Consider the following 113,086-nt stretch of genomic DNA (forward strand, 5'->3'; position numbering starts at 1 on the left):
ATGAGCAGGAAAATGAAAAACACAAAAAATTATTCCATTCCCGGATTTTTGTTCGGTTCCGTGTCATGCGGAATTAAAAACCGCAAAGACGATCTCGCCATTATTTACGCTGAACAGCCCGCCACAGCGGCGGCAATCTTCACAACAAACAGGCTTAAAGCCGCCCCCGTGCTTCTGGGAATGGACAGAATTAAGAAAGGAGTCTGTCAGGCTCTTTTGTTAAACAGCGGTCACGCGAACGCAATGACAGGAAGCGAAGGGGAAAAAGCCGCCAAAGCAACAACGCTTGCCATTGCGCGAAATTTAAAAATCCCCCCTTCCCTCGTAATCCCATCGTCAACGGGATTGATTGGTGGAAAGTTTCCGGCGGAGAAAATCACAAAAGCGCTTCCGCGCCTTGTTTCCACTCTGTCTCCGGGCGGAGCAAAAAAAGCGGCGGGTGCGATAATAACAACCGACAAATTTGTAAAAATTGCGTCGCGAAAAATAAAAATCGGCGGAAAAACCGGAACTGTCCGCGCCATTGGAAAAGGCGCAGGAATGATAAATCCCAATATGGCTACCATGTTGTGTTTTGTTTTGACCGATGTCAAGATTTCAAAATCTTTCGCCGCAAAAACCTTGCGTGAAGCGGCGGGAACCTCTTTCAACCGCATAATTGTGGACGGAGAAATGTCAACGAACGATTCGGTGTTCCTGCTTTCAAGCGGAGCGGCGGAAAACAAAACCATTTCCTCCGCGAGCCCGGACGGGCGGCGATTTTCCAAAGCCGTATCGGAGGTCTGTTTTGACATCGCCCAAATGATTGTTCAAGACGGCGAAGGCGCAACAAAAGTGGCGAGGATTGAAGTTGAAGGCGCGAAAAACGTTGCGGACGCCGACAAAGCGGCGCGCGCGGTTGGCAATTCTCTTCTTGTAAAATGCGCGCTGTTCGGAGAAGATCCGAATTTCGGCAGGATAGCTTCGGCGGCCGGGGCTTCCGGAGTGAAGTTCAATCCGGCAAAACTGGACATTTGGATTGACAAACTGAAAGTGGTCAGCCGAGGAAAAGAAACGCAAAACGCTGAAAAGAAAGCCGCAAAGCTGATGAAGAAAAGCGAATTTACAATTAAAATCCGCTTTTCCGAAGGCAAAGCAAAAGCGTTTGTTCTCGCGTCCGATCTGTCACTTGATTATGTGCGGTTGAATTCTGAATATAGAAGCTAGCGTGCAATTTCAGAAAGCGACGAAATCCCTTCTTTTTCCATAAACCGGACAAGCCCTCTGTTGATGTTTCCCGCGACCCATGCGCCCTCGCCTCTTATCGCGGTGAAAACTTGAAGCGCGTTCGCGCCGGCAGAGATTTTTTCAAGCGCGGTTTTGGTGTCTTTTATTCCGCCTGAGCCGATTATGGTGATTTTCCCTTTCGTCTGCGAGCGGATATACGCGATTCGCTCGGTTGACAGTTTTCTGTAATCAACGTCGTCGCCGCTTATTCCACCGCTTTCGTTTGCCCACCGCGCGCCGTATTTGGCTTTGATTTGCGGTGAATCTGTCGTGTTTGTCGCGATAATTCCCGCCGCGCCGGAAGACAAAACCGCCTCTATCACACCGTCTATTTCAGCAAATGAAGTTTCGGGGGATATTTTTGCGTAGACGGGAATTTTCTTTTCCCCTCTCGCGATGACAACGCTTTTCAGTATTTCCCGCAGAGTGTCTTTTTGCTGTAAACTTCTCAAACCCGGAGTGTTGGGCGAGCTGACATTAACAGCGAAATAAGAAGCGAACGGAAGAAGTTTTCGCGCGACTTCCGAGTGTTCAGCGGGAGCGTTCTCCTCCGAAGAGTCTTTGTTCAGACCTATGCTTATCCCTATCGGCATCGGAAGCGGAGACGCGTTGCTCAAGTTCTGAACGACTCCGTCCGCGCCGGGGCTGTTAAAACCCAGACGGTTTAGAAACACGCCCGGAGCGAGCGAAAAAAGGCGAGGTTTCGGTTTGCCGGGTTGCGGACGCAGAGTTACCGAACCGATTTCCGCGCACGAAAATCCCATTGCGCGCAATCCGGCAACGGCTCTGCCTTTTTTGTCCCACCCCGCACCGACAATTAAAGGATTTTCAAGCCGCAAGCCGTCAATTTCGGTCTCAAGACGCTTATCCGCGAACCTTTCGCCGCCGCCCGCGACAAATTCCGCAATTGAAAGAGTCAAAGAGGTTTTCGCGGCGAGATGCAAACTTTCAACCACCGCGGAGTGAAGGGTTTCGGAATCAAAGCGGTCAAGAATCGGACTCACAATTTTTTTATAAACTGACATCGCAACTCATCTACACGTTGAAACGGAAAAGCATAATATCGCCGTCGCAAACCTCGTAGTCTTTCCCCTCGGACCTCATCTTTCCGGCTTCCTTCGCCGCCGCCTCGGACCCCGTTTCAATGAAATCCTCATATTTAATGGTTTCAGCCCTGATAAAACCTTTCTCAAAATCCGTGTGTATGGCACCGGCCGCCTGAGGCGCTTTTGTGCCGCGTTTTATTGTCCACGCCTTTGCCTCTTTCGGACCTGCGGTGAAATATGTTATCAGTCCGAGCCCATCATAAGCCGCGCGCACAAGTTTCTCAAGCCCCGTTCTGTCAATGCCCATTTCGTTGAAAAACTCCGCTCTTTCGTCGGGCGCCAGTTTTGAGATTTCCTCTTCAATTTTCGCGCACACATTCACAACAGGGCTGGAAGTTTCGCCCGCACAACGCTCAACCGACTCGGAAAACTCAGAATCCGCCGTGGCGTCATCAACGTTACAGACATAGAGAAGCGGCTTTGCGGTAAGAAGAAAAAGCTGCAGTTCTTTGTCAATTTCCACAAAATTGGGATTGGCTCGAACTGAATTACCTTCCTCAACAAATTCGCGCAGTTTCGTAACGGCTTCCAGATGTTTTTTCACCTCTTTGTCGCCGCTCTTTGACTGCGAAATGAGTTTTTCCTCTCTTTTTTCAAGTGTTTCAAGATCTTTCAAAATAAGTTCGTTTTCAATTGTCGCGATATCACGCGCGGGATCCATGCCGCCATCAACATGGGTTACATCGCCGTCTTCAAAACATCTCACAACGTGAACAATCAAATCCACCTCACGGATGTGAGAAAGAAAAGCGTTTCCTCTGCCCTTGCCCTCGGACGCACCCTTGACCAGCCCCGCTATATCAACAAACTCAATAAAAGTGGGAACCGTTTTCTCCGGTTTCACAAGCGACTCTATTTTTTCCAGACGCTCATCGGAAACAACCGCCACGCCCACATTCGGTTCTATTGTGCAAAAAGGAAAATTCGCCGCTTCGGCTTCGGCGCTTGTGAGAGAATTGAAAAGTGTTGACTTACCGACATTCGGAAGCCCGACAACACCACATTTGAGTCCCATAAATTGTTCCCTCTGTAAAAAACGGGGTGAATGACCGGATTTGAACCGGCGACCTCCGAGGCCACAACTCGGCGCTCTAACCAGACTGAGCTACACCCACCATATTTTTCGCGCCCGAGAGGATTTGAACCTCTGACCTACGGATTAGAAGTCCGTTGCTCTATCCGGGCTGAGCTACGGGCGCAATCAAACACAAACTCCTCTTGAGCGTTTCGGGGCGAGAGGACTCGAACCTCCGACCCCGGCGTCCCAAACGCCGTGCGCTACCAAACTGCGCCACGCCCCGAAGTGCGAATTTATTATACACATCAATCACTCCGCCATTCGAAACTTCTTCCAATACCGCACAAGTCCGCCGGTGTTCATTCCGACCGTGTCGGTATTTCTATACGCGTCAAGCAAGACCGGCTCGTCCCGGACAGACGTTACGCGGTCTTCAATCTTCTTTTGAAAATCACGCACGATTTCACTCTCATCCTCCCCCTTTTCAACCCTCGCGCCGACCCACGATGAAAACTCATCAAGCGTTTCGGACATATTATCAAGATGGGCTGAAACATCGGTATGCCTGCCGAAGTGGGTTGGACAAAGGGAGTCCGGAGAGATTTCGCGGATTTTTTCCACCGTTCCCTGCCACAACTCTATGTTGATTTCAGGCGGCGGCGTGGGCGGAATTACGGCGCCGGAATCTATCCTCACTCCCGCCGCGTCTCCGGTGAAAAGTGTTCCGTCCACCAGATAGCAATGATGGTGTCCCGCGTGCCCGGGCGTGTCAAAAGCCCTTATTTTCAAATCTCCGACCGAAATTGTCTCACCGTCTTCAACAACCGTAACCATGTCATCCGCAACGGGTTGAACATCGCCCCAGAGCGTTTCCATTCTGTCCCCAAAAACCCGTGCCGCAGACGAAACAAGACGCTCAGGTGCGGTCAAATGCTCGGCGCCTTTCGGATGCACGTACACCTTTGCGCCGTTGCGGGCGTATCTCCACGCCCCTCCGCTATGGTCAAGATGGATGTGAGTAACAAAAACATGCCGTATGTCCTCAGGGCGAACTCCGTGCTCCGCGAGACCCTTTTCAACGCTGGCAAAAGTGGTTGAGGGACCACTCTCTATCAAAATTGCGCCGTCTGAACTGTCAAGCAGATATGACGCTATGACATTTGGAGAAATAAAATTGTGGTCTATTATCTTTGCTTTCATAAATTACAATTTACTACCGAAATAGTTTGTTCACAAGACGGAAAAACTAATGACCCCGCTGCTTAAACTCAAAACCCCCGAAGGCTACGCGGAAATATGGGCGAAACTCGAAAATCTCATTGGTGCGGGCAATTCCAAGGAAAGAATCTGTTCGGCGATAATAGCGGACGCGGAAAAACGCGGAATTCTCCGCGCGGGCAAAACAACCGTTGTTGAGGCAACAAGCGGAAACACAGGCGTTTCGCTTTCTCTTCTGTGCGCGTCAAAAAGATACAAAACGGTTCTTTTTATACCCGAAAGCGTCTCACCTGAAAGAAAATCCCTTGCCAGGGTTTACGGAGCGCAAATTGTTGAAACCCCGGCGGATGAGTTAATGGAAGGAGCCGTGAAAAGAGCGCGGGAGTTCGCGGAAGAAAATCCGGACACGCACTTTTTTACGGACCAGTTCTCAAATCCGCTCAACCCCGAAACACACCGACTGGAAACCGCGCGGGAAATCATCACACAGATGGAAGAAACAGGCGCGCCCGAAATAGACGCCTTCATTATGGGAGTCGGCACCGGAGGAACGATTACGGGCGTGGGAACAGAGATAAAAAAAATCTTTTCGGACACGGAAGTTGTCGCCGTTGAGCCCGCTTCATCGGCGGTTTTGTCCGGTGGCAAAGCTGGAAAGCACTCAATACCCGGTATCGGCGTCGGTTTTGTGCCGGACATTCTGGACTCTAACTCCTATGACCGCGTAATCGCCGTTACGGAAGATGAAGCGCGGAGCGGAGTTGCCGAACTCGCGCAAAACAACGGGCTGTTTGCCGGAATGTCATCAGGGGCAAACTACACGGCGGCAATGAAAGTGGCTCTGGAACTTGGCGCGGGAAAACGCGCGGTTACGATTGTCTGCGACTCCGGAGACCGCTATCTCTCGGTAAAATAGTATGGATTGAAACACACCGCCGCGTGTGATATTTTCACTTGAGTGAAAACTAAATGAAAAGCGGTATATTCAAGAACATATTTCTCTGGTTGCTGATTTTTGTCGGACTGGTGGCATATTATCAGTTTAGGGGGCCGGCAACCAGCAAACCGTTGGAAATATCATACAGCCAGTTCCTCTCACACCTTGAAGACGGAAAAGTAGGTGAAGTCAAAATCACTCTTGAAAACAGCCTTGTTGAGGGCTCATTCACCAAAGGGTTCTTCCCGCCCAAAACCGCACCCACCGACGTTGCCGCCGCACGCAAAAGCAATGAGCCGCACTCTCAGGTTCAGTTCACAACATTCGGACCCGTGAGCGAAGACCACTTGCTTCAACAGTTAATCAACAGTGGCGCAACTTTCAGTTACGAAAAAGATTCCGGCAGAACTTTCGGAAAACTCCTCATCAGTTGGGGACCGTTTCTGTTCCTGATTCTGCTTATGATTTTGTTCCTGCGTCAGGCTCAAACGGGCGGTTCACGAGCAATGTCTTTCGGAAAAAACAAAGCGAAAATGCTGGATAAAGACAACAACAAAATCACTTTCAAAGATGTGGCGGGAGTTGACGAAGCAAAGGAAGAAGTTGGCGAAATCGTGGAGTTTTTAAAAAGTCCGATGAAATTCACTTCCATCGGAGGCAGAATCCCCAAAGGGGTTTTGCTTGTCGGTCCCCCGGGAACCGGAAAAACGCTTCTCGCCCGCGCCATTGCCGGAGAAGCGGACGTGCCTTTCTTTCTTATAAGCGGAAGCGACTTTGTGGAGATGTTTGTCGGCGTGGGAGCATCAAGGGTCAGAGACCTTTTCAGTCAGGCGAAGAAGAATTCACCCTGCATAATTTTCGTTGACGAACTTGACGCAGTCGGCAGGCACAGAGGAGCCGGGCTCGGGGGAGGGCACGACGAAAGGGAGCAGACACTCAATCAACTTCTTGTGGAAATGGACGGTTTTGAAAACAATGAGGGAACAATAGTTATCGCGGCGACTAACCGCCCCGATGTTCTTGACCCCGCCCTTCTGCGCCCCGGACGGTTTGACAGACAGATAGTTGTCCCAAAACCTGACCTCAAAGGGCGCGAAGCCATTTTGAAGGTTCATTCGGAGGAAACCCCACTTCATCAAAATGTTGATTTGGCCGTCATCGCACGCTCAACACCGGGTTTTTCAGGCGCGGATTTGGAAAATCTCGTTAACGAAGCCGCTCTTCGCGCGGCGCGAACTGGGAACAAAGTAATCTCAATGGAAAACTTTGAATTCGCCAAAGACAAGGTGATGATGGGATCAGAGAGAAAAAGTCTGGTTGTCAGTAAAAAAGAGCGTGAGGTAACCGCCTACCACGAAGCTGGGCACGCCGTTGTCGCAAAACTTACCCCGGGCGCGGACCCCGTGCACAAGGTAACGATTATTCCTCGTGGAATGGCTCTGGGGCTTACTCAGCAGATTCCCGAAGAGGATAAATACACGCAGTCACGCTCTTATTTGAACACATTGATTATGGTTCTGCTCGGCGGGCGCGCGGCGGAGGAAATTATTTTCGACGAGCGCACAAGCGGAGCCAGTAATGATTTAGAAAGAGTGACGGAGATAGCCAGAAAGATGGTCTGTAATTGGGGCATGAGCGAAAAAATAGGCCCCATATCACTCTCCAAAACGGACGAGCAGATTTTCCTCGGCAAAGAGTTTGCGAGGACCGTTGACCACAGCCAAAACACCGCCGAAGAAATAGACAGGGAAATCAAGGCGATTGTGGAAACTAACTACGAAAAAAGCAAACAAACCCTGCTTAACAACATTGGCATTCTAAAATCAGTCGCCAAACGGCTTCTCAAAAAGGAAAGTATAAGCGGGTCTGAAATTGACGAAATAATGGGTGCGTCGGATCTTTTTGCTAAACATTTCAAAAATGAAACGCACACGGAAACAAATCCCAAAATGACACCCAGCCCCACATAATGAAAAACGGCGCAAAAAAAAACACGCAGCAAATGCGCCCTCTGAGAATAAAAGACAAAACCTTTGACATAACAAAAACGCTCGTAATGGGCGCTTTGAACCTGACTCCCGATTCTTTTTACAAAAAAAGCAGATGTTGCGGAACCGTTGACGAGTCTCTTTTCAGAATTGAGCAAATGCTCTCCGAAGGAGCAGACATCGTGGACGTGGGGGCGGAATCCACGCGTCCGGGTTCGGTTCCGGTTTCCGAAGAGGAGGAAACAAACCGTCTGATGCCCGTTCTTGAAAAGTGTGCGAAAGAGTTTCCCGACATTATTTTCTCCGTGGATACCACCAAGACCTCAGTCGCCGGACGTGCTCTTGAAAACGGCGCGGCGATGATAAATGACATAAGCGGATTGACCTTTGAAGACTCCATTGCAAACAAGGTTGCCGAAGCGGGGGCGGCGATTGTCCTTTCGCACACACCCGCACGCCCGTGCAAAATGCAGAAATGCGCGGACTATGAATGCGTTGTAACGGAGGTCAAGGAAGCGCTCAACAAATCGATTGACAAGGCAACCGAGGCGGGAGTGAGTGCCGAATCCATAATCGTTGATCCGGGAATCGGTTTCGGAAAAACCGGAGAGCAAAACCTTGAAATCCTGAACCGGCTTGAAGAGTTTTCGGAAGTTGCCGCGCCCGTAATGGTTGGAACTTCACGCAAATCATTCATAGGCGTAACGCTCGGCGGACTTCCGCCCGAGGAAAGACTTGAGGGAACCGCCGCAACCGTGGCAATAGCGGTGATGAAAGGAGCTTCAATTGTACGCGTTCACGATGTAAAAGAAATGGCCCGTGTTGCTAAAATGTCGGACGCGATAAAGAGCGGTGCGACATGAGCGAAATTATTGAAATTTTCTCGCTGGACTTTTCAGGCGGCTTTGGTCTCAAGGATGCCTTTGACCTTCTTTTTGTAACCTTTGTCATTTACAAACTGATTTCCCTGCTTGAAGGCAAACGCGCCATACAGATGATAGCCGGTTTGTTTTTTCTTTTCGTCTTCTATCTTTTGTCGGGGAAAATCGGGCTGTTCACGATCAACTGGTTCCTTGGAGAGTTCCTGAGCTCGATAATCATAATTATTGTCATTCTGTTCCAGGGTGACATAAGAAAAGCGCTCACGAGCATCGGGCGCGGCTCTCCTTTTCAGAAATTTTTCAAACATTCCGACTACAAAGAGAAAACAGTTGACGAGGTTGTCAAGGCGGTAAACTATCTGGCAAACCGCAAGATAGGCGCGATAATAGCAATTGAGAGAAGCAACAGTCTTCTGGATTATGCGGAGAGCGGGATTGTGGTCAATACGGAGGTGTCTGCGGAAATCCTGATAAGCATATTCAACCCCGGTTCACCCCTGCACGACGGAGGGGTGCTGATTCAGACAAACAAAATAACTTCAGCGGGTTGCTTTTTCCCGATAGATACAAACCCTGATATTCCCAATCATCTGGGAACACGCCACCGCGCCGCGTTCGGACTGTCAAATGAAACAGACGCAACAGTTGTTGTTGTGTCTGAGGAAAGAGGGGAAATTTCACTTGTCGCTCAGGGCAAAATCAACCCTGCAATAAAAATAAACACACTCAGAAACAGGCTTGGAATTCTGCTTAAAGGAACAGACAAAACTGAAGAGAAAAACCATGACATCTCCGCAAAATAAAAAAAATTCCGCACACGCTACGCAGCAAACAGATAAAGCAGCTAGCTTCAAGAATAAAATGATGCCGACTGCTCTCGGTGCATGGATAGGCGGCAAACTCAGAAATCTGCTGAAAAGATTTACAACCATCAGTTTTGGACGGCTCGTGGTTGCATTTTTTCTCGCGGGCACCATGTGGTTCACTGCAAATTATGAATCAGATTTGGAAAAAAATGTTGAGATACCCATTAATTACCTCAACCTTTCTTCAAGTTTTATTCTCAGCAACAAACCGTACCTGCCGAGCAATATAAAAATCAGAATCAAGGGAACGCGCAGCCAGGTCTCATCGGTTTTGAAAACCAACACTTCAATAGATGTGGATTTGAGTGGCAAAACCAGAGGAATTTACACACACCGTATCAACCTCGAATCGGTAAACCTTCCGCGAAATGTGCAAATTGTCAGCATAAGTCCGCGCGAAATCAATCTTGACATAGACACAACCGTTGAAAAATTCGTGGCGGTAAAAACAGAAATGGGCGACCCGTCGCTTGGCTATCAAATTAAAGGCGAGGCGAAAATCATACCCTCAACGGTCAGAATCAAAGGTCCCGGCAAAGTCATCCGCAATATAACAGAGGTAAAAACGGTTCCGGTCTCCATTGAAAAGGAAACATCGGCTTTCTCGGTGGATGCGGAGCTTATATCCCCTGACTCCCGCATTGAGTTCTCGGAGATTCAAACTGTAAAAATAAGCGTCAAAATCGTTGAGACTTCCATCGAAAAAACATTTAAAGGATTGAAAGTAAAAACGGGCAAAATTCCCGAAGATAAAAAAATCTCAATAGAACCGGAGGCTGTGAACATAAAGTTTCAAGGGCCCTATTCTCTGATAAACAAACTTTACGGAGAGGATATAAAAATCTCCATCAATGAGAAGTTCATAAAAAAACTTTCCACTGGCTCATCAATGAGAGTGGAAGTGATTTACGATTATCCGCATAAGGACAAAATAAGTGTGGTGGAAATAGTGCCGAAAACCGTCAAACTCACTTTGGAGTCGAAAAAATAGAGTGCCGCTAAAACTGTTTGGCACTGACGGAATAAGAGGACATTCCGGCGATTTCCCGATAGACAAAACCGGCTCCCGTCAAATCGGTTTTGTAGTAGCGCAAACTCTTGCAAAACGGGTGGATTCACCACAAGTCGTTATCGGGCGTGACACAAGAAAAAACGGCGACAAACTTCAGGAAAATCTTTGCAAAGGGCTTATTAGTGGCGGAGCCAAAACCGTTTGTGCCGGGGTCTGCCCGACTCCGGCAGTTGTTTCCCTGCTTTTTCAAAATCGCGCGGATGCGGGAATTATGATTTCCGCCTCACATAATCCGCCGGAATACAACGGCTTCAAAATCTTCAACGCCGAGGGCTGCAAAATCCCGGACGAGATTGAAAGAGAGATTGAAGAATGTTTTGAAAAGTTGAACGAGCCGCCACCCGAATCGGAAAACTCTTTGAATTCAAACGAAAAATCAAAATGGCATGAAACATATTCAAGATTCCTTGAAAACTCCGTGAAAGACGCGCGCGATTTTTCTCAAATTCAAATCGCGCTTGATTGCGCAAACGGTGCGATGTTCGAAATAGCTCCTGAGGTTTTTGAAAAAACCGGCGCGAAACTATCCGTAATCGGCATAGAACCTAACGGCGAAAACATAAACAAGGGCTGCGGAAGCCTTGAAACCGCGTCGCTCGGCAATGAAATCAGGCAAAGCAGCGCGCTTTTCGGAGCATCTCTTGATGGAGACGGAGACAGAGTCTCTTTCTGCGATGAAAACGGTAACGAAGTGGACGGCGACATCATTCTCGCCCTTTTCGCACGGGAAATGTTGAAAAATGGAACGCTTAAAAAGCCGCAAATTGTTGCGACTGTTATGAGTAACAAGGGGCTTGAAATTTTCCTTGAAGAAATTGGAATCAAACTTTTCAGAGCCAATGTCGGGGACAGAAATGTGGCGGATATGATGCGAAATTCCGGAGTGAATTTCGGCGGCGAACAATCAGGACATCTCATTTTTTCAGACCACAGCACAAACGGAGACGGACTGCTTGCCGCCCTGCTCATGGCGGACATCGTAAAGAAAAATAACAAACCGCTTTCGCGGCTTCTTCCTGAATTTGAACTTTTTCCGCAAACTTTGAAAAATGTGAAAATTTCGCGCGGAGAGCCCTTTGACACAATACCCGGACTGCCTGAAACCGTGGCAAAACTTGAAAAACAACTCGGTAAAACCGGCAGAATTCTTATCCGCTATTCGGGGACGGAGCCACTTGCCAGAATTCTCATTGAAGGGGAAAATTCTGATGCGATTGAGCAAGCCGCGAGTGAACTTGCCGGAATTATTGAGCGGAGAATCGGATGAATCTGAACGTCAACATAGACCATGTCGCCACATTGAGACAGGCGAGAGGAGAAAGCGGGCCAAGCCCCGTCAAAGCCGCGCTCGCGGCTGAAAAAGCAGGCGGCGCCGGAATTGTCGCGCATTTACGCGAAGACAGGAGGCATATTCAGGACAATGACATCTACGAACTCAGAAAAGCGATAAAAACAAAACTGAACATGGAAATGGCGGCAACCGATGAAATGGTAAAAATCACCCTCTCCGTGCTTCCTGACATGGCAACAATTGTCCCGGAAAAACGTGAGGAATTGACAACCGAAGGAGGGCTTGACGTTTCGGGAAACCAGTCGCGGGTTAAGGAAGTCATCTCCGAACTATCCGAAAAAAAAATAATGGTGAGTTTGTTCGTTGAGCCGGATTTTGATCAGATAAAAACGGCGGCGGACATAGGCGCGGACATGGTGGAAATTCACACGGGCAAGTGGGCGTGCGCGAACGGAATTCAAAAAGAAAACGAACTGCGAGCGATAGAAAAAGCCGTTTTTCTGGCACGGGATTGTGATTTAAGGGTTTCCGCAGGGCACGGACTTGATTATGAAAATGTGAATTCTATTGCGAAAATTGAGGGTGTTGAGGAATTGAACATAGGATACGGAATAATCGCACGAGCAGTTTTTGACGGAATTGAAAAAGCCGTGAGAGATATGATTAAAAAAATTAACGCCGTTTAAAGATAATGATAATCGGAATTGGGACAGATATTGTTGAAAATGCCAGAATCGCGCGGGTAATTTCGCGGCACAAAGGCAAGTTTCTAATGCGGCTTTTTTCTAAAACGGAGAGAAAACGGTTCAATCAATTTAACGGTGATGAGCGGACAATTGGCGCTTCGTTCGCGGCGAAAGAGGCGCTTGTCAAATCGCTGGGAACGGGCTTCAGATACGGCATAGCGTTCTCCGACATTGAAATTATCAGAGACCGGCGCGGCAAACCGTTTGTACAACTTTCCGGCAAAGCGGATGATTTCGCGCGCAAAATTGGCGCGAAACACATACACCTTTCCATATCGCATGAAAAATCCCACAGCGTCGCGGTCGTTATCCTTGAGTCTTGAAAATGAACGGACTGGAATATCTTCGTTCACTTAATCAGCATTCTATAAAGCCGGGACTTGAAAGGATTACGGAAATACTCCACGCCCTCGGAGACCCGCACCTTGAAATAAAAACCGCCGTCATCGCGGGAACAAACGGCAAAACTTCCACCTCCGCAATGCTTGCGGAAATTCTTTTCCGGGCAGGTTTTTCAACCGGACTTTACACGTCTCCCCACCTCGTGCGGGTCGGAGAGAGAATAAAAATAAACGGAAACGACATAGAGGATAGAAATTTGAACGAACTGATTGAAAGGGTTCACGGCATTTGTAAAAACAAGAATATCCGCCCAAGCTATTTTGAACTCCTTACCGCCGCCGCGTTTATATTCTTCAAGGAACAAGAGGTTGATTTCGCGGTGCTGGAAACCGGCATGGGCGGAAGATGGGATGCGGTGAATACCGCGCGCCCGCTTGTTTGCGCGATTACAAACATCTCTATTGATCACACACAACACCTTGGAAACACCAAGGAAAAAATAGCCGCCGAGAAAGCGGGAATAGCAAAACATGGCATCCCCCTTATTACGGGAGCCCGCGACGCGACTCTTGCCGTGATAGAAAAAATATGCGCCGAAAAAAAATCTCCGATTTTGAAAAATAGAGAAGATTTTAAATGCACAGAAAACAACGGTGGTTTTTCGTATTCGGGAAAGGTTTGGGAAATTGAAAATATAATTCCCGCGATGAGAGGGCGTTTCCAAGTCTCTAATGCCGCGATAGCCCTTGCCTGCGCGGAAACAATCGCAACGCGGGGGTTTGATATTCCACCTGAAAAGGCAAAGGAGGCGATTGAAAAAGTCAGGGTTGGGGCGAGAATGGAGTACGTCAGAAAAAATCCACCCTTGATTATAGACGGAGCTCACAACACCGAATCGGCGCGACGGCTCGCTGAAACCATCGCAGAAAATCATCCGTATGAGCGGTTTGTTTTTATCGTGGCAATGTCAGATGATAAAAATCACGCGGAATTTTTAAGGATGATAAAACCTGTCTGTTCACGCCTGATTTTAACCCGCTCAAAAAGCGGCAGAAGCGCGGACGCGGCAAAACTTTTGAAATTCGCACCGGAAGGAATTGAAGTTGAGACGGCGGACAATCCTGAGGAGGCTCTCAAAAAAGCCGAAGAAACCTCCCTTCCCCTGTGTGTTACGGGCTCGCTTTTTTTCGCAGGCGAGGTAAGAAACTTGGTTTTGTGAGACTGGGCTCAATCAAGTCCGGCAAATTCACACATCGTGTTGATTTTAGAAAAGGCCTGACTCCCTATTTCCTCTTCAAGATCGCTTTTGCCGTGTTTAGTGGTCAAAATTATCTTTTTATTCTCTCTGTATCTTGAGGAAATTATGTTTTCAAGAACGGTTTTTTCCCATTCCGTTAAAGGGCGTGAGTCCATGCCGATGCCGTCAATAACAAGAACCTCTGTTTCAAAATACGGAGCAAGCAAGGCAATCTCAGAAACCCCTTCTTCTCTGCCTTTCAGTTGAAGTATCAGGTCGTTAAAATCGCAAAACAGCCCGTCTTTTCCGTTTTTCAGGGTCAAACCTTTAAGAACTGCGGCGGCAAAACTGCTTTTCCCGCGTCCGGCGGAGCCGTAAAGAACAAAACCTTTTTCCTGCGGATATTTCTTGACGAAGTCTTTCATATAAGTAATCGCTTTCACAATTGAGCGGCTTCCGCCGCCTGATTTTAAACTGGCTGAATACATCGCGGCGGGAATTTTCGCGTTGTTGTATTTTTTCATATTTTTCAGCACCGCGCCGCAGTACGGACACGGAGAGGCGTATCTGTAACCTTCCTTGTTTTCAACAACCAGTCCGCTGCCACCACATTCTTCACAATCCTTTTTGCAGTCGCACACTTCGGCGTGGGCGAACCGTTCGCCGCGAGTCACTCTGCACCCCAACCCTCTGCATTTTTCGCAATCGGCCACTTCACATATCCTCTAAAGAAAACAGTTTTTGCATCCCCGTCTCTTTGATTACCAAATCGTTTATGAAAGCCGCAAGGGCTTTATTTTTTTCGTTTTCATTGATGAAATTTCTGCCCGATGAAGCAATGGTTTCACCGGCGCGGTGTTTTATTCTTTCCGCCAGCGCGGAATCAAAACCCATTATAAGTTCAGCACAGACTTGCTCGCGCAGGGCTTCAAGAAACTCCACAACCCCTTCACGGCGGGATGCGGGATTTGAAAGTTTTTTCTGCGCGTTTTGGAGGCATGTTTTGACGTTCTCATTGTCCGTTTGCTCAATAGCGGCAGCGAGTTTCCGGGAGATTTGCACTATAGCGGAGTGGGTTTCAGTCGGCGCGGACCGGCGCGGTTTCTCCGCCCCGCCATGTGAACGAATGAAGCGCGCGCATTGTGTAATTGTAAGTTTTTTTGGCTCGCGCACGGTGGTTTTGAGCGCTTCTTTTATCCCTAGAAATACATCTTCTTTGGAAACCCCATTGCTTCGCAACTCCAAAATGGTGTACTTATCCTCCGATGAAATTATGCCCGCTTTGCCGGTCAGCGAGCAGAAATAATCAGTGATTTCCCTGATGTACGCGGCGTCAGACATCTATCGCTTTCATCTCCCTGACCGCTTCGGCAATATCCGGACGCCCGAAAATGCCCGAACCGCTCACAACGGCATCCGCGCCGGCTTTGAAAACCGCTCTGGCTTTCTCAATCTCTATGCCTCCGTCAACTTCCAAAATCGGGACACCCTCGCCCGGAACTCCAAGCATTTCGCGCAAGTCCTCTATTTTTTTCAGTGAGGGTTCAAGAAAGCTCTGTCCCGAAAAACCCGGCTCAACAGACATCACGAGCACAATGTCGGCATGCCGCAAGACCGATTCAAGAACGGAAACAGGGGTGGACGGATTGATGGCAACTCCGGCTTTGACTCCAAGAGCGCGTATTTCTTCAAGCGCCGAAGCGATGTCTTTGGTGGCTTCAATCTGGACCGTTATGTTGTTGATTCTGTTTCCTCCCGCGCTCGCAAAGGACTCAACAATTTTTTCAGGATTGTTAATCATTAAATGAACGTCCATCGGCGGACACGAAATTGTTGAAAGAGACCGCACAACGGGAACGCCAATGCTTATGTTTGGAACAAAACAGCCGTCCATAACATCAACATGAATCCAGTCGGCTCCAGCTTCGGCAACCGTAAGAACCTGTTCGCCGAGTTTTGTGAAATCCGCCGCTAATATTGAGGGGGCAACTACCACTTTTGGAATTATAACATAGTTGAAATTTGAGGTGTGAACTGTAAAGGCGGAGTGTTATAATCCAAAATTCAATGACGGACTCCGGCAAAAAAGACTTCATAAGGGAAATCATTGCGCACGACTCTCACGGCGGAAAAAAAATTGTGACACGCTTTCCTCCCGAACCCAACGGGTTTCTGCATATCGGACACGCAAAATCAATATGCCTCAACTTTTCAGTTGCGGAGGGAAAGGGAACCTGCAACCTGAGATTTGATGACACTAACCCTCAAAAAGAGAGTGAAGAGTTTATTGAAGCGATTAAGAACGACATACAATGGCTCGGTTTTGACTGGGAAGACCGCCTCTTTTTTGCTTCGGACTACTTCGAAAAACTGTATGAATTCGCCGTTAATCTCATAGAAAATGACTCCGCCTATGTTGACGACCTGAGTGCGGAAGAAATACGCCAATATCGTGGCACATTGACCGAACCGGGCAGAAACAGCCCTTTCAGGAATAGAACGGCGAACGAAAACCTGACACTTTTCAAGGAAATGAAAGAGAGAAAATTCTCCGAGGGCGAAAAAGTTCTGAGGGCGAAAATTGACATGACTTCGGGCAACATCAATATGCGCGACCCCGTAATTTACCGCGTAATTAAAACCCCTCACCACAAAACCGGAGAAAAATGGAGCATATATCCGACTTACGATTTCGCGCATCCGCTTTCAGATGCGATTGAGGGAATAACACACTCTCTTTGCACGTTGGAGTTTGAAGACCACCGCCCGCTTTACAACTGGTTTGTTGAACGTTTTGCCACTCAGACGGGTGGTAATCCGTGCCAAATTGAGTTCGCGCGACTTGAGCTGAGCCATACGGTTATGAGCAAAAGAAAACTGTCTGAGATTGTTGAGAAAAACATTGTGAACGGATGGGACGACCCGCGAATGCCGACAATATCGGGAATGAGACGGCGCGGATACCCGCCCGAAGCCATAAGGAGTTTTTGCGACAAAATTGGAGTTACGAAACAGAAAAGCGTCATTGAAGCGGATTTACTTGAACACACTGTCAGAGAAACTTTGAATAAAATCGCGCCGAGACGCATGGCGGTTCTTGAACCTCTCAAACTTGTGATAACGAATTTTCCACAGGACGAGGAAGAATCCCTACCCGCCGTGAACAATCCCGAAGACCCGGGCACCGGAGAAAGGCAGGTGCCATTTTCGCGCGAATTGTACATTGAGCACGAAGATTTTATGGAAAACCCGTCCAAAAAGTTTCACCGTCTCGCTCCGGGCGCAGAGGTCCGGTTGAGATACGCGTATTTTGTCACCTGTGTTGAAGTCGTAAAAGACTCAAATGGCAAAGTCACGGAGTTGCATTGTGAATACGACCCTGAAACAAAGGGAGGGCAGGCACCGGACGGCAGAAAAGTCAAGGCGACAATACACTGGGTCAGCGCGAAACACTGCAAAAAAGCCCAAGTACGGCTTTACGACAAACTTTTTACCGAAAAGACCCCCGGCGTGGACGATCCGGTCAATCCGAATTCGCTTCGGGTTCTGAACGGCGTTTTGGTTGAGCCGTCATTGGAAAACGCGAAAATGGGAGATGTTTTTCAATTTGAAAGAAAGGGGTATTTTGCGGTTGATGAGGATTCTTCGAACGGAGAAGAAAAGATTTTTAACGAAACGGTTGGAATCAGAGGCGTCAAGTTTTGACGGCGCCGCTCACTTCTTCCATTTAATGTTGCAACCCATGCTCGGAATCTGACTTTCCGAAAGCGCCTCTCCGGCAATTACGGCATCAAGCGCGGCTCTTAAGTCCGCCCCGGTTACGGGCTTGCCATTCTCAGGACGGGAATTGTCCATCTGCCCGCGATACACGCAGGAAAAATCCCTGTCAAAAACAAAAAAGTCGGGAGTGCATGCTGCGTCATACGCTCTGGCAATTTCCTGATTTTCGTCGAAAAGATACGAAAACGGATAGTTCAAACGCTTCGCGTCTTCCAGCATCTTGTCGGGGGAATCATCGGGATAGTTTTCCACATCATTTGAGTTTAGCGCGACAAAGGACACGCCTCTGGCGATGTAATCGTCCGCGAGACTGACCAACCCGGGTTGAATGTGCTTCACATACGGACAGTGGTTGCAGATGAACATAACAACAGTCGCAATATCGGACTTGAAATTGGCGAGGGTTTTGTTCTCTCCGCTTACAACATCAGGAAGGTTGAAATCCGGCGCTTTCATTCCGAGCGGCACCATATTTGACGGGGTTAAAACCATTTTCACTCCTCGCGGTCAGCCGTTTTTCTCATCTTTGAAACCGTTTTTCTTATGCGTTCCGTCACAAAACGGCTTGTTTGAAGACTCTCCACATCTGCACAGGGCGGATTTGTCTCCACATTCAATCTTGTCGCCGTTTGAGTCCAGAAGATCAAAATCGCCTGACACGATAATGGGACCGTCTTTGAAAATTTGAATTGAGGGTTTGGACATCTCTTTGAATTCTAACACATACGATGTGTTTACGGCTTGGTTTCAAGCCACTCTCCGTATTTTCCGTTTTCCGCCCGCGTAATTTCAAAAAACGCATTTTGAAGTTTTTTCGTAATTGCTCCCGGCTTTCCGGTATTGATTTTTCTGTTGTCCACTTCGCGCACGGGGGTTATTTCCGCCGCGGTGCCGGTCAGAAAAATTTCGTCCGCACTGTAAAGCTCGTCTCTTGTGAACCTCTGTTCGCGCAGTTCAATGCCCTCATCAGTAGCAAGGCGGATTACACATCCGCGCGTTATCCCTTCAAGCGCGGAAGACAGCGGAGGCGTTTTTATGACGCCGTTGCGGACAATAAAAATGTTCTCGCCGCTACCTTCGGAGACAAACCCCTCGGCGTCCAGAAGAATAGCTTCGTCAAAACCGGTGGAAACCGCCTCCTGCTTGGCAAGAACCGAATTGACATAGTTGCCGCAGATTTTCGCCTTTGTCATAAACGAATTGACATGCATGCGCGTGTATGAGGAAATTTTTGTCCTGATGCCATTGTTGAGTCCGTCGCTTCCTAGATACGCGCCCCAGTTCCAAGCGGCAATTGCCGTGCCGACCGGATTCTTCGCGGGCAAAATACCCATTGTGCCCGAACCAAGAAAAGAGATTGGGCGGATATACGCTTCTTCAAGACGGTTTTTTTCCAGCAGTTCAAAAATCGCACGTCTTATTGTTTTCTTCGTGTGAGGAATCTTCATTCCGGCAATGTGGGCGGACATGAAAAATCTGTCAATATGGGCGCTGAGTTTCAAAACCGCGGTGCGCCCGTTTTTGGCGCTTTTATAAGCCCTGATACCTTCAAAAACCCCCATTCCGTAGTGAAGTGTGTGGGTCAGGATATGAACATTGGCGTCATTCCATGAAACAAATGAGCCGTTGAACCATATAAGTTTCGGTGTGCCGCCTTTCGCGCTTTTGCTTTTCTTTGATGAAGTTGGCATTAGAAAAAACCTGTTCGCCTCTTTCCGGTCTCAAGACGAACAATCAATCCGTGCAGGGCAAAATCCTATATTGTAAAGCGTTGATATTCAAGAAGCACACCAACGCACTTTGTGTTAAATTAAGTCGTTCCAAAGAGCCGTCAAATGAAGTCTGAAAACAGCGAAAAAAGAGTTTTGTTCATCAACCATTCCGTTCGGGATGGCGGACCCGGGCGAAGTCTTTTCTACATCCTCAAACATATTGACAGAAAAATCATCCGCCCTTTTGTTCTAATCCCGCGAGATGACATCTTTTCCGAACGGCTCAAAGAAGAAGGCATATACCGCGATGTCATTATTGATTCCCGTTTTCCCGACGGGTTTTTCCGCCCCGTTTCCGCAAGACTCTCCATAAAACCGGAGGCGGCGGGCTTTTTAGCCCCCGCGCTGACAGCTTTTCTAAAAACCGCCTACGCGGTCGTGAACATTGTAAGGATAGCCGCGCTTGTTTTCAATTGCGGCGGATTGTTGCGCGAACTGCGCATAGATTTAATCCACTGCAACGGCACAATAGCGAAAATCACCGGCGCTTTTATCGGCTTGATTCACCGGCGCCCCGTGGTCTGGCATGTGAGAAACATACAGCAAGTCCGTTTTCTCAAATTCGTGATAACCCGCCTCGCCTCTTTGAGCGCGGTAAAAAAAATAATCTGCGTTTCGCGAGCAACCGCCCTGCAGTTCGGCGACAACCCCAAAGTGCGCGTGATATACAACGGCATAGACCCGGAAGATTTTGAACGCCGGACTTCAAGCGGAGTTTTGAGAAAGGAGTTTTCCATCCCCGAAGACTCAATCATAATCGGAAACACCGGAAGAGTGGTTCCGCGCAAAGGATACAAGCATATGATTGAAGTGGCGGCGACTCTTTTGAAAAACGGAGATTTGAGAAACAAAATCAAGTTCGTGATTGTCGGCGACACGCCCGGTTTTTTCGCGAAAAATCATTTGTCTGAAATAAAAGCGCGCGTTGAGCACATGGGAATCGCGGACTGTTTTGTTTTTACGGGTTTCAGGAAAGATGTGTCAGGCTGCCTCGCAGATTTTGACATCTTCCTGATGCCGTCCAATTACCCCGACCCGTTTCCGCGTTCGGTCATAGAGGCAATGTCTTTCGCGATACCGGTTACGGGTTTCAAAGTGGGAGGCATAGAGGAATCCGTTGAGGACGGCGTTACGGGAATTTTAAGCCCCCCCGGAGACGATTCGCACATGACCGAAAGCGTCCTCAGACTTATTGAAGACGAAGATTTGAGAAAATCAATGGGGCAAGCGGGACAACGGCGCGCGAAGAGTTTGTATTCGGCAAAAGACAAAACGGCTGAGGTCCAATCCGTGCTTACAGAGGATTGAAATCAGCCTCGCTTGACGACATCTTTATTTTCCCTCTTGCGGAAAAACAGCCGAATCGGCGTCCCCTCAAAACCAAACTCTTTCCGTATTCCGTGCTCAATATATTTTGAATAATTAGCAGGCACCGCCATAGATGTGGCGTTTGTGAAAATAACAAAACCCGGCGGCTCAACGCGAACCTGACTAATATAATACGCCTTGAACTCGCGACCGCGAAAAACGGAAGGCCCCCCTTTTACGGCTCTCTTGAGAAAGTCATTTAGTTTTCTGGTGGGAATTTTTTCCCTGTGCCATTTGTGCGCTTTAGTCACACAGTCAAAAAGCCGGTTGATTTTTTTACCCTCAAGGGCGGAGATTGTTACCGTTTTGGAAAAATAGAGCGCTCCACCGAGACGTTGCACGGTTTTCCTGCCAATATCTTTAGTCTCGCGCGCGGCTTGAGGCGCAAGATCCCATTTATTCAAGGCTATTATAGCGGATTTGCCCCTGTCTTCTATAAGACCCGCGAGGCGAGTGTCCTGACGGGATGGCCCCTCGGACGCGTCTATCATAAGCACCGCCACATCGCACGCCGCTATGCTTCTTATCGCTTTGAGTGTTCCAAGCCGCTCAACAGAACCTCCGATTTTTGCTCTTCTCCGCACGCCCGCCGTGTCGGTAATGACGTATTTTCCCCCGCCGTATTCAAACGGAACATCAACCGAATCACGTGTAGTTCCGGGAACGGGACTTGTTATCATCCTCTCTTTTTGGAGGATTGTGTTCACAAGCGTGGACTTGCCGACATTGGGCTTTCCTAAAACGGCAATCCGTATGGGCTCGTCCGCGGCGCCATTCTTTTCCGCTTTTGCAGGCGGAAGCGCGGCGGTAATGTCATCAAGAAGTTCATATGTGTTACGCCCGTGAAGAGCGGAAATCCCCCTCATTTTCACCTCTCCGAGAAAGTGAAAATTATCAACGAACTTCTCATGCTTTTCGTGGTCAATCTTGTTCACAAAGCAGAAAACCTCTTTTCCGCTTTTTCTGAGCATCCGCATAATCTCAATGTCTTCGGGAACGGGGTTCTCCATTCCGTTGGTAAGCATCACTATTAAATCCGCTTCCTCAATGGCAATTGCCGCCTGCTCCTTCGCGCCCGGCGGAGCGGCGTCTCTCCCGAGCGGCTCAAGTCCCGCCGTATCCACAACGGAGAAATTTCTGCCGTTCCAATTCATATCGGAGTAAATTCTGTCTCTCGTAACCCCGGGCACGGACTCCACAATGGCTTTGTCCGTTCCGGTGATTCTGTTGAACAGAGTTGATTTTCCGACGTTAGGTCTGCCCACAATTGCCACGAGAGGCACTGAGCGTTTTTTGTTACTGACGGGCATGACGATTGGAAATTATATATTATTCAGCTATGTTCACAGAGCGCGGCGCAAGAAACATTTCCATCTCCATTACAGACCGGAGCGGTCTTGCGGAGAAAAAGCACCTTAAACTAATCACCCTTTGCGCCCGCAAAGCCACCGCCCTGCTCTCGCCGGGAGGCGATGTCAGCATTGCCATTATTGATGACAATGAGATGAGAGAACTCAACAAAACCTACAGGAAAATCTCAAAAACAACAGATGTTCTCTCATTTGAGCAAAACACCGGAGGGCTCGCAGGCGATGTCGCAATTTCAATTGAAACGGCCCGCAGACGCGCCGACCTCTACGGCATAACATTTGAGGAGGAAATCAAACGGCTCGTCATTCACGGCATTTCCCATCTTGCCGGACACACGCATAAAAAGAAAAAAGAGCGTGAAAAAATGCGCGCCGAAGAGTCAAGAGTTTTCCGCGCCATCGCGGGGCTGTGAATTGTCCGGCCGCGGGGTGGAGGCATCATCACCTTCGGGTTGAGGTTCGGGCGTTTCCGGTTCGGGTCTGAGCAAAGTCGGCTCCGCGCCGAGGTCTTTTTCAATCTCCTCAATCTCTTTGAGCGTGGGAAGGTCTGAGAGGTTTTCCATGCCAAAGGTTTGAAGAAATTCCTCGGTGGTTTTATAGAGAAACGGTCTGCCGGGAACATCTTTTCTTCCGCATATTTCAAGCATTCCCCTTTCCATAAGAAGGTTGACCACCGCGGAGGAGTCCACGCCGCGTATTTCCTCAATGTCTGCTTTTGTGAGCGGTTGCTGATACGCGGAGATGGCGAGCACTTCAAGCGCTGCTTTGCTCAACCGCAGTTTTTTGATTTTTTTGTTGAAGCCCGTGATGTCTTCCGTAAACTCTTTTTTCGTGCGAAACTGGTAACCGCCCGCGACCTTCACCAACTCAAAGCCCCTGTCCATGCCGTTCCACTCATTTGAGACCTCATTGAACGCAGCGGCAATATCCTCGGATGAAAGTTCCGGCAAACCACTTTTAAGCGACGCTGGGCTTACGGGTGATTCGGACGCGAAAATCACCGCTTCAATTATTTTCTTTATCCGGCTTTTCTCCATCTTTTTCTTCCTCCGAGTATAAAAGTTTTATCGCGGAAAATGGTTTTTTCTGAAACAGTTCAACAACCTCTTTTCTCGCAAGTTCAAGAACAGCAACAAAAGAAATGGCGATATGGCTTCTTGACGGCTTTTCGTCAAAAAGCATATTAAAATCATCAATGACACCCTTCTCCCTTATCTTTTCGTGTATCTCGGAGATTCTCTGCTCAACCGACACGGGGTCTATGGTGAAAGATATCTCTTCGGCGTCGCCTTCGTTAATTCTGGCTCTCATTTCGCAAAGCGCTACTATGAGGGGCCACACGCCGCTCGCCGCAACTTCGGTTTCAATTTCGGGTTCACCGAACTCTTCTGAGTATCTGAGACCCTTTCCGAACACATCTCTGCCGAGCAAACTTATCTCACCCATTCTTGCCGCCGCGTCTCTGAACCGCTCATACACAACCAGCCGCCGCGCGAGTTCCAAACGCGGGTCGGTTCCGTCTTCGTGTTCATCTTCTTCGGTTTTGGGCAAAAGCATTCTCGACTTCACAAGCCCCAGTTCGGCGAGAAGTGGAAGATACTGCGCGACCGAATCAAAATCGCCGCGGCGCATAATCTCCAACTGCTTGTTGTATTGTTCGGAGACTTCCGCGATTGGAATATCGTAAATATTGATTTCGCTTTTCTTCACGAGGGAAAGCAGAAGGTCCAAAGGACCCTCAAACTGTTCAATGTCAACTGTGTAGAAACCGCCGCTACGGGGGTCGGAACCTGAAACTGTTTTTTGCTCAGTCATTGGACGTTTTTATAAAATCCCGCTTTCTCCCGTAAAAAGAATGACCAACTGCTTCACCGGAGTCCACAGTACGCGCATCGCGCCCTCTCTGGCAAAAATAAAAATCCCGAACAGTAAAAGCATGCCAAATTTTTCAAAACGCGCGTAAAAATTCGCCGCCGTGTGCGGAAGAAGTCCGTAGAGAATCCTTGAGCCGTCAAGCGGGGGAATGGGAATGAGGTTGAAAACCGCAAGCGCAACACTGTAAACAATAATCAACAACAGGAAATTTCCAATAAAAACCCAGACGTTTGAGAACAGAACCCCTTCCGCGCCGCCGCTCGCGAGAAACTGGAATGCCGCCCCGGCAATAACCGCCGTCAGTATGTTTGACAAAGGCCCCGCGGCGGCAATGTAAATCATCTCCGTTTTGGGGTTTTTAAGATTTCGCAAATCAACCGGCACGGGCTTTGCCCACCCGAACCCTGCTACAAACATCAGCACGGTACCCAGAAGGTCAAGATGAGAAAGGGGGTTGAGCGTAAGACGCCCCATTCTCCGCGCGGTTTTGTCTCCAAGCGCGTCCGCCACGAGCGCGTGACTGAACTCATGCACGGTCAGCACAAAAAGTATGGCAACCGCCGTTACCGCAATCTGAAAAGGGTCAAGGGAAAACATCAAGCCCTCGGATGGAATTTGTCATGGAGCCTCTGGATCTCACCGCTCTCAACCGAAGTGTAAATCTGAGTAACCGATATGTCAGAGTGTCCGAGAAGCATTTGGATTGTCCTGAGGTCAGCCCCCCTGCTGAGCAAATGCGTGGCGAATGAATGCCTCATTGTGTGTGGACTGATGTTCTGCTTTATCCCGGCAACTACGGCGTAAAACTTTATCATTTTCCACAACTGCTGTCTGGTCAAACACGTTCCCCTGCGCGAAACAAACAGATACGGAGACTGCCTGCCTTTGAGTAGAGAATCCCTCGCGCCTCCGACATACAGGTCAATTTTTTCAAGCGCCTTTCTGCCAATCGGTATGAGACGTTCCTTGCCTCCCTTGCCGCGAACCATAAGATATGCCTGCGCGCCGTCTCCATGAAGCCAGTTGAGTTCAAGAGACGACAGTTCGGAAACGCGCATTCCGGTGGCGTAGAACAGTTCAAGAATGGCTGAATTTCTCAAGTTTTCGGGCTTTCCGCCGGCTTCAAGCTCCGGAGCGTCAAGGATTTTCCCAATGTTTTCCTCGGAAAGCACTTTCGGCAGGTTTTTGTCCGTTCTGCGTGCCGACACATCTTCAGTCGGGTCCGCGCCGACAATTTTTTCGCTTTGCAGAAACTTGTAAAATTTTCTGACAGACGAAAGGTAGCGGTTAACCGAACGCGCGCTCAAGCCCCTGTCCATCAGGGAAGCAAGAAAATCATTCACTGCTCCGCGGCCAACATCCGATAAATCGGCTTTCGGGGAATTTGTTTTCACAAACGAAATAAACTTTTCAATATCCGCGCAATACGCTTTGGCTGTGTTTACGGAAAGTCCCTGAACAACAATCAGATGCCCTTCAAACAATTCCCTTAACTCAGACGGGGAGTTGTCAACGAGTTTTAGGTTCCCACTTCCCATGAGTTAAGGTATTTTCTCTGTTCCGAGGTCAGTTTGTCTATATTTATTCCCAGCGCTTTCAGTTTTATGGATGCAATTCGCGCATCCAGTTTTTCGGGAACACCGTAAACATCGGGCTTGAGATTGCGGCCCTTTTTCACAAGATACTCACAGGAAAGAGCCTGATTGGCGAAACTCATGTCCATCACGCTTGAGGGATGCCCCTCCGCCGCCGCCAGATTGACGAGCCGCCCCTGACCGAGAATATTGACTTTCCGCCCGTTTTTCAGGGTGTGTTCTTCAATATACTCCCTTATCACGCGTGTAGATTTTGTGATTGAAGCGAGTTTTTTAAGGTCTATCTCCGCGTCAAAATGTCCGGAGTTGCAGACAATCGCGCCGGTTTTCATCTTCACGAAATGCTCTTTTCTAATGACGTTGAGGTTTCCCGTAACAGTACAGAAAAAATCTCCCAGCGGCGAGGCTTCACTCATCGGCATAACGTTGAATCCGTCCATTTTGGCTTCAAGCCCCTTTATGGGGTCAATCTCGGTAACGATTACGTTCGCGCCCATTCCCCTCGCTCTCATTGCAAGCCCTTTCCCGCACCAGCCGTAGCCAGCGACCACAAAACTGGTTCCCGATATAAGCCGGTTCGTCGCGCGGATTATTCCGTCCAGAGTGCTTTGTCCCGTTCCGTAGCGGTTGTCAAAAAAGTGTTTGGTTTTCGCGTCATTCACGGCGAAAATCGGATATTTCAGTTTGTTCTGCGCGGCAAGGCTCTTAAGCCTTATGACTCCCGTGGTCGTCTCTTCCGTTCCGCCGATTATGTTGTTGTAATTGTCGCTTTTGCTTTTGTGTATCTCCGCCGTAATGTCCGCGCCGTCATCCATCGTAACATGCGGCTTCATAGCCAGAACAGCTTTGAGGTGCTTGTGAAAAGTCGCGGTGCTTTCGCCTTTTACGGCAAAAGTCGGTATGCCTCTTTTCACCAGATATGCCGCAACATCGTCCTGAGTGCTCAAAGGGTTTGACGCGCAGAGACTCACTTGCGCCCCGCCCGCTTTTAGGGTCGTCATAAGATTTCCGGTTTCCGTTGTAACATGAAGACAAGCCGCAACCCGTATGCCTTTAAGCGGCTTTGTGCGCAAAAACTCCGTCTCTATCGCTCCGAGAACGGGCATCTGCTGAGCAGCCCATTCCGCTCTGAGTTTTCCCTCGGTCGCAAGCTTGATGTCTTTGATATCGTTTTCCATTTTTTCTCCTTTATATTTTTCAGCGCTATTTTCCGAGCGCTTTTTTTAACCCTTCAGCCTTGTCGGTTTTTTCCCATGTAAAAACATCTCCGGAATCTTCGCGCCCGAAATGCCCGTAAGCGGCGGTCGGCAGATATATTGGTCTGAGAAGTTTCAGAGTTTCTATAATTCCGGCCGGTCTTAAATCAAAGTTCTCCCTGATGGCGGAAACTATTTTGCTTTCCGGCTCAACGGATGTTCCGAAAGTATCAACCATCACCGACACCGGCTCGGCAACCCCTATCGCGTAAGCAAGTTGAACCTCACATTCCTTCGCGATTCCGCTCGCCACAACGTTTTTCGCGATGTAACGCGCCATGTAAGCGGCGCTGCGGTCAACCTTTGAAGGGTCTTTGCCGGAAAAAGCGCCGCCTCCGTGCCGCGCCCATCCGCCGTAGGTATCTATGATGATTTTTCTGCCCGTAAGCCCAACGTCTCCCATCGGACCGCCGATGACGAATCTGCCGGTCGGGTTCACAAGCACTTTTGTGTTTTTCGTAAAAAGAGAGTCATCTATCACCCGCTTAACCACCTCTTCCACGATGCCCTCATAAATGGTCTTGTTGTCCGTGTCGGCGGAGTGCTGTGAAGAAACCACAACAGTGTCAATCTCAACGGGTTTTTTATTTTCATATCTGACCGTAACCTGCGATTTACCGTCGGGGCGCAGAAAAGGCAGAACGCCTTCTTTTCGCGCGTCGGAAAGCCTCTTTGAAAGATTATGAGCGCACATTATAGGAAAGGGCAGGAGTTGCGGCGTGTCGTCGTTGGCGTAGCCGAACATAAGCCCCTGATCCCCGGCTCCCTGCTCTTTGTCGGCGCTTGAATTAACGCCTGCGGCTATGTCCTCGGACTGCACATCGGTCGCCACAACAACCGAGCAGGTGGCGGCGTCAAATCCCATTGAGCTGTCCGTGTAGCCTATGTTCTCTACGGTCTTTCTTACAATCGCGGGAATGTTGACCGAACTGGAAGTCGTTATCTCGCCCGACACAACAGCAAGCCCCGTTGTAATAAGCGTTTCGCAGGCAACACGGCTTAAAGAATCTCCTTCAAGCATTGAATCCAGAATGGCGTCCGAAATCTGGTCTGCCATTTTATCCGGATGCCCTTCAGTTACAGACTCCGATGTAAAAATAAAACTTTCTCTGCTGGACATAATTAATTAAAAGACAAATCTCTTGAAAAGAGGTGAAAACATAACTGCCCCGCCCTGAATTTCAAACAAGAATCTTTGAAATCCTTTCGTTCCTATCCTTCTCACTCTCGTTCAAAGACGGTGGAATATCGCTTCCCTTCCGAACCGCCGGACGCCCGGCAACACGCTCAAACCAGTCGCGCAGGCACGGAAAGCCCGAAATGTCAATACCGGCAACATCCGCGACCTTCACCCAGGGCCACAAAGACATATCCGCAATTGTGTACTCATCGCCCGCAAGGTAGGCGGCGCGGGAAAGCCGCGAATCCACCACCGTGTAAAGGCGGTTTGTTTCCTTTGTGTATCTGTTAATAGCGTAGGGAATTTTTTCCGACGCGTAGTTGCGAAAAACATTCACCTGTCCCTGCATGGGACCCACGCCCGCAATTTGAAACATAACCCACTGCATCACCAGGGATTTGGCCTCCGGGTCTGCGGGCAGGAATTTTCCGCTTTTTTCGGCGAGATAGAAAAGAATGGCACCTGACTCAAAAACCTCAAAGCCGCCCGCGTCCTCATCAACAATCGCAGGTATCCGCCCGTTGGGATTTATGGCGAGAAATTCCGGCGTTTTATGTTCATTCTTATGAAGACTCAAGGTGTGAACGGTATATTCCATGCCCGTCTCTTCAAGCATGATTGAGATTTTTCTTCCGTTTGGAGTGGGCGATGTGTAGAGATGTATCATTCAGCCCCCCGTGGAAGTCCTGCGAACAACTTGTATGAGTCTGCGCGCGGAACCGAATATTCCGGGAACCCTGTTGCCGCGGGAATCAAAAAGCTCAAGCAGAAATGTGTATTTTCCGCTTTTGAGCCCGGTTACAAAAGCCGGCTGCCAGACTTCAAAAACCTCCAAAGCCACAAGCGAAGAACGTGAAGCGCGCGCGCCCTCAAACACAAACAGTTTCACCTTGTATCCGTCCGGGCCAAGCGTTGTGTTACGCAAGTAAAAATCAACCATTACGCTTTCAGCGTCCTTATCTTTGTAAACCCCTTTCGGGCGGCTGTAAATCAGCGCGGGAGCGGAAAGGTCAGGCGGAGAAACGGCCATCAAAGAACTGACAACATTAAAATTCACAACATGCGCCGCGCCCTCCGATTTGATGCTTTCGTGATAGGAGCGCGAAGGAAACACAACAAGAGTGTGGGGTCCCACGCTCAAATTTTTCAGAACAACCGGCTTTGAGACATCGTAGATTGCCTCGTATGGCTCGTTGTCGACAATCAGGTGAACATGCTGTCCTTTCGAAGAATTCGCTACCAAATTCTTTCTTTTGGTTTCGGTCTGAACGCCCGGCTTAAAACCGAAAACCTCCAGCCTGACTTCGGGGGAAAAAGGGCGAACGGATTCACCGTTCAGCGGCGAAACAACCCTCACGCGGGCATCCGGAAAAGGCTTAGACCTCTCAACCTTGACAACACTCACCTGCGCCGAACACACATCCGCACCGAACACAAGCGCGACGGCGCACAAAAGGGGAAACAGAATAAAAATCCTCATTAGAGTTTAGTCTACCAACGAAAACACGGAGGGTAAAAGAGAATTTGAAAAAAGGGTTAACCCGTGTAGGTTTCGCCCTATGGGCAAGAATCGGCAAATAGCGGCGAAAGACACTGTTTCGCTTGACATTATCGCGCGTCCGCGCAGAAACAGAAAGAGCAAAACCATACGCTCGGCTGTGAGAGAGTCCTCTCTTTCCGCAAGCAATCTGATCTGTCCGGTTTTCATACGGGAAGGCAAAGACGATGAAAACATAGACTCTATGCCGGGAAGAAAACGACTTGGGGAAAATGGCATTCTCAAGGAGTTTGAAAGCTGCCTCAAAAACGGAGTCGCGGCTTTTATGCTGTTTCCCTCAATTGAAAGCAACTTAAAATCCGCAACCGCGAAAGAGGCGGAAAACCCGCGCGGGCTTGTTCCGCAAACCGTGCGAAAACTAAAAAAACATTTTCCCGAATCGGTTGTGATAACCGACGTCGCGCTTGACCCGTATTCAACTGACGGGCATGACGGGGTTGTGTCCGCTTCGGGGGAAATTCTGAACGACACAACGGTTGAGATTCTCTGCCGTCAGGCACTTGCTCATGCCGATGCCGGAGCGGATATTGTAGCGCCAAGCGATATGATGGATGGTCGGGTCGGAGCCATAAGGGAAATGCTTGACGAAAGCGGGCACGCGAACACATCCATACTTTCATACACGGCGAAATACGCCTCATGTTTTTACGGTCCGTTTCGCGGCGCGCTTGATTCCGCGCCAAAATCGGGCGACAAAGAAACCTATCAGATGGACCCCGCCAACGTGCGGGAGGCGCTTCGGGAACTTGCTCTTGATGAAGCCGAGGGCGCAGACATTGTGATGGTAAAACCCGCGAGCCACTACCTTGACGTTGTGAGCGCGTTCAGGGAATCAACAGATCTTCCGGTTGCCGCGTATCAGGTGAGCGGTGAGTACCTTATGATAAAATCCGCCGCTGAAAAAGGCTGGATTAACGAGCGTGACGCGATTATGGAAAGCCTGCTTTCAATCAAACGCGCGGGAGCCGACATGGTAGCCACATACTTCGCTCCCGAAGCCGCGCGCTTCCTTAAGGATTAACCACAACTTTTCCGAACTGGCTTGCGTTTTCAAGCGCCTTGTGCGCTTCGGCAAGGTCGGCAAGAGGAACTGTTTTGTCTATTATGGGCTTGAAAGTTCCGTCCGCCGCCATTTTGACGGTTTGTTCCAGAATCTTCTGCGGAGAGTTAAAAACCGTTACGCCGATAATGGAAATATCCCTCATGATAACGGGCCCGATGGCGACCTGTTCCACAACGGCGCCTCCGACAACGCCGATAAGAAGAAGCCTTCCTCCGGGTTTGAGAATTTTCATATTCTTTTCCCAGTATGACGCGCCGACGGAATCAAAAATCATGTCCACGCCGCCCTTGATGACCTCGGAAAAATCTTCTTTTTTGTAATTTACAACTTCGTCCGCGCCGATGGAGCGCGCTTTTTCAAGTTTTTCATCGCTTCCGGCGGTCGCAATAACTTTCGCGCCCAAATTTTTGGCTGTCTGGATTGTCGCCGTTCCGGTTCCGCTGCCCGCCGCGTGAACAACAACCGTTTCACCTTTTTTGAGTCCGCCTCTGTCAACAAGCCCGTAAAGCGCCGTAACGTAGCAGATGGGCAGAGCCGCCGCATCATCGTGGGAAAGCCCGTCGGGGATTTTGCACACATTTGCCGCAGGAACTTTCACATACTCGGCGAACCCCCCGTGCCGGTTCGCTCCTATAACGCTCAAACCCTTTTCCGTTTTGACCGCCGGATTGACTACAACCCTGTCTCCCGCGCTCACCGAAGCGCCGCTTCCGGTATCCTCAATAACTCCCGAAATGTCTATTCCGCCGACATGCGGAAGTTCAACCGGACGCGGTGATTTGCCCGATCTCAGGCGCGTGTCCAGAGAGTTCATCGCGCACGATTTAACCTTTATCAAAACCTCATCGCCGCCGGGCGAAGGAATTTCAACATCCTCGTATTTAATTACATCCGCTTCCCCTAGTTCGTGATAAATTCCCGCTTTCATTTGGATTCTCCTTTTTCAAAGGTTTTCGTTAAGATACGGAAAAACGCCTTGAACACAAACACGCAAAAGCAAAGAAGGTATAAAAGGTCAGCCCTTTTTTTCGCCTCCGAGCGCCCACAGCACTTCGGCGACCGAGGTCTGCAAGCCCCACAAATCGTAGCCCCCTTCAAGAAAAAACGCCGGTGCTCCGCCGTATATCTCTCCGGCAAGCGTCTGAATTTCCGCCGCGAGAGCGCCGAAACATTCGCTTGAAAGGCTCATTCCCGCAAGCGGGTCGGCTTTGTGCGCGTCAAAACCCGCCGACACAAGAATGATGTCGGGCTTGTATGAACGCGCGGCTTCGGCAAGTTGGTTTTGAAATATGTTGATATAAACCTCATCGGTCTGTTCGGCGGCAAGCGGGATGTTCAAAGTGGTTCCCTTTCCATCTCCGCTTCCGGTTTCCTCCGCACTTCCGGTGCCGGGGAAAGCCGGATGCTGATGAACTGAAAAATAGAAAACATCACCCCTTCCGTAAAAACTGTTCTGCGTTCCGTTGCCGTGATGAACATCCCAGTCAACTATCATAACGCGCTCCGCGGAGCGCTCACTCAAGGCGAACTCCGCCGCAACCGCAACATTATTGAAAAGACAAAACCCCATCGCCCGGTCCCGCTCGGCATGGTGACCGGGCGGACGGCAGAACGCAAAAGCGTTTCCGCCCTTAAGAGCCTCGTCGCAGGCGCAAATAGCGGCTCCCGCCGAACGAACAGCGGCACGCCATGAACCTCCTCCCGCTCCCGTGTCCTGATCAAGTTGAGATAAAGGTTTGCCATCGGTCTGCTGAATGGCTCTCACATAGTCTTCGTTGTGAACACTCATCAATTGTTCCGGAGTTGCGTCTCTTATCGCCATGCGCTCAACAAAAGAGGATACGCTCGCGGCGCTCAAAAGAGATTCCAAAGCCGTTATTCTGTCGGGACTTTCTGGATGCATGGGGCCGTTTTCGTGCTCCTTGCAAACATCGGCATCTATAAAAATGGCGGTTTTTCCCATTATTTGATAAAGTTCTCCCCGGATAAAAGTGCGAAAACTTCCGCCTTTACAAACAGGCGCTGTTTGTTATATTACCCCGCTCTCGGCAGAGTTGGGAGACAGCACAATGAAAAAAGACATTCACCCCGAATACAACTCGGTTGTTTTCAAAGACCCCTCGTCCGACTTCGCAATACTAACGCGCTCAACAAAAACCTCGGACGAAACCATCACGTGGGAAGACGGCAACGAATACCCTCTTATTACGGTTGATATATCAAGCGGTTCACACCCTTTCTTCACCGGCAGAGAACAGCAGTTTGCCAAGGAAAGCCGCGTGGAGAAATTCCGCAAAAAGTACGGCGTGACTCAAGAGCAGCCGAAACCGGAAAAGGCTTCCGAGCCCGTACAAACCGAACAGAAAGCGGAGAGTTCCGAAAAGCCGGAGAAAAAAGCCTCTAGAACCGCCGAGCCGAAAAAAACTCCGGAACCCGAACAGTCCGCCTGACAGCGAGGCGGCTTCCTCACAAATTGGAATCTTTCAGATATTTGACGACGTCTTCCTGAATTGACTCGTCAACCATTTCGCGCCATTCATCTTCCCCGCCCTTGATTGAATCCCTGATTTTTGTGGCGGATATCCAACCGATGTTCTCGGGCGGGAAAAACTCATTCATCTCATAACCGACCCCCCTGCCCCAGTTGACGGACTCTATATCGGGAATCTTCATCACTTCAACGTCATCACCCTTGCTCGCGTGATATTTGCGTATCATGTCAATCGTCTGCTCCGTTGTGAACGGATTTTTGGTGTCGGGCGGAATGTCTCTGACCATAACAAGGCAGGGAACGCCCTTGTCCAGTTTCTGGCGAACGAGACTTATATGCCCCTGATGATAGGGCTGATACCTTCCGATAAAGATTGCGCGTTTTGTCTTCGCGGGTTCAATTTCAGGATGGCCGTGATTTGTAAGTTTCCAATCGGACATTTTTCTCTCCTTTGCGTTTTTTTAAGAAGCCCTGATTGTACAGACATTCAGACAAGTTTCAAAAAAGAACTGAAAACAGAATCCGCGAGTTTTCCCATATCGCCACCGTAAACACCGATGTCGCTCTCAATTTTCTCCGTGTCAAAAACGCCCGATTCAAGTTCGCGCCTGTTTTCCTCTTTGCCGAGCCAGTCGCGCACCATTTGCCCGTTTGTCTCAATATGAAACTGCAATGCGTAGGCTTTTTCACCATACTTGAACGCCTGATTTGGAAAATAGTCCGAAAACGCCAGACGCTCCGCGCCCGCGGGCACATCAAAAGTGTCTCCGTGCCACTGAAAAACCTTTTCGGTACGGGAAAACGCTCCAAACACGGCATCATCCGCCGCTTCGTCCGTAACCGTTATGTCATACCACCCTATCTCTTTTTCGTCTCCCGCATAGACGCGCGCTCCAAGAGCAACCGCCATTAACTGCGCGCCGAGGCATATTCCCATCACGGCTCTGCCGCTTTTTATGAAATCGCTCAGAAACCGCGTTTCGGATTCAAGATACGGATATTTACCGCTCTCATAAACGTTCATTGGTCCGCCCATAACAACAAGGGCGGCAAAGTCATCGGTTTTTTCAGGGATACCGTCTCCCGCACCAAAGTTCACGGACTGAATGTCAAAACCGTTTTCCCGCATCAACTCTCCGAGCCGACCGGGGGCTTCGTGCCCCACATGCTGAAAAACAAGCGCTTTCATCAACTCCCCTCAGTTTTTTCGTCCACATGTCCGAGCGGCATATCCGGCGCGACCCGGTCTCTGACAAGCCGTTTAAGTTCGGCGGCGGACGGAAATCCGCCGTTGTTCTCCCTTGACCATACGATGCCGTCTCCGACAGAAACCCTGAAAACTCCGCCGGAAGAAGGCACAAGCGCAAGTTCGCCTATTTTGTCGCCAAAGGTGGAAAGCAACTCCTGAGCCATCCAGCCCGCGCGCAAAAGCCAACCGCATTGGACGCAATACTCTATTTTTATCTTCGCCGGCACGGGAATTAAATTAACCGCATCGCGGGAATCTGTCATTTTTAGTAGCGGAAGGAAAAACTTCAACTGGAACGCGGATGCGGCTTATGGCTCCGGCGGAGGGATTCGAACCCCCGACCTAGTGGTTAACAGCCACCCGCTCTGCCAGCTGAGCTACACCGGAACTGGAAAGATGTGTTAAATTATACTGCCGATGAAAGACAGTCAAGAAACACCTCAAAGCGTCCCAAAAAAGCAGAAAAAAGGCAAAAAAACACCCGCGCGCCGCCCCTCATCAGCCCTTGCCCCCGCTTCCCCGCTTCAACGCTACATAGCGGAAATAGCGTCCCACCCGGTTCTGACCGGAGAAGAAGAGCGCGAACTCGCGGCTCGTTACCGCAAAACGGGCGACATAGAAGCCGCACGCAAACTCGTTGCTTCAAACCTGAAGTTTGTCGTAAAAGTGGCGGGAGAATACAAAAACTACGGGGTCGGCGCGATGGATATAATTCAGGAAGGCAATTTGGGACTTATGCAGGCGGTAAAACGGTTTGACCCCACAAAGGGCTACCGCCTCATCTCCTACGCCGTCTGGTGGATAAAAGCGTATATCCAGAAACACATAATGGACACCTGGAGCCTTGTCAGAATCGGCACGGGCAGAGAGCAGAGAAAACTTTTTTACAAAATACGCTCAACAAGCGGAAAGATGGCGGACGCGGGAAGCGAGGCGACAAACGCCGAGCTCGCGGACGAACTTGGAGTGTCTGAAAAAAGCATAGTGGAAATGAAAACCGCCATGAGCTCGCGTGACCTGTCTCTTCATCTGCCCGTTCAGGACGACTCCGATGTCGCGCATCTGGATTTTCTAAAAGACAGTTCTGAAAGCCCGGACGAGGAAGTTGACCGCGCGCAGATGAAACACATTGTTCAGGCACGCATGAGCGAAGCGTTGAGCGAACTCGGAGAAAAAGAAAGACACACAATCCAAAACCGGTTGCTCAGCGAGAATCCCGAAACGCTTGATAAAATCGGAGGCAAGTTCGGTATTTCACGCGAAAGGGTGAGGCAGATAGAAAAAACCGCGTTGAAAAAAATCAGAAAGATTTTTGAAAAACACGGAATTGAAAATTTTGAGGATTAGACGGCGCGCCCTTCTCCGCCGTTTTGAAATCAGCCGTTTTGAGACCTGATAATCTCCGCGCACTTTTCAATCGCTTTGCCCGCGCCTTCGGGTGTTCCCCCGCCCGCTTGCGCAAGTTCTGGCTTGCCGCCGCCTTTTCCGCCAATCAGCGGGGCGATTTCCTTTACTATGTTGCCCGCGTGAATCTTGCCCGCGAGGTCTTTCGTAACACCGACAAGAACAAACGCCTTTCCGCCCCGCTCTCCGCAGAGCACCGCGGTTCCGCTTTTAATTTTTGCGCGGATTTTATCCCACATCTCCCTTAACTCCTGCGCGCTCGCGTCCGGAACCTCAAGAGACACAAAACGCACGCCGTTGATGTCTTCGGCGGCGGAAAGCGCTTCGTCCATTCCGCCCGAAAAAGCGCTCTTTCTTGCATCTCCCACCTGCTTTTGAAGATCCTCGTTGCTTTTGAGAAGTTTCTCAACCCTCGCGGTTATTTCCTCCGAGCCCGCCCCCAGAATCTTTGCCGTTCGCGCGATTGTTTTTTCGTTTTCAACGGCTCTTTTGAGCGCGGCGCTCGCGCAAACCGCTTCTATTCTCCGCACTCCAGCGCTTGAAGCGGACTGCGAAACAATCTTGAACATTCCCGCCGCCGCGGAGTTTTCAAGATGCGTTCCGCCGCAAAGTTCAATGCTGTAATCACCGATTGAAACCACTCTCACGCTGTCGCCGTATTTCTCCTCAAAAATCGCCATCGCCCCGCTTTTAAGCGCTTCGTCATACGGAACATCTGTCTGCGTAACAACTTCATTGGCGCACCCTATGCGCTCATTTACGGCGGTCTCAATCTCCTCAAGCTCGTCCGCGCTTACGCGCGAATGGTGCGTAAAATCAAAACGCAACCGGTCGGGAGCCACAAGAGACCCGGCTTGAGAAACATGCGTGCCGAGCGTGTCGCGCAAAACCGAGTGCAGAATATGCGTGGCGGTATGGTGGGCGCAGGAACCGCGCCGCAGGTCTTTATCAACCGAAAGAGTTACAAGGTCTCCGGCGGTCGCGCCGCCGTTCTCAATCACGGCGCGGTGACATATAACGCCGCCGACCGGTTTTGCGGTGTCAACAACCTTTGCTGAAAAACCGCTTCCGGCTATCGTGCCAGTGTCTCCAATCTGCCCGCCGGAACTGGCGTAAAAGGGCGTTGAGTCCGTAACAATTTCCACTTCGCCCCTTTCGTCCGGCTCACTTACGGAAACAATTTTCCCTTCACCCTCAGTCGCTCCGTAGCCCGTAAAATCGGTGGAAAATCCTTCGGACGCCAGCGCGGAATAGTCCGCCGTGGCGGATGAGTTTTTATCCGCGTCTCCTTTCCATGACTTGCGAGACTGCTCTTTCTGTTTGCCCATTTCCTTTTCAAAACCTTTTTCGTCAACGCCGATTCCGCGCTCGCGCAAAACGTCCTGCGTCAAATCAAGCGGAAATCCGTATGTGTCATAAAGTCTGAAAGCCGCCGCGCCCGAAAGTTTGCCGCCTTTTTTGAGCTTCCTTACCTCGCTCTCAAGAATTTCAAGCCCTCTGTCAACGGTCTCAAAAAACCTCTCTTCCTCACTGCGCACCACCTGCGCCGTGTAGTCAGCTTTTTCGGAAAGTTCGGGATAGGCGTCGCCCATCGCCGCCGAAACCGCACCGAGGGTTTTGAACAGAAACGGATCGCTCATTCCGAGATTTTTGCCGTGCCGAACCGCTCTTCTGATAATCCTTCTGAGCACATAGCCCCTTCCCTCATTCGACGGAAACACGCCGTCACAAACAAGAAAGCACGCCGCGCGCGCGTGGTCGGCAACAACCCTCATTCCGCTGTCGGACGCACCTTTGCCGTTTTTGTATTTTATTTCCGACAACTCTTCAACACTTGAAATCACGGGCATCAGCAGGTCGGTTTCGTAGTTGCTCGGCGCGCCCTGTATGACCGCCGCCATACGCTCAAGCCCCATTCCGGTGTCTATGCTGGGGCGCGGAAGCGGAGTCATTTTGCCGCTTTCGTCTTTTTCATACTGCATAAAAACAAGGTTCCACAGCTCAAGATAGCGGTCGCAATCACAGCCCGGAGCGCAGGTTTTCTTTCCGCATCCGGCTTTCGCACCCTGGTCTATGAGAATTTCCGAACACGGCCCGCACGGACCCACGTCTCCCATTGACCAGAAGTTGCTTTCCTCTCCCATGCGCAGAATTCGCGACCCGTCCAGCCCCACCGCCTCTTTGCTCCAGATATCCGCCGCTTCGTCATCGTCCTTATAGACGGTAACCCAGAGTTTGTCTTTGGGAAGTTTGAAAACTTCCGTCATCAAATCCCACGCGAATCGCACGGCATCGGGTTTGAAGTAGTCGCCAAAGGAAAAATTGCCGAGCATTTCAAAAAACGTGTGATGGCGCGCCGTGTATCCGACATTGTCCAAATCATTGTGCTTGCCGCCCGCGCGCATGCATTTTTGCGATGAAACCGCCCTCGGGGAGGGATATTGTTCAAGACCGAGGAAAACATTTTTGAACTGCACCATTCCGGCGTTCGTGAAAAGAAGCGTGGGATCTTGAGCGGGAATAAGCGGCGAACTGCGCGCGCGCTTGTGCCCTTTGTCTTCAAAGTATGAAAGGAAGGTTTCCCTGATTTCGTTTCCGGTCATAAGGTTGTCCCGCTTGTCGCGGATGAAAGGTAGTTTAACAAACGGCACGGAGCCGGTCAGCAGGGAAAACGGGAATTACTGAGCGGGAACAACCGAAACGGTTTTCCTTTTGCCTTTGCGGAACTTCACAACTCCGTCGCTGAGCGCGAAAAGCGTCCAGTCGCGCCCCGTGCCGACGTTGTCGCCCGCATGGAACAAAGTCCCTCTCTGCCTGACAATTATGTTTCCGGCTTTAACGACCTCTCCGCCAAACTTCTTGACGCCGAGCCGCCTGCCCGCCGAATCTCTTCCGTTTTTTGAACTTCCGCCGCCTTTCTTTGTGGACATAATGCGCTACCGCCTACATTCTGATATTGGTTATACGAACCGATGTGTATTGCTGCCGGTGCCCGGCTTTGCGTCTGTATTTTTTGCGTCTTTTGAATTTGAAGACAATGATTTTCTGTCCTCTTTTCTGATTGACTATCTCGCCCTTCACTTCCGCGCCCTTAACAACCGGAGAACCGACTTTCGCGTCCCCTTCGCCGTCAGACACCATCAAAATATCGTCAAAACCGACCGGATCGCCGGGGTTTCCCGCGATTTTTTCAATTTCAACAACATCGCCCGACTTAACGAGATATTGCCTGTTTCCTGTTCTTATTACCGCTTGCATTGGGATTGCTCCGCGTAAGAGGGGAATTATGACATAGAAAGGGGCGGAGTGTCAAACAATTTGGGTAAACAGAGAAGTTGAGAGTTTGAAAGTGGAGGATATAGTAGGAGTCACAAGGTGAGAAGTGGTGGCTACAAAGAACATAAAAATTTCCGTTGAAAACTACGGACCTATTGCGGAAGCAAAGGATATTGAACTGTGTCCGTTGACTGTTTTCGTGGGACCCAGCAATACTGGGAAATCATACCTTGCGATTCTTATTTACGCTTTGCTTCGGTCCTCACGCCTTGGAAATGTCACTCCAGTTTTCTCTGAAAGAATATTCAGGAGAAGAATGAATCTTTTTGACATTTCTGATAAAAAACCTGCAAACGAACTAGTTGAATTCTTAAAAAAATTATCAGGAAAAGACATGGAAAACTTCAGTTTTCTTGGTTTGCCTGAAAATTTACAAAACTGGGTAAAAACAGAAGTGTCGCAACAAATTGCCCAATCCTTCCATGACGAAATTTCTCGTTGTGTTGGAACTTCAACCGGAAAAGACCCTCTCATTAGTGATGAGTTCAGTCTCAGTTACCAAGATACGAAAAAGACTTTCAAAATAGGATCTTTAAGTAAAAATCCTGACATAGAAATAAACACGCCATCTTCCCAACAAAAAAGTCCAAAACTCTCAAAATTCTCAGGACTCTCAGGACTCTTGGGTGATCAATTCCCCGTTGAAGTAATAGCAAGAGAATTCATCTATAGCATTCATAGGTTGATTGATGACCACTCTAACGAAATAGAACCTTACTATCTACCAGCCGCAAGAACAGGAATTATGCAAAGCCATCAAGCAATAGTGGGAGCACTTTTAAAACGCGCTACCTTAGCAGGATTAGAACCAGTTTCGGTTCCTACACTTACTGGCATACTTTCTGATTTCTTATATGAAATTATTCTGATGGACACAAGCAACCCACTTAATCAAAATATAGCAAGTGTGGCGGCAAAAATGGAAGAAAATATACTGCACGGTTCTATTAAGGTTGAAAAATCTGGAGCAAATCAGTACCCGCAGTTTTTTTACAAGCAAAGTGGTCTTGAAGTCCCTTTAGTACGTTCTTCGTCAATGGTCTCCGAACTTGCCGCCATTGTTCTCTTCATTAAGCACACAATAGACAAAGGCAACCTGTTAATAATAGAGGAGCCGGAATCCCACCTCCACCCAGCAGCCCAGAGAGAAATCGCAAGTACTATTGTTCAATTAATAAGAGTCGGTGTGAAAGTACTAGTAACAACTCATAACGATTATTTTCTGGAACAAATTTCTAACCATGTCCGATTGTCACAAATTGGTGAGTCCGAACGTAATAACAGAACCGCGCTCTTTGAACAGGAAATTGCTGCCTACAGTTTTGGCGACAAAAATGAAAAGGGGACTATCGTCCAAAGGTTGGCTTTTGACCAAGAAAGTGGATTATCCCCGAAAGATCATGAAAGGGTTTCTTCAGATTTATACAACGAAACTGCGGAAATCCTCGAAAGAACACTGAATGAAAAATGACATCTGTTATTTATTCGAAATCATTGGCATCACAATTTCCTCAAGATTTGTGTCCACAATGTAAAGTGAAGAATTGTGAAATGAAGTTAGACGGTTTCCCCAAAGAGAGAATTATTATTGATATTGACTCCCGTCTCCCATCAATTAAGCCGGGAAGAAGGTGTGATTATGGAATTGTTGCTGACGAAGCAGGCACTACATTCTTTTTGCCTGTTGAGTTCAAAAGTACAAATCTTGATTTTACAAAAGTAAAAGAACAGTTGGAAGGAGGCATTAATTCTTTCAAAGAAGATCTTGGAACATTCATATGCTATCCGGTACTTGTGTCAAAAAGTCTCAAGAATCAGGAGAGAAAACAACTGATAAAAATTCAAATTAGCTCTCCTTATGGTCAAAAGACAGTCAAGCATGTGCTCTGTAACAAACCGTTAAAATGGAGTGAAGTTAAAGAAGCAGCTTGATTCGTTCTGTCTATCAATGGAGAGTGTCAAACGGGGGAAGAATATTTGTTATCTTGGCAAAAACAGCAGAATTGCGGTTAAAATTGTGGATGGCAGAGAAATTGAGGGTTTGAAAGTGGTTGAGATTGTGGGAGCGAAGTAAAATAATGAAGAAACTATCAAAATCCAAATCCATAGAGATTTTGCAGAAGGCACTGAGTGCCATACCCGCACTACGTGAAAAAACAGTAGAAAATTACGAATCATCAGAATTTAAAAAATGGGAATTTGACACAGCAACTGCCATATCAAAAATATTTGAGAATCAAAATGAACATATAAGGACTTTTAGGAACTATATGTTCCCACGAGTTAGTTACATGGAACAAGACCGTTATGAAAATCAACGCAAATACGAAAAAAGTTATTCAGACTCATTAGACCGAGCAGAAAGTCATATTCAATCAATGATTGATGAAATTAAGAATTACTGGGAAGATGATGAAAAAGAGACAATTCCTCGTATTGAACCAGAAAAGCCAAAAAACACAAATGAGGTATTTATAGTTCACGGCAGAAACAATGAAATCAAACAGGAAGTAGCACGATTTCTAACAACACTGAAATTGAATCCCGTAATACTGCACGAACAGCCAAATCAAGGTCAAACAATCATAGAGAAGTTTGAAAATCATGCAGAACAGACCGGGTTTGCTGTAGTATTACTTACCGGTGATGATGTGGGAGCACTAAAAGAAGAAGAAAACGAACCCCAACCTCGTGCAAGGCAAAATGCGATTTTAGAACTCGGATTTTTCATGGGAAAACTCGGCAGGAATAGAGTTTGTGCGTTGGTTGAGAAAGGTGTAAAAATACCGTCCGATTATAGTGGGGTTGTCTACATAACACTAGACAAAGAAGGAGTGTGGAAATTGAACCTTATCAAGGAATTGAAAACTGCCGGTCTCAATGTTGACGCGAACCTCGCCGTGAGTGCTTCAAACTAAGTGTGAAACACCCCAAAAAAACCCCTTCAACTCCTCAACAGTCCCTTCCGAGTCTTCTTCGGGAATAAAATGCCCGCACGGCATCGCACGTCCTGTAACGGCGGCGGTTGTGTAGGGTTGCCACACCTTTAACGGCTCAAACATACGCCCCACAACTCCGCGTTCGCCCCACAGAATATGCAGAGGAATATCAATCGGTTCGTCCCTGTCGGCTCTGTCATGCTCCAAATCAATTGTGGCGGATGCTCTGTAATCTTCGCATGAGGCGCGTATGCGTTCCGGGTCGCCGAAAAATTTCAGATATTCATCTTTTGCCGCGCCGAAATCATGTCCGCCGGACCAGTTTTGAAGACACATATCCATCCACGCTTCCGGGTCGGATGCTATCATCCGTTCGGGAATATCGGGACTTTGAGTCAAAAAGAACCAGTGAAAATAAGCGAGCGCGAAATCCATATCCGCCGCCTCATACATATCAAGGGTCGGGCATATATCAAGAACCGCAAGCGCGGAAACTCTGTCGCGGTGGTCTCTGGCGAGACGGTGGGCAACCCTTCCGCCCCTGTCGTGCCCCGCGATGAAGAATTTCTCGAAACCCAGTTCGTCCATCAGCCGAACCACGTCGCCCGCCATTGCGCGTTTGGAGTATGAAGAGTGGTCGGGCTCGGAAGGCGGAGCCATACTCGCGCCGTATCCTCTGAGGTCCGGAACAACAACGGTGAAATCACGCGTCAGTTCGGGTGCGATTTTATGCCACATCAAACCTGTTTGGGGATAGCCGTGCAGAAGCAGCAGAGGCGGTCCGCTTCCAGCAGTCCGGCAGAAGATTTGGCCTTCGGGAACCTTTGAGCGGTGTTTGCGAAAATCGTTGAAGTTCAAAAGATAAAAAGCCGGACGGTGTTTGCCTCAGCCCTCAAGTTCAACGTTCCAATACGACGCATCAACGAAGCTTACAAACGGCTCCCATTCCTTGTAGCGCACGGCGCGCGCGTAAATGTCGGTGAAAGGTCCCCACTGGGGTTCAACGGGCAGAGTCAGAAGTTTCATCCTCGCCTGCTCCGGCGTTCTCCCACCTTTTTTGCGGTTGCACGTGCCGCATGAGCACACAACATTGTCCCACCTGCTTGTGCCGCCGAGCGAACGCGGAACTACGTGGTCTATCGTCAAATCCTTTTTCGGAAACTCACGCCCGCAGTATTGGCATTTCCCATCGTCCCTGCGGAATATGTTCAGGCGGTTGAATTTGGGACGCTTTCTGTGAAATCCGCCGTAGCGGAGAAGAAGTATGACTCTGGGCGCTTTGATGATTTTTGTAACGGTTCTGATGTATTCACCGTCCAAACCGCCGTCCGCCGCGGTGGACACCTGCGCCCAACTCTCAAAATCAAAAGTCTCATAGGTCTGCGAAACGGCTTTTGCCTCGCCGCAGTAGAGCATTATGAACGCCCGTCTCAAACTGGTAACGGACACGGGCAGATAGTTTTTGTTCAACACAAGAACCGGTGAACTCAACATGGAAAGAAAGTTTACATTCAGGCACGGGCTGTTGCAAAACTTCCGGGGCGCGAAAACCTGTGCCAAAGGGTTAGTTGAAACCGGCGGAGAAGAATATAAATTGATGGCAAATGACGCTTTTCCAAATCTTCTATCTCAATATCGCGCTGTGTGTCTGTTTTTGCGCGTCCCTGTTTCTGCTCGCAAAAAGCAACTCGGCGGCGGAAAAAGCCGCCGGTGAAAATATTTCAGCGGAAAACGACTGATGTATCCCGAACTGCTCACTGTCGGCAACGTGTCTGTGGGGTCATTCGGCGTTATGGTCGCGCTCGCGTTTCTCACCGCTTATCTGCTTACCGAACGCGAATTAAAGCGGAAAAACATCAACCCGAATATCGCGCAAGACCTGCTTTTGTGGATTGTCGTGTGTTCACTCCTTGGGGCTAAACTGTTTTTCATGGCGCAAAACCCTGACGCGCCCATTTTTTCGGGACACGGATTTACTTTCTACGGCGGTTTTTTCGGCGGTCTCGCGGCGGGAATAGCGGTCGCGCGCGTAAAAGGAATCGGCATTTGGAAGATGCTTGACGCCGCCGCTCCGGGTCTCGCGCTTGCTTACGCAATCGGGCGAATCGGCTGCCTGCTGGTTGGAGATGACTATGGAACCGCGTCTTCATTGCCGTGGGCAATGGCTTTCCCGAACGGTCTGCCGCCGGTTGATTTCACGGTTCACCCCACTCAAATCTATGAAACGGCGGCAATGACGGCGGTGTTCGCCGCGCTTTGGAAACTGCGGCTGAAAATCACCGTAAACGGCTCGCTGTTCGCGCTCTATCTCATGCTCGCGGGACTTGAGCGGTTCGCGGTTGAATTTGTGCGGACAACCACTCCGAGCCCAGTGCCGGGGCTGTCGGTCGCGCAAGTTATCGCGCTCGGACTTATCTCTTTCGGCGCGGTAAAACTGATTAAAGCCCGGAAATAATCGCGCGCAAACTTTCTTCAAACTCTCTGTTTTCCTCCGGAAGACCGATTGTAACCCTGAGGCAGTCCGCCATATCGGTGTCCGGAAAATTGCGCGTAAGAATATCTTTTTCAATCAGCGCGCGGTGAACTTCGCCCGCGGTTTTTGCGCCGTTAAATTGAATGAGGAAAAAATTGGCGGCGCTCGGAAACACTTTTATTGCGTCAATGGAACCGAGAGTTTGAAACATCTTTTCGCGCTCGGACTTGATGATGTTGATGTTTTCTTCAAAAACGCCCGGGTTTTCAAAAAAGACGCGCGCGGCGGCTTGCGTGAAGGAATTGATGTTGTAGGGAAGGCGAACTTTCTCCGCTTGCGCGGCGAGTTCGGGATTCATAAAGAGCGCGCCCAGACGGAGCGCGGCGAAACCGATTTTTGAAAAAGTCCGCATAACGGCGAGATTTTCATACTTTTTCATAAGCGCAACATGTGTTTTGCCGCAAAAACTGAAATACGCTTCGTCCACAACCACAATTCCCGGCGCGCCCGCGATAACGGCTTCAACCTTGCCGGGCGACAGCAGATTGCCCGTGGGACTGTTGGGCGAGGCGAGAAAAACAATGTCGGGATTATGAGCGTTCATCGCGGCAAGCATCGCTTCGGGATTGATGTCAAAATCCGGCGTGAGGTTTTCCTTCACAACCTTTTTGCCGAGCACTTGCGCCGTGAGCGCGTACATTGAAAAAGTGGGCGCGGGAACAAGCACGGTTTCCGATTCACCGCAAAAAGCCGCTATGAGGATTTGTATCAATTCGTCCGAGCCGTTGCCGAACACTATGCCGCTTGAGTCCGTTCCCGTCCGTTCGGACACGGCTTTTTTTAGCCACTCGCAGTTGGGGTCGGGATAGCGGTTTAAGGGAAGATTTTCCGCGACTCGCGCGATTTCCGAGCGCAATTCGCCGGAAAGAGAAAACGGGCTTTCGTTGCCGTCAAGTTTGATTCTGCGCCGCGGACGGGAGGAATCATAAGCGGATAAAGCGCGAACCGAAGGGGAAACCCTGTGCAGAAGCTTTTCAATACCCGCCATCGGAATTCCTCTTACTTTTTGGTCCTCTTGCGGGTTGTCGCGGTTCGCGTAGTTACGGAGAGGGCGTGAGCGGTAAGCCCTTCGGCGCGCGCAAGATTGACGACCGCGCCGGAAAGTTTTTCAAACCCGCGCGCGGACATTTCGGCAACACTCGGAGTCTTAACAAAATCCGCCGCGGAAAGCGGGGACGAAAACCTCGCGCCTCCGGTCGGCAGAACGTGGCTTGAGCCGCAGATATAATCTCCAAACGCTTCGGTGGAAAGACTTCCGAGAAAAATCGCCCCGGCGTGCCGGACAAGAGGCAGTAACGCGCGCGGATTTTTCACGCAAATCTGCAAATGCTCCGGTCCCATCGCGTTGGCGAGCGCAACCGCCTGCCGCAGAGTTGAGACCACAAAGATTTTTCCGTTGTTGCGGATTGAGGCGCCCGCTATCTTTTTTCTTTCAATCCCCTGCGCCATTTCAAGAAGCGCTTTTTTAACCTTTACGGCATACGCGCGCGAGGTGGCGGCGAGAACGGGAACCGCCATTTCATCGTGCTCGGACTGAGCAAGCAAATCGGACGCGACCCATTCGGGCGGGCATGAGCCGTCCGCAATTATGAAAACCTCACTCGGGCCCGCCATCATGTCTATATCAACCTCGCCGTAAACCAGTTTTTTGGCGATTGTCACATAGATGTTTCCGGGACCGGCAATTTTGTCCACACGTGGAACCGAACGCGTTCCGAACGCGAGCGCGGCAACCGCCTGCGCGCCGCCGATTTTGAAAATCCGGTCAACGCCGGCTATCTGAGCCGCGGCTATCGCTTCGGGATTGAGTTCACCTCCTGGGCATGGAGTTGCCATAACTATTTCGCTCACTCCCGCGACCTTCGCCGGAACCGCCGTCATCAGAACGGTTGAGGGATACGCGGCTTTGCCGCCCGGAATATAGATGCCGACTCTTTCAAGCGGGCGCGTAATCCAGCCCAGCCGATTTCCGAGCGCGTCTTTCATCGCGCCCGGGCGCGGCAATTTCTGTTTCTGGTAACGCTCAATGCGCGAGCGGGCGAGTTTCAAATCCCTGATGACCGATTTGCTTACCTTTTTCACCGCGGCAACCGCTTCGGAGTGCGAAACCTCAACCGTTTTCGCGGAAATGCTCGCGCCGTCAAACTTTTTTGTGAGAGAAAAAAGCGCGGAATCGCCTCCCTTGCGCACACGCTCAACAATCGCCGAAACATTCGCAACTGTTTTGGAATCAAAATTGGACGCGTTTCTGCGCGCCGCGTCAGTCTGTTTTTTTATATTGGCGGAATTTACGTTTGTGATTTTCAATTTTCCGTGTGAGCTCCCTCTCCGAATCCGTTTTCAACAAATCTGGCGATTTCCTCCGCCGCGTCCCGCGCGTCATCTCCTGACACTTCAATATCAATGTCCGTGCCTCTGGCGGCGGCAAGGGAAAGAATTCCGAGAATACTCTTGCCGTTCACTTCATAGTCGCCTTTGATTATCTTCACGTCCGAAGAAAAACGGTTTGAAAGTTTTACAAAACCCGCCGCGGCTCTGGCGTGCAGACCCAGCGTGTTTACTATCTTGAAAGTTTTTTTTACGCGACTCAAAATCGGCTTTTCCTCATACGCCCGGCGCGGAAACAAATCATAACATAATCCGCATACAACGGCGGCAAAAACACGGTTGGACTCTGGAACGCGGCGGCGGCGCAAGTTAGACTGTTTGCCATGACCGTGCGGGAAATATGCGACAAGGTAATGAGCGGCGAAAGAATTGACCGTGCGGACGCGCTTGCCCTTCTTGAAAAAGCCACCCTTCCGCAACTGGGAGGACTCGCGTCTTTCCGCAGGCAGAGAAACAACCCCGGAAAGACCGTAACTTTTGTGCGCGACACAAACCCGAACTACACAAACGTGTGCGACACCGAATGTCTGTTCTGCGCGTTTTGGAGACCACCCGGCGCGGCTGACGCCTACACACTTGAGGCGGACAAACTGCTTGAAATGATGAAAACCTCGTATCACAACGGGGCGACAACCGTTCTGCTTCAAGGCGGCCACAACCCCGAAATCAGTTTGGACTACTACATTGAAATTGTGAGGCGCGCGCGTGAAGAGATTCCCGAACTCCATCTTCACGCCTTTTCGGCGCCCGAAGTTGCGGCAATCGCGAAATACGAGGGGTTGAATTCGCGGGAGGTTCTGCAAAAACTCTGGAACGCGGGACTGCGCACAATCCCCGGCGGCGGCGCGGAAATTCTTTCCAACGGTGTTAGAAAAAAAATCAGCCCGCTCAAAATAGACGCGGACAGGTGGATAGAAATTGTTCGTGAATCGCACGAAATAGGTTTTAAAACCACCGCAACAATGATGTTCGGACACGTTGAGGAAAATGAAGACATTGTTGAACATCTTGAAAGAATTCGGTCTTTGCAAGACGAAACGGGCGGATTTCTTGCTTTTATTCCGTGGATTTTCAAGCCGACAAACACTTTTCTTGAGCGCAAAATTCCGGAGGAAACCGGCGGCGAGCGATACTTGCGCGTGCTGGCGGTGTGCCGGATTTTTCTTGACAATTTCAGGTTCATTCAAGGGTCATGGTTCACACAGGGGTTCAAAATCGGTTCCGCGTCAATGAGATTCGGCGCGGACGACCTCGGAGGCACTCTTTATGAGGAAAATGTTCTGCGGTGTGCGGAGAACAAGACCAAAGCGAGCGCGGAGGAAATTGTCGGCATGATAAAAAGCGCCGGATTTGAGCCCGCTCAGAGAAACACTCTTTACGAAATCATACGTAAATTCTGATGGCGGAAAGGGTACAAAAACTGCTCGCCGCCGCCGGAGCCGGTTCGCGGAGGCGCGTGGAGGAGTTGATAAAATCAGGCGCGGTCGCCGTCAACGGCAGTGTTTGCAAACTGGGCGACAAGGCGGAGCCACAAGACAAAATCACGGTTGATGGGAAAAGGATTGACTGCAACACAGATGACTCGCCCGGGCGCATAATCGCCTATAACAAACCGGTTGGCAAAATAGTGAGCATGAAAGACCCGCAAAACCGCCCCACCGTTTTTGAGGATTTGCCGCCGCTTGAAAAATCCCGGTGGGTTTCAGTCGGACGGCTGGACATCAACACCACAGGGCTGCTGCTTTTCTGTTCGGACGGCTCGCTCGCCCACAAACTTACGCACCCTTCAAGCGGAGTTGAGCGGGAATACATGGCACGCGTGCGCGGCAACACCGGGCGGGAAACGATTGAAAAACTTCTCTCCGGCGTTTTGCTTGACGGCAAAAAAGGACATTTTGAAAAAGTTTCGCCGATTCCCTCAAAGGAAAAAAGCAACAAGTGGTTCAAAATTGTGGTCAAAGAGGGAAGAAACCGTTTTGTGAGGGGGATGTGGGAATCCTGCGGATGTTCGGTCAGCAGGTTGATGAGGATTCGCTTCGGAACGGTGAAACTGCCGAAAAATCTACCCGTGGGCGCAAGCATTTTCCTGAGCGAAAAACAAATCCGCAAACTGCGCGAAATCGCCGGTTAGCGTGCGTTATCTGACCCTTTCAATGTAACTGCCGTCTCTTGTGTCAACCTTTATCATATCTCCGGGATTGACAAACAGCGGAACCTGAACCTTTGCTCCGGTTTCAAGGGTTGCGGGCTTGGTCGCGCTTGTTGCCGTGTCGCCTTTAACGCCCGGGTCGGCTTCGGTCACTTTCAGTTCAACAATGTGCTTGAGAAACTCAATTCCGTAAGGATTACCGTTGATAAAATTGACCTGAATCTCCTGGTGCTCGCTCATAAAATCCGCCGCGCTTCCCACCTGAGCGGCGGAAAGCTCCTGCTGGTCGTAAGTTTCCGTGTCCATAAAATGATAGATGTTTCCGTCCGAATACAGAAACTGCATGGTTCTTTTTTTGATATCGGGGGTTTCAAACTTGTCGCCTGAACGGAACTTCTTTTCCTGCACCGCTCCGGTGACAATGTTGCGCGCTTTCACCGTTACAACGGGGCTTCTCTGAGCCATTTTCTGCTGTTGATACTCAATTATCTCCCACACCTCACCGTCCAACTCTATCTTCAGCCCTCTGTGAAAACCGCTTGTTTCTACAACCATTTTATCCTCCGTCCGGCGAGAGATTACTTCCTCTTAAACATCTTCTCAAGCGAGCCATACGTCATGTCCATGGCAACCGGACGCCCGTGAGGGCAGAAATGCGGAATTTCGCATTTGTCCATCGCTGAAAGAAGCGACCTTATTTCCGAGTTTTCCATCACATATCCGGCGCGTATGGACCTGTGGCACGCCATTGTCGCGAGCACATCTTCAGTTTTTCTGTCAATTTCGCCCGGAAGTTCGGAAAGCCCCGTTTTGTCCAGTTCGCTCAAAACGTCAACGAACAGCTGTTTCGCACTCGCTCCGGAGATAATTGCGGGAACCGATTCAATCCTCACCGCGGCGGCGCCGAAAAGTTCGGCGTTGAGCCCGAGTTTTTTCATCTGGCTTTCAAACCTGCCAAACAAAACCGCCTCTTCGGGGCGTATCTCAACAATCTCAGGAATTAGAAGTTTCTGCGCAAGCAGGGTTCCGTCAGTTTTGTAACTGTTTTTGAACCGCTCAAAATTGACACGTTCATGCGCCGCGTGCTGGTCAATCACAACAAGCCCTTTTTCGCTCTCGCAAACTATGTAAAGGTCTCCCGCCTGCCCAAGAACCTTAAGGGAAGAGAAAAATCCCTCTCCTCCGCTGGCGGGAAAACTCTCCGCAGTTGCCGGCAAATCATCCGTTCGCGGCGGGGATTGCGAAGATGGAAAATCAAAACCCGCCGAGCGACCCGCCGGGTTGCGAATTTCGTCCGTGCCCGCTCCGGCGGTATGTTTTCGGTAGTTGTCCGGTTTTTCCTGAAAGAACTTCGCTCCGGTCGGCGCGCCGGCGTGCTGTTTTTGCCCGGTCATCCACGGAGCCAGTGAAAGTAAATCCTGCACGGCGGAGCGAATTGCCGCCGCGACCGCTCCCGGAGATAAAAAACGAACCTCATGTTTTGTCGGGTGAACATTCACATCAACATCTTCGGGCGGAATTTCAATAAACAAAGCCCCTTGAGGATAGCGCCTCGCCTCAAACACGCGCCCGAAACATTCCATAACAACCCTGTTTATAAACCTGTCGCGCAGATATCTGCCGTTGACATAGCAATAAAGGCGCGTCATTGAAGAAAATCCGTCCGAGGGCGCGCAGAGAAAACCGGAGATTTTGATTTTTCCGTTCGTGCTTGAAGCCCCGACCGCGTGCAGGGGAACATTTTTCAGAACGGCTTTCACCCTGTTTTGAATATCCGCGCGCGGAAAACGCAGGAAATTTCTGCCGTTGTGCAAAACCTCAAAATCAACTTCGGGATTCGCCACCGCCGCAGACCTCGCAACTTCGGAACATCTTGAAAGTTCGGTTTCGTTTGTTTTGAGAAACTTGAGGCGCGGGCGGGTATTGAAGAAAAGCGAGCGCGCTTCAACCGTTGTTCCAACCGGGCAGCCCGCGTCCTTCGCGCCCTTGAATTTCCCGCCTTCAACCTCTATCGCGACTCCCACCCGCTCTTGTGCCGGGCGCGTTGTGAGGGAAAATCTTGACACCCCCGCGATGGATGGAAGCGCCTCTCCCCTGAATCCGAAAGTGCCCACGGAGGCAAGCTCTTTTTCGTCTTTGATTTTACTCGTCGCGTGGCGCTCAATGCTCAAAAGTGCGTCTTCGCGCGACATTCCGCAACCGTCATCGGAAACTCTCACAAGCCGTTTGCCGCCCGAATCCAAATCAACGGAGATTCTTTTTGCCCCCGCGTCAAGGGAGTTTTCAATAAACTCTTTGAGCACCGAAGCGGGACGCTCAATCACTTCACCCGCGGATATTTTGGAAATTAAGATATCGTCAAGTACGCGTATACGGCTCATAAAATCAGTTGGATAACCATTTAAAAACTGCGATGCCAACAATGGCGATAATGGGAAGAACAACCGCCACAAGCGCAAAAATCACATAAAAAAACAGAGCGGAAAACGCCTTTTTCCCGTAAACATCCGAAGATTGTTCCTTGAGAGAGTCAAAAAGCGATGAAAAAAATCCTGCGCGGGAACCGGTCATTTGGAGGACTTTGCCTTAGCAAGGGTGTCTATCATTGAATCAATGGAAACGGCTACAAGCGTTATAAGCTCAAGAGTTCCACGCGAACAAAGTTCAATTGAAACCTGCCCCAGAGTTTCATTGTCCGGCGCTTCAACTATGTTGACAAAATCGTAATGCCCCAGAGTGGCATATTGCTCAATAACTTTGACGCCAAACTTCTCAAGTTCCCGGTCAACTTCCTTGATTCTACCGGGCCTTTCCTTGACCGTTTTTCTCCCTTCGGGAGTGAGTTTACTGAGCAAAATATAAGTGTTCAACTTGTTATATCCCTGTGATATAGTCCCTCTAATTGTATAGTGTCTTTTCCAATTCACAAACTCCGGAAAATAAAATGGCAACTGTTCGCGCTGTGTTTTCTCGCAGTCTGCCTTGCGTGGTCTCAAAGCCCCGCCGAGTTGTCGCGGCTGGGAATTTTTGACAAAGAAAAAACCCCGAAAATAGTAGTTGAAAGTTTCAAATGGAGAGCCGGCGGAGCGGGAAGAAGAGCGATTTTCTCCGAAGTAACCCTGAGAAACGATGACGAAAGGGATTTTTCCGCCATTGTTCTCAAGGCGCGTTTTTCATTGAAGTATGGAGAACCGGCGGGCAGTACGCGCGGCACAATCAGGAAGACACTCAAAGCCGGAGAAACCAGAACTTTGAAGGACGTCCGGCTCGGAATCATGAATTTTGACATTGACTCGGTTGAGCTTGAAGTGGTGGGCGCGACCGCCGCGTCTGACGGCAAGCCCGATCACCCGCTTGAAGTAACGGCGTGGGATTGGAGAGCCGCGGGACAATCAGTCGGAACCGGAACCATAGAGAGCATAACGGTCAAAAACCCCGCGCCGGAACCATACGGAAAGGTGGAGTTTGTTATTGTTCAGAAAAAAGCCGGGGAGAAAATAATGACAACCTCAGTGCCGACAGAAAAAATTGCAAACGCCCGCTCTGAAACTGTCTACAAGGAAGTCAATCCGGGATTTATTCACCCCGCCACAGACGAGATTGTTGTGCTAATCAAGTCCGCGTATCCGGTTTCACGAAAACAGGAAACGCTTATGCGCAAAAAAGCGCTTGATCCACATCCCGAACCGGATTCCAACACCCCGGTGCCGGGCTACGACGTTGAGGTAAAAAAGTTTGAATGGGGAAGCGGAGCCGCGGGCTCGCTCGGAATGGTGGATTATCTTGTTCTGAAAAACAGAAGTTCGGTGCGCTACGCGGAAATCACCATAGCTATTGACTTTCTTTCAAACAAGAAAAGAGTGCTCACCACAAACACCTTTAAAATCAAAAACCCGCCCCCGCCCGGCGGGACAAGAAAATACAGGAACATCAGTATTGGGATTTTGAACGTCTCTCCGGGAAAAGAGTCCGTCAAAGTTTACGTCAAAGGCGGCAAGCCCGCGCGCGGCGGCGGATAATTCAGCCTCCAACAAGCGCCGCTTCTTTCATAATATCGGCAAGTCCTTCACTGAAAGACAACGCCCCGATGAGAGGAATCACTATGCATGAACGTCCGCCGCTCACCTCTGTTATACGAACGTATTTCCCTTTGTGGTTCTCTCTTAAGTCAAAGAAAAACTTCTTCTGTTCAATGTTGACCCGCTTGCTACCATAGTCTTTTTCAAAATCTTCCCTGCTCATTGATACCACCCCTCTGCGGAAATCCAGGAAGCATTTATGCTATCAATAAGAGACGAAAATCAAATGCTTGGCAGTCGCGGGCATTGGATTTATATTGTTTGAATATGTCGCCAAGATGCAAAATAGAAATGCCGCGCCGTTTTCAGTTTTCAACCGACATACCGGTCAGGATAAGCGACATAAACCACGGAATGCATGTCGGGCACGATTCTTTTCTCACAATAACCCATGAAGCGCGCGTGAGATTTCTCAAATCTCTCGGAGCAACCGAGGGCGACGTGTTCGGCAGGGGAATTGTGCTTTCAGACGCGGAGCTTTCATACACGAACGAGTCTTTCTACGGAGACACGCTGAACATCAAAATTGCCTGCGGGGATTTGCTCAAATACGGTCTGAATATGTTCTATCTCATTTCCGAGAAAAAACGGAAAATAGAAATCGCGCGCGTGCGAACCGGAATTGTGTTTTTTGACTATAAGAAACGCAAAGTGGCGCGCGTGCCGAAAAGGTTCGCGTTAGCGTTGTCCGAACTGAAATAGGCTCTATTTCCCGTTCTCGGGAACCAGGGAAATGAAAACATTACCACCCCGCCTGCGCACAAGAATCCGCGTGCGGTTGCCTTTGTTTGTTTTGTCAATCGCCTTGTTATAATCCCTGACCGACTTAAGCGGCTCGCCATCAATCTCAAGTATTACATCTCCCTCTCTGATTCCGGACTTCCACCCTCTCCCGCCACGGCTTGCCTGAATCACAACCACTCCGCTTTTCCAGTCCAGGCGGTAGCGCTGGGCAAGCCCCTGATCAATGTCCGCAACCTTGATTCCAATTGAGGAAGAATCTGTTGTTTCCTCTTGCGCGGGACGTGCGGCGCGGTCATCTTCGGGAGTTTCCATCTTTGTTATTTTGATGTTCAGGTTTTTTCTTTTGCCGTTTCTGATAAGTGAAATGCGGGCTTTTGTGCCGGGTTTAAGGTCGGCGACAATTCGCGGAAGATCCGAAGACTCTTTCACTTCCTCGCCCTGAAACCGGATTATAACGTCTCCCGCTTTCATTCCGGCACGCTCGGCGGGGCTGCCTGAAAAAACCTCGCTCACAAGCGCTCCGCGCGTGTTTTCAACTCCGAGACTTTCGGCAAGGTCTTCGGTCAATTTTTGAATTGAAACGCCTATCCACCCTCTCACGACCTTTCCGTTTTTCTTTAACTGGCTCACGATTCCCGCGACCATGTCAATCGGAATTGAAAAACCTATCCCCTGCCCTTGAGACGCGACCGCTGTGTTGACCGCGATGACAAGACCTTCAAGATTGAACAGAGGTCCCCCGCTGTTGCCCGGATTCAATGGCGCGTCCGTCTGTATGAAATTGTCATACGCGCCCATGTTGAGAGATCTTCCTTTCGCGCTCACAATTCCCGCCGTTACCGTGTAACCAAGTCCGAGCGGATTGCCAATGGCGAACACCCACTCCCCTATTCTTAACTTTTCGGAATTGCCTAAACGGACGGGAACAAGTTTTTCGCGGGGATTTATTTTGAGAAGAGCGATGTCGGTTTTGGGATCCGAGCCGACCACGCGCGCCTCGTATTTTGAACCGTTTTCAAGCGTAACCTCAATTTCTTCAGCTTTATCCACAACATGATTATTGGTAACGATGTGCCCTTCAGTGTCCACTATAAAACCCGAGCCAAGCCCCCTGTTTCTGAACTCCCGCTGCGGATTCTGCCCGAAAAAATTGCCGAAAAACTCTTCAAATAAATCACCTCGTCCGCCGAATGGCCCTCCCGGAGACATGGTGAATTTTGAAACCGTGGAAGTGCTTATGTTGACAACGGACGGCTTGTGCTTCTCAACAAGCTCGGCGAAAGACGGAAAGTCCCCGAAGGAGGTTTTTCTCCGAACGGTTTCTTCAATCCGCTCAGGCGGTAAAACAAACTGCTTTTCTTCGGCGGACGGAAGACTTTCAAACTCATACGGGACTTGTTCCGCGTGTGTTTTGCCACCAATGAAAAAGTCCGGGATTTCGGGTGAAAAGCCCTTTGAAACGACAAAGCTGAAACCCGTAATTACAAACCCGACCAGAATAATATTCGCTATTCTCATTTTCTATTCTCCGTTTTTTGAAACTCCGTCGGGAAATAAAATCCCGACCACTCTTTCGGCAATCCGGTCCGGGGAAAGTCCGTCCGTTTCCACAGTAAAACATGCGGTTTCGTAAAGATGTTTGCGCCCGGAGAAAATCTCCGCCGCTTTTGCCTCAGGACTTGGAACTTTCAAAAGGGGTCTCGGAGCATCCTGTGAAATTCTGTGCATCAGAGTTTTAAAATCCGCCTTCAAGTATATAACAACGCCCGCTTGTTTCATAGCGGCGCGGTTGCCGTCGGAAAGTACAATTCCGCCACCGGTCGCAACAACCTCAAAGCCGGATTTTTCGCACACTTCGGCAAGCGCTTCGGACTCCAGATTTCTGAATTCAGACTCTCCGCGCAGGGAAATTATATCGTCCACGCTTGCGGACTCGCGGGCTTTTATGAAAGCGTCCAAATCGCAAAATTGCGCGCCGATTTTTTGTGCCAGAACGGAGCCAACAGTTGTCTTTCCCACGCCCATAAAGCCGGCAAGAAAGATTTTTTCAGGAGGTTTTTTCGCCACTAAACCCGACCAGCCTCTCAACGTATTTCGCGACAATATCGCACTCAAAATTCACTTTGCTTCCCGCTGACAAAGAAGAAAAAGTCGTATGGGAAAGCGTGTGCGGAATTATATTGACCGAAAACCCTTTGTCGTCCGCATCGTTGACCGTCAAACTCACGCCGTTAAGAGTGACGCAGCACTTGGGAACAATATATTTCATATACTCCGGCGGCAGTGAAACAATGAACTCCACAGACTCTCCGCGCTCCGCGGCTGACTCAATCTCACCAACGCCATCTATGTGCCCGGTTACGATATGACCGCCCATCAGCCCGTCCGGGGAAACAGACCTTTCAAGATTTACAACCGCCCCGCGCACTGCTTCGCCAAGTGTGGTTTTTGACAAAGTTTCATCGGACGCCTGAACAAAGAAAGCCCCGTTTTCAATTGAAACAACCGTCAAACAAACGCCGTTTACGGCAATGCTTTCACCGATTTGAATGGAGTCCGCGTCAAGTTTTGAGGGCTTTACGCCTATCAAGGTTTCGCCCTGCGTACGAACAAGACTGATCTCTCCCGTGTCTTCAACTATTCCCGTGAACATTGTGCCGCCTCTTCACAAGCAAATTTACCATGAACGCCGCCGTGCCGACAGTTATGAACATGTCCGCGGCGTTGAACGCGGGCCAGCGCAATGTTTCGCTTCCAAACCAGTGAAATTCCAGAAAATCAGTCACATACCCTGACGCAAACCTGTCAATGGAGTTTCCAATTGCTCCGCCAAGAATAAAACCTATGAAGATTCCCCTTTTGTCGCCGTGCCTTAAAAACAGAAACGCGGAAACAAACGCGGCAAGAAGCGCGCCGACGTAAAGCGCGGCGCGGGTCGCGCCTTCAAGGTCTCTCAACATCCCGAACGCTATGCCGGAGTTCCTGTAATGAACAATGTCAAAAAACGGCGCCACCTCAACTGAGGAGCCCGGAGCCAAAGTTTCGGAAATAACCGTTTTTGAAACCCTGTCGCAGAGCGCAACAAAAAAAACAACCGCGAAAAACTGCAATCTTTTCCGCGGCATCAAAAGTTCCGCCTTTCATGAAAAAGGCACACGGAATTAACGCAATAACGTTTTCCGGTCGGTTCGGGTCCGTCATTGAAAACATGTCCTAGATGCGCTCCGCATCTGCTGCAGACAATTTCGGTTGTCATCATACCGTACGAGCGGTCTGGCTTGTAGCCAACCGCGTCGCGTGAAATTGAGCGCCAGAAACTGGGCCACCCGGTGTGGGAATTGTATTTATGTTTGGAAGAAAACAACGCAAGACCGCAACTTGAACATTTGTAAATCCCCTCTTCGTAAAAACTGTTGTATTTGCCCGTATGCGGAAATTCCGTCCCGCCTTTTCTACATATGTTGAACCGTTTTCGCGAAAGAACCGAGTGCCAGTAATCTTCGGTTTTGGATTTCCAGTCAATATTGTCAGCGTTAATGCCGTCAAGATGGGAGGGGTGTTGTTCCTCTTGCGCCCGTGAGTCGCAAACTATTAAAGCGAAAACAAGCGCGCAAGCCGCAAAACACCGCGCCAACACCGAAGCGCGCCCTCTCAATCTATGGAGGTTATCACTAATTCCCGCATTCCCCCCGGAGCCATTACTTTGACTTCATCGTCAAGTTCCTTGCCTACAAGAGCTCTGCCTATGGGAGAGGTTATGGAAATAAGTCCGCTGTCAGGATCGGTCTCGTCGGGACCGACAAGCTGATACTTTTCCGCCTCTCCGGTTTCAATGTCTTCAACCGTAACCGTGAGGCCGAAAACAACCTTGTCCTTATTCTTAATCTGAACGGGGTCAATGACCTCGGCGAGCCCGATTTTAGACTCAACGTCCTTGATTCTGCCCTCAATCATTGACTGCTTGTCTTTTGCCGACTCATACTCGGCGTTCTCAGACAAATCACCCAGAGAGCGGGCGTATTCAATCTGCTTTATAACTTCGGGGCGCTCAACATTTTTGAGGTGAACAAGCTCTTCCTTGAGCCTTTCATAGCCGCCAGGCGTTATTGGAATTCTGTCACTCATCTTTTATAAAACCCCGCTTGGAATAGTTTTTAGATTTTATAGAATTGCGCCCTAATTCTCAAAATCCTGCAACGCTCTCACGGTGAGATTTTCGCCCGAAATCTCCTCTATGGCTCCGACCGCCGCGCGCGCGCCCTCAATGGTTGTGCAATACGGAACCTTGTGCACAAGCGAAGTGCGCCTGATGGAAAATGATTGAAGCACGTGCTCTTTGTCCGTTGTGGTGTTGACCACAAGATGAACCCCGTTGTTTTTAAGGAGGTCAACAATGTTGGGCCTTCCCTCTTGAACCTTGTTGACCGTTTTGCACTCAACTCCCGCGCCGGATAGGAATCGCGCCGTCCCCGCGGTGGCGACAACCTCAAAATCCGCCGCGGCAAGGCGGCGCGCTATGCCAACCGTGGTGTCCGTTTTGTCTTCGTCTCTCACGCTTATGAAAGCCGTTCCCGAAACCGGAAGCGGGTTGCCAGCGGCAATCTGGGATTTGGCAAAAGCCATTTTCATATTGGCGTCCATTCCCATAACCTCGCCCGTTGATTTCATTTCGGGACCGAGAATCGTATCCACTCCGGAAAAGCGCAGAAACGGGAAAACCGCCTCTTTCACGCAAAACACTCGCGGCTCAACCTCCTTTGTAAAACCCGTCTCTTCAAGCGTCATTCCGGTCATGATGCGGGTCGCCACTTTGGCAAGCGGCACGCCTATGGCTTTGCTGATGAAAGGCACGGTTCTGCTCGCTCTGGGGTTTACCTCAATTATGAAAACTTCTCCGTCCCGGACGGCGAACTGCACATTCAAAAGACCGCGAACATCAAGCGCGAGCGCGAGCGCCTTTGTCTGCGCGATGATTTTATCGATCGTCTTTTTCTCCATTGAAACCGGAGGCGTTATCATCGCGCTGTCGCCTGAATGAACTCCCGCCTCCTCTATGTGCTCCATAACCGCGCCGACCACAACGGTTTTGCCGTCGCAAACGGCGTCAACATCAACCTCGCCCGAATTCTTCATAAACTCATCTATGAGTATCGGACGGTTGGGCGAAACCCTGACGGCTTCGTTGATGTAGCGCACAAGGTCGCTCTCTTTGTAAACAATCTCCATCGCCCTGCCGCCCAGAACGTATGACGGGCGCACAACAACGGGATAACCGATTGAGTTCGCGCTGTGAACCGCTTCTTCCGCGCTTCTTGTTATGGCTCCCGCGGGTTGCTTCAACCCCAGGTCGGACACAAGTTTGTTGAACCTTTCCCTGTCTTCGGCAAGGTCTATACTGTCAGGCGAAGTACCGAGAATTTTAACCCCGTGATTTTCAAGTGGAATGGCAAGATTGAGGGGCGTCTGCCCGCCGAAATTGACGATTACGCCTTCGGGTTTTTCCCTGTCCACTATCTCTAGCACGTCTTCAAGTGTCAGCGGCTCAAAGTAAAGACGGTCGGAAGTGTCGTAATCCGTACTGACAGTTTCGGGATTGCAATTAACCATAATCGTCTCATACCCGCGCTCTTTGGCGGCAAACGCCGCATGAACGCAACAGTAATCAAACTCTATGCCCTGCCCTATTCTGTTAGGCCCGCCGCCCAGGATCATAATTTTCTTGTTGTTCGTAACGGGCGCTTCGCTTTGCGGGTCGTATGATGAATACAGATACGGCGTGTAGGACTCAAATTCCGCCGCGCAGGTATCAACCATTTTGTATGAGGGAATGATTCCCGCTTCGCGCCGCCGTGCGCGTATTTCCTCTTCATCGCAACCCGTAAGCGAAGAGATGGCGAAGTCTGAAAAACCTATTTCTTTTGAGCGCCTGAGAACTTCGGGCGGCATATCCGCACCGTGGCTTTTGATGGTTTTTTCCTGCTCAACTATCTGGGATATGTTGCGCAGAAACCAGGGGTCTATCGTAGTAAGTCTGTGAACCTCGTCTTCGTCAAAGCCCAGCCTGAAAGCGTCCGCGACAAACCAGACTCTGTCGGGACTCGGAACACTCAGTTTCCGCCTCACAAATTCGGGGTCGTCCGAAATCTGTTCAAGAAAAGAGTGATCTGTTTCAAGAGACCTGACGGCTTTGTTGAAAGACTCCTTGAAGGTTCTTCCAATCGCCATTGCTTCACCGACCGATTTCATCTGAGTTGTCAGCAAAGAGGGGGTTTCGGGAAATTTCTCAAACGCGAAGCGCGGAATTTTGACGACAACGTAGTCTATCGTGGGCTCGAATGAGGCGGGCGTGTAGCGCGTTATGTCGTTTGAGATTTCATCAAGCGTGTAGCCCACGGCAAGTTTTGCCGCGATTTTTGCTATCGGGAAACCGGTTGCTTTTGAAGCGAGCGCGGAACTGCGCGAAACTCGCGGATTCATCTCAATTACAACAAATTCGCCGTTTTCGGGGTTGACGGCAAACTGTATGTTTGAGCCGCCCGTCTCAACGCCTATCTCCCTTATAATCGCGACTGACGCGTCTCTGAGGCGTTGATACTCTTTGTCCGTCAGGGTTTGCGCGGGCGCGACCGTTATGCTGTCTCCCGTGTGAACGCCCATCGGGTCAAGATTTTCAATTGAGCATATAATCACCACGTTATCTTTGATATCCCGCATGACTTCAAGCTCAAACTCCTTCCATCCAAGAACCGACTGCTCAATCAAAATCTCCCCTATCGGGCTGGAATCCAGCCCCGCCTCAACGTAAAGCGGAAATTCTTCTTTGTTATACGCGATGCTGCCGCCACTGCCGCCAAGGGTGAAAGAGGAGCGGATAATCGCGGGAAATCCGATTTTGCCAACAACCTCCCATGCCTCTTCAATTGTCCGCGCGGGTCCGCTTTCAGGCAGGCGAAGCCCTATTTTCAGCATCGCCTCCTTAAACTGTTCCCTGCTTTCGGCTTTCTTTATTGCTTCGGGATTCGCTCCGATGAGGCGGACGCCAAATTTTTCAAGCGTTCCGTCTTCGGCAAGACTCACGGCGGTATTTAGCGCCGTTTGCCCTCCGAGCGTTGGCAAAAGAGCGTCCGGACGCTCTTTTGCAATGATTTTCGCGACCGTTTCGGGCTCAATCGGCTCTATGTAGGTTCTGTCCGCAACTGTCGGGTCTGTCATAATGGTCGCGGGATTGCTGTTTACAAGAATTGTCTTGTATCCCTCGTTTTTCAGCGCTTTGCACGCCTGAGTGCCGGAGTAGTCAAACTCGCATGCCTGCCCGATAACTATAGGGCCCGACCCAATCAGCAGAATGCTTTCAATATCTGTTCGTTTAGGCATGGGAATTCAGTTCAATTTATACCGAACAAACCACGCAACCGCAACCACTCGTAAGTTACAAGAAGGTAAAAAACACACCATCTGACGCGCGAAGAGACACCTTACGCGGTTAATCAAACGAATTAACAAAGCCAAAGTTAGAGATTGCACTAATAATAACTCTTAACATACCTATATAATTGTATAATTAGAGACTTAAAGAAGGTTGTCGCTCTCCACGAAAGAGGTGGAAACGGCTGATTTAGGCATCAAAATCAGCGCGAAACACGGCACGCGAACGCCTCTTTCAAGGGGTTTTAACAGCACAAAGATTTACCGGTTTGAGAGGTTGAATCGGGAGCCGGACTTTCACAATCCGCGAACAGTCCAAAAATGGCAACTTATGTTCCAGAAAAAGTCAAATTAAGAACTGGTCCGAATCTAAAAGAGTTGACTCATTCCAAGTTACCAGGTGGAGCAACGTTCTTTGCCGGTAAACCGGCCCACCTCAACATTTGTTTTTAACTGCACCCCTTCCTTGATTACCATAACCATGTCCGGACCTACAAATCCGCCGTAAACATTGGTTTTGGCGGTAGAGGTATGAGCAAACGGCGTTCCTTTGATGTCATCGCCGTTCCAAACAATACATCTGACTGCCCGCGAGCAGTTCCCATTGACCGTCCATGATTGGGAGGGGAGCCCCCGCAATTTAGATTAATCGAAGATTGGAGCAGTATTTACACAATTTGTCCGCATCTTTGACATATTTATTTTTCTCATGCCTCTTCGCTGTAAATCTCACTGCCGCGCTCTTTGAACTCTTCGGCTTTTTCCTTTAAGCCCATTTCAACCGCTTCGCTCTCCGTAACACCCTCTTTTTCTGCATAGTCACGGATTTGCCGGGTAATTTCCATTGAACAGAACTTGGGTCCGCACATTGAGCAGAAATGCGCGCTTTTCGCGTTATCGGACGGCAGAGTTTCATCGTGGTATTGACGCGCCGTGTCGGGGTCAAGCGACAGGTTGAACTGGTCATTCCAGCGAAAATCAAAACGCGCCTTGCTAAGCGCGTCATCTCTTTCCCGCGCGCGCGGATGCCCCTTGGAAAGGTCCGCCGCGTGAGCGGCGATTTTATAGGCGATTACGCCTTCCTTAACGTCCTGTTTATCGGGAAGACCCAAATGCTCTTTGGGCGTAACATAGCAGAGCATTGCCGCGCCGTGCCGCCCGATTTCCGCCGCGCCGATTGCCGAAGTTATGTGGTCATAGGCGGGAGCGATGTCGGTCGTCAAAGGACCGAGCGTATAGAACGGAGCATCGGAGCAAATCTCAATCTCCTTGTCAACGTTCTCTTTTATCAAATGCATCGGAATATGCCCGGGACCCTCTATCATCACCTGCACGTCGTTTTTCCACGCCTTTTTTGTGAGTTCGCCAAGGGTTTCGAGTTCGGCGAATTGCGCTTTGTCATTGGCGTCCGCAATTGAACCGGGCCTGAGCCCGTCTCCAAGGGAGAAAGCGATGTCGTAAGCCCTCATAATTTCGCATATTTCCTCAAACCGCTCGTAAAGAAAGTTTTCCCTGTGATGCGCGAGGCACCACTTCGCCATTATTGAGCCTCCGCGCGAAACAATCCCCGTAACGCGCCCGGCGGTCAGCGGAATGTAGCGGAGCAGAACTCCGGCGTGAATTGTGAAGTAGTCAACGCCCTGCTCCGCCTGTTCAATCAAAGTGTCCTTGAAAAAGTCCCATGTCAGATCTTCGGGTTTGCCTGAAACCTTTTCAAGCGCCTGATATATGGGAACCGTGCCCACGGGAACAGGAGAGTTTCTTATTATCCATTCCCTTGTCTGATGAATTCTTTTGCCCGTGGAAAGATCCATTATCGTGTCCGCGCCCCATCTGCAAGACCACACGGCTTTTTCAACCTCTTCTTCTATGCTTGAAGTAACCGCGGAATTGCCGATGTTGGCGTTCACCTTTACAAGAAAGTTGCGTCCGATGACCATTGGCTCGGATTCGGGATGGTTAATATTGTTTGGAATTATCGCCCTTCCGCGCGCGACCTCGTCGCGCACAAATTCGGGCGGCTTGTCTTCCCTTATCGCGGCATATTCCATTTCGGGAGTGATAATTCCGCGCCGCGCGTAACTAATCTGTGTTACGCAGGAGCCCGGTTTTGCCTTCAAGGGTTTTAGTGCCTCTTTTGGCGTCGCATCCCCGTTTTCATGTGAACCGGACGAACTGAAAGCGGCGAGTTCCTCAACGTCATCTCTGCTCTTTATCCATTCAGCCCTCAAGGGTTTAAGCCCCACGCGCACGTCTATTTGTTCATCCGGGTCAGTGTAGGGACCGCTTGTGTCATAAACAACAACAGGCGGATTGTGGACGCCGTTGGTCTCTTCAAGTTCAATGCGTCTCATCGGAACACGGACGCCGCCGTGCAGTTTTCCTTCAATATAAATTTTCTTTGAAGCGGGAAAGGGCTTGCGGTCAACGGGTCCGCCGTTTTGTTGGTTGCCGGGCATTCAGAAAGCGCCTCGTGAAACAGCAATATACCACAAACGCGAAGTTTTTGAGAAAAGCAGTGTAGAATTCCACCCGCGATGAACCGGACAACCGTGCTTGGAATAGAGTCGTCGTGCGATGAAACCTCGGCGGCGGTGGTAATTGACGGCAAAGATGTTCTTTCAAACGTTGTCTGGTCTCAGATTTCAACCCATAAACAGTTCGGCGGCGTTGTTCCGGAGATTGCTTCGCGCAAGCACCTTGAAGCGGTAATTCCGGTTCTTGAAGAGGCGCTTGATTCCGCGGGCGTGTCGCTTGATGAAATTGACGCCATCGCAGCGACCCAGGGTCCCGGATTGCTGGGCTGTCTTATGATAGGGCTCACTACGGCAAAATCACTGTGCGCCGCGCTCGGCAAACCTCTTGTCGCGGTTGATCATTTGCAAGCGCACGCGGCGGCGGGAGCAATAGAGCGGGATATTGAGTTTCCGTTTATAGCCCTTGTGGTATCGGGCGGGCATACTTCTCTTTACCTTGTCAGGAATGCCGTGGAGTTTGAAATTCTCGGTGCGACCCGCGATGACGCTGCGGGAGAAGCGTTTGACAAAGCGGCGAAAGTGCTGGGGCTGGGATATCCGGGCGGAGCGGAAATAGACCGCGTGGCAAAAAGCGGCGACCGGAGCAAAATAAAATTCCCGCGTCCGCTTTCCGGACAAGACACGCTGTGGTTCAGTTTCAGCGGTCTCAAAACCTCGCTCGTCCATTCGATTGAGAAAAACGGCGCGCCCTCCGAAGCGGACTTGCCGGACATCTGCGCGGGTTATCAGGAAGCGATTGTTGACACGCTGATTGAAAAATCCCTCCTCGCCTCGGAAAAAACCGGAATTAAAAACTTCGTAATAACGGGCGGGGTCGCCTGCAATTCACGACTCAGGGAAAAATCCTCCGAGATTTTCAAAGAGCGCGGAATCAAACTCGCTATTCCGTCTCCGTCCCTATGCACGGACAACGGGGCTATGATTGCCGCGCTGGGTTTTCACAAACTGAAAGAAGGACAAACCGCGAGTCTTGACGTCGCCGCGTTTTCCACTTCGCGGGTTAAGATACGGCGCGGAAAAACAGAGTTTCCGCCAAACGCGGGAAACTAATCCTCATAATCAACAACCCGCCTGTCAGTTGCTTTTTCCTTCAAAAACTCCGCCACTTTCAGATGGTCGGGATGTTTCTGGTATGCGGCAAGCGCGTCTGAATTCTCAAACTCGGAATACAAAACAACGTCCGCCGAGTTTTCCGAAGGGTTGAAATTCACTCCCGCCTCAATTTTCACGATTTGCGGGATTTTCTCCGCGAGCCCCTCAAGCATTTTTTTGAGCACGGGCGCGTTTTTTTCGGCGTCTTTGAGCCGCCACATAACAATGTGTTTAAGCATTTTTGTCTCCTTTGGACTTTGGTTTTCCGGATTTTACCAGCAACCACAACCGCCGTTTTGTTCTTATGCCCCATGACGGCAGAACAAAAACAAAACCTCCACTCATAACCGCGCCGGAAGTTTCGCGGACGGTAAAATCAATTTTCCCATCGCCGCCTCTGTTGACAACAACCCGCCCCTTCTCAATCAAGTCCGCCGCGGAATCAAACGGTTTCGCTATCCCCGCCTCATCGGGACTGACCTCCACCGCAAACCGTTTTTTCGCCGCTTCAAAAGGATCAAGAAAAGGCACAATCCACGCCCTTGAACCGATTATGAGAATAAAATGCGGCTTCTCCGTCTCTTTTTTATAAAGAAAAAAGTTTTCCATTTTTAATCAAAATTATCACAAGTCCTTTCAGGGTAAGCAAAGGGTCTGTGGTGGAAAAAGTTTCGCACCTGTCTGAAAAAAGCCCGGAAAATCCGCCGGTGGCAAAAACTCGCGGCACGGAGTCCATCTTTGATGACAGAGACTTTACCATCGCGTCAACCATGAGGGCATAGCCGAACATAGTTCCCGACTTGATGCAATCCCGGGTGTTTGAGCCCAGAACCGAACGTGGAAACTCGGCGGGAACAACCGGAAGCGCGGGCGCGCCAAGCGTGAGACCTTTGCGGAACGAATCAAATCCCGCCGCAATCGCGCCGCCCAAATATGTGCCTTCGGAAGAAACGCAATCAAAAGTTGTGGCGGTTCCCAAATCAACTGCTATGCACGCGCCGCCGGTCAAAGAGAACAGAGCCGCGGCGTTGGCAAGACGGTCAATTCCAAGTTCACCCGGGTTTTCATAGACGATTTCAAGGCCCGTTTCCATCTCGCAATCCGCCATGAGCGGTTTCAAACCGAAAGCGTTTTCAACCGCTTTTGCCGCCGAGAGTGAAAAACGGCTTTCCGCGACCGAACCGACAACCGCGGATTGCGGAACCACGCTGAAACTTTCAGCCAGAACGCCCGCGAGCGTGTCCGAGTGCTCAAGCGGAACCTCAACATGCCCCTCGGCGCGCCACTTATCCACCGGCGCGCCGCCGTTGCTGAACATCGCCGCGTCCACGCTTGTGTTGCCGACATCAACCGCCAGAAAATTATTCTCACTGCTTCCGCTTTTATCCACTTACAAAACCGTATAGATTGTAACACCATTGCGGCATTGGCAAGAACGCTATGCCTATTCTTGAGAGAACAGGGGATTTTCAATAATGGACAACAAAAATCTATTTTTTGACGTGCGGACTGTGGAAAGAAACATAGCCGAGGGGCGAATTTCAAAAAGCGACTTTGACAAATATCTGAAAGAAATGAAAGACTCAGGCGAGAATGCGGAGTTTGAGACAATCGGCAAGGATGAGGACGAAGAAAACGACTCCACGGAAGAAACCGAATGAAAAAGTGGCAATACAAAGTCGTTCCGTGGCGGAGTATGTCCGCGGATTCTTCCAATCACGACATAGATGTTTCGGTTGAAAAAGGAAAAGACAAATCCGGAAAAGCAGCCAAAGAAATGGAAAAAGTGCTCGGCAAACTCGGCGGCGAAGGTTGGGAACTTGTCGCTTCATACCGCGATTTCGGAATTTTTAAGAAAGAGAAGTAGAGAGTCTTTCTTCACTGGTTCTATTAAAACTTTTACCAACCGGTGTTTTTTACGCAAAATCCCATATGGAGATCTGCATAATTATCTGCATGGTTATGTGCTCTCATACAATTTTGATAAGGAGACATAATGTAATAAAGAGCCAGAACTATGGCTGAAGCCAGAATTATTTTGATAATCACTTTATCTTTACTACCTCTTTTCTCACTCCCATTCAATAGTTCCGGGCGGTTTGGTGGAAATGTCATAAACAACACGCCCCACCCCTTCAATCTCGTTTATTATTCGCGTTGATATTTTTTCAAGCGTTTCGGGTGGAATTTTCGCCCAGTCCGCAGTCATTCCGTCCGTGCTGGTTACGGCCCTGAGCGCGATAACGTTATCATAGGTTCGTTTGTCTCCCATAACACCAACCGTGCGCACGGGAAGAAAAACCGCGAACGCCTGCCATATCTCGTTATAAATCCCCGCTTTTCGTATCTCGTCAATGTATATGGCGTCCGCACGCCGGAGCATATCAACGGACTCGGGCTTAATTTCTCCCAAAACTCTAATCGCGAGCCCCGGACCGGGAAACGGATGGCGGTCAATAATGCCGCCGGTAAGCCCCAGATGCCTTCCCACATTCCTAACTTCATCCTTGAAAAGCTCGCGCAACGGCTCAACAAGTTTGAGATTCATCTTCTCCGGCAACCCGCCAACATTGTGATGGGTTTTGATTGTAGCCGCCGCCCCGCCGGTGTTCGCGCTTTCTATCACATCCGGGTAGAGCGTGCCCTGAGCGAGAAATTTCGCGTCACTGATTTTTTTCGCTTCGCGCTCAAAAACCTTGATGAATTCGCGTCCGATAATCTTACGTTTTTTCTCAGGGTCTGAAACGCCCGCGAGTTTTCCCAGAAAACCCTCTTCTTCGTTCACGCGCTTCACCTCAATACCGTATTCGGCAAACATCCGCACAACCTCATCACCCTCATCAAGACGCAAAAGACCGGTGTCAACAAATATGCATACAAGCGCGTCCCCGACCGCCTTGCGCAAAAGAGCCGCGGTTACCGATGAGTCAACACCGCCCGAAAGAGCGCAAATCACGCGCGCGGAACCCACTTGTTTTTTAATCGCGGCAACCGTGTTTTCTATAAACGCTTCGGGATTCCAGATTTTTTCGCATCCGGCGGTCTTGAACAGAAAGTTGGCAAGCATTTCCCCGCCTTTGGGAGTGTGCGCCACTTCGGGGTGAAACTGTGTGCCGAAGATTTTTTTTCCGCTGTGTTTTATAGCCGCCACGGGAGCGTTTAAGGTTCGGGCGGTTATCTCAAACCCGTCCGGCAATTTTGCGACTTTGTCTCCGTGGGACATCCACACGTCCGCAGAACCGGAAAGCCCCGCGAACAGCCCGTCCTCCGAATCTGAAATCTCAACAGTCGCGGGTCCAAACTCCCTTTTGGAAGACTCCTCCACCTCTCCTCCGAGCATACGGACAAGCAACTGCATTCCATAACAGATGCCGAGAATCGGAATTCCCGTCTCAAAGATTTCACCGTCAAGACCGGGCGCGTCATTGTCCCAGACACTTGAAGGTCCGCCCGAAAGCACTATCGCTCTAGGCGATATTTCGCGCACTTGCTCCGCTGTGATTGTGTGCGGTTTAATCTCGGAAAAGACACCCTGCTCACGTATGCGGCGGGCTATAATGCGTGTGTATTGAGACCCAAAATCAATTACAAGAATGGTCTGTTTCATTCTTTGCGCTCTTTGTGCGAAAAATGGATGCAGTTCGCGATTATATCTGAACTCGCCGCCTTTCTCATTCGCACTCTTTATGGCGGAAGCAGCTCACAAGATGGTCGTTCACCATTCCGGCAGACTGCATGTATGCGTAGATTATCGTGGTTCCGACAAACGACATTCCGCGTTTCTTCAAATCGCTTGAAAGAGCGTCCGACTCTTTTGTGCGGGCGGGCATTTGACACTGTGTTTTCCACTTGTTGACTTTGGTTTTTCCGCCCGTAAAACGCCACACATAAGAATCAAAAGAACCGAACTCTTTTTGAATCTGAAGAAAAACACGGGCGTTCTTAATTGCCGAATGAATTTTCAACCGATTGCGGACGATGCCCTCATCTGCAAGAAGTTTGTTGATTTTGGCATCTTTGTAACGGGAAATTTTTTGAGGGTTAAAACTGTCAAAAGCAACGCTGTAATTCTCGCGTTTGTTCAAAATCGTCCGCCAACTCAAACCCGCCTGCGCGCCATCAAGCAAAAGAAACTCAAAATGGCGGAGGTCATCATGAAGGGGTGTTCCCCATTCGCTGTCATGATAGCGGGCAAGCAAATCGCTTCCTTGCGCCCAATCGCACCGTTTACGGGGAGCGGATTCTTTCACTTCCACTCTATCCTGTAGTGATTTTTTCACTTCTACTCTATCCTGTAGTTCGGCGCCTCACGGGTGATGATGACATCATGGACATGCCCCTCCCTGTGCCCGGCGTTTGTGATTTGAACGAATTTTGAATACCGCTTGAGTTTCCCTATATCGGAACAGCCGACATAGCCCATACCCGCCCTGAGACCGCCGATAATCTGATAAACAATCGCGCCGAGACTGCCCCTGTACGGAACCCTGCCTTCAATACCTTCGGGAACAAGTTTGCCGGTTTCAGTGATGTTTTCCTGAGCGTATCTGTCGCGGCTTTTTCCCTCGCGCATTGACTCAATTGAACCCATTCCCCTGTAAACCTTGTATGTTCTGCCCTGAAATAAAACCACTTCACCGGGCGCTTCGTCCGTGCCGGCAAACATATTGCCCATCATCACCGAAGACGCACCGAATGCAATCGCTTTCACGACATCGCCGGAAAACTTGATTCCTCCGTCCGCAATGACGGGAATTCCCCGCCTGCGCGCGACCGAACACACCTTTGAAATTGCTGTGATTTGCGGCATTCCGACTCCCGCGACAACCCTTGTCGTGCAGATTGAACCGGGACCCACCCCGACTTTGAGCGCGTCCGCGCCGGCGTCCAGAAGCGCTTTGGCGGCTTCGGCGGTCGCTATGTTGCCCGCCACCACTTCAATCCCGCGAAAAGAGGATTTAATTTCGCGCACACTTTCAATCACCCGTTTTGAGTGGGCGTGAGCCGTATCCACAAAAATAACGTCACATCCCGCCGCTTTTACTTTCTCAACCCTTTCGTCCCTGCCGGAATCCACTCCGATAGCCGCCGCACACCTGAGCCGCCCGTAACTGTCCTTTGAGGCATGCGGGAATTTCCGGATTTTTTCAATATCCTTCATCGTTATCATTCCCTTGAGGCGAAAACGGGAATCCACAACGGGAAGTTTCTCCACTCTGAATTTATGCAGAAGCCCCGTGGCTTTTTCCGTTGTAACTTTGCCCTCTTTGACCGTAACAAGCCTCTCTTTCGGGGTCATAATCTCCCTGACCGAGCGGGAAAGCCGTTTTTCAAATCTTAAATCCCGATTTGTGATGATGCCGACAAGCGCGCCGTTTTCTTCCGTAACGGGGAGCCCCGTTATGCCGTTTGAGGTCATTATGTCCAGCGCCTCTTTTGCCGTGTGAGACGGACGTACGGTAAGCGGGTTTACAATCATTCCGCTTTCGTATTTTTTCACCTTTTCCACCTCGGCGGCTTGCGCGTTAGCGTCAAGATTCCTGTGTATAACCCCTATTCCGCCTTCCTGCGCCATCGCTATAGCGGTTTTGGACTCGGTAACGGTGTCCATTGCCGCGCTTACAAGGGGAATACTGAGTTGTATGGATTTTGTGAGCGAAGTGGAAACATCAACCTCGCCCGGCAGGACTTCGGAAAAAGACGGAACAAGCAGTATGTCATCAAAGGTAAGGGCTTGTTCTACGTTGTCCGGCATCTTCTTCAAACTCCGCAAGATACGCGGTTTTTACTTCTTTTTTCTCCCTTTCGAAACTTTCTTCTTTTTCACGGGCGCCTCTTTCGCAGGCGGTTTTTTCACGAGCGGTTTTGGTTTTGCTTTCGGCGTGGGTTTTGAAGGCGCGGATTTGGCTTTCGGTTTGGACTTTGAAGGGCTTTTTGCTTTTGGCGCCGGTTTGGATTTTCCCGTTTTGTGAGCGACCGCCTGAACCTCGGAAGGCGATTTCAAAGTGAAAATTTCAATCACTTTGTCGCGCAATTCAGGATGCGCCACCGTCAACTCTATTTGAATCTCCTGCGTCTTTTCGCCAATAACAACAAAAACCGGCATTATGCCGATGAAGGTTGTTTTCTTTCCTGAACTGTCAACTCTTTCAAAGTCGAGCGCGCTCATCAGTTTTTTAGGAAAATTTTGCAGAAGTGCTTCGCCAAGCTCAATGCTCTGCTGGGGCAGAAGCCCGTCCTGGCTTATACTCATCTTTATGAGAGTCGGCTTCATTTGGAAAGCGAGCATCTTACATAACAACGAACTGGAAATCAAGGAACGTGCGGGCGTGCTAAAACAAAACGCGCAATTTTCCCATTCAACCTGTTTGCGGAAATATGATGTTGCGTATAGTATGGAATAGTAACTTTCGAGAAATGAGCAAATCACTGTTTCAAAAACTCCGAAAGGAGCTTGATAGGCACATAATTGGTCACAGGGAAGTCAAGACGGCCCTGTTGCTCGGCATTCTTTCAAGAGAACACATATACATTGAGGGTCCTCCCGGAACGGCAAAAACAATGCTGTCGGAGATTGTAGCGGCGAGTGCCCAACTCAAATTTTTCTTTTACCAACTCCACAGAGACACGCGGCTTTCCGAACTTGTGGGAGATATGGTCATATCAAAAGAGGCAAACAATGAAGAGGAAATTATCCGGCAGAAAATCGTCAAAGGCGGAATTCAGACGGCGGAAATCTGCCTGCTTGATGACATTTCAAGGGCTCCCGGGGAATCGCTGAATGTTCTTCTACGGATACTGAACGAAAGAAAATTCTTTGAAGACAACTTGCCCCTTATGACCGCAATAGCCACAAGCAACCCCACTGCGGACGAATACTACAATGAGCCGCTTGACCCCGCCAATCTGGACAGATTTGTGTTGCAAATCAAATCGGTCGGCACCTCTCACATGCGCGATTGGAAAACCGCACAGCAGATTATATCGCTCTATTCAGAGCGGGACGAAAAGGTTGAAATTCCCAAAATGCTGGACAGAAAACGTCTGGACAAACTACACGCTCAGGTCAAAGCCACCCCCATATCAAAAGAAATTCAGGAGGGGCTTGGAGAATTCATACGCATACTTGTTGAAGAGTTCGGACTTGATGAAACCAACTCACTTATTTCGGACAGAACTTTTCTCGTCAAGGCGCTCAAGATTATCAGAGCCAACGCAGTTCTGAATGGAAGAAAATCTTGCGTGATGAAAGATCTTGAAGTGCTGAAATACATGACCGTCTTTCGTATTCCACCCGATGTTTATGAGCAATTGGACGCGATTCTTGAGCGCTTAATGACTAAAAAAAAAGCCCGAAAACCCTCTAACCCCCCAACCTGAACAAAATTCTGAAGCTCTTTCAGAGTTTGACAAAGACCTGCCTGAGAATAAAAAAGAAGAGCATCCCGACGAGAACGCTGAAAAAGAGGCGGAAGAGGAGCATGACTCCGACCGTCAGACTTTCTTTCAGGTTCTGCAAGACCTTCAGGAACAGAAAATGACACCGCCTGAGGGAATGGACATTCCGTCCGACCCCAAAGGACAGCCCGAGCAGTCTGCGGGAGAAGAAGACAACAAAGAGCTGTCCGACAAAACAACTTCAAGTAAATCCTTCCGCGCCGGAGACATTGATGAAAATGTGACCCGGCAGAAGAAAAACGACGAAACAGCACAAAACATCAAAATGATAATGAAGGTTCTTGAAGGCAATTTTCAGAGAAACATAGCGACAAAAACCAGCCACCCGGGCGGAATGCCAAGAAGGTGGCGGCGGATGAACTCCTTTGACATTGAAGACGCAGACCCGCTTGAGTTTTTCCTCTGGTCGGACACCGCTTCGCCAACATTGCCGCGCGTTCAGTTCAGGGAAAGAGAGTCAACCGGAGGCGAAATCGCCATTTTGAGGGATGTCAGCACTTCAATGATGGGAACATACAGCGAGTGGGCATCATCGGTGGTGAGGGGCGTTATAGAGCTCGCGAGAACAAAAAACATGAGATGCGGCTACCTTGAATTCAACCACAAAGCGGACCCCTACGAAAGGCAGAAAGGCAAACGCAGCATATTCTCAAGAGAGTATCCATGGCTTATGGACATGGCGGAATCAACCGACTGTTCAGGCAATACAAACTACGAAGAAGCGCTGAAAACAATTGTTTCGGAATTCAAAGGGCGCGGTCGCAGAAACAAACACATACTTTTCATAACGGACGGAATTCCCACTTCCGGCGACATACGGCTTGAAGACGATGACAAAGAAGCGCGGCGGCGCGCTCCCCTGCTTAACAAAAAAGAGGAACTCACGGACCATCTTAACGCTGGTGCGCCGAATCGGAACACGAAAGCACCTCGCCCATTGCGCGAAATCGTGAAAAAAACCCAGCAACTCGGCATCCGCATACACTCAATTTTCATTGGTTCAAAGAACTATCCGCCAATTTTGCAGAAAATCTCCGAGGAAACTTTCGGAGCGCAGTTTGTCGCGTTCAGAGACAATGAAGAAATAATGCAGGTTGAGCGCAAAGACAAATTTATCAGCGACTACGCCAGAAAAACCGAAAAAGACGAAAGTTATGACCCCATCAAAGCGGCTTTTTCACACAAAATTCACACGATAACGGGAAAACTGTAAACCTTATTTCACTGATACGACAAGGTTGTCGCGGTGCATGATTTCGTTGCCGTATTTGTAACCGAGTATCGTCTCAATCTCCGCCGCTTTCGCGCCGCGAATTCTTTCAACCTCGTCAGATGAATACGAGACCAGTCCGCGCGCGACCTCGGCGCCCTGCGGGTCAAGGCACAAAACGGGGTCGCCCCTGCCAAACTCTCCGCTGACTTTTGTAATTCCCGAAGGCAGTAAACTTTTGCCGTCCCCGCCCACCGCTTTTGACGCGCCTTCATCAAGGGTTATCTCCCCTTTGGGTTTGAGCGTGTGCGCGATCCAGTGTTTGCGCGCGGCGAGTTTTTCGCCGGTTGGAACAACAAGCGTTCCCACTTCATCACTTCTGAAAACCTTCCCTATGTTTTCAAAATCCCTGCCGTCCGCTATGATGGCTGGAATCCCGAACGCGGAAGCTTTCGCCGCCGCCTGCAACTTTGTTTTCATGCCGCCGGTTGTTGTCGCTCCCGAAGTGCCGCCCGCGCTTTTTTTAATCGCCGCGTCTATGTCTTCTATAACGGGCAGAAGCCGGGCGTTGGAATTGTTTTCGGGATTGGAGTCATAAACACCGTCCGTGTTGGTCATCATAAGTAGCAAATCCGCCTCAACAAAAGCGGCGACAATCGCCGCAAGATTGTCGTTGTCGCCAAACATTATCTCCTCAACCGCGACAGTGTCGTTTTCATTGACGACGGGAACAACCCCCATTTCCAGCAACTCATTGAAAGCGCCGCGCGCGTTCAAAAAACAGCGTCTGTCAGAAAGTCCGTCCTGAGTGAGCAACACCTGTGCCACGGAAAAACCGTTTTTGAGAAAAGCCGTTTCGTAGTTGCGGATAAGATGGCTTTGTCCGCACGCGGCAACCGCCTGCTTCTTACGTATCGTGTCGGGGCGCGCGCTGAGCCCCAGTTGTTTCATCCCAGCCGCGATTGCGCCCGAAGACACTATTACAACCCTTATCCCCGCTTCGCGCAATAAAGCAACCTGCTTGGCTATCCGCCCGAAAACGGTTTCGTCAAGAGACGAACCGGAAAGCAAAACGCTGCTGCCGATTTTAATAACGGCGGTCTTGGCGTTCTTAACAAAATTCCTGTTTTTTACTGACATTTTACGCTCTCATGAAGAACTCCGGGCGATGATTGACAGCGCCGCGGGCTGGTGATATTTTCCACTTTTGCAGTGAAAAGTAAATAAAAACCGCGGGAGTAGCTCAGTTGGCCGGAGCATTTGCTTCCCAAGCAAAGGGTCGCGGGTTCGAATCCCGTCTCCCGCTCAATTTTCCCTGTTGACAATGAAAAGTGTGAGTAATATCCTCATTACTTCTTTCGCGGGAGTAGCTCAGTTGGCTAGAGCGTTTCCTTGCCAAGGAAAAGGTCGCGGGTTCGAATCCCGTCTCCCGCTCCATTCAGCCCATTGAGACAAAACCCGGTTGAGACTCAATCCTTTTTACCCACTTGACGACTTCGGGATATTTCGAGATATCAATCTCGCCCTCATGCGCGAGCGCGACATACGGATAACAGGCAATGTCGGCTATTGTGTATGAGTCCGCGAGAAATTCACGCCCGGCGAGGCAACCGTTAAAAACTTCAAGCGCCGCGAGCCCTTCGGCGCGTTTTTGCTCCAAAGCAACGGCGTCAACCTTGTCGGACGGCAGGTATTTCGTCCAGAATCGCGCGAGTGCTAGTGGAGTATCCAGAGTTGTTTTCCCGAAAACAACCCACTGCGCGACACTGCCGAATTGTTCGGGATCTTCGGGAAAATAGGGGTTCGGAGCAAATTTTCGCCCAATGTAGAACAAAAGCGCGTTTGACTCCCACATCACAAAATCACCGTCCACAAGCACGGGAATCTTGCAGTTGGGATTGAGTTTTTTGAACTCATCGGTCTGATGTTCGCCTTTGAATATGTCAATCGTGATTTTCTCAAAATCCGCGCCGAGATGCGAAAGTAGCAGTTCGGATTTGTATGCGTTTCCTGAAAGCGGATGCGTGTAGAGTTTCATTCGTTTATATACCTCTCAAACTTTCCTTTAAGCGTATCCTCTCCGAGAATAGCATTCAGGGTTTTTCTGTCGGGAAGAGCGTAGGTAACAACCGCCTTTGCCGAATCCCTGCCGCCGGCGCCCCTGATTGAAGCGGAAACTTTCACATTCCTGCCCTCCCGCTCAATAACCTTAGCGCGCGCCTCCATCGGCTCGTCAAAACCGACCGGCGCGAGATAGCGCAGGTCAATGCGCGTTGTAACGCCGATTTTACCAACCTTGTCAAACATAGTCCAAAAGGCAAGTTCGTCAATAACGGCGCACTGAATTCCGCCGTGAACAATCCCCGGAAAACCGTTGAAATGCCTTTCGGGAGTCAGAGTCGTGAACACTTCACCGGTGTGGTCATCAGCGTAGAACTTGAGCCGCAACCCGAACTTGTTTTGCGGATGGCAGACAAAACAGTTGTTGCCCGGAAGGTCTATGAAAACGTTTTCTATCTCGCGGGACATTCCGCTAGTTTTCTTCGGGCTCTTTGTCTTCGGGAGGCGCTGAACCATTCACCTGCTGTTCGGGTTCGGATTCTTCCGCCCCCTCATCTGAATCATCTCTTTCAACAACCCTTGCCGCCGCCGCTATGGTTTCACCGGATTCAAGACGCACCACCCGCACGCCCTGCGCGACGCGTCCGGTGCTTCTGATTTCGCTCACATTCACCCTGATGACCTTGCCGGCGGGGGTGGTAATGAGGATAAGTTGAGTGGCGTCCGTTACTTGAAAAGTGCCGACCACTTTGCCGTTTTTCTCGGTTATATCAACGGTTTTCACGCCCTTGCCGCCCCGATTTGTCTGCCTGTAGCTTGAGACGCGGGTTCTTTTGCCGAAACCTTTCTCCGTAACCGTAAGGATTTGCGCTTCGGGGTCTTCAACCGCCTCAAGACTGACAAGACGGTCTTTCGTGTCAAGGTTTAAGCCCTTTACTCCCGCCGCCGTTCTTCCCATCGGTCTGACTTTCGCCTCTTCAAAACGAATCACTTTGCCGTCGTGGGAAGAGAGAAAAATCTCGCTTTTGCCGTTTGTTATGCGCGCCGCGACAAGCTCGTCTCCGTCTTTGATGTTCAGCGCGATTATTCCACCGGAACGCGGACGCGAATACGCCATCAAACTTGTTTTCTTCACAATGCCGCGCCGGGTCGCCATGAGAATAAACTTGTCTTCCTCAAACTTTCTCACGGGAAGCACCGCGGCAACTTGTTCACCCTCACTAAGGTTGAGCAGATTCACCATCGCCCTGCCCCGCGCGGTTCGCCCCGCTTCGGGAATCCCATAAACTTTTAGCCAGTGACATCTGCCGTGATTGGTGAAAAACAGAACATAGTTGTGCCTTGAAGCCGTAAAAAGGTCTTCAACGAAATCGCTCTCGCGGGTGGTCATTCCCTTTTTGCCCTTGCCGCCGCGCCGCTGACTGCGATAAATGCTCAAAGGCGTGGTTTTGATGTAACCCTCATGCGAAATTGTTACGACCATATCTTCGTCCGAGATAAGATCTTCAATTGAAATCTCTTCAACATTTTCAAGAATTTCCGTTCTTCTTTTATCGGCGTATTTTTTCTTCAGTTCAACCAGTTCATCACTGACGATTTTGAAAATCAGTTCCTCGCTGGCAAGGATTTTTTTGAGTTCGGCAACCGTTTTTAAAAGCTCTTCACGTTCCTCAAAGATTTTGTCTCTTTCAAGCGCGGTAAGCCTCTGCAACCTCATGTCCAAAATCGCCTGCGACTGAATGTCAGACAGCGAAAGCTTCGCCATAAGCCCGTCTTTGGCTTCGTTGGGGCTTTTGGAACCGCGTATGAGTTTGATGACCGCGTCAATATTGTCCAGCGCGATTTTCAATCCCTCAAGGATGTGCAGTCGCGCTTCGGCTTTTTCAAGATCAAACAGGGTTCTTCGTATAACCACCTCTTTGCGGTGGTCTATGAACTGCGAAAGCGCCTGTTTCAGATTCAATACTTCGGGCTGATTGCCTACCAGCGCGAGCATAATCACGCCGAAAGATGTGTCCATCTGCGTGTTTTTGTAAAGCTGGTTGAGAACAACTTCGGCGTTTTCGCCTCTTTTGAGCTCCACGACAAGGCGGATTCCGTCCCTGTCGGACTCGTCGCGAATATCGCTTATGCCCTTGATTTTTTCATCTTTGACAAGCTCCGCAATGCGCTCTATGAGTTTGACCTTGTTGACTTGATACGGAATTTCACTGATTACAACAAGGTTTTTGTCGCCTTTTTTCTGCTTCTCTATGATGGCTTTCGCCCTAATTTTGATTATTCCTCTTCCGGTTTCGTATATCTGTTTGATGGGCGCGCTGCCGTGAATAAACCCGCCGGTCGGGAAATCGGGACCGGAAACATGCTTCATAAGTTGCGCAATCGTTATGTCGGGATTTTTAATCTGGGCAATAATCGCGTCAACAAGCTCTCCAAGGTTGTGAGGCGGGATGTTTGTTGACATTCCAACCGCTATGCCCGCCGAGCCGTTCAGCAGAAGGTTGGGCAGACGCGCCGGAAGAACAACCGGCTCATGCTCTCCGCCGTCATAGTTTGGAATGAAATCAACGGTGTTTTTATCAAGATTGTCCAGCAGTTCACCCGCTATCTTGTCCAGCCGGACTTCGGTGTAGCGCATCGCCGCGGGCGGATCGCCGTCCATTGAACCGAAATTGCCCTGACCGTCAACAAGGGGGTAGCGCATTGAGAAATCCTGCGCCATTCGTACAAGCGTGTCGTAAATCGCCGAATCTCCGTGCGGATGAAACTTACCCATCACCTCACCGACAATTCGGGCGGACTTTTTATAAGGTCTGTTCCAGGCGTTTCCGGCTTCGTGCATTCCGTAAAGAATGCGACGGTGAACGGGTTTCATTCCGTCTCTGGCGTCGGGAAGAGCCCTGCCCACAATCACACTCATTGAGTATGAAAGATAGGACTCCTTCATCTCATCTTCGATGCTTCTGGGAAGGAAACGCGAACTGTCTTCTGCCATTGTTTAAAAACCGGAAAAGGTTTCGAATCGCCCCGAAGTATATTACAAATGCCGCGCTTAATCAATTACCCCTCCCTCTTCAAACTTTGCCGCCGTTTCGGTATCATTTGTGCCGCTATGAGAGTAATCACCGGCTCGGCGAAGGGCAGAAAGATTAAGACCGCGCAAAAAGGCGTACGCCCGATGGCGGCACGCGTCAAAAAATCGGTGTTTGACCGGCTTGGCGACATCGCGGGCGAAAAAGTGCTGGACGTTTTCGCGGGCTCCGGCGCGCTGGGATTGGAAGCGCTCAGCAGAGGCGCGGACTCCGCCGTGTTTGTTGAAAAAAGCTCCAACGTTGCGGACATCATTGCCGAAAACATCAAGCAGTGCGGATTTGAAAGTCAATGCGAACTGATTCGCTCGGACTACCGCAAGGCGGCTGAACGGCTGCTTTCGGTGGGAAAAAGGTTCGACCTTATATTCATCGCGCCGCCTTATGCGCTTTTCCAAAAGGTTTCGAACAGGAATTTAACCGATTGTTTTTCTCCCTTGCTATCGGAAAACGGCAGAATTGTAATAGAGTATGAGACCGGAGCCGTGGCGGAGAGTGAAAACGGCGCGGAAAACCGCCTGACGAAAAAGTATGGCGGAACAACCGTCAGCATACTTTCTCCCACAAGCTCGTAGACGGAAAAATAAAATGAAAAGAACGGCGATATATCCGGGATCTTTTGACCCTCTCACTCTGGGACACATAAACATTATTGAGCGCGGAGCGGAGGTTTTTGACGAACTTACGGTCGCGGTGGCGGAAACAATTTCAAAAAGCGCGGCTTTTTCCGCAAAACAGAGAGTGGAGATGGTTGCTGAAGCGGTCAAGGGCGAAAAGAACGTCAAAGTGGAAAGTTTTGACGGTTTGCTCATGTACTACGCCACGCAAAAGGGAGTGAAAACAATTCTGCGGGGAATGAGAAGCGTTTCGGACTTTGAATACGAACTCCGAATGGCAACCGCGAACAAAGCGCTAAACCCGGAAATTGAAACTGTTTTCATGGTTACGGACGCGAAACATTCCCACATCAGTTCATCGCTGATAAAAGAGATTGTAACTCTTGGCGGCTCGGCGGCGGGGCTGGTTCCGGATTTTGTGGAAAAACGATTACGCGAAAAACTGCTTGGGGAATAGATACTTTTAGAGAAACGAGGTGAGAAAATGAGCATAGAAATTTCCAAAAGAGCGGCGGAGATCAAACAGTCCGCGACTCTGGCAATTACGGCAAAAGTTAAAGAACTCAGAGCCGAAGGGGTGGACGTTATCGGGTTCGGCGCGGGAGAGCCGGACTTTGACACGCCATCGGACATAAAGGAAGCGGGCATTGAGTCCATACGGAACGGGTTTACAAAATACACTCCGGTCGGCGGAATACCGGAACTCAAAAACGCAATAACCGCAAGAATCAAAGAAGATTATGGAATTGAATACGCGCAGGACGAAGTTATGGTTTCGTGCGGCGCGAAACACACGCTTTACAACATAGCGCAGGCGGTTCTCAACTCCGGAGACGAGGTGATTGTTCCATCTCCATACTGGGTTTCATATCCGGCGCAAATCGCGCTCGCGGGGTCAAAAGCCGTTATCGCGGAGACAACCCTCAAAGACGGCTTCAAACTCACGCCCGCCGTGCTGAAAAAGAAAATCTCGCGCAAAACCCGCGCGCTGATTTTGAACTATCCGTCAAACCCCACGGGCTCCACTTATGACGAAAATGAGATTAAGGCGCTTGTGGACGCAGCGGTGGAAGACGAAATTTTCATCATTTCGGACGAAATTTACGACAAGATCCTTTACGGCGGAACAACCCACACGCCGGTTGCGTCTCTGGGAGAGGAAGCCAGAGAAAACTCCATTCTGGTAAACGGCGTGTCCAAAACCTATTCCATGACGGGGTGGCGAATCGGATACGCGGCGGGCGGCAGAGACGTTATCGCGGCAATGTCGCGAATACAGGGTCAGTGCACGTCAAACCCTCCGTCAATGGCGCAAATGGCGGCGGTTGAAGCGCTTTCGGGCGAACAGGAAGTTGTGGAGCGGCGCGGCGAAGAATTTGAGCGCAGAAAAGACTTCATCGTCTCAAGAGTGCGGGAAATCGGATTTGAGTGCCTTGACCCTCAGGGAGCGTTCTATATTTTCCCCTCCATTGAAAAATTCATCGGCATGAAATTCGGCGACAGGGAAATGGAAAACAGTCTGGACTTTACTGATTTTCTGCTGAGTCAGGCGAAAGTGGCGGTTGTTCCCGGCATAGAGTTCGGAATGGAAAACCACATCAGAATTTCCTACGCAACCTCAATGGAAAACATTGAGGAGGGAATGAACAGAGTGGAAAAAGCCCTTTCCCTCCTTTCTTCTTAAAACGGTACTCTTAAAGTGGCTCTCAAAATCGTCATAATTTTGAGTTTGACGGGGCGGTTCGCGCCGCTCGGGAAAAAAGCGCGTGACGGCGCGGCGCTTTGGGTGCGCTACGCGGAATCAACCGGCGAGCAAGTGGAACTTGTCATTGAAGACGATGAAAGTTCCGAACCGAAGGCATCCGCCATAACGGAAAATTTTTGCTCTGACAAAACTGTTCGCGCGGTTTTCGGACCGTATTCAAGCAGCCTCGCGCTTGCCGCCGCAAAGGCTTCATCGAAAAAAGGGAAAACCTTGTGGAATCACGGCGGAGCGGCGGACGAAATCAGCGATTATGAAAATACGGTGAGCGCGATAACGCCCGCGAGCCGGTACTTTGTTCCGGTTGTTGATATGCTTGCGGACGGCGGAGCAAAAACCGTTGCAATGGCAAATCCAACGGACAGCGGTTTTTCAAAAGCGGTTACGGACGGAGCGGAAGCGTGCGCACGAAAACTTAAACTCGCCGTTCACAGATTTGAATATGTTTCGGGCGCGGCGGATTTTGGCAAAATCGCGCGGGAACTGATTGCGCTCGGAGCACCCATTCTGTCGGCGGGCAGAATGGAGGACGATTTTGCGCTGGCTGAGGAAATTCTGAAAAAAGACGGCGAACCCGGTTTTTTGTGTTTTGTCGCCGCGGGCGTGGACAACTTTTTTGAGAGGTTTGGAGCAAAAAGCGAGGAAGTTTTTTCCGTAAGCCAGTGGGAAGAGAACAACCCGTTTGCGCCGGAACCGGATTTTGGTCCGTCATCTCTTGAGTTCGCGGAGATGTTCAGGAAAGAATACGGGCGCAGTCCCGACTATCCGGCGGCGCAGGCGTTCAACATCGGTCTGGTTTTTCAGAAATGCGCTCTTGAAAGCAAAAGCACAGACGACAAAATCTTGCGCGAAACCGCGCGAAAACTGGACTTTACGACCTTCTACGGAAGGTTCAAAATGGATGCGGCCGGAAAACAGACCGGACACAAAATGGTTGTCACAAAATGGAAAAACGGAAAAAGGGTGGTGGTGGAGCCGAGCGGGTTCGAACCGCCGACCTCCGGCTTGCAAAGCCGGCGCTCTCCCAACTGAGCTACGGCCCCCTAAAAACCGACCCCGCAGGGGTCATTTGAGTGAACATATTCACTTTTTGCTTGCTGCCCCTCACTATCTCGTATGCGTGGAGCCGAGCGGGTTCGAACCGCCGACCTCCGGCTTGCAAAGCCGGCGCTCTCCCAACTGAGCTACGGCCCCCTAAAAACCGACCCCGCAGGGGTCATTTGAGTGAACATATTCACTTTTTGCTTGCTGCCCCTCACTATCTCGTATGCGTGGAGCCGAGCGGGTTCGAACCGCCGACCTCATCAATGCCATTGATGCGCTCTCCCAGCTGAGCTACGGCCCCTTGCTTACGAAATGTATGAAGGCTCGGAAGTTAAAGCAAACATATTTGCTTTAACTTCCCGTCCAAGCACGACACAAACTCTCCTCATTCAGCACAATTTATTAAACCCCAAACCAAAATCTATTTCATGGGCCCAGATGGATTTGAACCATCGACCTCACCCTTATCAGGGGTGCGCTCTAACCAGGCTGAGCTATGGGCCCCCGGCAAAGCGGAAAGTGTATAAACAATCGGTTGGAGTGTCAAAATAAGGCAATGCGGACTTTCACCTCTTCGTCAAATGCCATCCATTGCCGACCGGACACTCGTAAGTGCTCAACACCACTCCTCTTTTCCGTTTCATTTTGACCATACGCATCGCGTCTATTTCTGCCTCGTAAACGTCCTTGTTTTCGCCTTCCGCACCCGTGCAGTTCGGGCAAGTTCTGTTCGGCGCGCGGTCTTTCGGACCAATATGAAAATAACCGCAGGTTTCACAGGAATACGGAACTAAATTTTCATTGCCAAACTCCGCCCTTGCGTAATCCGCGCCCTCTTGCGCTTCGCCACGGGAACCGTATTCGGTAAGCGGCTCACCGTCTGAACGGAAACAGGTTGTGCTTTTTTGAATCATTGCAAAAAGTCATTCTATAAAAAATTTCTTGCAAACAGACAGGTTTATTTAAGGAAGGAAATTACGCAAAATCGCCAACGGAAAAACCGCCGCGTTCACACGCTTTGAGAACCACTTGCGCGCATGCCTTTGCGTCTGAAAGCGCTTCGTGGTGATTGAAAGAAATGCCGAGTTCATTGCATAGAGTTTTGAGAGCCGCGCCGTTTTGTAAGTTAAACGCCTTGTATGCGAAACTTCTGCTGTCCAGCTACTTTGAAAATCCAATCGGCGCGATTTGGTATTTGCTTTTTGCTTCTCTGATGGCATCCAAATCAAAAAATGTGTGGCTGATTACAATTTGGTTTTGAAGTTTGGAGCGCAGAGTGGCGGAAATGTCCGCAAATGTTGGCGCGCCTTCCACATCTTCGGGATCAATGCCGTGAATTCCGGTATTGAACTCTTCAAAATGTTCTTCGGGATTTACAAGTGTTGACCATTCATTCGCAAAAACGCCGCCGCGAACCTCAACAACGCCAAGTTGGCAGATGCTTCCACGGCTACGGTTGGCTGTTTCAACGTCTATGGTGACGAAATTGCTCACGAAGGGGGATTATATATACAAAGCGATATAATGACGGGGTGAGACAGCCAATTTACACAATCATAGCGGGAGCAACCGGATTGTCGCCGCTTGGAGATGATGAGAGGAACCTGATTGAAGCGGAAAAATATCCCTGCAAAAAGTTGAAGAGTATCTTGAGAAAAGAGAAAAGTTTGCGTTTGTCTTCCCATGAGCCATGAGATGGAATAAACGTAGCCCAAGTCTTTTCCTTTTCTCGATGTCATTCTCGGAATAGACACTTTCGGAGAGATAAATCTTGTGATTAGGCTCTTGAAATTCAAGAGAATTAATATTGTCAACAGGAATATTTGTTAAAAAGTTAAGTTTAGAACTACCCATTATTAGTTTTCAAAAAGACCAAAATCCTTTCAAAACTGAAAAGCACGCCGACAGACAGACTACAAAACCGTTTCGTTCAAACGATTGGGTTTGTTTTGTTATTGTTTACTCTTTGTGAGTAAAAATTTACTCCGTGAGTAAGGAGGTGATCCAGCCGCAGGTTCCCCTACGGCTACCTTGTTACGACTTCACCCCAATTACTGGCCCTACCTTAGGAACTTGCCTCCCGAAGGTTAAGCGCGGCTACTTCGGGTAGAACCAACTTTCGTGGTGTGACGGGCGGTGTGTGCAAGGTCCGGGAACGTATTCACCGCAGCATTGCTGATCTGCGATTACTAGCGATTCCAACTTCATGCAGGTGAGTTTCAACCTGCAATCCGAACTGAGACCGACTTTATAGGATTGGCTCCCCCTCACGGGTTCGCGACCTGTTGTATCGGCCATTGTAGCATGTGTGTAGCCCAAGGCGTAAGGGCCATGCTGACTTGACGTCATCCCCGCCTTCCTCCGACTTGTCGCCGACAGTCTCTTTAGAGTCCCCGCCCGAAGCGCTGGCAACTAAAGATAGGGGTTGCGCTCGTTACCGGACTTAACCGGACACCTCACGGCACGAGCTGACGACAGCCATGCAGCACCTGTGCTAAATTCGTCAGGCAAGCCCGACGTAACTGATGTTTTCACACCAGCATAAGATAGCATGTCAAGCCTTGGTAAGGTTCTTCGCTTATCATCGAATTAAACCACATGCTCCACCGCTTGTGCGGACCCCCGCCAATTTCTTTGAGTTTCAGCCTTGCGACCGTACTCCCCAGGCGGGATGCTTAACGCGTTAACTACGACAAAGAAGAAAATCCCCTTCATCTAGCATCCATCGTTTAGGGCGTGGACTACCCGGGTATCTAATCCGGTTCGCTCCCCACGCTTTCGTTCCTCAGTGTCAGTACCAAGCCAGTTGGCTGCCTTCGCTAACTGGTGTTCCTCCCGATATCTACGCATTTCACCGCTACACCGGGAATTCCGCCAACCTCTCTTGGACTCAAGTCAAGCAGTTTTGGATGCAATTCCGGGGTTAAGCCCCGGGCTTTCACATCCAACTTGCAAGACCACCTACGAACTCTTTACGCCCAGTAATTCCGAGCAACGCTTGCCCCCTCCGTATTACCGCGGCTGCTGGCACGGAGTTAGCCGGGGCTTCCTCTGGAGGTACAGTCAAGCCTGTAAGGTTAATTTACAGACCCTTCTTCCCTCTTGACATAGGTTTACAACCCGAAGGCCTTCTTCCCTCACGCGGCATCGCTGGGTCAGGCTTTCGCCCATTGCCCAATATTCCCCACTGCTGCCTCCCGTAGGAGTCGGGGCCGTGTCTCAGTCCCCGTGTGGCCGATCACCCGCTAAGGCCGGCTACCCGTCTTTGGCTTGGTAGGCCTTTACCCCACCAACAACCTGATAGGACGTGGACCCCTCAAAAGGCGACAACCAAAAAGGCCATCTTTTACCCCATTGTCCGAAGACATCGTGGTCATATCCGGCATTAGCCTTGGTTTCCCAAGGTTGTTCCGAACCTTAAGGCAGGTTATCCACGTTGTACTCACCCGTCCGCCGCTGTACTTGCGACCGAAGTCGCTTTCTCGCTCGACTTGCATGTGTAAAGCGTGCCGCCAGCGTTCGCTCTGAGCCAGAATCAAACTCTTCCTAAAAATTGTAATCGTCTGGAAACGACTCTGCGTTTGTCCGCTGTCTGCGTGCTATTCAGTTTTCAAAGAACTTACGACACAATGTGTCGCGGGGTGGTTACAGTAACGAAGCACCATTGCCTTGTCAATACTGCCGCTATAAAAAAAAAGCACCGGATAAAAATCCGGCGCTTTTTCAATATCAGAAATCGACTTGCTTATCAGAACACAAAGGAAATTCTGGCAACCCCAGACAGTCCCCACAATTTGCTGACGGGACCTGTGGCGCGGTTAATAACGTAATGCCCCTTTGCCGCCACACCCATTTTCAAGCCGTCGCGTTTAACATAGTCAACGGCAAATTTGCCAATCACCGGCATGAAATCTTCTCTGGAAATCTGGTCTCCGAGATCGTAAATAAACAGACCCGTTCCCACTCCGGCCGACAATTCCACCGGGTTCGTCTCCATAGGGAAATCAAACTGCACAAAAACTGGCGCAGAGAAATGATTGAGAGTGTGGTCCGCCACATCAGCAAAACCAATCATGAGGTCCGGCTCAAACCTTAAACTTGAAAGAAAATTCAAACCGAAAACACTGTTGCCGCCAATAAAGCGCGACAATTCAAAACCCATGGACATCCCGTGCTCCTCAGCATCGGGTCCGGCCATACGTGCCTTCTGGTAGTAGTAGCCGCTCTTAAGAACAAATTCTTTGTTGCCGTCCGACATATACGTGGACATCATGCTACCATTTTCATCCATAGCACCTTCATCCATAACATCTGCTTTGGCACTCGGGCTAAAAGACAAGGCAAGCGCCACAACAAGCGCGAAAAATAAAGACTTTTTCATTATAATATTCCCTCCTACTGAACTCCCACTCATTCTACAGATAGACACGGAGTTTTGTCAACAAAGTTTAAGAAACCACATAATTTGAATTTCCCCTCTATTACTGTGAATATATATTGATAGAAAGGTCGGGTTTACACGCCCCATCAAATTTCATTCAAGGCGGTTCACATGGCAAAAGACACTCAAAAGAAATGGGCTATCATCTTAGGCGCGTCAAGCGGTTTCGGACAAGCGGCGGCGGTTGAGCTCGCGAAAAACGGAATGAATATCTGCGGAGTCCATCTGGACAGAAAAGCCGGATTGGGAAACGTGGAAAAGATTAAAAGCGCTATTGAATCCGAAGGAGCAAAAGCGCTGTTTTTCAACGTCAATGCGGCAGACCCGGAAAAGCGCGCGGAGGTTCTGGATTCTCTGGCAGGGCCGGCCGGCGCGGAAAGTCCGGTAAAGGTTCTTCTGCACTCGCTCGCGTTTGGAACCCTCAAACACTACGTTTCGGACAAGCCGGAGGAAATGCTCACAAACAAGAACATGGATATGACGCTTGATGTGATGGCGCACAGCCTTGTTTACTGGTCGCAGGACGTTGTAACGCGAAAACTCATGGGCGAAGGCGGCAGAATTTTCGCGATGACAAGTTCGGGAAGCCACAGGGTATGGCCCACATACGGAGCCGTTTCGGCGGCAAAAGCGGCGCTTGAACACCACATTCGCCAACTTGCCGTTGAACTCGCGCCGAAAAAAATCACCGCAAACTCAATAAGAGCCGGTGTAACAGACACGCCCGCGCTCAGAAAAATCCCCGGAAACGAAGCACTTGTTGAAAACGCCATGCGGGTCAATCCGTCCGGGCGGCTGACCACAACCGAGGATGTTGCCAAAACAATAGCCCTTCTCGCGCAAAGCGGAGCGGACTGGGTAACGGGCAATGTTATCGGCGTTGACGGCGGTGAAGATTTGATATGAGAACAGCCGCCGTAATCATTGCGGTCACGCTTGCCATCACGCCCGTAACACACGCTGGCATTTTTGGCGAAATTGACAAATTTCTCCATTCTGTAACCGAGAGTGTAACGGAAAAGGACAAGATTACGGGGCTTCGTTCCCTCAGTCTTCAAGACAGGAAGGCGCAAATAAAGCAGGCAGATTCAGCCGCTCTTTCCACTATCAAAAAATACGGTAGCAATATCAACGAAAGGGTCAGCCGTTCCCAATACCTCCGTTTGAAAAAAATCTTTGAGCGTGTTCACAAAGTCAGCCACCTTCGCGATGAGAAATGGACAGTTGTCCTATTGCCAGAAAAAAGTTTCAATGCTTTTGTCACCGGCGGCACTTTTGTGTTCGCCAATCTCGGCTTTATGGAGTTCTGCAATGATGACGAAGCCGCCGCAGTCATCGGACACGAAATCGGCCATGTAACGGCAAATCACGCTTTTGAGATGCATTCATATCTGCTCGCTGCCACTCTTGCAGACGCAAAGAATTTGAAAAAAGAGGGTTGCGCCGCACTTGCGGGATATGACCCGCTTGTGTTAAGAGCAAACTCTGGTGGACCAATTACGCCCGGAATGTCTTTTTATGTTTCTTTCTCAGACCCTAACCTACTTAATTACGTGCCTTACATTCAAAACGGACAAGCAAAACTCAACTTCAAAATCACCGATGTGCGGTTATGAGCAAACTTCCTGAAATCAAACTTTACAACACGGTTTCGCGGATGAAAGAAACCTTTGTGCCGAAAAACCCCGGCAAGGTCGGCATATATGTTTGCGGGCCCACAGTGTATGACTCAGCCCATCTCGGGCACGCGCGTTCGGCGGTTTCTTTTGATGTCATAAGGCGGTTTCTCATCCATACGGGTTATGAAGTTACTTTTGTGAGAAACTACACCGATGTTGACGACAAAATCATCAACCGCGCCAATGAAACAGGCAAAACATGCGAGGAAATCACCGAAACTTATATTAAAGATTACAGCGAGGATATGGAAGCGCTCGGCGTCCGCACGCCCGATGTTGAGCCGAGGGTTACCACCCACATGGCGCAAATCGTCGCGCTTGTCGGGAAAATTATTGAAAGCGGAATCGGATACGAATCGGACGGAGATGTTTTCTTTTCGGTTAGAAAGTTCAACGAATACGGCAAACTGTCGCGCAGGACTCTTGACTCAATGCTTGAAGCGGTGCGCATAGACCTGAACGAAAAAAAGGAAGACGCGCTTGACTTCGCGCTCTGGAAGGCGGCAAAGCCCGGCGAACCGAGTTGGAACAGCCCGTGGGGGAAAGGACGGCCCGGCTGGCACATAGAGTGCAGCGCGATGAGCATGGAATATCTTGGAATGGATTTTGACATACACGGCGGCGGGAAAGATTTGATTTTTCCGCACCACGAGAACGAAATTGCGCAGTCCGAAGCCGCAGGCGGCGGATTCGCTAAATACTGGATGCACAACGGGCTGATTCAGATAAACAGAGAAAAAATGAGCAAATCGCTTGATAATTTTCTCACGGTCAAACAGGCGCTTGAAAGATGGTCTCCCGAAGCGATTCGCCTTTTCTTCCTGCTTCACCACTACCGCAATCCGGCGGATTTTTCAGAAAAAGCCCTTGATGAGGCCGAAGCGTCTCTGGGACGGCTTTACAAAACAATCGGACGGGCAAAAGCGGCGGGCAATGACGGCGACGATGACGGCAAACTTGCCGAGTCTGTAAAAAAATTCAAAGAAAAAAGTTTCGGCGCGATGCTTGATGATTTTAACTCCGCCGAAGCAACAGGTCATCTGTTTGACCTCATAAGGGAAATCAACCGCTCGCTTGATTCAAACCCCGCCGGTTCGGGCGCGATTGCGTCCGCGCTTGGCGCGATAGAGGAATTCGCGGGTGTCGTGAGAATACTTGCCGGCGACCCCGACGAGTATAAGAAAGGCGCGATGGACGCGGAAATATCCGAAGACGAAATCACCGGACTTATAGCGGAAAGAGAAGCCGCGAGAAAGGAAAAAGACTGGAGCAAAGCGGACGAAATCCGAAACACACTAGCGGAAAAAGGCGTTGTTCTTGAAGACGGTGCTGAGGGAACTGTGTGGAGTTTAAAAAGGAAACAATGAGCAACGGGGACGGAAATCTGATTAAGGAAGTGCCGGAAATTAAATCCAAACGCCCATGTATTCAAGGGCGCGTCTCATTGTTTGCGGGGCTTGCGTTTCGCCGCGGCAACTGAACCAGCACGCTTCGCATTTTGTGGGCTGAAACATTCCCGGTTCATATTCAGACCAGTGCGCCACAACGGGCATTTCACTGCACCGTTTTATGTGGCCGCTCGGAGTGATTTGCAGATGCTCAATTCCCGCCGTGCAATCCGGCACGCCACCGCGCTCAAAATATGAGGGGATTTGATTCAAGTAATATTCGCTCGAAAGAATAGTCCCCTTCCACTTGCGCCTTCTTTCAATAATTTCATCAATAAGCGTTCTCACGCGCCCAGCGTGTTTGGAGTCAATCAAATGTGATTCGTTGTTTGTTTTCATAACGGAATACGAACTGAAAGATATGCCTATGCCCCACTCTCTCGCCTTGTCCGCAATGTTCAAAACCTCGTCCAGATTGTCGTCCATTATCACGGTGTTCACTATGATGCTTTTGTCCGGAAACTCCTCCGCCATTTGAGGCATAAGTTCGGAAATGTGATTCCAAAGCCCTTTGATTCCCCTGTATTGGTCGTGCATCTCACCCGGAAAATCAAGCGAAATGGCTATCTGATCCATTCCGGCGTCAAAAAGTTCGCGCGCCTTGCCGATGTCAAGCAGGTCGCCTTTGGTAACCATTGAGGTGAAAATGTAAATGGAAGTCTCTTTGATTTGGCTGAAAATGTCCGGGAGGTCTTTCCTGAGCATTGGCTCGCCGCCGGTTACAACCGTAACAAGCGGGTTGATTTTCCGCATCACGGGTCGGTAGTCGTCAAGGCGGACTTCGTGGCGCGTCTGCCAGTAATCACAAAAATCGCAGGTCGCGTTACAAAGTTTTGTAACTTCAAGATTCGCAAGTATGGGTCTTCCGGAAGCTCTGGAGTAAGCGTATTTCGCTATACCGGCCGCACCTTCTCTAATCGAAAGCATTGTTGCAGAATATCATACGAGCGGAGCCGTTTCAATCAATAACTCCTTGCGGGCAATCTCGCGCGCCTGTTACAATCTGGCTAATGAAAGCCGCTACAAGAGAGGAAATACGCGAGATAGACAGAGCGTCGGTTGATGAGCACGGGATTTCCGTAAACGTGCTTATGGAAAACGCCGGGCGCGCCGTTTGTCTGGCGGCGGAAAGAAAATTTCCCGAAGCCCGGAAAATAGCCGTTGTCTGCGGAGGCGGCAACAACGGCGGAGACGGCTTTGTCGCCGCGCGGCATCTGGCGGCCAAGGGAAAGAAAGTTACCGTTTACACTTCAAAAAAAACAGCCGAATACTCAAAACAACCCCTTGAAAACCTGAAGTCCGCGGAAAAAAGCGGAATTCCAATCGTTGAAATTGGAAAAGACCCGAAAAAAACACTGGAGAAAAAGATTGTCGGATGCGACCTCATAATTGACGCTCTGCTCGGCACGGGACTTGAATCCGAAGTTCGCGCGGCGGATGCCGGATTGATAGATTTCATCAACGCTTCAAAATGCCCGTGTCTTTCGGTGGATGTTCCGTCCGGCATAGACTCAAACACCGGAGCCGTTCTTGGCAAAGCCGTCAAAGCGGACGCGACCGTAACCTTCGTGGTTCCAAAAGTGGGCATATCCATTCACCCGGGGGTTGAGCACGCGGGCGAGATTTTTGTCGCGGGAATTACAACCCCTCCCCGTTTGGAAGAGAGAATCGCCTGCGAAATTACCACTTACCAGACCTGCGCCGGACTGTTGCATCCGCGAGCGGACGACTCCCACAAGGGCACATACGGACACACGCTTGTTCTCGCGGGAGGCGTGGGGAAATCCGGCGCGGCGGTTCTCGCGACCGAAGCGGCGGTCAACGCGGGCTCGGGGCTTGTAACTCTCGGAGTTCCGAAAAGCGTCCACGCGTCCGCCGAACAGAAAGTTGTTGAGGCAATGAGCGAGCCGATTAAGGAATCGGACGGATGTTTCGGAGAGCCGTCCGTGCAAAAAGCGAAGGAAATACTGTCGGGCAAAAGCGCTCTTGTAACCGGTCCGGGAATCTCAACATCTGAGCAGACCGCGTTTTTTCTGTCCGAAATTGTGGCGGCGGCTTCCTGCCCAATCGTCATAGACGCTGACGGCTTGAATATAGCGGCTGAAAATCCCGGCATCTTTGACAAAATCCGGGGCGAAACCGTGTTGACGCCCCACCCCGCCGAGATGGCGCGGCTCTGCGGAAAAACCACCTCGGACATACAGGCGGACAGAATTGGCTCCGCGCGCGAATTGGCGGCGCGAACCGGCTGCTTTGTAGTTCTAAAGGGCGCACGAACCGTAACGGCTTGCCCGCAAGGCGCTGTTTTTATAAACCCTACGGGCAATCCCGCAATGGCTTCTGGCGGAATGGGTGACGTTCTTGCCGGGATTATCGGCGGACTTCTCGCTCAAGGGTACTGCGCGCGGGACGCTTGTATTCTTGGAGTTTTCGCGCATGGGCTCGCAGGAGACATTGCGGCGCGACAGTCCGGCGGAGTGGCGGTCAGAGCGGGCGCGGTGTCCGGAGTTTTGTCCGCGGCTTTCGCCGCAATCGCAAAAGCGGACGGACAGTTTTTCACGGTCATTTGAGGTTTTTGCGGTTTTGAAAGGAGAAACGAAAGTTATCACGTCCAACGAGGAGGAAACCGAAAACCTCGGACGCAAAATCGCGGCGGATTTAAACGTAGGAGACGCGGTTCTGCTCTACGGCGGACTCGGAGCGGGAAAAACTGTTATCGCAAGGGGAATAGCGCGTGGGCTTGGCGTGGAAGAAATTGTCGCAAGCCCGACTTTTGTAATTATGAACCGCTATGAAACGCGCCTCCCGAATATGCCGCTTTTCCATTTTGACCTTTACAGAAATCCCGCGCCCGATGAATTTGCCGGACTCGGTTTTGCGGACATCTTCGCCGGGGAAGGTGTAACCGTGGTTGAATGGGCGGAAAATCTGCCACCGGGGTTTGCGCGGGACACGGTCAAAATTGAAATCGCGCTTTCAGAAAAAAACACAAACGGACGCGAGATTAAAATCTCCACGCGGAAACAGCCCTAATCAGGCAAGCGACAGCAAATGCCGTGACAGTTCCTCAACTGCGGACATTGCCGGCGAGTGGTCCGTGTCTATCGTGAACACGGGGTCGCAAGGCAACGCGCTTTGCATCATACGCTGACTTTTGATACTGAAAGTGCGATCTTTTGAACATTCAACATAGGCGCGTTTGACACTGCCAAAATTCCCGTCGCTTATTTCAACCGGCGTGACCAGAGGAGCCAGCGCCTGTTTTGTGAGAAGCAATTTCGCTTGAGCGACATCTTCGTCCGAACACTGCGCGTAAAGCGCGGGCTTTATCATGTCATCTTTGAGGAGAACGGTTTTTTCGTCTTCGGAAACAACAAGGTTGGGAGGAACAAGCGACTCTTCGTCTTTGCTTATGACATCATGCAAACTTTGACCGTTTTGCAACAGAACCGCCGCCACGTAAACAAGAGTCCGTATTTTGTCCGGACGCCTTTCCGCCACCTGACTTATAATACAGCCCGCCATGCTGTGCCCGACCAGAACCACCGGTTCTTTCGCCCGGTCAAGTTGGTCGCAGACGCTGTTGACATAAGCTTCCAGAGTGGCATCTTCGGGTGGCGTCGTATCTTTTCCATGACCGGGCAAATCACGCGCTTCCACACTGTGCTCCGCCACTTCAAGCAGAGGTGTCAATTTGTTCCAACACCAACTGCCGTGCCAAGCTCCGTGAACGAGAATATAAGAACTCATAAAGATTTCCTCCCGGTGGATGAATACCTGACTACTTTACATACTTTTGTGGAAAACGGGGGAACCGCCGCTTTCCGAATGGCTTTCATACATCGGGAAATCTCCTCTAATCACGCCGGACACTGTTATAATAAGCCCTTTAACAAATGGGTAGAACAATGAGTCTCGTGGTTCAAAAATACGGCGGAGCAAGCGTTTCCAACATCGGCTCCATAGGAAAGGTCGCGGAAAACATTATCAAGCGCGCAAAACAGGGCAACCGTATTGTGGCGGTTGTGTCCGCGATGGCGGGCGAGACCGACCGGCTCACAAACCTTGCACGCAAAATTATGGACCCGCCAGACCGGCGCGAACTTGATGTCATTATCTCAAGCGGAGAGCAGGTTTCTTCGGGGCTTTTGTGCATGAAAATAAAGTCACTCGGGCATGAAGCGGTTTCTTTCCAGGGACATCAGGTTCGTGTTACAACTAACAATGTGTTCAGCGGCGCGAAGATAAAAACCATTGACGACAGAAAAATCAGAGAAGCGCTTGATTCGGGAATGGTTGTTGTAATCGCCGGATTTCAGGGCGTTGACGATGATGGAAACGTTACAACTCTGGGCAGAGGAGGCTCGGATTTGACCGCGGTCGCGGTCGCATCCGTTCTCGACGCAGATTCCTGCGAACTCTACAAGGATGTTGCCGGAATCTTCTCCGCAGACCCTCTGGTGTGCAAAGATGCGCGAAAGCTGGATAAAATCTGCTACGAAGAGATGCTCGAAATGGCGAGCGCCGGCTCAAAAGTTCTTCAGGCAAGAGCGGTTGAGCACGCAAGCAAATTCTCAATTCCCCTTCATGTGCGTCCCATGAACACGCCGGAAAAAGAAGGGACGCTGGTTATGGAGGAAAGTTCGATGGAGTCAATGGAAGAGGCGATAATCTCAGGTGTGAGTTCGGACAAAAATCAGGCGAAACTTACAATCGCGGATGTTCCCGATCAGCCGGGAATCGCCGCGAAAATCTTCTCGGTTCTTGCGAGCGAAGACATATCGGTGGACATGATTGTTCAAAACATCAGTCATGACGGAGTCAACGACGTTACCTTCACGGTTCCGCGCGTGGAATTCAAAAGAGCCTCAAAAGCGACTCGCAAACTGTCAAAGGAAATCGGCGCAAGGCAGGTGGAATCCGAAGACAACATAGCGAAAATCTCACTCATCGGCATCGGAATGAGGTCTCATTCGGGAGTGGCTTCCAGAATGTTCAAAACGCTCGCGCGTGAGAAAATCAACATAATGATGATAAGCACTTCGGAAATAAAAATCTCGTGCATAGTGCAGGAGAGAGAAACCGCACGCGCCGTGCGCGCGCTTCATGACGAATTTTTCGGCGGAAAAAAGAAAAGCGGAAAGAAAAAATGAGCGAAACCGTTGAAATATACGATGTAACACTGAGGGACGGCACTCAAGGCGAAGACATATCGTTTTCGGTTGAGGGAAAACTCCAAATCACGGAGAAACTCGCCGACCTCGGCGTCAATTACATAGAAGGCGGCTGGCCCGGCTCAAACGACCGCGACAGGGAGTATTTTGAGCGCGCCCTCAAACTGAACACGGCAAACGCGAAAGTAAGCGCTTTTTCAAGCACCCGCCGCGCCGGAGTTTCGTGCGAAGGGGACGCCAACATTCAGTCGCTTCTTCAAACCGGCGTTTCAGTTGCGGCGATTGTGGGCAAAAGTTGGGATTTTCAGGTTGAAACTGTCCTGGAAACCACCGAAGACGAGAACCTCGCGATGATAAGCGACACCGTGGAATATCTTAAAGAGAGAATGGAAACAGTGTTTTTTGACGCGGAGCATTTTTTTGACGGTTTCAAGGCAAACCCGGATTACGCAATTGCCGCCGCGCGTGCGGCGATTGATGCCGGCGCCGATGCCGTTGTGATGTGCGACACAAACGGCGGCTCAATGCCGTGGGAGGTTGAGCAAACCGTGTTGGAAACGAAAAAACTGCTCGGCGGAGACCCGCCTCTGGGAATCCACTTCCACAACGACACCGAAAATGGAGTTGCCAATACACTGTACGCCATCAAAAACGGAGTTCGCCATGTGCAAGGAACAATGAACGGCTACGGCGAGAGGTGCGGAAACGCCAACCTCTGTTCAATCATACCGAACATCTGCTTCAAACTTGGAATGGACTGCATCACAAACGGTAAAGTGGAAAAACTTTATGAGACCGCTCATTTCATCAACGAACTCGCCAACCTCAACCCTCTGAAGAAAAAAGCGTTTGTCGGCGCAAGCGCTTTCGCGCACAAAGGAGGGCTTCACGCGAGCGCGGTTCGCAAAAACCCCGAAACATACGAACACATAGATCCCTCTCTTGTGGGAAACCGCAGAAGAGTACTGGTTTCAGACCTTTCGGGCAGAGCAAACATCATTTCAAAAGCGGCGGAGTTCGGAGTGGAGATAGATTCAAACGACAAACGGGTTGTGGAAATCCTGCAAAATCTCAAAGAGTTGGAAAACAAGGGATACGAATTTGAAAGGGCCGGAGCGTCATTTGAACTTCTTGTGAGAAAACATCTGGGCTTGTATAAAAAACTTTTCTTTGTGGAAAACATCAAAACCGCCGTTGAGCGTGAGGGCAGAGACGGCAAGCCCATATCGTCCGCGGAAGTTTCAGTCAAGGTTGATGAGAAATTTGAAAAAGTGAAAGCGCTCGGAAACGGACCCGTGAACGCGCTTGACAAAGCGTTGCGGGAGGCGCTTGAAAGGTTTTTTCCCACGATTCGGGAAATGACGCTCAAAGACTACAAAGTGCGCGTAGTGTCGTCCATCAAGGGCACAGACTCGGTGGTGCGGGTTCTTGTTGAATCGGGAGACGGCACAACCGTCTGGAATACGGTGGGCGTCTCGGAAAATGTGGTTGAAGCAAGTTGGAAAGCACTCATAGACAGCATTGATTACAAACTGCTCAAAGACGCGCTCTCCTGAACCCCCGTTATGAAACCGCGCTTTTAAGTCTGTTCCACTCTTTGATGTAATTGTTCAGATGATTGCATCCTGAAGCGGCTTGGATTTCAATCATTTCCATAACAAGTTCCTGCTCACGCGCGTATTGGTCAGCGTTAAAGAATCCTCCGAAGTGCGCGAAACGTAGCCACAAAAGATAGGTCGTCAGAGCGTCAAACTCGTTGTATCTGACTATGTCGTCAATCCGTCCTTCAAGCCACATCGGAGCGACTTCGTTGCCGTCAACACCCATCTTGCCCGGAATACCCGAAAGCCGCGCGAGCTCATTGAGTGAAGGCGTTGATTTGTTGCCGCCCACTATGTTCATCATATCCACGTTCCATTCGCTGAAACCGGAAAAATAGTCCGCGCCTTCCCACGGTTTGTCCGGTCTTTTCGCGAAAGACGGAATGGAAAGCCCGTTTGTAACGGCTCTCTGCACAAGAATTCTCAGGTCCGCACGCACCGAGTTGTAGCCAACCACTTGAGGTTTGTGTTTGCCGACAGATTCAAGAAAATCGCGGATTATACGGTTTTCGCTCTTTTTGTCTTCCGCAGTCTCGCCAATTTGCGGAAGCGAATGGAGATGAACCGTAACATCCTCTCCTTCTTTTTTTCTTGAAACCATTGAGAGGGAAACAACTTTGCACAGAATGGTTTTTAAAAAAGGTCTGGGGTTTTCATCGGTCGCCCCTCCTCTTTTCCACATCTCGCCCATAACCTCGGCGTCCGGCATATCCTCCGGCAGGTCATAAACAAGCCGTCCGGCAAGCGGGTCAGGAACCCACTCAACATCAAAAGCCCATACCTTGTTGTGAACGGATTTGAACATCCGCGTTTCAGGATTTGTCTCTGCCCATATGGCGCAGACAGGTTGAAAGCGCAAGCATAGTGGGAGCCCAGAGCCCCACAAAGATACCGAGACGCTCCGCAGACGCTCTAACCTCAATCTCTCCGCTCATTCCACCCTGAAAGAACCATGCGCTCAGAGAAAGAACAATTGAGACAATCCCGCCGAAGAAAAACAGTTTGCTAAGAAACATGTAGTTTGATTTGCTCATTGAAAGAAACCCCCGTTTCTGAATATAAATACTAAATTGAAAATGGCAAAAGCCGCACCACTCCGAATTTCATATGAGTAATCTTTGAATTTGAAAATGAATATCCGCGGAGAGGGAGGGATTCGAACCCTCGATACCCTTGTGAGGTATACTCGCTTAGCAGGCGAGCGCCTTCAACCGCTCGGCCACCTCTCCGGTTGGAAAGTTATTCTAACAGAAACTACTCATTCGTCCCAAAAGAGATCTCAAGCAGGCGAAGTACGGATTTCCCGCCGTTTTTGACACGCAAAGGAACGTCTTCGGGAATTTCAAGCAAATCCCCTTCCGACAAAACTACGCTCTTGTTCGCGAGCGTTGCTGTCGCTTCGCCTTCAAGAACAATCAGACGGCCGGCCGGGGGGTCCGGCTCATACTCCATTTTTTTCTCAACAGTAACGCTCTTAACCGAAAAACCGCATCCCTTTTCAATTGTTTCTTCAGAACCCCAACCGTGTCTGGAAGAAAAAGGGCGCAGAGCTTCGGGTCTTTTTTCGCTGATTAGCGTGTCAACAACGGATTTGATTTCCCCGCTGCTTTTTATGTCGGAAACAAACAAAGCGTCCTGCTCTGAGACAATTGCGACATCCTTCAGTCCGTGAACAACAACCAGCCGCCCGTCGCCGCGAACAAGACAGTTTTCGGACTCCTGAATCACAACATCCCCGCTCAAAGCGTTGCCGCTTGAGTCCTTTTCCGAAAGGTTGTAGACGGACTCCCACGAACCAACGTCATTCCATCCGAAACTTGCCGGAATAACCGCTCCCAAATCAGTCTTTTCCATGACGGCACAATCTATTGATATGTTGGGAGACCGCGCGTAACTCTCCGCATCCGTAACGCCAAAAGAGTTCTCTTTTGAAAGCGCTTTGCGCACCGATGAAAAAACCTTCGGAGCGTGTTTTTTCATCTCCTCCATCATAACCCGCCCTTTGAAAACAAAGATTCCGCAGTTCCACAAAAAAGAGTCCTTCACATACTTGCGTGCGGTCTGTAAGTTGGGCTTTTCAACAAACTGCTTTATCTTGAAAACCTTTCCCGAACCATCGTCCGTGTCCACGCCCTTTTCAATATAGCCGTATCCTGTTTCGGGCCGGGTCGGCGTGGCGCCGATTGTGATTATCAGCCCTTTTTCCGCCGCGGCAATCGCGGTTTTCAAAGCGTGAGACAACTGTTTTTTGTTGCCGATTAAATGATCGGACGGGGAAACCACAAAAATCGCGTCCTCATCTTCTTCTTCAAATTCGCGCAAAACGCTCATAACTCCCAGAGTGATTGCCGGAGCGGTGTTTCTTGAAAGCGGCTCGGTTGAAATGTGCGCTTTAACCGGACCAAGATGAGAACGAAGAGCCTTTTCATGTGGCGCACCCGCAAGCACAGTGATTTCAGACAGAAAATCAAGCGATGAAAAAAGACCGACCGCCCCCCGGAGAAGGGAATCGCGCCCTTGCAGACTAAAAAGAGGTTTGGGGTAAAACCGCCGCGAAGAGGGCCAGAGCCTCTTACCGTCTCCACCCGCCATGAGCAGGCAAAAAACGCGCGAATTTTCAGATTGTTCAGTTTCGTTCACTTTGTAAATCCTGATGGCAATCGCTCAACAAGTCAAAAATATTTTTTACCGGATTAAAACTTTCAACGGGAATCTCCACAAAAACGGTTTCCCAACCCGCCATTGCGCCGTTCCACAAACCCGGCATTTCCAGAGCTTTGATTGGACGCCCCTGAAATGTTTTGTCGGCAACCATAAAAGAGTCGTCCGTATAATTTTGAAGATTGAATTTCCGCCCGTCCGCGCCACGGACGCTACAGACCATATCAACGGGATTAAAATGAGTCGCAGAGCACCAGACTTTCTCCTGCGCGGAGTCCGAATGATTAACCTCAACGGACTCAACAATCCTTTTGCTGACGCAGCCCGAAGAGTCCCGAACCCAGAACGGCGCGCCGCCCGGCTCGCCCGTGTTTTTTACGACTCCGCAAACGCGAAACGGCTTGTCCTGAGGGGTTTTCTCCATCTCTTCAATCAAAACACCCGCAAGCGCTTTTCTGTCGCTTTCGGGATTTTTCATGCGCGAGGCGTGGGCGATGTTATCTATGTTTGAAATAAAAACAACGTCCGCTTCAACTGCTCCGAAATTTTCAAGCAGAGCGCCGTGCCCGGCGGGGCGCAAAACCGTTTCGCCGTTTTCATCCGTAAGAAGATTGCCGTCCGAATCAAGAACGACCGTGTCGGTTCGTGGGTCCTGCGTGGAGAATGATACGGTGAACCCGTCTCCCGATTGTGTGAGGCGGTTTTTTTCCTCATCGGAAAAACCTGTGGGAACGGTAAAATGAATTTCGTCTGCGTAGGCGCGCGCGAGTTGGGAATAGTCCTCAAAAGCCGTTGTGGAAACGCCGTCGTATCTGTGAAATTTCACAAGCCCCTTTGGAAACCCCTCGTATCCAAGTCCTTGCGCGGAGAGGACAAGTTCCGCAATTTCGTCCGGAGCAAGAGAGGAAACATCGCTCCGGCGCAAGCGCGCGCAAGCGATTTGAAGATCTTCATAGAAAGCGAATCTTTTGATATTTCGCGTGAATTCTTCAAGCGCGCCGGAGTCCCGAGCGGTCAAGTCCGCGAACATTCTACTTGCCGCTCCCGAAGCGGGAACAAATACGCAGACGCGATAATCCAGACGTTTTTTGTCATACGTCTGCCGATGGAGTTTTTTATTTTCTCCGGACAGCGAAACAATTCCGTCTCCAACCGCGCAGGGTTTCACAAGACGGACAAAAGACGGGGGGCTTCCGAGAATTTCTATTTGAGAACGAACTGAGAGTTTTTTCATGGCGGTGGCGGCGCCGACGGGACTTGAACCCGCGGCCTCTGCCTTGACAGGGCAGCGCTCTAAACCAAGCTGAGCTACGGCGCCTTTATCTATACACATCCTGCGGGGACGAAATGGTGGGCGGTACCGGATTTGAACCAGTGACCCTCTGCTTGTAAGGCAGACGCTCTCCCACTGAGCTAACCGCCCCGCATAATGAACGGGCTGTTAATCTAACTGAAAAAACAGGATGTGGAAAAGTAATATGACTACGACCCCACTTTTTTGCGAAGGTTGTAGTGAAAAAGCGGTTTCCCCTCTCCCCTAACCACTTCTTCAGTAACAACGCAACGGTTCAAATTTTTGTCAGACGGAACATCGTAGAGAATATCCAGCATTATTGATTCAAGAATCGAGCGCAGACCTCGCGCGCCGGTTTTCCTTTTTATTGACTCTTTCGCGATAAGACTGAGCGCGGAATCGGTAAACTCCAAATCAACGCCTTCAAGCCCCATGAGTTTTGTGTATTGCTTCACAAGGGCATTGCGCGGCTTTGTGAGAATGGAAATGAGAGACTCCTCATCCAATTCATCAAGCGTGGCGATAACGGGAACTCTTCCGACAAATTCGGGTATCAAGCCGTATTGAATCTGGTCTTCCATCTGCACATCCTTGATTATGGAAGACGCGTCTTCCAAGCCAGCTCCTTTGGTGATTTCAGCATTGAAGCCGATTGCGTTTTTGCCCTTTCTTCTCCTGATTATGTCCTCAAGCCCGAAGAACGCTCCGCCACAAATGAACAAAATGTTAGTTGTGTCCACCTGAACAAAATCCTGCTGCGGATGTTTTCTTCCGCCTTTTGGAGGCACATTTGTTTTGGCGCCCTCCATAATTTTCAGAAGCGACTGCTGCACGCCTTCGCCTGACACATCACGTGTTATTGAGGGGCTGTCGCCGCTTTTGCGCGCCAACTTGTCTATTTCGTCAATGTAGATAATTCCCTTTGACGCCCGCTCAATGTCGTAGTCGGCGTCCTGAAGGAGGCTGACTATCATGTTCTCCACATCCTCGCCGACGTATCCCGCTTCGGTGTAGCAGGTTGCGTCAACAATCGCGAAGGGAACCTTGAGCATTCTGGCAAAGGTCTGGGCAATCAGGGTTTTTCCGGAACCCGTGGGACCGACAAGCATTACGTTGCTCTTCTGTATTTCAACATCTGAGTCTTCTCCGTTTTTGGCTTTGAGACGGCTGCCCGCTTCAATTGTCTCTATGCGCCTGTAATGGTTGTGAACCGCGACCGAAAGAACCTTCTTCGCATGATCCTGACCGATTACATACTCATCAAGAAAACTCTTAATCTCGGACGGCGTCATCAGAGTTGCCACGGACTCTTTACGCTTTGAGTAGCCGACTTTGGTGCGCTCTTTCTCTTCCTCTTCTTTGATGATGTCGTTGCAGAGGTCTATGCACTCATTGCAGATATAAACATCATTAGGACCCGCGATGAGTTTTGACACATCGTTTTTGCCCTTACTGCAAAAAGAACAGAGTTGGCCTTCTTCTCTTCCGCCTCGCCTCATTTCGCCGCCTCCCCAACCTCTTTAAGCTGATCCCTGCTGTCTATTATTGAGTCTATAACTCCGTAACTCATCGCTTCTTCCGCGGTCATAAAGAAATCCCTGTCGGTGTCTTTTTCAATGTTTTCAAGGGTTTGCCCGGTGTGCGTTTTCAGAATGCCGTTGAGTTCCTGCCGCACTCTCAAAATTTCCTTCGCGTGTATCTCAATGTCGCTCGCCTGCCCCTGAATTCCTCCGAGAACCTGATGAATCATAATGCGTGAGTGCGGAAGCGCTTGCCTGCGCCCCGCAGAACCGCCTGCAAGCAGAACCGCCGCCATGCTCGCCGCCTGTCCAATGCAGAGGGTCGAAATTTCGTTTTTCACATACTGCATCGTGTCGTAAATCGCGAGGCCCGCCGTAACGTTGCCGCCCGGAGAATTGATATACAGATTCACGGGCTTGTCCGGATCCTCCGACTCAAGAAACACAAGCTGAGCAATAACAAGATTGGCAATCGCGTCATCTATGACCGAACCTATGAAAATAATCCTGTCTCTCAATAGACGGGAAAAAATGTCATAGGAACGCTCGCCTCTTCCTGTCTGCTCCACCACAAATGGAACATAACTAGACATTATTAGCCACTCGGATTTTATTTTATGATTTTTTGAAGACGGATGTCAATCTAACTTTCGGGATTTGACTCGGGCGTTTTCGGAGGGTCTTCGGTTTTGATTTCAGCATTTTCGCGCATGAGCTTCATAACTTTGGCGCTCACAATCTGTGAATTGAGTCCGTTGAGAAGACTGTTTTTTTCATAATATTCCCTAATCTGTTCGTTGGAAACTCCCGTCTGCGAGGCAATGGCGGAAAAACGTTCAGTGAGATCGTTTTCGTTCGCTTCAATTGATTCCGCTTCGGCAATTCTGCTTATAATCAGAGACAGTTTCACATTTTCGCCCGCTCTTTTATTCAAACTTTCAGACGCCTTTTCATCGATTGGCGGAACATCAATGCCGCGACCTTCAAAATCCCTTTTCATTTCGGCTTCAAGCCGCTCTCTTTCATCCGCGACAAGACGCGCGGGAACATCAAACTTGGCAACGTCTCCGAGTTTGGCGCATATCTGCTCGTCAAGACTCGCGTCTCTCATCGCTTCAAGGCGCGCCGTCAAATCTTTTTCTACGTTGCTTTTGAGTCCGGCAACATTGTCGCTTCCCAACTTCTTGGCAAACTCATCGTCCACCGCGGGAACTTTTCTGTCAAAAACCTGTGTCACCTTCAAAGTGAACTTGACGGATTTGCCCGCCGCCTCTTTTATTTGAAAATCCTCAGGGTAGGCAATCTCAAACTCCTTTTCTTCACCGTCCGACATACCGGTTATGTTTTTTTCAAAATCCTCTAGAAGCCGCCCCTTTCCAAGAAGAAATCTCACGCCGCTCTTTTCAAGCCCTTCTATGGTTTTGCCGTCTATGGTTCCCCGGTAGTCCACTTCAACAACATCTTCGGCGGCACACGGTCTTTTTTCCTTAACGGGCTCCACAGTCGCCGAGCCCTCAACTATTTGCTCCAGCGCCTGCTCAACATCCTGCGCGGAAACGGAAATCGGCGCCTGTTTTAATCCCAATCCCTTGTAAACCGGCAGTTCAAAAGCCGGCAGAACATCAAAAACCGCCGAATAGGAAAACTCTTTTTCCAAATCAAGATCATTGGGAGTAATGGCGGGTCTGCTGACCGGAGAGGCGGAAACCTCTTTCAAAGCGTCCTGAAAACTGTTTGTTACGAGGTTTGAAACAAGTTCCTCTTTGATTTCACCCGCGAAAAGTTTCTCTATTTCCGCTTCGGGAACTTTTCCCTGTCTGAACCCGTCCACTTTGGCGTTGCGCTGGAGTTTTCTGACAATCCCCTCACGCTCAAGACGCACCGTTTCAGCGGAAATTACGACATCAATCTTTTTCTCTGTGGAACTCCGGTCCTCAACACTAACTTTCATAAATCACCCTCACCTTGAAAGCAGGGAAGGATACACATAGGGGCGGGAAAGTTCAAAAATTACGGCAACTCATACCCAATTTCCCCAACTGTCCTGAAAAATGCACGGAACACCCTCGCGCCTGCAAACTCTGATTGTGTGCCCGGTTCCACCGGCTTCAGGGTCGGAAAAATTAACATAAAATAAAGCCGCAACCGGCCTTGGAAACGTATTCACCAGGAATTTCCCTGCGTCCCTCAAGAAGCACAACAGGGGCATCGGCGCCTCTCACAATCCCGGCAAATTCATCAAGAGTCATCTGTTTGTGTTGCATTTGAAAAAACCAAATTAAAATGCGAGAGGAGGGACTTGAACCCCCACGGGAAAAATCCCACCAGATCCTAAATCTGGCGCGTCTGCCAATTCCGCCACTCTCGCGGATTATGTGTCGCGGCAATGCCGCTCCGCTTTTTCACCCTCACCCTGCCCTCTCCCGGCGGGAGAGGATGGGCCGCAAGGGATTCGAACCCCTGACCATTTGATTAAGAGTCAACTGCTCTACCAACTGAGCTAGCGGCCCCGTGTCTGAAAACCTACCAATACACGCGGGGAAATTCACCCGCCTTCACCCCGCACAACCGAAACAACGCGCGAATCAGGTTTGATGTATTTCCTCGCCACGCGCAGAACATCTTCGGGCGTAACGGCTGAAACCTTGCGCGCGAAATCTTTATGTTCGTCCCAACCGACGCCGTAAAGTTCATCAAAACCCATAATAGACGCCCGCGCCGAGTTACGTTGCAATCCAATTTCAAAATCACCGACCATTTTATTCCGCGCCCTTTTCACTTCATCTTCGGTTACGCCGTTTTCCAGAAGCGCGTCAAACTGAGCCAGAATTTCATCTCTGGCGGTTTTTTCCTTCTGCGGAGTAGTACCGATGTAAACGCCAAAATAACCCGACTCCACACGTGCGCCGTAAAAAGATGAAAGTGAATAAGCAAGGCTCATCTCATCTCTCAGACGGAGAAAAAGCCGCCCGCCCTGACCGGAAAGAACGGCATTGAGAACCTGCAACGGATAGTAATCCGCGCCGCCTATTTTTGGAGCCGGAAAACCAACCGCGATATGAGTCTGCTGTTTTCCGGGCATTTTTTTCACCTTAACAACCGGTTTACCCGAAGACTTGCCGCCCGCGGCATGATAGGCAAGGGGTTTAGGCACCCTGCGAAGCGAAGAAAAATCTTTTTCAAGGCGCGCCATAACTTTCCGCGCGTCAACATCGCCGACAACAACAACAACCATATCTTCGGGGTTCAGTGCTTTTGCGTAAAAATCCGCCGCGTCTTTGCGAGAAAACTTTTTGACGCGCCCGGGCGTTCCCTCAACCTGCCGTGAATAGGAACCGTTTTTGAACAGCAAGGCGAAAAACCCGTCCAGACAAATTGAAGCAAGGTTGTCATTTTTTTTGTTAATGGCGGCGAGGATTTCCCTTTTAGCCCTGTGCGCCTCATCTTCGGGGAAAGATGGATTGAGCACCACATCTGAAAAAACATCCATCGCGGAATCAAATCCCGAACTGAGCGCCTCCATTGAAATTCCCGCGCTGTCTCTGCCGGAAAAACCCCCTATGTATCCCGCGATGGATTCCATTTCGGTCGCTATCTGTTCCGCGGAGCGAGTCGCCGTTCCGCGCGTCAGCATATTTACGGTGAAGTTTGAGATGCCGTTTGAGTTTTTGTTTTCAAATCTCAAACCGCCCGGAAAAAGCAACTGCGCCGCAAAAAGCGGAACGGATTTGTCTTCCTCAATTATGACCTTGATTCCGTTTTTGAGTTTACGGATGCCTGTTTTGTAATTTTTGTCCGGGGCGGAAGATGATGGCTTGACGCTCAAAATACTTTGCTTCAAACGCCTGCCTTCAAGCACGGAAGCAATGGGAACAACGGCGACCGCCGAAAGATTGAAAGGAGTAAAATATTTTGCGGCAACTCTGCGTATGTCGTCCAAAGTAACCGAGCGAACTTTATCCATATATGTTTTTTCAAACTGATAATCCCCGGCAATCGCCTCGTAAAAGCCCAGCGCGTGTGCCCTGCCTTGCATTGTTTCCTTTGAGCGCACACCTGCGCTCTCAATGTTGAGTTTCGCCTTTTCAATCTCCGAATTTTTGAGCCCCTCATCGGCGAGCCCGTAAAACATCCGCAGTATTTCCTCATAAGCGGCAACGGCATTTTCCGGCTTGACTGTTCCGCCAACAACAAAAATTCCGCCCATACGCGGCGTGTAAGAGTATGAATAAACATTATTTACAAGTCCTTTTTTCTCTTTCACAACCCTGAACAGACGCGAACTCTCACCCTCTCCCATCGCTTCGGAAATAACGTCAAGCGCGGCAACGTCTTCTTCTCTCAAACCGGGAATTCTGAACGCGAGACCGAAATAGCCCTCGTTCACTTCTTTTTTCAAAACTGAAACCGAAGGGGATTTTCGCCCGGAGTCCTTGCGCGCGGAGCACGAAGCGGTTTTGCGTTCTTTGAGCGCGCCAAACCCCTTCTTCACTCTCGCGAGAGCCTCACGCTTTTCAAAATCGCCCGTAACTACAACAACTATGTTGCCCGGCGAATACCACTTGCGGTAAAAATCCAGAAGTTTGCCGCGCTTGAAAGACGACACGCTTTTTGCAGTGCCGAGAATGGGATACCCGTACGGGTGTTTTTCGTAAGCCGAGGCGAAAAGCCGCCTGCTCATTACACTTTCGGGAGAATCTTTGTCGCGCCGGATTTCCTCTAACACAACTTCAATCTCTTTCTCTATCTCGCCGGGGTCAAAAACTGAATTTGCAACGCTGTCCGCAAGCAAATCTATGCTTCGGTTAAGCGATCTGCTCGCCACGGTAATGTGATAAACCGTTTGGTCAAAAGAAGTGTGGGCGTTTATTCGCCCGCCTGAAGATTCAACCTCAAGCGCGAGGTCGCCCGGAGCAAGCGTGCTTGTGCCCTTGAAAAGCATATGCTCGTGAAAATGCGCGATTCCACGTTCGTTCTCGCCTTCGCACGCGCTCCCAACCTTCACCCAGACATTTATCGCCGCCACGGGCGAGGAATGGTTTGGCTCAAGAATGACCGTAAGACCGTTTTTGAGTTTCACTCTGGTAACTGATGAAATTTCTTTCGCCGCCAAAACATCAACCTCCGCACAAAAAACCATGCTCAACAAAGCAATAACAAAAAGAAAACAGTGCCTCAAAACCAAAACCCGCAAACAAAATCCGGTCAGTTTCCACCGTCCGCGCCGGGGGGTCTGAAATTCCGCGCTCCGGTTTCATCTTCCGCACCCCGTTTTTTGAAATGCTTCAGAATTGAAAACAGGGGACCGGACGCAAGATAGGAAAACGAAACAAACGCAACCGACACACCGGGACTTGCCGCCACAACCGCTATGAGAATTGACGAGGTTACAAGAATATCAAATTTTTTGCCGCCGCTGAATCTGCCCAGATTGAAAAATCCTATTTTACGATACCGGACTCCGCTTACCATAAAGAAACCCGTAACAGGAGCAATGACCGCATACAAAATCCCCAAATCCATTGGTGGAGCACCGCCAAGTTCGCTCACGATTAAAATCGGTGAAATCATAACTCCGGCCGCCATCGGGCTCGGAAGCCCCATAAAGGATCTTTTTTCAACGGAGGATGACTGCATATTGAATCTGGCGAGTCGCAAGACTACGCAAACCGAGTATATGAGAAGCCCCGTTTTGAGAACGGCTCCGCCCGCGCCTCCGAAAAGCGCGTAAACAAGCAGAGCGGGAGCAACACCGAAGCAAACAGCATCTGAAAGAGAGTCATACACAACGCCAAAGCGGTTTTCATCTATGCCGAAAGCGCGAGCGACCTTGCCATCAAGCATGTCAAGAACCATTGCTATGGCAATGAAAGCGGCGGCGCGCCAAATGAGGTCGCCACTTGCGGAGTAACCGCCCGAAGCGGCTATCTCAACCGAAGAGCCGATGGACAAAAGACCGAAGCACAACCCCGCAGTCGTTACAATGCTGGGAAGAAAAGTCGTTATACCGCCGTTTTTCACTCTGTTACGAATTCTCTCTCTTTTCATCACCCTGCTCCAGCGCCCGCCGTAAAACGCGCGATGACAGTTTCGGATCCGACAACCCTGTCTCCCTTTTTAACTCTAACTTCGTATTCGGGAGGAAGAAACAGGTCAATCCTTGAGCCGAACTTTATGATGCCGAATCTGTCTCCGCGCTTCAAGCGCGCGCCCTGCGGTGCATGGGAAATTATCCTTCTTGCGATAAAACCCGCGACCTGCGCCACAACGATTTCGGGCGCGCCGCCGTCCGGCTTCACGAGGGTGGCAAGCTGTTCATTGTGTTTTGAAGCGTTTTTGTCAAATCCGAAAGAAAATCTCCCTTTCCTGTAAACGCTCGCCGTAACTTCGCCTGAAACGGGAAACCAGTTCACATGGCAGTCAAATATGGAAAGGAACACGCTCACCCTGGTAACATCGCTGTGAAGAAAACCGTCTTCGCGCTCGCTTGAAACCTCTATCACCCTGCCATCGGAAGGCGAAATCACCAAGCCATTTTCGGAGGGAGTTGTTCGCGAAGGGTCTCTGAAAAAAAACAGCGTAAACCCAAACGCGACCAGAAAAAGGAATGACAAAAACACGAAGCCGAAAATCGCGAACACCCAGCCCAGCACTGCAACAGCACAGATAATTGGCAACCCCTCAGGCGCAATTCTGAAAAACGGTGTGTTCATTTTCGCTTTAACCTAAAAACCCGCTCTCACGATTTTTTTAGTTTTTGGACTTGTCAACAAGTTTGTCTTTGAAAAGTGTGCTCATCATGCCGCGCAACTGCCCTCCGATTTTCTCTATCGGATGATCTTCGCCCTCTTTGAGCAAACGCGTGTAGTTCGGGCGCCCCGCCTCGTCCTCCTCAATCCACTCTTTTGCAAACTGCCCGGACTGAATCTCGGCGACGATTTTTTTCATCTCGTCTTTGGCTTTCTGGTCAACAACTCTGGGACCCCGCGTGATGTCGCCGTATTTTGCCGTGTCGCTAATGGAGTATCTCATGTTGGAGATTCCATCCTGATAGATAAGGTCAACAATTAGTTTGACCTCATGGCAACACTCAAAATACGCCATCTCCGGCGGATAACCCGCCTCAACAAGGGTTTCAAAGCCTGCGAGAATTAGAGCCGAAAGCCCTCCGCACAAAACGGCCTGTTCGCCGAAAAGGTCGGTTTCGGTTTCGTCTTTGAAAGTTGTATCAATAATTCCCGCTCTGCCACAGCCAATTGCTCCTGCGTAGGCAAGCGCGGTTTCCTTTGCCGAACCCGTGTGATCCTGATGGACGGCGACAAGCCCCGGCACTCCGGAACCCAGAGAATATTGATTTCTGACGGTGTGCCCCGGCGCTTTTGGAGCAACCATAAAAACGTCCACCTCGGAGGGGGGAACGATACGCTTGTAATGGATATTGAACCCGTGCGCGAACGCCAGAGCGTTACCCGCTTCAAGCCCCTGCGCTATGGAATCCTCATATATTTTCTTCTGACTTGTGTCCGGAGCGAGAATTATAATAATGTCCGCCCACTTCGCGGCATCCGTTACAGAAGCGGTCGCGAACCCCGCCTGCTCGGATTTTTTCCATCCGCCACTGCCCTCTCTGAGCCCCACGGTTACCTCGACACCGCTGTCTCTGAGATTTTGCGAATGCGCGTGTCCCTGACTGCCGTATCCAATCACGGCAACTTTTCTGCCCTTGACCGCATCAATGGAAATATCGGAATCGTAATAAACTTTCATCAGTAGCCTCCTTTGCCCGCAGTTTTCTGCCCGCGCATCATCGCCACAACCCCGGTGCGCGCTATCTCTTTTACGCCAAAAGGTATCAGAAGTTCAAGGAAAGCTCCTATTTTCTGATTGTCCCCCGTCATTTCCAGAGAGTAAGTTTTTGTTCCAACATCAACAACCTTAGCCCTGAAGATGTCCGCTATGCGCAGAATTTCCGGACGCTCATCGCCTGAAGCCGAGACCCTGATTAGAAGCATTTCCCTCTCAACGCTTTCGACAGCGGTAAGGTTTGTAACCTTCAAAACGTTCACCATATTGTTGAACCGCTTAATTATCTGCTCAACAATGAAAGAATCTCCGGTTGTAACAAGAGTTATTCTTGAAGTTCCGAGCTCAAGCGTTTCCGCAACGTTCAAACTGGTAATGTTGAAACCGCGCGCGCTGAAAAGCCCCGCTATGCGAGACAAAACACCCGACTCGTTGTCAACAAGAATAGTAATTGTGTGTCTCTGCGCGTTTTTATCTTTGCTCATCGTTTAGTCTCCACCGTTCCGCGCGCGGGGCGCTCACGCGACATCAACCGGGTCAAAGATCATCTGATTCATCGCCTCGCCGGGCGAAATCATCGGATAGACCATCTCTTCGGGGTCAACTTTGATTTCCATCAAAACAACTCCTTTGGCTTCAAGTCCCTGTTTAAAAACCCCTTCAAGCTCTTCGGTTTTTTCGGCTTTCAAACCGGTCGCTCCGAAGGATTCGGCAAGTTTGACGAAATCCGGAAGGACGTTGAATTTGGAGCATGAGTAGTTTCCGTCAAAAAACATTGTCTGCCACTGCCGCACCATTCCGTGGTGTTCGTTGTTGAAAACCACAATTTTGAGGTCAAGCCCGTATTCAACGGCGACCGCGAGTTCCTGCATATTCATCTGGAAACTCCCGTCTCCGGAAACGCTTATGACAAGGTCGTTGGGCTTTGCGAATTTCGCGCCCATCGCGGCGGGAAACCCGAATCCCATTGTTCCAAGTCCGCCGGACGTTATGTGGCTGCGCGGACGGTTGAATTTGTAGAACTGCGCCACCCACATCTGATGCTGACCGACATCGCTCACAATTGTGGCTTCCCCGTCCGTCATCGTGTGCAACATGTCAATGGCGTGGGTCGTCTGGATTTTGTCCGCATGCTCTTTGTGCTTGAGAGGGTGCTGTTTGTCCCACTTGCTTATCTGCTCTCTCCACGCGTCTCTCTCTGAGAGGTCAATGTCAGCCGGAAGGGCATCCATTATCTGCTCCAGAACCTGCTTCGCGTCCCCGACAATAGGACAGTCAACGTTGATGTTTTTGTCTATCGTTGAGGGGTCAATATCTATATGAATTATCTTTGCGTTCGGCGCAAACTGGTCAAAATTGCCTCCGGTCGCCCTGTCGTCAAATCTTGCGCCAATTGAGACGACAAGGTCGGATTCGTGAACGGCCAGATTGGCGGCGTATGAACCGTGCATTCCAATCATATTGACAAAAAGCGGGTCGTTCGCGGGAAATCCGCCGAGCCCCATAAGGGTTGAGGTAACGGGTATGCGCAACCTGTGGGCGAACTCTTTAAGCCGCTCGGTGGCGCCGGACAAAATAACTCCGCCGCCCGAAAAAATTATGGGCTTCTTCGCTTTCTCTATGAAGGAAACCGCTCTCTTGATTTGAGCCGGATTCCCTTTCAGTTTCGGTTTGTAGCCCCTGATGTTGACATCTTCAGGAATGCAAAGCTCACCCTCGCCGATAAGAACATCCTTGGGCATATCAACCAGAACCGGGCTGGGTCTTCCAGTTGTTGCTATGTGAAGCGCCTCTTTCATCGCTCTGGGAAGATCCTCGGTTTTCCGCACAAGCGTGTTGTGCTTCGTACAGGGTCTTGTTATACCGATGTGGTCGGCTTCTTGAAACGCATCGCTCCCAAGATACTGAGTCGGAACCTGTCCGGTGAATATGACGATCGGCGCAGAATCCATCTGAGCGGTCGCTATGCCGGTTACGGTGTTTGTCGCGGCGGGTCCGGAAGTGCAAAGCACAACTCCGGGCTTGCCGGACGCTCTGGCATAACCGTCCGCCATGTGGGTTGCCCCCTGTTCGTGGCGCGCCATAACATGAAGGAACTTTCCTTCCTTCTCGTATTCGGTCATAACATCGTAAACCTTGAGGACATAGCCCCCGGGCAGACCGAAAACGACTTCAATACCCTCGTGAATGAGGGTCTCAAAAAACATCTGCGCTCCGAGCATTTGTTTTGACATCGGAACACCTCCTTTGAACACTCGGCTCCGAAACAACCGCGATGCTTTCGCCGCGCTCCGGCAGAACCGAAATTTGCTCCCGTTTGCTACGGAAGCGGTGAAATTATATGCGCACAGAAAAAATTTTCAAGAAAATTGTTAAATGTGAAGAAATACTAACTGTCTAATCTTACCTTTTTCTCCAGCAAGTAGTTGCAAAACGCACTACATATAACAAGCATAAATTTTGCATCTTCAAAAGAGGCTTTCATATCATTTGTTGTTCCGTGGCGAATACCATCTTCATCACTTGTGTATGCATACAACTTTTCCAAGGCAATTTTGAATGCCGGATGCAATTGTGTAGCAGATTCTACTTCGTTTATACAATCTGATAATGTCGCATTGGACTTGCTGGCAATCTCTTTGCAGATTTGTTCTACGGCACTAATTGATTCTTTGATGGAATTTTCGTAGTCGGGGTTTTTTCTGTCATATAAGTGGTCGATTGCTTTCTCTATGTGAGGAGAGTGTTGAACAGCTTTCTCTACGGACTGTTTTTCCTCTTCGCTATCAAGGTCTGTTATTTGACCTTTTATAAGTCGGTATCCAACACATTGTTCTCTGAATACATCATTAAACTCATTGGTAAGTTGCTGAATAATTTCTGATGATTGGTCATCAACAAGAAGGTCAATGAAGTCAAGTTTGTCATTATAAGAACTATCAAAAAAGAAACTACGATATTGTTTATATGAATCATCATTAAGCTTATATGACCATTCGTTGATAAGTTTACGTCCTATGGATTTAGGTCTAGGGTGAGAATCGTAAATTCCAGTAAATCTATCTAGGGGTTT

The 113,086-nt window shown here is 49.9% G+C and carries 114 protein-coding genes, 15 tRNA genes, 1 rRNA gene and 1 pseudogene (2 of these 131 cut by a window edge); 43 read left to right on the forward strand and 88 right to left on the reverse strand.

From position 1 onward, the window contains the following. On the forward strand, positions 1-4 hold the end of the coding sequence (recO, locus tag GKS04_04285; protein QMU56366.1) for a DNA repair protein RecO. Its footprint begins 707 nt before the window's first position; only the last 4 of its 711 coding nucleotides appear in the window; its start codon lies off the left edge, out of view; it ends in the stop codon at positions 2-4. Then, positions 1-1,206, forward strand: a complete 1,206-nt coding sequence (gene argJ / locus GKS04_04290; protein QMU56367.1) for a bifunctional glutamate N-acetyltransferase/amino-acid acetyltransferase ArgJ — start codon at positions 1-3, stop codon at positions 1,204-1,206. The genes recO and argJ overlap by 4 nt, the downstream gene beginning before the upstream one ends. On the opposite strand, the gene GKS04_04295 is transcribed toward argJ, so the two are convergent. The 6 genes from GKS04_04295 to GKS04_04320 form a co-directional block, all read right to left on the reverse strand. Then, on the reverse strand, positions 1,203-2,291 hold the full coding sequence (locus GKS04_04295; GenBank protein QMU56368.1) for a quinone-dependent dihydroorotate dehydrogenase: 1,089 nt from the start codon (positions 2,289-2,291) through the stop codon (positions 1,203-1,205). The genes argJ and GKS04_04295 overlap by 4 nt on opposite strands. Positions 2,292-2,301: 10 nt before the next feature. Next, positions 2,302-3,387, reverse strand: a complete 1,086-nt coding sequence (gene ychF, locus GKS04_04300; GenBank protein QMU56369.1) for a redox-regulated ATPase YchF — start codon at positions 3,385-3,387, stop codon at positions 2,302-2,304. A 25-nt stretch (positions 3,388-3,412) separates the two neighbouring features. Further along, positions 3,413-3,487 (reverse strand) — tRNA-His (locus tag GKS04_04305). A 9-nt stretch (positions 3,488-3,496) separates the two neighbouring features. Then, positions 3,497-3,571, reverse strand: a tRNA-Arg gene (locus GKS04_04310). Between the two features lie 28 nt (positions 3,572-3,599). Continuing rightward, positions 3,600-3,673: transfer RNA gene (locus GKS04_04315), tRNA-Pro, on the reverse strand. Between the two features lie 26 nt (positions 3,674-3,699). After that, positions 3,700-4,590, reverse strand: coding sequence for an MBL fold metallo-hydrolase (locus GKS04_04320; protein ID QMU56370.1), 891 nt, complete (start codon positions 4,588-4,590; stop codon positions 3,700-3,702). 49 nt (positions 4,591-4,639) lie between these two features. Between GKS04_04320 and GKS04_04325 the strand changes: the two genes are divergently transcribed. The 9 genes from GKS04_04325 to GKS04_04365 are packed head-to-tail and all read left to right on the forward strand — an operon-like array spanning position 4,640 to position 13,950. Next, positions 4,640-5,524, forward strand: coding sequence for a pyridoxal-phosphate dependent enzyme (locus GKS04_04325; protein QMU56371.1), 885 nt, complete (start codon positions 4,640-4,642; stop codon positions 5,522-5,524). 53 nt (positions 5,525-5,577) lie between these two features. Then, the gene (gene hflB, locus GKS04_04330) at positions 5,578-7,515 is read left to right on the forward strand and encodes an ATP-dependent zinc metalloprotease FtsH (protein QMU56372.1); all 1,938 of its coding nucleotides are present in this window, start codon (positions 5,578-5,580) and stop codon (positions 7,513-7,515) included. Between the two features lie 32 nt (positions 7,516-7,547). Beyond that, positions 7,548-8,396 (forward strand): dihydropteroate synthase, encoded by an 849-nt coding sequence (gene folP / locus GKS04_04335; protein ID QMU56699.1) that lies wholly within the window; start codon positions 7,548-7,550, stop codon positions 8,394-8,396. Further along, positions 8,393-9,217: a TIGR00159 family protein gene (locus tag GKS04_04340; GenBank protein QMU56373.1), complete on the forward strand. Its 825-nt coding sequence runs from the start codon at positions 8,393-8,395 to the stop codon at positions 9,215-9,217. Before folP ends, GKS04_04340 begins: the two co-directional genes overlap by 4 nt. Continuing rightward, positions 9,198-10,271, forward strand: a complete 1,074-nt coding sequence (locus GKS04_04345; GenBank protein ID QMU56374.1) for a hypothetical protein — start codon at positions 9,198-9,200, stop codon at positions 10,269-10,271. Before GKS04_04340 ends, GKS04_04345 begins: the two co-directional genes overlap by 20 nt. Position 10,272: 1 nt before the next feature. Further along, positions 10,273-11,619, forward strand: a complete 1,347-nt coding sequence (gene glmM / locus GKS04_04350; GenBank protein QMU56375.1) for a phosphoglucosamine mutase — start codon at positions 10,273-10,275, stop codon at positions 11,617-11,619. Further along, positions 11,616-12,329 carry a pyridoxine 5'-phosphate synthase gene (locus tag GKS04_04355; GenBank protein QMU56376.1) on the forward strand — a complete coding sequence of 238 codons (714 nt, stop codon included), beginning with the start codon at positions 11,616-11,618 and terminating at the stop codon, positions 12,327-12,329. Before glmM ends, GKS04_04355 begins: the two co-directional genes overlap by 4 nt. 5 nt (positions 12,330-12,334) lie before the next feature. Next, positions 12,335-12,712: a holo-ACP synthase gene (locus tag GKS04_04360; GenBank protein ID QMU56377.1), complete on the forward strand. Its 378-nt coding sequence runs from the start codon at positions 12,335-12,337 to the stop codon at positions 12,710-12,712. Positions 12,713-12,714: 2 nt separating this feature from the next. After that, on the forward strand, positions 12,715-13,950 hold the full coding sequence (locus GKS04_04365) for a hypothetical protein (protein ID QMU56378.1): 1,236 nt from the start codon (positions 12,715-12,717) through the stop codon (positions 13,948-13,950). Positions 13,951-13,958: 8 nt separating this feature from the next. Here the strand turns inward: GKS04_04365 and GKS04_04370 are convergent, their stop codons facing one another. The 3 genes from GKS04_04370 to rpe are packed head-to-tail and all read right to left on the reverse strand — an operon-like array spanning position 13,959 to position 15,976. Then, entirely contained in the window at positions 13,959-14,681 is a 723-nt protein-coding gene (locus tag GKS04_04370; GenBank protein ID QMU56379.1) for a hypothetical protein, read from the reverse strand. Between the two features lies 1 nt (position 14,682). After that, a complete protein-coding gene (locus GKS04_04375) occupies positions 14,683-15,309 on the reverse strand; it encodes a hypothetical protein (GenBank protein QMU56380.1) in 627 nt (208 codons plus the stop codon). Continuing rightward, complete coding sequence (gene rpe / locus GKS04_04380) at positions 15,302-15,976, reverse strand: ribulose-phosphate 3-epimerase (protein ID QMU56381.1); 675 nt, start codon at positions 15,974-15,976, stop codon at positions 15,302-15,304. The genes GKS04_04375 and rpe overlap by 8 nt, the downstream gene beginning before the upstream one ends. A gap of 59 nt (positions 15,977-16,035) precedes the next feature. Here rpe and GKS04_04385 point away from each other — a divergent pair, with 59 nt between their 5' ends. Then, positions 16,036-17,673 carry a glutamine--tRNA ligase/YqeY domain fusion protein gene (locus GKS04_04385; GenBank protein ID QMU56382.1) on the forward strand — a complete coding sequence of 546 codons (1,638 nt, stop codon included), beginning with the start codon at positions 16,036-16,038 and terminating at the stop codon, positions 17,671-17,673. A 9-nt stretch (positions 17,674-17,682) separates the two neighbouring features. Here the strand turns inward: GKS04_04385 and GKS04_04390 are convergent, their stop codons facing one another. Genes GKS04_04390 through GKS04_04400 form a run of 3 tightly spaced genes read right to left on the reverse strand, consistent with a single transcriptional unit; the run spans position 17,683 to position 19,439 of the window. Continuing rightward, positions 17,683-18,240 (reverse strand): redoxin domain-containing protein, encoded by a 558-nt coding sequence (locus tag GKS04_04390; protein ID QMU56383.1) that lies wholly within the window; start codon positions 18,238-18,240, stop codon positions 17,683-17,685. Between the two features lie 15 nt (positions 18,241-18,255). Then, positions 18,256-18,453: a CDGSH iron-sulfur domain-containing protein gene (locus GKS04_04395; GenBank protein ID QMU56384.1), complete on the reverse strand. Its 198-nt coding sequence runs from the start codon at positions 18,451-18,453 to the stop codon at positions 18,256-18,258. Positions 18,454-18,482: 29 nt separating this feature from the next. Next, positions 18,483-19,439, reverse strand: a complete 957-nt coding sequence (locus tag GKS04_04400; protein ID QMU56385.1) for a branched-chain amino acid transaminase — start codon at positions 19,437-19,439, stop codon at positions 18,483-18,485. Positions 19,440-19,583: 144 nt separating this feature from the next. Here GKS04_04400 and GKS04_04405 point away from each other — a divergent pair, with 144 nt between their 5' ends. Continuing rightward, on the forward strand, positions 19,584-20,828 hold the full coding sequence (locus GKS04_04405; GenBank protein ID QMU56386.1) for a glycosyltransferase: 1,245 nt from the start codon (positions 19,584-19,586) through the stop codon (positions 20,826-20,828). A gap of 2 nt (positions 20,829-20,830) precedes the next feature. Here the strand turns inward: GKS04_04405 and der are convergent, their stop codons facing one another. Continuing rightward, positions 20,831-22,198: a ribosome biogenesis GTPase Der gene (gene der / locus GKS04_04410; GenBank protein QMU56387.1), complete on the reverse strand. Its 1,368-nt coding sequence runs from the start codon at positions 22,196-22,198 to the stop codon at positions 20,831-20,833. A 29-nt stretch (positions 22,199-22,227) separates the two neighbouring features. On the opposite strand from der, the gene ybeY reads away from it, so the two are divergent. Further along, positions 22,228-22,671, forward strand: a complete 444-nt coding sequence (gene ybeY, locus GKS04_04415; protein QMU56388.1) for an rRNA maturation RNase YbeY — start codon at positions 22,228-22,230, stop codon at positions 22,669-22,671. Here ybeY and scpB read toward each other — a convergent pair. From scpB to GKS04_04455, 8 genes are all read right to left on the reverse strand, one after another. Beyond that, complete coding sequence (scpB, locus tag GKS04_04420; protein ID QMU56389.1) at positions 22,639-23,295, reverse strand: SMC-Scp complex subunit ScpB; 657 nt, start codon at positions 23,293-23,295, stop codon at positions 22,639-22,641. The two genes, ybeY and scpB, sit on opposite strands and share 33 nt — an antisense overlap. Further along, on the reverse strand, positions 23,264-24,073 hold the full coding sequence (locus GKS04_04425) for a hypothetical protein (protein ID QMU56390.1): 810 nt from the start codon (positions 24,071-24,073) through the stop codon (positions 23,264-23,266). Before GKS04_04425 ends, scpB begins: the two co-directional genes overlap by 32 nt. Before the next feature lie 9 nt (positions 24,074-24,082). Further along, positions 24,083-24,730, reverse strand: coding sequence for a site-2 protease family protein (locus tag GKS04_04430; GenBank protein ID QMU56391.1), 648 nt, complete (start codon positions 24,728-24,730; stop codon positions 24,083-24,085). Continuing rightward, positions 24,730-25,671 (reverse strand): site-specific tyrosine recombinase XerD, encoded by a 942-nt coding sequence (xerD, locus tag GKS04_04435; GenBank protein ID QMU56392.1) that lies wholly within the window; start codon positions 25,669-25,671, stop codon positions 24,730-24,732. Before xerD ends, GKS04_04430 begins: the two co-directional genes overlap by 1 nt. Beyond that, complete coding sequence (locus GKS04_04440) at positions 25,653-26,906, reverse strand: adenosylhomocysteinase (GenBank protein QMU56393.1); 1,254 nt, start codon at positions 26,904-26,906, stop codon at positions 25,653-25,655. The genes xerD and GKS04_04440 overlap by 19 nt, the downstream gene beginning before the upstream one ends. Positions 26,907-26,931: 25 nt before the next feature. Continuing rightward, positions 26,932-28,104, reverse strand: coding sequence for a methionine adenosyltransferase (locus GKS04_04445; GenBank protein QMU56394.1), 1,173 nt, complete (start codon positions 28,102-28,104; stop codon positions 26,932-26,934). Positions 28,105-28,165: 61 nt separating this feature from the next. Further along, positions 28,166-28,831: a glutathione S-transferase gene (locus GKS04_04450; protein ID QMU56395.1), complete on the reverse strand. Its 666-nt coding sequence runs from the start codon at positions 28,829-28,831 to the stop codon at positions 28,166-28,168. Then, entirely contained in the window at positions 28,832-29,644 is an 813-nt protein-coding gene (locus GKS04_04455; GenBank protein ID QMU56396.1) for a hypothetical protein, read from the reverse strand. A 79-nt stretch (positions 29,645-29,723) separates the two neighbouring features. Between GKS04_04455 and hemB the strand changes: the two genes are divergently transcribed. Then, entirely contained in the window at positions 29,724-30,743 is a 1,020-nt protein-coding gene (gene hemB / locus GKS04_04460; GenBank protein ID QMU56397.1) for a porphobilinogen synthase, read from the forward strand. Here the strand turns inward: hemB and GKS04_04465 are convergent. Beyond that, positions 30,733-31,713: a zinc-binding dehydrogenase gene (locus GKS04_04465; protein ID QMU56398.1), complete on the reverse strand. Its 981-nt coding sequence runs from the start codon at positions 31,711-31,713 to the stop codon at positions 30,733-30,735. The genes hemB and GKS04_04465 overlap by 11 nt on opposite strands. An 87-nt stretch (positions 31,714-31,800) precedes the next feature. Further along, complete coding sequence (locus GKS04_04470; protein QMU56399.1) at positions 31,801-32,748, reverse strand: histone deacetylase; 948 nt, start codon at positions 32,746-32,748, stop codon at positions 31,801-31,803. Positions 32,749-32,854: 106 nt separating this feature from the next. On the opposite strand from GKS04_04470, the gene GKS04_04475 reads away from it, so the two are divergent. Then, entirely contained in the window at positions 32,855-33,235 is a 381-nt protein-coding gene (locus GKS04_04475; GenBank protein QMU56400.1) for a type B 50S ribosomal protein L31, read from the forward strand. A gap of 16 nt (positions 33,236-33,251) precedes the next feature. Here the strand turns inward: GKS04_04475 and GKS04_04480 are convergent, their stop codons facing one another. From GKS04_04480 to GKS04_04495, 4 genes are all read right to left on the reverse strand, one after another. After that, positions 33,252-33,716 carry an adenylyltransferase/cytidyltransferase family protein gene (locus GKS04_04480; GenBank protein ID QMU56401.1) on the reverse strand — a complete coding sequence of 155 codons (465 nt, stop codon included), beginning with the start codon at positions 33,714-33,716 and terminating at the stop codon, positions 33,252-33,254. Between the two features lie 47 nt (positions 33,717-33,763). Beyond that, positions 33,764-34,465, reverse strand: coding sequence for an amidotransferase (locus GKS04_04485; protein ID QMU56402.1), 702 nt, complete (start codon positions 34,463-34,465; stop codon positions 33,764-33,766). Next, positions 34,465-34,788 (reverse strand): SelT/SelW/SelH family protein, encoded by a 324-nt coding sequence (locus GKS04_04490; GenBank protein ID QMU56403.1) that lies wholly within the window; start codon positions 34,786-34,788, stop codon positions 34,465-34,467. The genes GKS04_04485 and GKS04_04490 overlap by 1 nt, the downstream gene beginning before the upstream one ends. A gap of 48 nt (positions 34,789-34,836) precedes the next feature. Next, positions 34,837-34,912, reverse strand: a tRNA-Asn gene (locus GKS04_04495). Between the two features lie 30 nt (positions 34,913-34,942). Here GKS04_04495 and GKS04_04500 point away from each other — a divergent pair. Further along, positions 34,943-35,872, forward strand: a complete 930-nt coding sequence (locus GKS04_04500; protein QMU56404.1) for a sigma-70 family RNA polymerase sigma factor — start codon at positions 34,943-34,945, stop codon at positions 35,870-35,872. Positions 35,873-35,901: 29 nt separating this feature from the next. On the opposite strand, the gene alaS is transcribed toward GKS04_04500, so the two are convergent. From alaS to rplU, 3 genes are all read right to left on the reverse strand, one after another. Next, entirely contained in the window at positions 35,902-38,532 is a 2,631-nt protein-coding gene (gene alaS, locus GKS04_04505; protein QMU56405.1) for an alanine--tRNA ligase, read from the reverse strand. A 75-nt stretch (positions 38,533-38,607) separates the two neighbouring features. Beyond that, positions 38,608-38,859, reverse strand: coding sequence for a 50S ribosomal protein L27 (rpmA, locus tag GKS04_04510; GenBank protein QMU56406.1), 252 nt, complete (start codon positions 38,857-38,859; stop codon positions 38,608-38,610). A gap of 13 nt (positions 38,860-38,872) precedes the next feature. Beyond that, complete coding sequence (rplU, locus tag GKS04_04515) at positions 38,873-39,187, reverse strand: 50S ribosomal protein L21 (GenBank protein ID QMU56407.1); 315 nt, start codon at positions 39,185-39,187, stop codon at positions 38,873-38,875. Between the two features lie 124 nt (positions 39,188-39,311). On the opposite strand from rplU, the gene GKS04_04520 reads away from it, so the two are divergent. The 3 genes from GKS04_04520 to GKS04_04530 all read left to right on the forward strand — a co-directional run bounded on the left by GKS04_04520 (position 39,312) and on the right by GKS04_04530 (position 42,183). Continuing rightward, complete coding sequence (locus tag GKS04_04520) at positions 39,312-40,736, forward strand: AAA family ATPase (GenBank protein ID QMU56408.1); 1,425 nt, start codon at positions 39,312-39,314, stop codon at positions 40,734-40,736. After that, on the forward strand, positions 40,733-41,197 hold the full coding sequence (locus GKS04_04525; GenBank protein ID QMU56409.1) for a hypothetical protein: 465 nt from the start codon (positions 40,733-40,735) through the stop codon (positions 41,195-41,197). Before GKS04_04520 ends, GKS04_04525 begins: the two co-directional genes overlap by 4 nt. A gap of 146 nt (positions 41,198-41,343) precedes the next feature. Continuing rightward, positions 41,344-42,183: a nucleotide-binding protein gene (locus GKS04_04530; GenBank protein ID QMU56410.1), complete on the forward strand. Its 840-nt coding sequence runs from the start codon at positions 41,344-41,346 to the stop codon at positions 42,181-42,183. On the opposite strand, the gene GKS04_04535 is transcribed toward GKS04_04530, so the two are convergent. Together GKS04_04535 and GKS04_04540 are read right to left on the reverse strand one after the other, a co-directional pair. Continuing rightward, entirely contained in the window at positions 42,175-43,062 is an 888-nt protein-coding gene (locus tag GKS04_04535; protein ID QMU56411.1) for an alpha/beta fold hydrolase, read from the reverse strand. The genes GKS04_04530 and GKS04_04535 overlap by 9 nt on opposite strands. A gap of 27 nt (positions 43,063-43,089) precedes the next feature. After that, positions 43,090-43,698 (reverse strand): HNH endonuclease, encoded by a 609-nt coding sequence (locus GKS04_04540; protein QMU56412.1) that lies wholly within the window; start codon positions 43,696-43,698, stop codon positions 43,090-43,092. 244 nt (positions 43,699-43,942) lie between these two features. Here GKS04_04540 and GKS04_04545 point away from each other — a divergent pair, with 244 nt between their 5' ends. After that, the gene (locus tag GKS04_04545; GenBank protein QMU56413.1) at positions 43,943-44,659 is read left to right on the forward strand and encodes a prolipoprotein diacylglyceryl transferase; all 717 of its coding nucleotides are present in this window, start codon (positions 43,943-43,945) and stop codon (positions 44,657-44,659) included. Here GKS04_04545 and hisC read toward each other — a convergent pair. The 3 genes from hisC to GKS04_04560 are packed head-to-tail and all read right to left on the reverse strand — an operon-like array spanning position 44,643 to position 47,328. Further along, positions 44,643-45,725, reverse strand: a complete 1,083-nt coding sequence (gene hisC / locus GKS04_04550; protein QMU56414.1) for a histidinol-phosphate transaminase — start codon at positions 45,723-45,725, stop codon at positions 44,643-44,645. The genes GKS04_04545 and hisC overlap by 17 nt on opposite strands. Before the next feature lie 11 nt (positions 45,726-45,736). After that, positions 45,737-47,044 (reverse strand): histidinol dehydrogenase, encoded by a 1,308-nt coding sequence (hisD, locus tag GKS04_04555; protein QMU56415.1) that lies wholly within the window; start codon positions 47,042-47,044, stop codon positions 45,737-45,739. Then, positions 47,041-47,328, reverse strand: a complete 288-nt coding sequence (locus GKS04_04560) for an HPr family phosphocarrier protein (GenBank protein ID QMU56700.1) — start codon at positions 47,326-47,328, stop codon at positions 47,041-47,043. Before GKS04_04560 ends, hisD begins: the two co-directional genes overlap by 4 nt. 120 nt (positions 47,329-47,448) lie before the next feature. On the opposite strand from GKS04_04560, the gene mqnC reads away from it, so the two are divergent. Next, the gene (gene mqnC, locus GKS04_04565; GenBank protein ID QMU56416.1) at positions 47,449-48,525 is read left to right on the forward strand and encodes a dehypoxanthine futalosine cyclase; all 1,077 of its coding nucleotides are present in this window, start codon (positions 47,449-47,451) and stop codon (positions 48,523-48,525) included. Then, positions 48,525-49,256 carry a pseudouridine synthase gene (locus tag GKS04_04570; GenBank protein QMU56417.1) on the forward strand — a complete coding sequence of 244 codons (732 nt, stop codon included), beginning with the start codon at positions 48,525-48,527 and terminating at the stop codon, positions 49,254-49,256. The genes mqnC and GKS04_04570 overlap by 1 nt, the downstream gene beginning before the upstream one ends. Before the next feature lie 6 nt (positions 49,257-49,262). On the opposite strand, the gene efp is transcribed toward GKS04_04570, so the two are convergent. The 4 genes from efp to GKS04_04590 are packed head-to-tail and all read right to left on the reverse strand — an operon-like array spanning position 49,263 to position 52,144. Further along, positions 49,263-49,829 (reverse strand): elongation factor P, encoded by a 567-nt coding sequence (efp, locus tag GKS04_04575; GenBank protein ID QMU56418.1) that lies wholly within the window; start codon positions 49,827-49,829, stop codon positions 49,263-49,265. A 23-nt stretch (positions 49,830-49,852) separates the two neighbouring features. Continuing rightward, complete coding sequence (gene mutL / locus GKS04_04580; GenBank protein QMU56419.1) at positions 49,853-51,655, reverse strand: DNA mismatch repair endonuclease MutL; 1,803 nt, start codon at positions 51,653-51,655, stop codon at positions 49,853-49,855. A gap of 4 nt (positions 51,656-51,659) precedes the next feature. Beyond that, the gene (locus GKS04_04585; protein ID QMU56420.1) at positions 51,660-51,845 is read right to left on the reverse strand and encodes a hypothetical protein; all 186 of its coding nucleotides are present in this window, start codon (positions 51,843-51,845) and stop codon (positions 51,660-51,662) included. Then, positions 51,842-52,144: a GYD domain-containing protein gene (locus tag GKS04_04590; GenBank protein QMU56421.1), complete on the reverse strand. Its 303-nt coding sequence runs from the start codon at positions 52,142-52,144 to the stop codon at positions 51,842-51,844. Before GKS04_04590 ends, GKS04_04585 begins: the two co-directional genes overlap by 4 nt. A gap of 39 nt (positions 52,145-52,183) precedes the next feature. Between GKS04_04590 and GKS04_04595 the strand changes: the two genes are divergently transcribed. Next, the gene (locus tag GKS04_04595; GenBank protein ID QMU56422.1) at positions 52,184-53,293 is read left to right on the forward strand and encodes a hypothetical protein; all 1,110 of its coding nucleotides are present in this window, start codon (positions 52,184-52,186) and stop codon (positions 53,291-53,293) included. 1 nt (position 53,294) lies between these two features. On the opposite strand, the gene GKS04_04600 is transcribed toward GKS04_04595, so the two are convergent. Continuing rightward, complete coding sequence (locus GKS04_04600; protein QMU56423.1) at positions 53,295-53,516, reverse strand: DNA-binding protein; 222 nt, start codon at positions 53,514-53,516, stop codon at positions 53,295-53,297. A 104-nt stretch (positions 53,517-53,620) separates the two neighbouring features. Here GKS04_04600 and GKS04_04605 point away from each other — a divergent pair, with 104 nt between their 5' ends. Beyond that, positions 53,621-54,055, forward strand: a complete 435-nt coding sequence (locus GKS04_04605) for a thioesterase (GenBank protein ID QMU56424.1) — start codon at positions 53,621-53,623, stop codon at positions 54,053-54,055. Between the two features lie 3 nt (positions 54,056-54,058). Here GKS04_04605 and GKS04_04610 read toward each other — a convergent pair whose 3' ends face one another. From GKS04_04610 to thiC, 8 genes are all read right to left on the reverse strand, one after another. Next, positions 54,059-55,615, reverse strand: a complete 1,557-nt coding sequence (locus GKS04_04610; GenBank protein ID QMU56425.1) for a Do family serine endopeptidase — start codon at positions 55,613-55,615, stop codon at positions 54,059-54,061. 3 nt (positions 55,616-55,618) lie between these two features. Continuing rightward, positions 55,619-56,164, reverse strand: coding sequence for an AAA family ATPase (locus tag GKS04_04615; protein QMU56426.1), 546 nt, complete (start codon positions 56,162-56,164; stop codon positions 55,619-55,621). Continuing rightward, entirely contained in the window at positions 56,145-56,750 is a 606-nt protein-coding gene (locus GKS04_04620; protein QMU56427.1) for a riboflavin synthase, read from the reverse strand. Before GKS04_04620 ends, GKS04_04615 begins: the two co-directional genes overlap by 20 nt. Continuing rightward, positions 56,731-57,222: a signal peptidase II gene (gene lspA, locus GKS04_04625; protein ID QMU56428.1), complete on the reverse strand. Its 492-nt coding sequence runs from the start codon at positions 57,220-57,222 to the stop codon at positions 56,731-56,733. The genes GKS04_04620 and lspA overlap by 20 nt, the downstream gene beginning before the upstream one ends. Further along, entirely contained in the window at positions 57,222-57,620 is a 399-nt protein-coding gene (msrB, locus tag GKS04_04630; GenBank protein ID QMU56701.1) for a peptide-methionine (R)-S-oxide reductase MsrB, read from the reverse strand. Before msrB ends, lspA begins: the two co-directional genes overlap by 1 nt. A gap of 128 nt (positions 57,621-57,748) precedes the next feature. Then, entirely contained in the window at positions 57,749-58,222 is a 474-nt protein-coding gene (gene greA / locus GKS04_04635; protein QMU56429.1) for a transcription elongation factor GreA, read from the reverse strand. 51 nt (positions 58,223-58,273) lie between these two features. Then, positions 58,274-61,471 carry a carbamoyl-phosphate synthase large subunit gene (gene carB, locus GKS04_04640; protein ID QMU56430.1) on the reverse strand — a complete coding sequence of 1,066 codons (3,198 nt, stop codon included), beginning with the start codon at positions 61,469-61,471 and terminating at the stop codon, positions 58,274-58,276. Between the two features lie 758 nt (positions 61,472-62,229). After that, positions 62,230-63,981, reverse strand: a complete 1,752-nt coding sequence (gene thiC, locus GKS04_04645; protein ID QMU56431.1) for a phosphomethylpyrimidine synthase ThiC — start codon at positions 63,979-63,981, stop codon at positions 62,230-62,232. A 78-nt stretch (positions 63,982-64,059) separates the two neighbouring features. Here thiC and tsaD point away from each other — a divergent pair, with 78 nt between their 5' ends. Then, the gene (tsaD, locus tag GKS04_04650) at positions 64,060-65,109 is read left to right on the forward strand and encodes a tRNA (adenosine(37)-N6)-threonylcarbamoyltransferase complex transferase subunit TsaD (GenBank protein QMU56432.1); all 1,050 of its coding nucleotides are present in this window, start codon (positions 64,060-64,062) and stop codon (positions 65,107-65,109) included. On the opposite strand, the gene GKS04_04655 is transcribed toward tsaD, so the two are convergent. The 3 genes from GKS04_04655 to GKS04_04665 are packed head-to-tail and all read right to left on the reverse strand — an operon-like array spanning position 65,106 to position 66,541. Beyond that, positions 65,106-65,390 (reverse strand): Dabb family protein, encoded by a 285-nt coding sequence (locus GKS04_04655; protein QMU56433.1) that lies wholly within the window; start codon positions 65,388-65,390, stop codon positions 65,106-65,108. The genes tsaD and GKS04_04655 overlap by 4 nt on opposite strands. After that, positions 65,383-65,760, reverse strand: a complete 378-nt coding sequence (locus GKS04_04660) for a hypothetical protein (GenBank protein ID QMU56434.1) — start codon at positions 65,758-65,760, stop codon at positions 65,383-65,385. The genes GKS04_04655 and GKS04_04660 overlap by 8 nt, the downstream gene beginning before the upstream one ends. Continuing rightward, entirely contained in the window at positions 65,738-66,541 is an 804-nt protein-coding gene (locus tag GKS04_04665; protein QMU56435.1) for a type III pantothenate kinase, read from the reverse strand. Before GKS04_04665 ends, GKS04_04660 begins: the two co-directional genes overlap by 23 nt. Before the next feature lie 85 nt (positions 66,542-66,626). On the opposite strand from GKS04_04665, the gene GKS04_04670 reads away from it, so the two are divergent. Both GKS04_04670 and GKS04_04675 read left to right on the forward strand, forming a co-directional pair. After that, complete coding sequence (locus tag GKS04_04670; GenBank protein QMU56436.1) at positions 66,627-66,812, forward strand: hypothetical protein; 186 nt, start codon at positions 66,627-66,629, stop codon at positions 66,810-66,812. Next, complete coding sequence (locus GKS04_04675) at positions 66,809-67,018, forward strand: hypothetical protein (GenBank protein ID QMU56437.1); 210 nt, start codon at positions 66,809-66,811, stop codon at positions 67,016-67,018. The genes GKS04_04670 and GKS04_04675 overlap by 4 nt, the downstream gene beginning before the upstream one ends. A 204-nt stretch (positions 67,019-67,222) precedes the next feature. On the opposite strand, the gene guaA is transcribed toward GKS04_04675, so the two are convergent. The 4 genes from guaA to GKS04_04695 form a co-directional block, all read right to left on the reverse strand. Beyond that, positions 67,223-68,758, reverse strand: a complete 1,536-nt coding sequence (gene guaA / locus GKS04_04680) for a glutamine-hydrolyzing GMP synthase (GenBank protein ID QMU56438.1) — start codon at positions 68,756-68,758, stop codon at positions 67,223-67,225. A 64-nt stretch (positions 68,759-68,822) separates the two neighbouring features. Further along, positions 68,823-69,401 carry a DNA-3-methyladenine glycosylase I gene (locus GKS04_04685; protein ID QMU56702.1) on the reverse strand — a complete coding sequence of 193 codons (579 nt, stop codon included), beginning with the start codon at positions 69,399-69,401 and terminating at the stop codon, positions 68,823-68,825. A gap of 32 nt (positions 69,402-69,433) precedes the next feature. Continuing rightward, a complete protein-coding gene (gene guaB, locus GKS04_04690; GenBank protein QMU56439.1) occupies positions 69,434-70,906 on the reverse strand; it encodes an IMP dehydrogenase in 1,473 nt (490 codons plus the stop codon). A gap of 30 nt (positions 70,907-70,936) precedes the next feature. Continuing rightward, positions 70,937-71,425, reverse strand: coding sequence for a hypothetical protein (locus GKS04_04695; protein QMU56440.1), 489 nt, complete (start codon positions 71,423-71,425; stop codon positions 70,937-70,939). Positions 71,426-71,529: 104 nt separating this feature from the next. Here GKS04_04695 and GKS04_04700 point away from each other — a divergent pair, with 104 nt between their 5' ends. Then, positions 71,530-72,531 carry an AAA domain-containing protein gene (locus tag GKS04_04700; GenBank protein ID QMU56441.1) on the forward strand — a complete coding sequence of 334 codons (1,002 nt, stop codon included), beginning with the start codon at positions 71,530-71,532 and terminating at the stop codon, positions 72,529-72,531. A 157-nt stretch (positions 72,532-72,688) separates the two neighbouring features. Continuing rightward, the gene (locus GKS04_04705) at positions 72,689-73,822 is read left to right on the forward strand and encodes a VWA domain-containing protein (protein ID QMU56442.1); all 1,134 of its coding nucleotides are present in this window, start codon (positions 72,689-72,691) and stop codon (positions 73,820-73,822) included. A 3-nt stretch (positions 73,823-73,825) separates the two neighbouring features. Here the strand turns inward: GKS04_04705 and proB are convergent, their stop codons facing one another. Continuing rightward, positions 73,826-74,959, reverse strand: coding sequence for a glutamate 5-kinase (gene proB, locus GKS04_04710; protein ID QMU56443.1), 1,134 nt, complete (start codon positions 74,957-74,959; stop codon positions 73,826-73,828). 92 nt (positions 74,960-75,051) lie between these two features. Between proB and GKS04_04715 the strand changes: the two genes are divergently transcribed. Both GKS04_04715 and GKS04_04720 read left to right on the forward strand, forming a co-directional pair. After that, a tRNA-Gly gene (locus tag GKS04_04715) sits at positions 75,052-75,125 on the forward strand. A 54-nt stretch (positions 75,126-75,179) separates the two neighbouring features. After that, a tRNA-Gly gene (locus GKS04_04720) sits at positions 75,180-75,256 on the forward strand. 1 nt (position 75,257) lies between these two features. Here GKS04_04720 and GKS04_04725 read toward each other — a convergent pair. Genes GKS04_04725 through gyrA form a run of 3 tightly spaced genes read right to left on the reverse strand, consistent with a single transcriptional unit; the run spans position 75,258 to position 78,875 of the window. Next, entirely contained in the window at positions 75,258-75,857 is a 600-nt protein-coding gene (locus GKS04_04725; GenBank protein ID QMU56444.1) for a glutathione S-transferase, read from the reverse strand. Next, on the reverse strand, positions 75,854-76,396 hold the full coding sequence (locus GKS04_04730) for a PaaI family thioesterase (GenBank protein QMU56445.1): 543 nt from the start codon (positions 76,394-76,396) through the stop codon (positions 75,854-75,856). Before GKS04_04730 ends, GKS04_04725 begins: the two co-directional genes overlap by 4 nt. Further along, positions 76,353-78,875 (reverse strand): DNA gyrase subunit A, encoded by a 2,523-nt coding sequence (gene gyrA, locus GKS04_04735; protein QMU56446.1) that lies wholly within the window; start codon positions 78,873-78,875, stop codon positions 76,353-76,355. Before gyrA ends, GKS04_04730 begins: the two co-directional genes overlap by 44 nt. Positions 78,876-78,923: 48 nt before the next feature. On the opposite strand from gyrA, the gene rsmD reads away from it, so the two are divergent. The 4 genes and pseudogenes from rsmD (at position 78,924) to GKS04_04755 (ending at position 82,308) form a co-directional block, all read left to right on the forward strand. After that, entirely contained in the window at positions 78,924-79,544 is a 621-nt protein-coding gene (gene rsmD / locus GKS04_04740) for a 16S rRNA (guanine(966)-N(2))-methyltransferase RsmD (protein ID QMU56447.1), read from the forward strand. A gap of 13 nt (positions 79,545-79,557) precedes the next feature. Continuing rightward, positions 79,558-80,043, forward strand: coding sequence for a pantetheine-phosphate adenylyltransferase (coaD, locus tag GKS04_04745; protein ID QMU56448.1), 486 nt, complete (start codon positions 79,558-79,560; stop codon positions 80,041-80,043). 33 nt (positions 80,044-80,076) lie between these two features. Further along, positions 80,077-81,270 (forward strand): aminotransferase class I/II-fold pyridoxal phosphate-dependent enzyme, encoded by a 1,194-nt coding sequence (locus GKS04_04750; protein ID QMU56703.1) that lies wholly within the window; start codon positions 80,077-80,079, stop codon positions 81,268-81,270. A gap of 15 nt (positions 81,271-81,285) precedes the next feature. Beyond that, positions 81,286-82,308: pseudogene (locus GKS04_04755) on the forward strand (ABC transporter substrate-binding protein). 7 nt (positions 82,309-82,315) lie between these two features. Here the strand turns inward: GKS04_04755 and GKS04_04760 are convergent. The 8 genes from GKS04_04760 to GKS04_04795 all read right to left on the reverse strand — a co-directional run bounded on the left by GKS04_04760 (position 82,316) and on the right by GKS04_04795 (position 86,773). Then, positions 82,316-82,391 (reverse strand) — tRNA-Ala (locus GKS04_04760). 78 nt (positions 82,392-82,469) lie between these two features. Beyond that, positions 82,470-82,542: transfer RNA gene (locus GKS04_04765), tRNA-Ala, on the reverse strand. Between the two features lie 78 nt (positions 82,543-82,620). Continuing rightward, positions 82,621-82,693: transfer RNA gene (locus GKS04_04770), tRNA-Ala, on the reverse strand. A 128-nt stretch (positions 82,694-82,821) separates the two neighbouring features. Further along, positions 82,822-82,896, reverse strand: a tRNA-Ile gene (locus GKS04_04775). A 62-nt stretch (positions 82,897-82,958) separates the two neighbouring features. Continuing rightward, positions 82,959-83,306, reverse strand: coding sequence for a hypothetical protein (locus GKS04_04780; GenBank protein QMU56449.1), 348 nt, complete (start codon positions 83,304-83,306; stop codon positions 82,959-82,961). A gap of 247 nt (positions 83,307-83,553) precedes the next feature. Further along, the gene (locus tag GKS04_04785) at positions 83,554-83,886 is read right to left on the reverse strand and encodes a hypothetical protein (protein ID QMU56450.1); all 333 of its coding nucleotides are present in this window, start codon (positions 83,884-83,886) and stop codon (positions 83,554-83,556) included. 496 nt (positions 83,887-84,382) lie between these two features. Further along, a 16S ribosomal RNA gene (locus GKS04_04790) occupies positions 84,383-85,938 on the reverse strand. Positions 85,939-86,140: 202 nt separating this feature from the next. Then, positions 86,141-86,773: a hypothetical protein gene (locus tag GKS04_04795; GenBank protein QMU56451.1), complete on the reverse strand. Its 633-nt coding sequence runs from the start codon at positions 86,771-86,773 to the stop codon at positions 86,141-86,143. Positions 86,774-86,944: 171 nt separating this feature from the next. Here GKS04_04795 and GKS04_04800 point away from each other — a divergent pair, with 171 nt between their 5' ends. The 3 genes from GKS04_04800 to GKS04_04810 are packed head-to-tail and all read left to right on the forward strand — an operon-like array spanning position 86,945 to position 89,879. Continuing rightward, a complete protein-coding gene (locus GKS04_04800; GenBank protein ID QMU56452.1) occupies positions 86,945-87,739 on the forward strand; it encodes an SDR family oxidoreductase in 795 nt (264 codons plus the stop codon). Further along, positions 87,736-88,449 carry a M48 family metalloprotease gene (locus GKS04_04805; protein ID QMU56453.1) on the forward strand — a complete coding sequence of 238 codons (714 nt, stop codon included), beginning with the start codon at positions 87,736-87,738 and terminating at the stop codon, positions 88,447-88,449. The genes GKS04_04800 and GKS04_04805 overlap by 4 nt, the downstream gene beginning before the upstream one ends. Further along, a complete protein-coding gene (locus tag GKS04_04810) occupies positions 88,446-89,879 on the forward strand; it encodes a cysteine--tRNA ligase (protein ID QMU56454.1) in 1,434 nt (477 codons plus the stop codon). The genes GKS04_04805 and GKS04_04810 overlap by 4 nt, the downstream gene beginning before the upstream one ends. Before the next feature lie 39 nt (positions 89,880-89,918). Here the strand turns inward: GKS04_04810 and GKS04_04815 are convergent, their stop codons facing one another. Then, positions 89,919-90,887 carry a radical SAM protein gene (locus GKS04_04815; protein ID QMU56455.1) on the reverse strand — a complete coding sequence of 323 codons (969 nt, stop codon included), beginning with the start codon at positions 90,885-90,887 and terminating at the stop codon, positions 89,919-89,921. An 83-nt stretch (positions 90,888-90,970) separates the two neighbouring features. Between GKS04_04815 and GKS04_04820 the strand changes: the two genes are divergently transcribed. Then, the gene (locus GKS04_04820; protein QMU56456.1) at positions 90,971-92,530 is read left to right on the forward strand and encodes an NAD(P)H-hydrate dehydratase; all 1,560 of its coding nucleotides are present in this window, start codon (positions 90,971-90,973) and stop codon (positions 92,528-92,530) included. Then, positions 92,397-92,993, forward strand: a complete 597-nt coding sequence (tsaE, locus tag GKS04_04825; protein QMU56457.1) for a tRNA (adenosine(37)-N6)-threonylcarbamoyltransferase complex ATPase subunit type 1 TsaE — start codon at positions 92,397-92,399, stop codon at positions 92,991-92,993. Before GKS04_04820 ends, tsaE begins: the two co-directional genes overlap by 134 nt. Here the strand turns inward: tsaE and GKS04_04830 are convergent, their stop codons facing one another. After that, positions 92,994-93,710 (reverse strand): alpha/beta fold hydrolase, encoded by a 717-nt coding sequence (locus GKS04_04830; protein QMU56458.1) that lies wholly within the window; start codon positions 93,708-93,710, stop codon positions 92,994-92,996. It abuts the gene before it with no gap. A gap of 158 nt (positions 93,711-93,868) precedes the next feature. Between GKS04_04830 and GKS04_04835 the strand changes: the two genes are divergently transcribed. Continuing rightward, the gene (locus GKS04_04835; protein QMU56704.1) at positions 93,869-95,113 is read left to right on the forward strand and encodes an aspartate kinase; all 1,245 of its coding nucleotides are present in this window, start codon (positions 93,869-93,871) and stop codon (positions 95,111-95,113) included. Beyond that, a complete protein-coding gene (locus GKS04_04840) occupies positions 95,110-96,690 on the forward strand; it encodes a citramalate synthase (GenBank protein QMU56459.1) in 1,581 nt (526 codons plus the stop codon). Before GKS04_04835 ends, GKS04_04840 begins: the two co-directional genes overlap by 4 nt. Before the next feature lie 7 nt (positions 96,691-96,697). Here the strand turns inward: GKS04_04840 and GKS04_04845 are convergent, their stop codons facing one another. The 19 genes from GKS04_04845 to GKS04_04935 all read right to left on the reverse strand — a co-directional run. Then, positions 96,698-97,540: a hypothetical protein gene (locus GKS04_04845; protein ID QMU56460.1), complete on the reverse strand. Its 843-nt coding sequence runs from the start codon at positions 97,538-97,540 to the stop codon at positions 96,698-96,700. Positions 97,541-97,547: 7 nt separating this feature from the next. Continuing rightward, positions 97,548-97,769, reverse strand: coding sequence for a hypothetical protein (locus tag GKS04_04850; protein ID QMU56461.1), 222 nt, complete (start codon positions 97,767-97,769; stop codon positions 97,548-97,550). Between the two features lie 107 nt (positions 97,770-97,876). Next, positions 97,877-97,964, reverse strand: a tRNA-Ser gene (locus tag GKS04_04855). A 25-nt stretch (positions 97,965-97,989) separates the two neighbouring features. Beyond that, positions 97,990-99,375, reverse strand: a complete 1,386-nt coding sequence (locus GKS04_04860) for a cupin domain-containing protein (protein ID QMU56462.1) — start codon at positions 99,373-99,375, stop codon at positions 97,990-97,992. Further along, positions 99,362-100,630, reverse strand: a complete 1,269-nt coding sequence (locus tag GKS04_04865) for a DUF4301 family protein (GenBank protein QMU56463.1) — start codon at positions 100,628-100,630, stop codon at positions 99,362-99,364. The genes GKS04_04860 and GKS04_04865 overlap by 14 nt, the downstream gene beginning before the upstream one ends. Before the next feature lie 5 nt (positions 100,631-100,635). Continuing rightward, positions 100,636-100,714, reverse strand: a tRNA-Asp gene (locus GKS04_04870). Between the two features lie 30 nt (positions 100,715-100,744). After that, positions 100,745-100,819: transfer RNA gene (locus tag GKS04_04875), tRNA-Val, on the reverse strand. A gap of 59 nt (positions 100,820-100,878) precedes the next feature. Then, positions 100,879-102,189, reverse strand: a complete 1,311-nt coding sequence (gene clpX, locus GKS04_04880; protein QMU56464.1) for an ATP-dependent Clp protease ATP-binding subunit ClpX — start codon at positions 102,187-102,189, stop codon at positions 100,879-100,881. Further along, positions 102,186-102,803, reverse strand: coding sequence for an ATP-dependent Clp endopeptidase proteolytic subunit ClpP (clpP, locus tag GKS04_04885; protein ID QMU56465.1), 618 nt, complete (start codon positions 102,801-102,803; stop codon positions 102,186-102,188). The genes clpX and clpP overlap by 4 nt, the downstream gene beginning before the upstream one ends. A gap of 50 nt (positions 102,804-102,853) precedes the next feature. Continuing rightward, positions 102,854-104,161 carry a trigger factor gene (gene tig / locus GKS04_04890; protein ID QMU56466.1) on the reverse strand — a complete coding sequence of 436 codons (1,308 nt, stop codon included), beginning with the start codon at positions 104,159-104,161 and terminating at the stop codon, positions 102,854-102,856. Positions 104,162-104,494: 333 nt separating this feature from the next. Continuing rightward, a tRNA-Leu gene (locus tag GKS04_04895) sits at positions 104,495-104,578 on the reverse strand. 69 nt (positions 104,579-104,647) lie between these two features. After that, positions 104,648-104,720: transfer RNA gene (locus tag GKS04_04900), tRNA-Lys, on the reverse strand. 35 nt (positions 104,721-104,755) lie between these two features. After that, positions 104,756-107,350, reverse strand: coding sequence for a hypothetical protein (locus tag GKS04_04905; protein ID QMU56467.1), 2,595 nt, complete (start codon positions 107,348-107,350; stop codon positions 104,756-104,758). Positions 107,351-107,415: 65 nt separating this feature from the next. Beyond that, a complete protein-coding gene (locus GKS04_04910; GenBank protein QMU56468.1) occupies positions 107,416-108,258 on the reverse strand; it encodes a hypothetical protein in 843 nt (280 codons plus the stop codon). Next, positions 108,258-108,923, reverse strand: coding sequence for a phosphatidylserine decarboxylase family protein (locus GKS04_04915; protein ID QMU56469.1), 666 nt, complete (start codon positions 108,921-108,923; stop codon positions 108,258-108,260). Before GKS04_04915 ends, GKS04_04910 begins: the two co-directional genes overlap by 1 nt. Before the next feature lie 37 nt (positions 108,924-108,960). Further along, on the reverse strand, positions 108,961-109,977 hold the full coding sequence (ilvC, locus tag GKS04_04920; GenBank protein QMU56470.1) for a ketol-acid reductoisomerase: 1,017 nt from the start codon (positions 109,975-109,977) through the stop codon (positions 108,961-108,963). Further along, positions 109,977-110,498, reverse strand: a complete 522-nt coding sequence (gene ilvN, locus GKS04_04925) for an acetolactate synthase small subunit (protein QMU56471.1) — start codon at positions 110,496-110,498, stop codon at positions 109,977-109,979. Before ilvN ends, ilvC begins: the two co-directional genes overlap by 1 nt. Positions 110,499-110,531: 33 nt before the next feature. Next, positions 110,532-112,247 carry a biosynthetic-type acetolactate synthase large subunit gene (gene ilvB / locus GKS04_04930; GenBank protein ID QMU56472.1) on the reverse strand — a complete coding sequence of 572 codons (1,716 nt, stop codon included), beginning with the start codon at positions 112,245-112,247 and terminating at the stop codon, positions 110,532-110,534. Between the two features lie 155 nt (positions 112,248-112,402). Further along, on the reverse strand, positions 112,403-113,086 hold the 3' portion of the coding sequence (locus GKS04_04935; GenBank protein ID QMU56473.1) for a hypothetical protein. The gene runs 225 nt beyond the window's last position; 684 of the gene's 909 nt are visible here — the last part of the coding sequence; its start codon lies beyond the right edge, outside the window; it ends in the stop codon at positions 112,403-112,405.

Source organism: Candidatus Mycalebacterium zealandia (assembly GCA_014075295.1).
Classification (GTDB): Bacteria; Desulfobacterota_D; UBA1144; order Nemesobacterales; family Mycalebacteriaceae; genus Mycalebacterium; species Mycalebacterium zealandia.

Excerpts from the sequence above, each read along its gene's own strand:
- argJ (QMU56367.1), top strand. The coding sequence starts at position 1 with ATGAGCAGGAAAATGAAAAACACAAAAAATTATTCCATTCCCGGATTT.
- GKS04_04295 (QMU56368.1), bottom strand. The coding sequence starts at position 2,291 with ATGTCAGTTTATAAAAAAATTGTGAGTCCGATTCTTGACCGCTTTGAT.
- ychF (QMU56369.1), bottom strand. The coding sequence starts at position 3,387 with ATGGGACTCAAATGTGGTGTTGTCGGGCTTCCGAATGTCGGTAAGTCA.
- GKS04_04320 (QMU56370.1), bottom strand. The coding sequence starts at position 4,590 with ATGAAAGCAAAGATAATAGACCACAATTTTATTTCTCCAAATGTCATA.
- GKS04_04325 (QMU56371.1), top strand. The coding sequence starts at position 4,640 with ATGACCCCGCTGCTTAAACTCAAAACCCCCGAAGGCTACGCGGAAATA.
- hflB (QMU56372.1), top strand. The coding sequence starts at position 5,578 with ATGAAAAGCGGTATATTCAAGAACATATTTCTCTGGTTGCTGATTTTT.
- folP (QMU56699.1), top strand. The coding sequence starts at position 7,548 with ATGCGCCCTCTGAGAATAAAAGACAAAACCTTTGACATAACAAAAACG.
- GKS04_04340 (QMU56373.1), top strand. The coding sequence starts at position 8,393 with ATGAGCGAAATTATTGAAATTTTCTCGCTGGACTTTTCAGGCGGCTTT.
- GKS04_04345 (QMU56374.1), top strand. The coding sequence starts at position 9,198 with ATGACATCTCCGCAAAATAAAAAAAATTCCGCACACGCTACGCAGCAA.
- GKS04_04355 (QMU56376.1), top strand. The coding sequence starts at position 11,616 with ATGAATCTGAACGTCAACATAGACCATGTCGCCACATTGAGACAGGCG.
- GKS04_04360 (QMU56377.1), top strand. The coding sequence starts at position 12,335 with ATGATAATCGGAATTGGGACAGATATTGTTGAAAATGCCAGAATCGCG.
- GKS04_04365 (QMU56378.1), top strand. The coding sequence starts at position 12,715 with ATGAACGGACTGGAATATCTTCGTTCACTTAATCAGCATTCTATAAAG.
- GKS04_04375 (QMU56380.1), bottom strand. The coding sequence starts at position 15,309 with ATGTCTGACGCCGCGTACATCAGGGAAATCACTGATTATTTCTGCTCG.
- GKS04_04385 (QMU56382.1), top strand. The coding sequence starts at position 16,036 with ATGACGGACTCCGGCAAAAAAGACTTCATAAGGGAAATCATTGCGCAC.
- GKS04_04390 (QMU56383.1), bottom strand. The coding sequence starts at position 18,240 with ATGGTTTTAACCCCGTCAAATATGGTGCCGCTCGGAATGAAAGCGCCG.
- GKS04_04395 (QMU56384.1), bottom strand. The coding sequence starts at position 18,453 with ATGTCCAAACCCTCAATTCAAATTTTCAAAGACGGTCCCATTATCGTG.
- GKS04_04400 (QMU56385.1), bottom strand. The coding sequence starts at position 19,439 with ATGCCAACTTCATCAAAGAAAAGCAAAAGCGCGAAAGGCGGCACACCG.
- GKS04_04405 (QMU56386.1), top strand. The coding sequence starts at position 19,584 with ATGAAGTCTGAAAACAGCGAAAAAAGAGTTTTGTTCATCAACCATTCC.
- der (QMU56387.1), bottom strand. The coding sequence starts at position 22,198 with ATGCCCGTCAGTAACAAAAAACGCTCAGTGCCTCTCGTGGCAATTGTG.
- ybeY (QMU56388.1), top strand. The coding sequence starts at position 22,228 with ATGTTCACAGAGCGCGGCGCAAGAAACATTTCCATCTCCATTACAGAC.
- scpB (QMU56389.1), bottom strand. The coding sequence starts at position 23,295 with ATGGAGAAAAGCCGGATAAAGAAAATAATTGAAGCGGTGATTTTCGCG.
- GKS04_04425 (QMU56390.1), bottom strand. The coding sequence starts at position 24,073 with ATGACTGAGCAAAAAACAGTTTCAGGTTCCGACCCCCGTAGCGGCGGT.
- GKS04_04430 (QMU56391.1), bottom strand. The coding sequence starts at position 24,730 with ATGTTTTCCCTTGACCCTTTTCAGATTGCGGTAACGGCGGTTGCCATA.
- xerD (QMU56392.1), bottom strand. The coding sequence starts at position 25,671 with ATGGGAAGTGGGAACCTAAAACTCGTTGACAACTCCCCGTCTGAGTTA.
- GKS04_04440 (QMU56393.1), bottom strand. The coding sequence starts at position 26,906 with ATGGAAAACGATATCAAAGACATCAAGCTTGCGACCGAGGGAAAACTC.
- GKS04_04445 (QMU56394.1), bottom strand. The coding sequence starts at position 28,104 with ATGTCCAGCAGAGAAAGTTTTATTTTTACATCGGAGTCTGTAACTGAA.
- GKS04_04450 (QMU56395.1), bottom strand. The coding sequence starts at position 28,831 with ATGATACATCTCTACACATCGCCCACTCCAAACGGAAGAAAAATCTCA.
- GKS04_04455 (QMU56396.1), bottom strand. The coding sequence starts at position 29,644 with ATGAGGATTTTTATTCTGTTTCCCCTTTTGTGCGCCGTCGCGCTTGTG.
- hemB (QMU56397.1), top strand. The coding sequence starts at position 29,724 with ATGGGCAAGAATCGGCAAATAGCGGCGAAAGACACTGTTTCGCTTGAC.
- GKS04_04465 (QMU56398.1), bottom strand. The coding sequence starts at position 31,713 with ATGAAAGCGGGAATTTATCACGAACTAGGGGAAGCGGATGTAATTAAA.
- GKS04_04470 (QMU56399.1), bottom strand. The coding sequence starts at position 32,748 with ATGGGAAAAACCGCCATTTTTATAGATGCCGATGTTTGCAAGGAGCAC.
- GKS04_04475 (QMU56400.1), top strand. The coding sequence starts at position 32,855 with ATGAAAAAAGACATTCACCCCGAATACAACTCGGTTGTTTTCAAAGAC.
- GKS04_04480 (QMU56401.1), bottom strand. The coding sequence starts at position 33,716 with ATGTCCGATTGGAAACTTACAAATCACGGCCATCCTGAAATTGAACCC.
- GKS04_04485 (QMU56402.1), bottom strand. The coding sequence starts at position 34,465 with ATGAAAGCGCTTGTTTTTCAGCATGTGGGGCACGAAGCCCCCGGTCGG.
- GKS04_04490 (QMU56403.1), bottom strand. The coding sequence starts at position 34,788 with ATGACAGATTCCCGCGATGCGGTTAATTTAATTCCCGTGCCGGCGAAG.
- GKS04_04500 (QMU56404.1), top strand. The coding sequence starts at position 34,943 with ATGAAAGACAGTCAAGAAACACCTCAAAGCGTCCCAAAAAAGCAGAAA.
- alaS (QMU56405.1), bottom strand. The coding sequence starts at position 38,532 with ATGACCGGAAACGAAATCAGGGAAACCTTCCTTTCATACTTTGAAGAC.
- rpmA (QMU56406.1), bottom strand. The coding sequence starts at position 38,859 with ATGTCCACAAAGAAAGGCGGCGGAAGTTCAAAAAACGGAAGAGATTCG.
- rplU (QMU56407.1), bottom strand. The coding sequence starts at position 39,187 with ATGCAAGCGGTAATAAGAACAGGAAACAGGCAATATCTCGTTAAGTCG.
- GKS04_04525 (QMU56409.1), top strand. The coding sequence starts at position 40,733 with ATGACATCTGTTATTTATTCGAAATCATTGGCATCACAATTTCCTCAA.
- GKS04_04530 (QMU56410.1), top strand. The coding sequence starts at position 41,344 with ATGAAGAAACTATCAAAATCCAAATCCATAGAGATTTTGCAGAAGGCA.
- GKS04_04540 (QMU56412.1), bottom strand. The coding sequence starts at position 43,698 with ATGTTGAGTTCACCGGTTCTTGTGTTGAACAAAAACTATCTGCCCGTG.
- GKS04_04545 (QMU56413.1), top strand. The coding sequence starts at position 43,943 with ATGTATCCCGAACTGCTCACTGTCGGCAACGTGTCTGTGGGGTCATTC.
- hisC (QMU56414.1), bottom strand. The coding sequence starts at position 45,725 with ATGGCGGGTATTGAAAAGCTTCTGCACAGGGTTTCCCCTTCGGTTCGC.
- mqnC (QMU56416.1), top strand. The coding sequence starts at position 47,449 with ATGACCGTGCGGGAAATATGCGACAAGGTAATGAGCGGCGAAAGAATT.
- GKS04_04570 (QMU56417.1), top strand. The coding sequence starts at position 48,525 with ATGGCGGAAAGGGTACAAAAACTGCTCGCCGCCGCCGGAGCCGGTTCG.
- efp (QMU56418.1), bottom strand. The coding sequence starts at position 49,829 with ATGGTTGTAGAAACAAGCGGTTTTCACAGAGGGCTGAAGATAGAGTTG.
- mutL (QMU56419.1), bottom strand. The coding sequence starts at position 51,655 with ATGAGCCGTATACGCGTACTTGACGATATCTTAATTTCCAAAATATCC.
- GKS04_04585 (QMU56420.1), bottom strand. The coding sequence starts at position 51,845 with ATGACCGGTTCCCGCGCAGGATTTTTTTCATCGCTTTTTGACTCTCTC.
- GKS04_04600 (QMU56423.1), bottom strand. The coding sequence starts at position 53,516 with ATGAGCAGGGAAGATTTTGAAAAAGACTATGGTAGCAAGCGGGTCAAC.
- GKS04_04605 (QMU56424.1), top strand. The coding sequence starts at position 53,621 with ATGTCGCCAAGATGCAAAATAGAAATGCCGCGCCGTTTTCAGTTTTCA.
- GKS04_04610 (QMU56425.1), bottom strand. The coding sequence starts at position 55,615 with ATGAGAATAGCGAATATTATTCTGGTCGGGTTTGTAATTACGGGTTTC.
- GKS04_04620 (QMU56427.1), bottom strand. The coding sequence starts at position 56,750 with ATGTTCACGGGAATAGTTGAAGACACGGGAGAGATCAGTCTTGTTCGT.
- lspA (QMU56428.1), bottom strand. The coding sequence starts at position 57,222 with ATGCCGCGGAAAAGATTGCAGTTTTTCGCGGTTGTTTTTTTTGTTGCG.
- greA (QMU56429.1), bottom strand. The coding sequence starts at position 58,222 with ATGAGTGACAGAATTCCAATAACGCCTGGCGGCTATGAAAGGCTCAAG.
- carB (QMU56430.1), bottom strand. The coding sequence starts at position 61,471 with ATGCCTAAACGAACAGATATTGAAAGCATTCTGCTGATTGGGTCGGGC.
- thiC (QMU56431.1), bottom strand. The coding sequence starts at position 63,981 with ATGCCCGGCAACCAACAAAACGGCGGACCCGTTGACCGCAAGCCCTTT.
- tsaD (QMU56432.1), top strand. The coding sequence starts at position 64,060 with ATGAACCGGACAACCGTGCTTGGAATAGAGTCGTCGTGCGATGAAACC.
- GKS04_04655 (QMU56433.1), bottom strand. The coding sequence starts at position 65,390 with ATGCTTAAACACATTGTTATGTGGCGGCTCAAAGACGCCGAAAAAAAC.
- GKS04_04660 (QMU56434.1), bottom strand. The coding sequence starts at position 65,760 with ATGGAAAACTTTTTTCTTTATAAAAAAGAGACGGAGAAGCCGCATTTT.
- GKS04_04670 (QMU56436.1), top strand. The coding sequence starts at position 66,627 with ATGGACAACAAAAATCTATTTTTTGACGTGCGGACTGTGGAAAGAAAC.
- GKS04_04675 (QMU56437.1), top strand. The coding sequence starts at position 66,809 with ATGAAAAAGTGGCAATACAAAGTCGTTCCGTGGCGGAGTATGTCCGCG.
- guaA (QMU56438.1), bottom strand. The coding sequence starts at position 68,758 with ATGAAACAGACCATTCTTGTAATTGATTTTGGGTCTCAATACACACGC.
- guaB (QMU56439.1), bottom strand. The coding sequence starts at position 70,906 with ATGCCGGACAACGTAGAACAAGCCCTTACCTTTGATGACATACTGCTT.
- GKS04_04695 (QMU56440.1), bottom strand. The coding sequence starts at position 71,425 with ATGAAGCCGACTCTCATAAAGATGAGTATAAGCCAGGACGGGCTTCTG.
- GKS04_04700 (QMU56441.1), top strand. The coding sequence starts at position 71,530 with ATGATGTTGCGTATAGTATGGAATAGTAACTTTCGAGAAATGAGCAAA.
- GKS04_04705 (QMU56442.1), top strand. The coding sequence starts at position 72,689 with ATGACACCGCCTGAGGGAATGGACATTCCGTCCGACCCCAAAGGACAG.
- proB (QMU56443.1), bottom strand. The coding sequence starts at position 74,959 with ATGTCAGTAAAAAACAGGAATTTTGTTAAGAACGCCAAGACCGCCGTT.
- GKS04_04725 (QMU56444.1), bottom strand. The coding sequence starts at position 75,857 with ATGAAACTCTACACGCATCCGCTTTCAGGAAACGCATACAAATCCGAA.
- GKS04_04730 (QMU56445.1), bottom strand. The coding sequence starts at position 76,396 with ATGGTTCAGCGCCTCCCGAAGACAAAGAGCCCGAAGAAAACTAGCGGA.
- gyrA (QMU56446.1), bottom strand. The coding sequence starts at position 78,875 with ATGGCAGAAGACAGTTCGCGTTTCCTTCCCAGAAGCATCGAAGATGAG.
- rsmD (QMU56447.1), top strand. The coding sequence starts at position 78,924 with ATGCCGCGCTTAATCAATTACCCCTCCCTCTTCAAACTTTGCCGCCGT.
- coaD (QMU56448.1), top strand. The coding sequence starts at position 79,558 with ATGAAAAGAACGGCGATATATCCGGGATCTTTTGACCCTCTCACTCTG.
- GKS04_04780 (QMU56449.1), bottom strand. The coding sequence starts at position 83,306 with ATGATTCAAAAAAGCACAACCTGTTTCCGTTCAGACGGTGAGCCGCTT.
- GKS04_04795 (QMU56451.1), bottom strand. The coding sequence starts at position 86,773 with ATGAAAAAGTCTTTATTTTTCGCGCTTGTTGTGGCGCTTGCCTTGTCT.
- GKS04_04800 (QMU56452.1), top strand. The coding sequence starts at position 86,945 with ATGGCAAAAGACACTCAAAAGAAATGGGCTATCATCTTAGGCGCGTCA.
- GKS04_04805 (QMU56453.1), top strand. The coding sequence starts at position 87,736 with ATGAGAACAGCCGCCGTAATCATTGCGGTCACGCTTGCCATCACGCCC.
- GKS04_04810 (QMU56454.1), top strand. The coding sequence starts at position 88,446 with ATGAGCAAACTTCCTGAAATCAAACTTTACAACACGGTTTCGCGGATG.
- GKS04_04815 (QMU56455.1), bottom strand. The coding sequence starts at position 90,887 with ATGCTTTCGATTAGAGAAGGTGCGGCCGGTATAGCGAAATACGCTTAC.
- GKS04_04820 (QMU56456.1), top strand. The coding sequence starts at position 90,971 with ATGAAAGCCGCTACAAGAGAGGAAATACGCGAGATAGACAGAGCGTCG.
- tsaE (QMU56457.1), top strand. The coding sequence starts at position 92,397 with ATGGGCTCGCAGGAGACATTGCGGCGCGACAGTCCGGCGGAGTGGCGG.
- GKS04_04830 (QMU56458.1), bottom strand. The coding sequence starts at position 93,710 with ATGAGTTCTTATATTCTCGTTCACGGAGCTTGGCACGGCAGTTGGTGT.
- GKS04_04835 (QMU56704.1), top strand. The coding sequence starts at position 93,869 with ATGAGTCTCGTGGTTCAAAAATACGGCGGAGCAAGCGTTTCCAACATC.
- GKS04_04840 (QMU56459.1), top strand. The coding sequence starts at position 95,110 with ATGAGCGAAACCGTTGAAATATACGATGTAACACTGAGGGACGGCACT.
- GKS04_04845 (QMU56460.1), bottom strand. The coding sequence starts at position 97,540 with ATGTTCAAATCCGTTCACAACAAGGTATGGGCTTTTGATGTTGAGTGG.
- GKS04_04850 (QMU56461.1), bottom strand. The coding sequence starts at position 97,769 with ATGAGCAAATCAAACTACATGTTTCTTAGCAAACTGTTTTTCTTCGGC.
- GKS04_04865 (QMU56463.1), bottom strand. The coding sequence starts at position 100,630 with ATGAAAAAACTCTCAGTTCGTTCTCAAATAGAAATTCTCGGAAGCCCC.
- clpX (QMU56464.1), bottom strand. The coding sequence starts at position 102,189 with ATGAGGCGAGGCGGAAGAGAAGAAGGCCAACTCTGTTCTTTTTGCAGT.
- clpP (QMU56465.1), bottom strand. The coding sequence starts at position 102,803 with ATGTCTAGTTATGTTCCATTTGTGGTGGAGCAGACAGGAAGAGGCGAG.
- tig (QMU56466.1), bottom strand. The coding sequence starts at position 104,161 with ATGAAAGTTAGTGTTGAGGACCGGAGTTCCACAGAGAAAAAGATTGAT.
- GKS04_04905 (QMU56467.1), bottom strand. The coding sequence starts at position 107,350 with ATGGTTTTTTGTGCGGAGGTTGATGTTTTGGCGGCGAAAGAAATTTCA.
- GKS04_04910 (QMU56468.1), bottom strand. The coding sequence starts at position 108,258 with ATGAAAAGAGAGAGAATTCGTAACAGAGTGAAAAACGGCGGTATAACG.
- GKS04_04915 (QMU56469.1), bottom strand. The coding sequence starts at position 108,923 with ATGAACACACCGTTTTTCAGAATTGCGCCTGAGGGGTTGCCAATTATC.
- ilvC (QMU56470.1), bottom strand. The coding sequence starts at position 109,977 with ATGAAAGTTTATTACGATTCCGATATTTCCATTGATGCGGTCAAGGGC.
- ilvN (QMU56471.1), bottom strand. The coding sequence starts at position 110,498 with ATGAGCAAAGATAAAAACGCGCAGAGACACACAATTACTATTCTTGTT.
- ilvB (QMU56472.1), bottom strand. The coding sequence starts at position 112,247 with ATGTCAAAACAAATGCTCGGAGCGCAGATGTTTTTTGAGACCCTCATT.